Here is a 115,343-nt window from a genome sequence, read left to right on the forward strand (position 1 = left end):
CCTGGACAATGTGCGCTCGCAGCCGACGCTGCGACGCGCGTCACCCCTTAGCGTCAGGCGGAGGGCACCGGCGCGTCGACCGGGTCCGCGCCCACGCCCACCACCACGCCCTTGCCGTTCTGCACCACCCACGAGACTTTGACGTCGCCGTTCACAAATGTCTGGCACGCCATGCGGTAGCCGGCTTCAAAGTCCTCAGGGCGCAGATGCTTGCGCTCCTTCGGCTTGACCGCGTCGGTGTTCTCCAGCCCCTCTTCGATGCGGCACTTGCAAGTGCCGCACAAGCCGCCCCCGCACTTGAACGGAATGCCGCCCTTTTCCTTGAGCGACACGCGCAGCAGGTTGCTGTTCTCGGGCGCGGTGGCAACCTTGCCGCCATTGGAAAGAAATGTGATCTGAACCATGGGTGTCAATGCTCTGCAACCGCGGCGGCGGGCCGCAGCGTCAAGGTGGATTCCATGCTGCCGAATCGCGTCAGGTGCGCAAGTTCCTTGCGGGCTGCCTCGACCGACGAGAATTTTTCAAGGAACTTGGACGGCACGCGGTTGACGACGTAAGGCGGCGTGTCTTCAGTGACGATCAGGCGCGTCTCGCCGTGCAGCCGGGCAATGCGAAACACGGCAAGCGTGCGCCCGTAGAAGACGTAGTCGTAGGTTTCGATGATGTCGACGTCGGCGCCCACGTCGGTGTGGAACACGCCGGGCTTGGTCGTCAGGATCACGTAGCAGGCGTCCATCGCGTTATGCCTCCGCGTCCTGAACCAGTTCAACATCATGGTTCAACCACAGCTGGCACGCCAGCCGGTAGCCCTGGTCGATGCGGTCGCCCAGTTGCTTCTTTTCCTTCCAGTTCACCGGGGGAAGATGTTCGGCGCCGGCCAGCACCCGGCACGCGCACTTGGCGCACTTGCCCATGCCGCATTCGTAGCGCAGATGCGGATACGGAAACTGCTTGATGCCGGCCCGCACCACCAGGTTGGTGTTGTCCTTGACCACATCGGTATAGGTCTGGCCGCCTTTATGAAATACAACGGTAGGCATGAGTCTGTCGTCCTGGAGCTGCGGGTGGGGCGCGCCACCGATGCGGCGCGCCCCGATAAATGCCGGGTGTGAATCAGGCGGCCAGACCGAGTTCGGGCAGCTTGATGTCGTGCTGCACGTAGTCGGTGTAGAGCGCCGTGGTGTACAGCAAACGCATCTGGGCGCCGATTTCGCAGATTTTCAGGCAGCGCTGCTGAAGCTCGACCGTGTTGGCGTGTTCCAGCACGATCTGATAGCCGCGTTCGCCGTGGATCTCGTCCGACACGATGTGCAGGTCGAAGAACTCCACTTCTTCATCGGTGAAGCCGTACTTTTCGCGCAGCGTCGGCGTCTGCTTGCGATAGATGGACGGCACCTGGGATTCCAGGCCCACGACCAGCCCGGCGACGGCCACGATGGGGTCTTCACGCATGGCCACGGCATAACACCAGCTTTGCAGCGCCCGCGTGGTGGGCGACATGTTGTCCGGGTTGGTGACGCGTTCGCGCGTGGTGCCGCAGGCTTCGGCAAAACGAATCAGCAGATCGGTATGGCGGTCGCCACCGATTTCCTCTTCATACATATTGGCCAGCAGGAAGTCTTTGGCTTCGGTGTAGGTATCGGGCGTACGGGCGTAGAGATATCCCAGGTAATCCGCGAACGGACCGACATAGTGATAGTGGTTCTCGGCCCAGCGCGACAGGTGCTCGCGGCTGAGCTTGCCTTCGGCCCAGGCAATGGAAAAGGGCGACGCGTTGGCGCTCTTGCCCTTGATCGCGTTTTCCAACGCGGTACGGAATTCATCTCGGTTCATCAGTTCTGCCATGACGCGCTCCAGTCCAGTGGGAGGGATTCCAGGCCGGTTTAGCCCGGGCATGAAGCACATTGTATACCGTCTACTGTTTTGGGCTGCTAGGGCAATCCCGGAGAAAACCAGGATAAAAAGGGGCAGACCCTTTGATATCAACGAGTTGACGGCGCACAACAGGCGCGGCAAGCGAACTGGACGCTGCGGGGTGCCGCTAGTACAATGAATACACTTTCAATGCAATACGGAAATACCATGAATACCCGCCATCCTCTTGGAGACGCTCCCATCGGCCAGCAGCTGTTGGCGCATTACGCCCGCCGCGATGCGGTGCGCCACGCCACGCCGCTGCTGCCCAAGTCCTGGGCCGAACTGTTCGCGCCTTTCCGCAACGCACGCCTGCAACCGCTGCGCCCGGCAGCACCCGCGGCCCGTCGTAACGACGACGAGCCGATGTATCAAGCCGGGTAATGGTCTTGGCAGCCCGGCCGGCAAGGCCGGGCTTGTGATGTGCCGGGGCGGACGCTGCTGAAGCGGTCGGTCATCCCGCCGGGGCGCCACGCCCGGGCCGGTGCCCCGGCGTCCGTCTAGCGGCGCGCGCGCAAGCTTGCACGCAGGCGCGCGTCCTGTAGCGACGCGGCGTGTTGGCGGCGCTGGTTGGCGCCCGCCAGCAGCAACACCACGACGAAGCCCACGGTATAGGCCAGCACGTCCCACCAGTCGGGCACACTGCCCAGCACCACCCGCAAGACCGGCTGCTGCAACTGCCAGCCGTACAGCCGCGCCAGGTACTGAGCGAATTCCACCGCATACCCCGTCACTAGCGCCGCAATCGCCAGCGGCAAGACCTGCGCGCGGATGAACGTGCGGTACACCAGGTAGGCCCAGCCCACCGCGATCACATCGCCCAGGAACCCGCGCAGGAACGGGTACGGCGCGCCATACAAGGCGATCAGCGCCAGCAGCGCGGTAACGGCAAGCAGGGCGGCGAACGCGCGCCCGTTGAAAGTCAGGGTCATGGGAAGAAGAAGCAGTTAGAAGCTAGTAACAAGCACGGGCACGCAGCAAGCAGTACGCAGTACAAAGCACGCAGTACAAAGCGCATAGCAGACAGCAGACAGCAGACAGCGCACAGTACACACGCACAGCAGATAGCCGGTAGCAGGCAGAAGCCGGCCCCGGCGGCAGGCAGGCAGCCCGAGATCCAAGAAAAGAGGGCCGGCAACCGGACCCCGGGCAGCGTACTCGATATCCCCGGGAAAACCCGGAAACAGCAGCCTTTCATGCGTCACTAAAAGTTATCCCGGCGCCATGGTCACACCACCGCGCTCTCGACGGCGCGGTCAAGCCGTGCCGCAATGCGCCCTGCAACGCCGCCATTCGCCGGCCGCCTCGCAAAGTTATCCCGCGTTGTCCACCGCTTATCCCCCGGCTGTCCACCGCAAATCCACCGGCTTACCCACAGTGTTATCCACCGCCCGGGCCTCTTGCACGGCGGCCCCGATTCAGGCGTACCATTGATCACCCGTGCAACGCCCGGCCTTCCGGGCAGACCAAGACGCGCCCCCGAGCCCCTATGCTCCAACCCGTCTCGCCCTCCGCCGATCTGCCGCCGAACGCGCCCGCCGCGCCTGCCGCGCCCCTGACCGTCAGCACGCTTTCCCCATTCGCCTTTCCCGCGTTCCGCATTATCTGGATCGCGAACCTGTTCGCCAATCTGGGCACCTGGGCGCAATCCGTCGCCGCCGCCTGGATCATCACCACCGAGCAAAGCAGCCCGTTGATGGTTGCCATGATCCAGGTAGCCGCGGCGCTTCCGCTGGTGGCGCTGTCTATCCTGACCGGCGTGCTGGCCGACAACTACGACCGCCGCAAGGTCATGCTGACCGGCATGCTCATGGAGCTGGCGGGCGGCGTCTTCATCACCATCCTGGCGTTTGCCGGGCTGCTGCACCCCATCACGCTGATCGCCTCGGTGTTCTGTATTGCCATCGGTAGCGCCATCGTGACCCCGGCGTGGCAGGCGGCGGTGGGCGAACAGGTCCCACGCGAACACGTCGGCAGCGCCGTGCTGCTCAATAGCGTGAACTACAACGTGGCGCGCGCGGTCGGCCCGGCCATCGGTGGCCTGTTGCTGGGCGCCATGGGCGCCCCCTGGGTCTTTTTGCTGAACTGCGTCTGCTACGGCGCGCTGGTCTGGGCCATCTGGCGTTGGCGGCGCGAACTGCCCGAACGTCGCCTGCCCCCCGAAGGTTTGCTGGAAGGCGTCGTTGCGGCGCTGCGCTACACGCAGCATTCCACGGTGACGCGCGTGGTGATGTTGCGCTCGTTTGCATTTGGCTTGTCCGCCAGCGCGTTGTGGGCCTTGCTGCCGCTGCTGGCGCATGAACATGAGGACGGCAGCGCGCTGCTTTACGGCTACATGCTGGGCGCGCTGGGCGTGGGCGCCATCCTGGGCAGCGCCGTGGTGCGGCGCGTGCAGGCCGCCTGGGGCGCGGGCGGCTTGGTCACCGTGGCCGCCGCGCTGCTGGCCGTGTGCCTGGCGGCGTTGGGCCTGACCCAAACGCTGTGGGTAGCGTTTCCGGCGCTGCTGGTCTCGGGCAGCTGCTGGATCGGCGTGCTGGCCACCTACAACACCACGGTGCAGATGTTGGTGCCCGACTGGGTCAAGGCGCGATCCCTGGCGCTTTACCAGACCGCGATCTTTGGCGGGCTGGCGGCGGGTTCGTTCATGTGGGGCCACTTCGCGGGCACCATGGGCGTGTCCGGCGCGCTGACCACGGCGGGCATCATGCTGGGCATCACCGTGGCGCTGCTGTACCGCTCGCGCTTGCCCGAACAGCTGGACACGCAGTCGCTCGCCCGCGTGGACAACGCCGAGCCCGCTATGGCCGCCGCCGGCTTCAACACGCAGCATGGCGCCGTGCTGGTTGCCGTGGAATACCAGATCAATCACGAAAAACTGCGCGCGCTGATTGCCGCCGCGCACCCCTTGCGCTTGCTGCGCCTGCGCAACGGCGCGCAGCAGTGGCAGCTGTTTCGCGACCTGGAGCGCGAAGGCGTGTGGCGCGAAGTGTTCCTGGTGGAAAGCTGGATGCAGTACCTGCGCATGATCGACCGCATGACGCTGGCTGACAAGATGGTGCTGGACGAAGTGCGGGCCCTGCATGGCGGCGACAAGCCGCCGGTGGTGTCGCGCAATGTCAGCTACCAGGCCATGAATGAAGCGCAAGGGTTCTCCTTGCGCCGACACCCCGAAGCCCCCTGAATCGCGAGGCCCGCCCATGCTGACATCCCTTTGGCGCAACTGGCGGGCCGCGCGGCATGGCGGCCCGCAGCTGGACGTCATCCTGGCCAGCGCCGACCCCGGCGCGCCGCTGGCCGAACGCAATATGTGGATGGTGGACCTGTGCCGCTGGCTGGATCGCCCCAGCCCACCGGCCGCCGCCGTGGCGGATGCCCCGCGCGCCGCCACGCTCCCCGCCACGCACCACCCGCAGCACGCCCGCCTGCGCTACGTATTGCAGGTGCTGGAACGCGACCACGAACGCGCCGCGCGCGTGGCCGCTACGCTGCGCTCGCTGGTGGCCGATAACGACCCGACGTCATTGCTGTGCGACACGGGCGTGGCCTCGCACCCCGGGTTCTGGGGCGAATTCTGGGACCGCGCCCAGGCACGCCTGTTGCCGCCCCCGCCCAATCGCCCCGACATGTTCGGCCTGTTCTCGCTGATCTTCCGGCGCACCGGCGACGCGGCCTGGATCGAATCCCTGGATGACGACACGCTGGCGCGCATGCGGGCGTTGTATCGCGCGGGCGAGGACGCGGCAATGCACGCGGCCGATCTGCCGCAACACCGCGACGCCACCGGCGCCGAACCGCTATCGCCCAGGCTGGAGCAGGCGCTGACCAGCAGCATCCAGGTGCTGGTCAGCCAAGTGCGCGCGACCGGCCTGAGCCAGGACATCCGCACACGCCTGCCCGGTGGGGTTGAAGAATCGCCCTTCTTCGCCCTGGCCGCCGCATCCGCCGAGCTCTGCGCGACCACGCCCGCCACGCCGCGCGACGTATTCGGCCGCCGCCTGAACGTGTTCCGCGCGCTGCTGGACAGTTGCCGCGCCGCCACGCAAGGCGTCTACGACGAGCTGGAAAAGAACGGCGTATCCGTCGAAGTCGTGTTCCAGATTGAACGCATGAAGCTGCGCCTGGCCCGCATCGAACTGCTGCTTGGCGTCTGGGTGGACCCCACCCAGCGCCACAAGTTCGTGCACCTGACCGCCGAGCTGATCCGGTCCACCCAGGCGCGCAGCAGCATCCGCCACCTGGCCGCCTCGTCCTTCGCGCAGCTGGCGCGGCGCGTCATGGAGCGCACCGCCGAGACCGGCGAACACTACATCGCGCGCGACACGGTGGAATATCTGACGATGCTCAAGGCGTCGCTGGGCGGCGGCTTCGTCATGGTGTTCACCGTCTATCTGAAATTCTTTATCGTGTCGCTGCATCTGGACAAGTTCATCGAGGGCCTGCTGGCCTCGTTGAACTATGCGGGCGGCTTTCTCATCATTCACTTCGCCCACTTCACGCTGGCCACCAAGCAGCCCGCGATGACGGGCCCCGCGCTGGCCCACCGCCTGGACGAGGCCTACACGCCCGAAGGCCGCGACGCCTTCCTGGACGACACGCTTGCCATGATCCGGTCCAACGCGGCCGCCATCCTGGGCAACCTGGCGGTGGTTTTTCCGCTGGCCTGGGCGGTGCAGTGGATTGCGCTCAACGCGCTGGACCGCCCGCTGATCAACGCCGAGAAAGCGCAGGAAACACTGGCGTCGTTTTCGGCCTGGGGGCCGACCCCGCTGTACGCCGCCGCTACCGGCGTGCTGCTGTGGCTGTCCAGCCTGATCGCGGGTTGGGCCGACAACTGGTTCGCGCTGCATCGCGTGCACGACGTCATGGCCTATAACCGGCGCGCGCGGCACCTGCTGGGCGAACGCGGCGCGGCGCGCTGGGCGGGCTTCTGGCAACGCAACATCTCGGGCATCGCCGGCAACGTGTCGCTGGGCCTGATGCTGGGCCTGGGGCCGGCCATCGTGGGCTTCTTCGGGCCGCACGTCGAAGTGCGCCACGTGACGCTCAGCGCCGGACAGCTTGGCACGGTGATCGGCACGCTGGGCTGGCAGGTGGTGCACACACAGATTTTCTGGCTGGCCGTGGCGGGCACGGCGCTGACCGGCATTCTGAACGTCGGCGTCAGCTTCGCCCTGGCATTCAACGTCGCGCTGCGTTCACGCGACCTGCGCCGCCGCGACCGCGATTCGCTATCTGCCGGCGTGCGCCAACGCATCTGGCAACGGCCCGCCACCTTGTTCTGGCCCGTCAAGCCACGGCCTGCCCCCACGCCCACGGCAACCCCCTAGGCGGGCGTCAGAACGTGATGGTGGCGGTGCAAAGGGCCGCATCAGTTTGATGCCGGAGGCGGGCGCGCACCAAGCGGCTGGCTGACCAAGCGTTGAATCCCGATGCCGCATTAGAATCAGTCCTCCTGATGCCGGACACGTCCGCCCGCACGCCATCCCTGACGCCCATGCTCCCGTTCTCACGCAATACCGTTTACCCGGCCGGCGCCGGCCTGCCCGCCTCGGAACGGCTGGGCGCCCTGTTGGCCGTCATGTTGGCTGTGTGCATGGCCAGCCTGGATACGGCCATCGCCAACACGGCGCTGCCCACCATCGCGCGCGACCTGCAAGCCAGCGATGCCGGGTCGATCTGGGTAATCAGCGGTTATCAGTTGGCCATGGTGGCCGGCTTGCTGCCCGCCGCCGCGCTGGGTGAAATCCTGGGCCATCGTCGGGTGTACATGGTGGGCTTGGTGGTGTTCACCTTGTCGTCGCTGGCCTGCGGACTGGCGCCGTCGCTGCCCACGCTGGTGGTCGCGCGCATCTTGCAGGGGCTGGGCGCGGCAGGCGTGATGAGCGTGAACGGCGCCTTGCTGCGCTTCATCTATCCGTCTTCGATGCTGGGCCGTGGACTGGGCCTGAACGCCATGGTGGTCGGCCTGTCGTTCGCCGCCGGGCCGACCGCCGCGTCGGCCATCCTGCTGCTGGGCTCCTGGCACTGGCTGTTCCTGATCAACGTGCCGATCGGCATCCTGGCCGCCGTGCTGGGCTTGCGCGGCCTGCCGGAAACCGCGCGCGCGCCGCACGGCTTTGACGGCATCGCCGCCACCCTTTGCGCGCTGACGCTGGGGCTGTTCGTGCTGGGCTCCAATGAACTGGCGCACGCTGCGCCATGGCCGCGCGTCACGCTGGAATGGGGCGGCGCCGTTGCCACCCTGTGGTTGCTGATGCGTCGGCAAGCCGGGCACCCCGCGCCCATTCTTGCCGTGGACCTGTTGCGCCGCCCGCTGTTCGCCCTGTCGGCCGCCACCGCCGTGTGCGCGTTCGCCGCGCAGGCACTGGCCTTTGTGTCCCTGCCTTTCATGTTCCAGACCGTGCTGGGCTATAGCCAGGTCCACACCGGCTTCCTGATCACGCCGTGGCCCGTCGTGGTCGCCATCATGGCGCCCATCGCGGGCCGTTTGTCCGACCGGTATCCGGCGGGCATCCTGGGCGGCGTCGGCCTGGCCATGTTGGCGCTGGGGATGGTGTTGATGGCGCTGCTGCCCGCCGCGCCGACGGTCTGGGACATCTGCTGGCGCATGGCCATCTGCGGCGCGGGCTTCGGGTTCTTCCAATCGCCCAATCTGCGCGCCATCATGACGTCCGCCCCGGCTTCGCGAGCGGGCGGCGCCAGCGGCATGATCGGTACCGTGCGGCTGTTGGGCCAAGCGACCGGGGCGGCGCTGGTGGCGGCCTGTTTTCACGTGTCCACGACCCATGGCGCAGTGGCGGCGTTGTGGCTGGGCGGGCTATGCGCGGCGCTAGCCTGCATCGCCAGCTTTTCGCGTCTGCGCTTCGACGCGTCGGAACCCATGCAGGCGCCCACGCCGCACCCTTCGAAATAACGCCAAATCGCAAGATTGTTGCGGTATTTATCGACATATTCGTCGAACGGCCAGACATATTCGTAAGTTGTGCAACAGTCGCTAAATATCGCGGCAGCGGGGTCGTTGTTGTCTATGCAGCACTCGCTGTATTTGGGACGACACGCATGACACAGTTTTTGAAAGACATCACCATCCGGCGCCTGATCCTGTGCACCCTGCTTGCCATCAGTGCACTGGTCATCGGACTTTCAGCCATCAGCGTCAACGGGTTGCGCAGCGCCGGGGAAGCGCTTGCCGACAGTAGCGAACTGCTTCACGAAGTCTCAGCCCTGTCTCGGGTCAACGATCAAATCATGCGCGCACGGCTGCGGCTGTCCCGGCAACTGGAATACGCGGCCGAGGGCAAAACCGCCCAGGCAGCGGAAGAAGGGCGCAGCATCGACGCCGCGCTGGACGAAGCCCGCAAGCAGCAAGCCATCTTCATCGAACTTGCCCGCGACGACGCGCCCGCCGCCATCCTGCAACCCATGCAGGCCGGCTTCGACGCGCTGGTCAATGGCGGCATCGCCGTGCAGCGCCAACACCTGGAAGCCGGCGACCTCAAACGCGCACGCGAACATGCGGCCGGGGCCGTCGTGAGCGCCAGCCGCGCGTTCGGCAAAAGCATCGAAAACTATGAAGCCTACGCCAAGGACCGCGAAACGCAGCTGTGGGCAGACGCCGCCGCCAAGCGCCGGCAAGCCTACACCGGCATGGGTATCGTCCTGGCGATCTGCCTGCTGTTGCTGGCCTTGGGCGACCGCTATGTGGTGATTTTCGTGCGGCGTCCCCTGGAAACCATCAAGGCGCACTTTCGCCGCATCGCCAGCGGCGACCTGACCACGCCGCTGGCACCCTACGGCCGCAACTGCGTGGGCCAGATCATCCCGTACCTGCAAGACATGCAGGAAAGCCTGGTGCGCACCGTGCATGCCGTGCGCGAAGGCGTGGTCGAGATCAACGCGGGTTCCAGCGAAATTGCCGCCGGCAACCAGGACCTGTCCAGCCGCACCGAACAGCAGGCGGCCTCGTTGGAACAAACCGCCGCCAGCATGGAGCAACTGCTGTCCACGGTGACCAGCAACGCCGAGAACGCGCGGCAGGCCAACCAGATGGCGGTTGTGGCCAGCCAGGTGGTGCAGCGCGGCGGCATGGCGGTGAAGGAAGCCGTGAGCACCATGCGCGAAATCGCGCAGGACTCGGGGCGCATCGAAGACATCGTCAGCGTGATCGACGGCATCGCGTTCCAGACCAACATCCTGGCGCTGAACGCCGCAGTCGAGGCCGCGCGCGCCGGCGAAGAGGGCAAGGGCTTCGCGGTGGTGGCAGCGGAAGTGCGGTCGCTGGCGCAGCGCAGCGCGGGCGCGGCCAAAGAGATCAAGCAATTGCTGTCGGCCTCCAGCGCCACCGTGCAGGCGGGGTCCACCCAGGTCGAAACGGCCGGGCGCACCATGCAAGAAATTCTGGACACCATCGAGCGGCTGACGCTGCTGGTCAACGACATCGCCACCGCCTCGCAAGAGCAGGTGACCGGCATTGATCAGGTCAACACCGCCGTCAATCAGATGGACCAGGTGACGCAGCAAAATGCCGCGCTGGTCGAAGAAGCCGCGGCCGCCGCCACCTCGCTGGAAAACCAGGCGCAACGTTTGCAAGGCGCCGTCAGCGCGTTCCGGCTGCCGACCTTGATCGAAGACCGACGGCACATCGCCATCGCAGCCTGAGCGCGGCGCGGGACCGCGCGCAATCGCAACGGACCGGCTATTCCAGCGGACCGGCTATTCCTTCACGTAGCAGGGATACTGCGATTGCTGCGCCCGCGACCGCGCCGGGTCCACGTCGACGACCACGATGGACTCCGTATCGGTGGACTGCGCCAGCACTTCGCCGTCCGGCTGAAACGCAAACGCCCGGCCGCCGAACACCTGGCCCTGCGCCGTGCGCCCGGCCCGGTTCGAGCTGACCACATAGCAGCCCGACACCAATGCCGCCATCGCGCCGGCCGTCAGCCAGCGGCCGACGGACGCGCCGCTGGCGCGCGGCACCACGATCAATTCGGCCCCCTCGCGCCCGTAGCGGCGCGACCGTTCGTTGAACATCAATTCGGTGCACAGCTGCACGCCCAGGCGGATGCCGCCCACCTCGAACACCTGAAAGCCGTCCATCGCGGGACGAAACCAGGTGGCTTCGAAGAACCCGGGCTCTTCTGGGAAGAACTGCTTGTGATGCAGCGCCGTGTAGCGCCCGCCCTGCAAGGCGAACGCTTCGTTGGCCAGACGGTCGCCGGCGGGCACGGGGCGTGACGAGACAACGGCGGGCACCTGCAACGCGGCCAGTGCGGTCAGCCCCGCTTCGTGCAGGCGCACCGACTCGGCGGCGCGCGCGGCGTCATAGGCAGCCGAGGCCGCCAGCCACGGGCCGAAAGGCATTTCGTTGGTGACAAGCAAGTCCGGCGCCAGCTCGGCCACCCGCTCGGCGATGCCCGCCCACGTGGCGCTGTCCGGCATCAAGTCCACCGGCCCTTCCATCATGCAGATCCGCATACGTTCCCCAGATGCACGGCGCGCCCGGAATCAGGCGCGACCGAACGACATCGTAGAACGCCAGGACCCGCCATGGTGCATCGACTGCTCAGTTCAGCGCCGCCACATCCACCACCGCGCCGTGGCGGATCACGCGCTTGGGCAGGTCACCGCCGATCCAGTACGCCAGCTCGGACGGGTGCGCCACGTCCCAGGCGACAAAGTCGGCCACCTTGCCCGCTTCCAACGAGCCATGCGTGACGTGCAGCCCCAGGGCGCGCGCCGCGTGCAACGTTGCGCCGGCCAGCGCTTCTTCGGGCGTCATCTTGAACAGCGTGCAGGCCATGCTCATCATCAGCCGCAATGACAACACGGGCGACGTGCCCGGGTTCAGGTCGGTGGAAATTGCCATCGGCACGCCATGGCGGCGCAGCAGATCCAGCGGCGGCAACTGCGTTTCGCGCAGCGCATAGAAAGCGCCGGGCAGCAGCACCGCCACCGTGCCGGCCTGCGCCATGGCCAGCACATCGCTTTCCGTCAGGTACTCCAGATGGTCCGCCGACAAGGCCCCATAGCGCGCGGCCAGCGTTGCGCCGTGCAGCGACGACAATTGTTCGGCATGCAATTTGACGGGCAGGTCCAGGTGCACCGCCGCCTGGAACACGCGTTCAACCTGTTCCGGTGAAAACGCCAGATGCTCGCAGAAGGCATCGACGGCATCGATCAGCCCTTCGGCCGCCAATACCGGCAACATGCGCCGCGCGACCTCGTCGATGTAGTCGTCGGGCCGACCGGCGAATTCGGGCGGCAAGGCATGCGCGGCCAGACAGGTGGCCTGCACGGTCATCGGCAGCATCTGCCCCAAACGCCGCGCCACGCGCAGCATCTTGCGTTCATTGGGCAGGTCCAGCCCGTAGCCGGATTTCACTTCCAGCGTGGTGACGCCATCGCGCAGCAAGTGCAGCGCACGTTGCCGGGCGCTGGCGTACAGCGCGTCTTCGGATGCCTCGCGCGTGGCGCGCACGGTGCTGGCGATGCCGCCGCCCTGCGCCGCGATCCGCGCGTAGTCCACGCCTTGCAGGCGCTGCTCGAATTCCGTGCTGCGGTTGCCGCCAAAGACCAGATGCGTGTGGCAATCGATGAGCCCGGGCGTGACCCACGCCCCGCGCAGGTCATGTTCGTGCACCGCGTCAACCGGCGGCAACGCCGCTTCCTTGCCGATCCATTCGATGCGGTCGGCATGCGTCACGATGGCCGCGTCTTCAATCACGGAATAGGCCCCGTCCACCATCGTGGCGGCGTGGCAATGTCGCCAGACCTGTCTCATGCAGTTCTCCTTAAAGCCGGCGCCGCGCCGCGCAATGCGGCGGGGCGCCGTGTTCGTTCAGTCGGACCCTTGCGGCACCGGCGCGGGAAGCCCACCGCCCGGGCCGCGCGGCAGCACCAGATAGCGGTACGCCACGCACAGCACCGCAATCCACACCGCGCCTACGACCAGCGCCATCTGGGTACGCGGAAAGTATCCCAGCACGCCGATCACAAACACCAGGAACGCAATCGCCAGCAGGGGGCCAATCGGCCAGAACGGCACGGGAAACTTCAGCGCCGCGACCTCGTCGGGATTCATCTTGCGCCGCATCGCCACCTGCGACAACAGAATCATCAGCCAGACCCACACGGTGGCGAACGTGGCGATCGATGCGATCAGCACAAAGACGTCTTCGGGGATCAGATAATTCAGCAGCACGCCCAGCAGCAGCGCAACCGTCATGACCACCACCGTCATCCACGGCACGCCCGAGCCCGACACCGCCGCGAAGCCACGCGGCGCCTGCCCCTGCCGCGCCATGCCGTACAGCATGCGGCCCGCACCGAAGATGTCGCTGTTGATGGCCGACACCGCCGCCGAGATCACGACGATGTTCAGGATGGTGGCCGCCGACTTGATGCCCAGCCCGTCAAAGATCTGCACGAACGGGCTGCCCTGGCTGCCGATCTGCGTCCACGGGAAAATGGACATCAACACGAACAAAGTCAGCACATAGAACAGCAGGATGCGCAGCGGCACGGCGTTAATGGCGCGCGGAATGGTGCGGCCGGGGTCCTTGGCTTCGCCCGCCGTGATGCCGATGATCTCGATGCCGCCAAACGCAAACACCACCACCGCCAGCGACGCAATCAGCCCGCCCACGCCATTGGGCATGAAGCCGCCGTGCTCCCACAGGTTATGCACACCCGTCGCCGCGCTTTCCACGTTCAGGCCAAAGCCGAACAGCATGATGCCCAGCCCACCGGCGATCATCGCGATGATGGCGCCCACCTTCAACAGCGACAACCAGAATTCCAGTTCGCCAAACACCTTGACCGAGCACAGGTTGATGGCGCCGATGAAGAACACGATGGACAGCACCCAGATCCAGCGGGGCACATCGGGATACCAGAAGCCCATGTACAGCCCGAACGCGGTGATGTCCGCCAGGCACACGATGATCATCTCGAACGCGTAGGTCCAGCCGGTCAGAAAGCCCGCCACCGGGCCCAGGTAGGCGGTGGCGTAGTGCCCGAAGGAGCCGGACACGGGGTCCTTCACGGCCATTTCGCCCAACGCGCGCATCACCATGTACACGGCCGCGCCGGCGATCAGGTACGCGATCAGCACCGACGGCCCGGCCTGCTCGATAGCCTTGGCCGATCCGTAGAACAGCCCCGTGCCGATGGCCGAGCCCAAGGCCATGAAGCGGATGTGCCTGGCGTTGAGTCCCCGTTTGAGATCCTGCGTTTGCGTTTGCGCTTGCATGTTGCGTCTCCGTCCTTGTTATAGGTATAGGCGTACAGGGTCAAACGCTGTGCGAGCGTCTTCTATGGACGCTTCGGCACAGCGCGGTGGTGGCGGCCCCGCGCAGGGCGCCGCAACGGTCGAAAATCAAAGGCTGGGCAGCAGCCCCGCCGGCATCAGCCCGTTCAGCACCTGCGCCGAGATCAAGCCGCTGGCGGCGGCGATATCGGGCGCGAAGAAGCGGTCTTCTTCGTAGTGCGGCACTTGCTCGCGCAGCACCCGGCGCGCCTGCTCCAGTTGCGGCGAGGTCTTGAGCCCTACACGGAAGTCCAGGCCCTGGCACGCGCCCAGCCATTCAATGGCCAGGATGTCGCGCACGTTTTCCGCCATTGCCCACAAACGCTTGCCGGCATTGGGCGCCATCGACACGTGGTCTTCCTGGTTGGCCGACGTGGGCATGCTGTCCACGCTGGCCGGATGCGCCAGCGCCTTGTTGTCGCTGGCCAGCGCGGCAGCCGTCACCTGCGCAATCATGAAGCCCGAGTTGACGCCGCCCTTGGCCACCAGGAACGGCGGCAATTGCGACATGTGCTTGTCCATCATCAGCGCAATGCGCCGTTCGGACAGTGCGCCGATTTCCGCCAGCGCCAGCGCCAGGTTGTCGGCCACCATCGCCACGGGTTCGGCATGGAAGTTGCCCCCGGAAATCACGTCACCCTGCGCCACGAACACCAGCGGATTGTCCGACACGGCGTTCGATTCAATTTGCAGCACGTGCGCGGCGTGGCGGATCTGCGTCAGGCACGCGCCCATCACCTGCGGCTGGCAGCGCAACGAGTAGGGGTCCTGCACCTTTTCGCAATCGGCGTGCGAATGGCCGACCTCGCTGTCCTGGCCCAGCAGGTCGCGATACACGGCGGCCACCGCGATCTGGCCCGGCTGGCCGCGCGCGGCGTGGATGCGGGCGTCGAACGGCACGCGCGAGCCCAGCATGGCCTCCACGCTGAGGCTGCCGCACACCAACCCGGCCGCCATCATGTCTTCGACTTCGAACAGGCCGCGCAGCGCATAGGCGGTGGACACCTGCGTGCCGTTCAACAGCGCCAGCCCTTCCTTGGCCGCCAGCGTCAGCGGCACCAACCCGGCGCGCGCCAGCGCTTCTTGCGCGGGCAACCATTCGCCTTGATAGCGCGCGCGGCTTTCGCCGAGCAGCACGATGGACATATGCGCCAGCGGCGCCAGGTCGCCCGAGGCGCCCACCGAGCCCTTTAGCGGAATGTGCGGATAGACGCCCGCGTTGACCATGGCGATCAGGCTGTCGATAACGTGGCGGCGGATGCCGGAATAGCCACGAGCCAGGCTGTTGATCTTCAGCACCATGATCAGGCGCACCATGGCGTCATCCAGGGGTTCGCCCACGCCCGCCGCGTGCGAACGCACCAGCGAACTTTGCAGCGCCTGCAAGTCTTCGCGCGCGATCTTGGTGGAGGCCAGCAGGCCAAAGCCCGTGTTGATGCCGTACACCGTGCGGCCTTCCGCAATCAGGCGTTCAACGGTGGCCACGCTGGCGTCGATGGCGTCGGCCGCGCCGGCATCCAGCGTCAGCCGTACGGGTTCGTGGTACACGCGCCGCAAGTCGGACAAAGTCAGATGACCGGGCTTCAAGTGCAAATCCATGGGGGTCTCCTACGCCGGTTGCCCGGCTTGATGCAATGTTGTTGTCAGACCGGACGTTGTGCCGGCTCGTGCGCCGCAAGCCGCGAATCGCGGCGGGCGAATAGGTAATAGAGAATGCTGGGTACGATCAGGCCGATGATCCACGACACATCCACGCCGCCCAGCCGTTCGACCATGGGGCCGGTATATAGCTTGGTCGAGATGAACGGCATCTGCACCAGCACGCCAAACGCGTACACCAGGATGCCGGGCAGGTTCCAACGCCCGTAGCGCCCGTTCGGGTCGGACAACGCGGCCACGTCGTAGCGGCCACGGTTGATGAAGTAGTAGTCCACCAGGTTCACCGCGCTCCAGGGCACGAAGACGGCCAGCAGGAACAGGATGAAGGACTTGAACGCGTTCAGGAACGAATGCTGGCCCACCAGCGCCACCGCCGTGGCCGCGCCCACGATCAGCACCACCGCCACCGCGCGCTGGCGCCGCGATATCTGCACGTGCCCGCGAAAGCCGCTGACGATGGTCGCCATGCACATGAAGCTGCCGTAGGAATTCAGCGTCGAAATCGTGACCTTGCCGAAGGCGATGCTGAAGTACAGCAGCGCCGCCATCGTGCCCGTGCCGCCCAGCCCCACGATGTACGCCACTTCGCGCCCCGCGAATTGGCCGGCGGACATCGCAGCGGCCAACACGCCCAGCACCATGGCGATCTGCGCGCCCAACACCGACCCCAGGCCCACCGCCAGGAACGTCTTGACCGACGAGGTCGAAGCCGGCAGATAACGCGAATAGTCGGCCACGTAGGGGCCATAGGCGATCTGCCAGGACGCCGCCAGCGACACCGCCAACAGGAACGGCCCCCAGGCGAAATGCCGGATTTGCAGCAACTGCGCCACATCGCCCACGGCGACCACGCGGCTGAACAGGTACACGAACGCGATCAGCCCGAACACGGTGGCAACGCGCCCGATAAGGTGAATGACGCGGTAGCCGAACAGCGTGGCCACCACGATGACCGACGCAAAGATCAGGATGCCCACGGTATCGCTGACGCCGAACAACTGCCCCAGCGCCTGGCCGGACAGCACCGTGCCCGTGGCCGTGAAACCCAGGTACATCAAGCACACCAGCACAATCGGAATCGCGGCGCCGTAGACGCCGAACTGCACGCGGCTGGAGATCATCTGCGGCAAGCCCAGCTTGGGCCCTTGCGCCGCGTGCAGCGCCATCACCACACCGCCCAGCACTTGCCCGATGAACAGCCCGATCAAGGACCAGAACACGTCGCCGCCCAACACCACCGCCAACGCGCCGGTGACGATCGCGGTGATCTGAAGGTTGGCGCCCATCCACAGCGTGAACTGGCTGTAGAGCTTGCCGTGCCGTTCGGACGGCGGAATGTAGTCAATCGAACGCCGCTCGATGAGCGGCGCGGAACCGGCCTCGCTGTCTTGCGCCATCGCATTGCCTCGTGAGTGACGTGGGGCGGACCGATGCGGTCATGGCCCCACGCGGGTTGGCGGGATCGTGGGGGGGGGTGCGGAAGGGTTGTGCCGCGCTTAGCGCTGGGCGTTGACCATGGGCAGGTTCAAGCCCTGCTCTTTCGCGCAGTCGATGGCGATGTCGTAGCCAGCGTCGGCATGGCGCATCACGCCCGTGGCCGGGTCGTTGGTCAGCACGCGCGCAATGCGTTCGGCGGCCTCATCCGTGCCGTCGCACACGACGACCATGCCCGAATGCTGCGAGAACCCCATGCCCACGCCGCCGCCGTGATGCAGCGACACCCAGGTGGCGCCGCTGGCGGTGTTGAGCAAGGCGTTCAGCAGCGGCCAGTCGGACACGGCGTCCGAGCCGTCGCGCATGGATTCCGTTTCGCGGTTGGGGCTGGCGACGGACCCGGAATCCAGGTGGTCGCGGCCGATGACGACGGGCGCCGACAGCTCGCCCGAACGCACCATTTCATTGAATGCCAGACCCAGCTTGGCGCGCTGGCCCAAGCCCACCCAGCAGATACGCGCCGGCAAGCCCTGGAAGCTGATGCGTTCGCGCGCCATCTCCAGCCAGCGGTGCAGGTGCGCGTCATCGGGTATCAGTTCCTTGACCTTGGCGTCCGTCTTGTAGATGTCTTGCGGGTCGCCCGACAGCGCGGCCCACCGGAAGGGGCCCACGCCACGGCAGAATAGCGGGCGGATATACGCGGGCACGAAACCGGGGAAGTCAAACGCGTCTGCCACGCCTTCTTCCTGTGCCATCTGGCGGATGTTGTTGCCGTAGTCGAAGGTGGGGATGCCCTGGCGCTTGAACGCCAGCATCGCCTGCACGTGCACGGCCATTGATTGCTTGGCGGCCTTGATGACGACGGCCGGTTCGCGCTTGGCGCGTTCGCGATATTCGGGCCACGTCCAGCCGGCCGGCAGATAGCCGTTCAGCGGATCGTGCGCACTGGTCTGGTCGGTGACCATGTCGGGCTTGACGCCGCGGCGCACCAGCTCGGGCAGCACGTCGGCGGCGTTGCCGCACAGCGCGATGGACACGGCGCGGCCTTGCTCGGTGTACGTCTTGATGCGCGCCAGCGCGTCATCCAGATCGGTGGCCTGCTCGTCCACGTAGCGGGTACGCAGACGGAAATCGATACTGGCCTGCTGGCATTCGATGTTGAGCGAACATGCGCCCGCCAGCGTGGCCGCCAGCGGCTGCGCGCCGCCCATGCCGCCCAGCCCGGCGGTCAGCACCCAGCGTCCGGCAAGATTGCCGCCGTAGTGCTGGCGGCCCGCCTCGACGAAGGTTTCGTACGTGCCCTGCACGATGCCCTGGCTGCCGATGTAGATCCAGCTGCCCGCCGTCATCTGGCCGTACATGGCCAGGCCCTTGGCGTCCAGTTCGTTGAAGTGTTCCCACGTGGCCCAATGCGGCACCAGGTTGGAGTTGGCGATCAGCACGCGCGGCGCGTTGGCGTGGGTCTTGAAGACGCCGACCGGCTTGCCCGACTGCACCAGCAACGTTTCATCGTCGTTCAGCTGAGTCAGCGATTCGACGATCTTGTCGTAGCAGTCCCAGTTGCGGGCGGCGCGGCCAATGCCGCCGTACACCACCAGTTCTTTTGGGTTTTCAGCGACGTCCGGGTCCAGGTTGTTCATCAACATGCGCAGCGGCGCTTCGGTCAACCAGCTTTTGGCGGTCAGCTGGTTGCCACGCGGCGCGCGGATGACGACATCGCGATATCGATTCGATTGGTCCAAGACAGTCTCCTTGATCGGTTCTGCCGCGCGCGTACCCGCAGCGCGGCGATTGCCCGCATCATAGGATGCCTATGCTTGTATATACAAGATAGGATGAGACGAATTTTGGTAGGGGTTTACCCCCAATGAACTAAGGGATGCAGCTCGATCACGCAAGCGTTCACAGCGCCGTTGCCGGCAAGGCGATACGAGGCCAGGGCTTGGCGCCCGTCCACATGCAGGCAGTCGTAGCGCGCAGGCAGCGCATGGTCGACGCCCTCCACGTTCAACGTCAGGGCGTCGCCGGCGTTCAGCACCAGCAGGCTGTGCGCATCGCTATGAAACACCCATGGCCCGGCGCCGGACGCCCATTGCAGCCGAGCGTGATAACGCTGCGGCTTGTAGATCAGGTTGAAGTCGCGGATCGGCCCGTCCAGCAAACGACACTGGACCTGCGCGTCCCCCAGGAACGCGTAAGGCTGATACGGCATCAGCGGCGCCTGTGCCTGGCCGTCAACGGTCAGTTCGATGCCGCTGCCTTCCAGCACGGTGATGATGCGCTGATAGCCCGCGAACGCCGAAAAACCGCCGTCTTGCGCGACGTCGGCAATCGACAGGCGCCAGTCGAACGCGGCGGTGCTGCCGCCAGGGTTGCAAGCGACTTCCTGCGTGGTGCCGCCACCGTTTTTCCACGGCATGCGCGGGTAGTCAGCAGCGCGATACAGGCGAACGTTGGACGGATTCATGTCGTGAACTTGCCTTCCAGACGGTGGCGCGAGCCGGGGTGGATCAGCCGCGCCAGCGTCACCGCGCGGTCGCCGGACCACGTGCGGCGACGGATCAACAGGCACGGCTCGCTGCGTTCGATCTGCAACAGCTGGCATTCGCGCGGCTTGGCCAGGATGGCCTCTACGACGTGTTCGCCTTCGCTAAGCGGCGCCACGCGCGTCAGGTATTCGTACGGGGTGTGCTGCGTGAAGTCCTGTTTCAGGTAGTCCGGCGCCAACCGCACATTGACGTAGCGGTCTTCCAGTTGAATCGGCACGTCGTCCTCGAAATGCACGATGACCGAATGGAATACGGGTTGGCCCACGCGCAGGTCCAGCGCCAGCGCCTGCTCGGACCCGGCCGGCTCTTCGGCCAGGCGCACCACGCGGCTGTGGTGCCGATGGTTGCGCGCGGCAATCTCGTCCGCGATGTTGTTCACGGCAAACAAAGCCGAGCGCGCCTTGGGCTGCGCCACGAACGTGCCCACCCCCTGCATGCGCACCAGCAAGCCCTCGGCCGTCAGCTCGCGCAGCGCGCGGTTGATCGTCATGCGGCTAAATCCCAGCTCGTCGACCAGTTCGCTTTCCGAGGGCACCCGGTAGTGCGCGGGCCACGCGCCCGTGCGGATCTGCTGCGCAATCATCTGCTTGACCTGCGCATACAGCGGGGCGGGCAGGGCATTGGCCTGGACGGGTAGTCGGGGGGGAGAAGAAGCCACGGAATGATCCTGGAGTGGGCGCCACACGGCGGTGAAAAACGGCTTGTAGTATAGACAGGTACACATGTCTTGCGAATGACGGGGCGCTTTTCGTATACTCCCCCCCTGTATCGTTTTCGGAGCCTGCCGTGCCGCATTCGCCGGAAGAAAAAAAACGTGTCGTTACCCGCTTGCGCCGTATCCAGGGGCAGGCGTTAGCATTGGAACGCGCGGTCAACGAAGGCACGGAATGCGGCGCGCTGCTGCAACAGCTGGCCGCCTTGCGCGGTGCAGCCACCGGCCTGATGGCCGAGGTGCTGGAAAGCCATCTCCGGGAAACCTTCCTGCAATCCGCCCAGGGCGGGCCGCAACACGCCGGGATCGACGCCGAGGCCGAGGTCGACCAGCTGATGCGCATCGTCCGTTCCTATTTGAAGTAATCCCCCCGACATTCGTGGAGCAAAATTATGAAATCACGCGCAGCAGTCGCATTCGGACCCGGCAAGCCGCTGGAAATCGTTGAGATCGACGTCGCGCCCCCGCAGCGCGGCGAAGTGCTGGTGCAGATCACGCACACCGGCGTCTGCCACACCGACGCGTTCACGCTCAGCGGCGACGACCCCGAAGGCCTGTTCCCCGCCGTGCTCGGCCACGAAGGCGCGGGCGTGGTCGTGGAAGTGGGCGAAGGCGTGACGTCGCTGAAGCCGGGCGACCACGTCATTCCGCTCTACACGGCCGAATGCCGCGAATGCAAGTTCTGCCTGTCCGGCAAGACCAACCTGTGCCAGAAGGTGCGCGCCACCCAGGGCAAGGGCGTCATGCCCGACGGCACCTCGCGCTTCAGCTACGAAGGCAAGCCGCTGTACCACTACATGGGCTGCTCGACCTTCAGCGAATACACGGTCGTCAACGAGATCTCGCTGGCCAAGATCAACCCGGCCGCCCCGCATGAAAAGGTTTGCCTGTTGGGCTGCGGCGTGACCACCGGCCTGGGCGCCGTGCACAACACCGCGAAGGTCAAGGAAGGCGACACCGTCGCCGTGTTCGGTCTGGGCGGCATCGGCCTGGCCGTGATCCAGGGCGCGGTGCAGGCCAAGGCCGGCCGCATCATCGCCGTGGACACCAACCCGAACAAGTTCGTGCTGGCCAGCGCCATGGGCGCCACCGACTGCATCAACCCGAAGGACTACGACAAGCCCATCCAGGACGTCATCGTCGAACTCACCGACGGCGGCGTGGACTTCTCGTTTGAATGTATCGGCAATGTGCATGTGATGCGCGCCGCGCTGGAATGCTGCCACAAGGGCTGGGGCGAAAGCATCATCATCGGCGTGGCCGGCGCCGGCCAGGAAATCAGCACGCGCCCGTTCCAGCTGGTCACGGGCCGCGTGTGGCGCGGATCGGCCTTCGGCGGCGTGAAGGGCCGCACGCAACTGCCGGGCATGGTCGAAGACGCCATGAGCGGCAAGATCGACCTGGACCCGTTCGTCACGCACACGCTGCCGCTGGATCGCATCAACGAAGCCTTCGACCTGATGCATGAAGGAAAGTCGATCCGCACCGTGATCCACTTCTAAGGATCACGCGGCAACGCCGGGGCGTCAGGACGTCAGTTCAAACTGGCGGTCGGACGCCCCGCGTTCTTGGTACACCTGCTCGGTCTGCCCCACGAAATGCGCCAGGGAAAACTCGCGCAACGCGGTGTTGCGCGCTTCTTCGCCCATCTTCGCGGCGATGGCGCGATCGTTCAAGAGGGAGGACACGGTGGCCAGCACGCTGCTGACGGAACCGGGCGGCACCACCCAGCCATTGCGCCCGTCGGTCACGTTCTCGGTCAGGCCGCCGACCTTGCTGACGATGACCGGCTTGCCCGCCGCCATCATTTCGCGGCACGCGAACGAGATCGTCTCCAGACGGGACGACAACACAAACCCCACATCCAGTGCCGCCAGGAAAGGCCGCACGTCATCGAGCAAGCCCGTGAACACGACTTGATGCGTCATGGCCAGGTCGGCCACGCGCTGGCGCTGTTCGTCGTCGGGTTCCTTGCCGGCAATCAGGATCACGACCTGATCGCGTTGATGCTCGGGCAGCAGCGACACTGCGGTCACCATGTCCAGCCAGTTCTTGTACACGGCAGTGCCGGCGTTGCTGCCAATCACCAGCCGGCGCTGCATGGCCTTGGGCAGCAGCGCGGCGCGCGCTTGGGCGACTTCGTCAGGGGTGGCCGGTCGATACTGAAGCGTATCCACGCCGTTGTGCACCACGCGCAGGTCTTCATCGCGAAACACCGAATCTTTCATCCGGCGAAACGTGTGGCCGCACACGCAGATGACGCGGTTGGTGCCCCACTTGGCGCGCATGCGCACTCCCAGGCTGTTGGCGCTGCGATCGGTATGCTGCGTGTAGACAATGAACGGGCGCTTGGCGCCCATGCCCACCGTGGCCAGCATGCAAAGACGATGGTCGGCCGAGCCGTTCACGTGGATCACGTCGAACTGTTCGCGGCGCAGCAGCGCGCGCAGCCGCCGCAACGCGCTTAACTGCTGAAACGGGCGGCCCTTGAACTCCAGGTCAACGGAGTGCACGCCGGGCAAGGCGTGGGCTTCGGCCAGCAGGCGGCTGCCAAGCGGCGCGGCCACGGTAATCTGGGCGCGTTGGCGCAGCATGCGTGCCAGGGACATGACGTAGGTGGTGTGCCCGCCGCCATCGCCCTGGTGAAAGTTGGTGTACAGAATCTTCATCGTGATAGGCCCGAGAACCGTTGCGGGGAAGGCGAGGATTCCCCTTGATTGAGCAAACAGCTCCAGTGGCGCTTTTCAAATACGTCCTCGCCCAGGCGGCTATTCAAGGACAGGTTGTAGACCTGGACGCCGTGCGCGCGCAGCAGGCGGCTGGCCTGGCGGAACGCCGGTTCGATATGTCCGGCAAACTGCCGGTCCAGCGCGGTGGCCAGCTGCGCGCCCGGGCTTTCGTAAAAGCGCGGGCCGGCCGTGGCGCTCAGGTCCAGGCCGTGCAGGTACAGCGTGCGCGCGCCCATCCAGGTCAGCAGTTGCAAGGCCGTGTAGGCCACCGTGCCGCCGCCGAACAGGCCGCGCGACGGGTTCAGGCTGAAGCCGTGCGCGTGCTGCGGGTGATGCGCGTCGAACAACACCAGCTCGGGGTCGCGCGCCAACCGCGCGGCAAGGGCATCGGGTTGCGCGCGCGGTTGCAGCGCACGCTGGTGCACTTCCTCGAACAGCGCAATGCGGCACCGAACCGCCTTGGCGTCGAACAAGTACGAAATCCATCGGTACACCTCGGGCGTGACAAACAGCAGCAGGTCCTGCGACAAGACCTCGGCAACCAAGTCGCGCCGGCGCTTCACAAAGCCCGCGTCCAGCATCGCGTAGTAATCGAAGCGCAACGAGGGATGCGCGCGCCGCAGCGCAATCGACCCGTTCACGCCCATCACGTTGCCCAGTCGGCAACGCGCATAGTCGATGTCAGCAATGGAAGGGCCGCTAAGGATCAGGTGGGCGTCGCCGGTGATGTCTCGCGGCACGTCGGCCAGGGGCAAGGTAGCCGGGCCTTGCACGCCGACCACGTTGCAGGACAGCAAGCGGTCGTGGTCGCGGGCATCGCGGCGTACTTTCACCAGCGGCCACAAGGTTTCGTTATGCCGATAGGCGCCGGCTCGCGTATAGCGGTAAAGATAGCGAAAGCCCTTGGTCAGCGGGCGCGACCGGAGCAAACGGGGAACGAGGGCAAATCGGGTCATGAACGGTGCCGCTGACAGCGCGGCGAAACCTTACGAGGCGCCGATTCTACGAGGGCGCCATGCCCGCCAACGCGTCCGAAACATTTGTGATGTAACAGCATGGCAGGCATTCGATCGCGCCCTTTTTTTGCGCGCGCGCCCCGTCGTCGTCGCCGTCCCATATCGCGAAACCCGCGCCAGCGCTGCCTCCCAGGGCATTGCGCGCGCGCGTGGCCCGTGCGCACCATTAGCGTGCATGTTTACCGTGACGAACGCACTATCGGCGGCACCACGCCGCCGAGTGTGCGTTTGTACCTTCCATTACCTTTTGCGCCAAAGCGAAAGGGGAATGCAAGAAAGTTCGCGCGCGTCGTCAGCCCGCGTGGCGCACGCTGATCAGGCTCAGGATCTCGAACAGCATCTGCGCGCCCGCGTGCGCGGTGTTGGCCGTGGCGTCATAGGCGGGCGCCACTTCGACCACGTCGCCCCCGATGATGTCGATACCCGCCAGCGCCCGCAGGATCGCCTGCGCTTCGCGCACGGTCACGCCGCCCACCTCGGGCGTGCCCGTGCCGGGCGCAAACGCCGGGTCCAGGCAATCGATGTCGAACGAGACGTACACCGGCGTGTCGCCCACGACCTTGCGCGCCTGCGCGACCACGGCATCCACGCCCAGGCGGGCAATGTCTTCCGCGTGAATGACCGTCATGCCGGACTCGTACGAGAATTCCCAAAGGTATTCCGCGGCGCCACGGATGCCGATCTGAATGGTGCGCGTGGGGTCCAGCACGCCGTCCAGCACGGCTTGGCGGAACGGGCCACCGTGGTGAAAGCGGCTGCCGTCGAACGGGCCGCCCGTATCGCAATGCGCATCGAAGTGGATCAGCGAGACCGGCGCGCGTCGGCCCAGCGCACGCAGGATCGGCAGGGTAATGGAATGGTCGCCCCCCACCGAAACCGGAATGACCCCCGCCGCATGGATCTGGGCGTACGCGGTTTCGATATCTTCATGTGATTGCTCCAGGTTGAAGCGGCTGCGCATCGGCACATCGCCGATATCGGCCACGCGCAGGTCGTGCGTGGGCGTGCAGCGCAAGACGTGGTGGTAGGGGCCGACGCGTTCGATGGCGCGCAGCGCGCGCGGCCCAAAGCGGCAACCGCTGCGGTTGCTGGCGCCCAGGTCCATCGGCACGCCGGTCAGCGCCACTTGCAGGTCGCCGAAGTCGGGCGCTTGCCAGTCGATGGGGCGCGCCGGGGCGTCCAGCAAGGTAGGCATGCCCGCATAGGGCGCGCTGCGCGTGCCGCTGCCGTCGATGATGTTGACGGCCACTTCGCGAAAATGCGGGTCGTGGATGATGGCTTCGTTGGCGCCGCCAAAGCGGGCGCGCAGCGCCGCAAGGCGCTCCGGGGTAAAGCGCATGATGTGCTCCTGAAATAAAAGGTTCATTTGGCGTCGGCTCGCGGCACGGGTGTATCGCCCCACGGCGCGCCCGCCCGCCCCAGCAGGCTGATCAGCACAAAGCCGGCGGCGCTGGCCGCAAGCGCCGCGTAGACCGGTGTGTTGGCCGCCAGGCCGTCCTTGACCATGAACGCAATGGCCGCCGCGCAACCCAGCAGCATCCCCGCCATTGCGCCGGCGGTGGTGGCGCGGCGCCAGTAGATGGCACCTAGCAACGGCACCAGCATGCCGCCCACCAGCAGGTTGTACGCGCAGGTCAGGGCGCTCATGACGTCATCGACCACCAACGCCACGCCCAGCGCCGACAGCGCGGCCAGCAGCGTGATCAGCCGGTGCACGCGCACGTCGGTGAACGAGCGCCCGCCCCGCAGCGCCGGCAACAGGTCTTCGGCCAGCACGGTGGACGTGGCCAGCATGGCGGCGCTGGCCGTGGACATCATGGCCGCCAGCGCCGCGGCGATGACCAGGCCGCGTATGCCGTCCGGCAGGCTCGCCTGCACGATGGCGGCGAACGCATGGTTGACGTCGGGCAGATCGGGCAGCAGCACCTTCGCGGTCATGCCGATCACCGCGCCCACCAGGCCGTACATGATGCAGTACAACCCGGCGGCGGTGCCCGCCACGCGCGCCACGCGTTCGTCGCGGGCGGTGAAGACGCGCTGCCAGATTTCCTGGCCGATCAGGATGCCCAGGAAGTAGATGACGAAGTAGGTGATGATCGTGCCCCAGCCGATGTTCGTCAGGCTGAAACTGGCGGCGGGCAGCTGCGCCACCAGCTGGTCCCAGCCGCCCACCCGTATCAGGCAGATGGGCAGCAGCACGAACATCAGGCCCACCGTCTTGATGATGAATTGCACGATGTCGGTCAGGGTCAACGACCACATTCCGCCCAGCGTGGAATACACCGCGACCACGCCGCCGCCCACCACGACCGACACCCAGAACGGCAGGTCGAACAGCACCTGCATCACCGTGCCCATGGCGATGACGGACGTGGCCGCCAGCATCAGCGCATACGCCATCATGACCAGCGCGCTGACATGCTTGGCGCCCGCCGTGAAGCGCCGTTCAAGAATCTGCGTCACCGTGAAGATGCGCAGCTTCAGCAGGGGTTTGGCCAGCACCCGGTTCAGCACGATGATGCCCAGCCCCAGCGCCCCGCATAGCCAGAACCCCGAAATACCGTATTGATATCCCAGCCGCACCGTACCCACCGTGCTGGCCCCGCCCAGCACCGTGGCCGCCATGGTGCCCATGTACAAACCGGGCCCCAGGTTGCGGCCCGCCACCAGATAGTCTTCCTGGGTTTTTGCACGCCGCATGCCGTACCAGCCCAGCAGCAGCATGCCGCCCAGGTAGAGCATGACGACTCCTATGTCCAACGCCATTTTCGAGGTCTCCTTACCGCAGGGCAGCCATAGGGTTATGGGATCCGTTGCGCCTGCCCACGCACCGGATTCATCAAGCAACCCGGATCTTCGGTGAAGTGGCAAGAAAAATATCGCGGTTGCCGCGAATGTCGGACTCATCTGATATCGTTGCTCAATCCCTTTCCAGTTATTACCGCTCATGCCGCCCCTACGCCCCGATTCGCCCGCCTTGCAGGACGCCATCGCCGACGCCATCAGCACGGCCACGCGCGGCGCGGGTCGCGTCAACATCCTGATCGCCGGCAAGACCGGCGTCGGCAAGAGCACGCTGATCAACGCCGTGTTTCGCGGCGATCTGGCCAAGACGGGCGCGGGCAAGCCCGTCACGCAGACCACCCAGGAATACACCAAGCCCGGCCATCCGCTGACCATCATCGACACGCGCGGCCTGGAAGTGGGCGACTACGCGCGCTCGCGCCAGGCGCTGACGGACTTGATCCAGGAACGCTCGGCGTCCGACGATCAGGACAAGCACGTGCATGTGGCCTGGCTGTGCATCCAGGACAGCAGCCACCGCGTGGAAGACGCCGAGATCGAACTGGCCGACATGCTGGCCACCGCCGGCATCCCGGTGGTGGTGGTGCTGACCAAGGCGCGCAAGAACAGCCCCTTCGTTGCCGAGGCGCACAAGCTTCTGCCGCGCGCCAAGCAGGTAGTGGCCGTGCGCGCGCTGCCGGAATGGATCGAAGAACTGGACGCGGAACTGCCGCCGATGGGCCTGGACAAGCTGATTGAAGTCACGGCCGAGCACATCCCCGAGGGCCAGCAGCGCGCCTACGCCAATGCCCTGTCCACCCGCAACAAGAAAGCCCTGGAAGTAAAAAAAAAGCGGGCTGAGATAGAAGTGAACGTGGCAGCCGGCCTGGCCGCGTCCGCCGCCGCCGCGCCCATTCCGTTTTCGGACGCGTTTGCGCTGGTGCCGATCCAGGTCGGCATGATCGCCAAGATCGGCATCACCTTCGGCATGGAGCTGGACACCACCGCCATCACCACGCTGGTCACCTCCACGCTGGGTGCGTCGGCGGCCACGCTGATCGGGCGGTCGGTGGTATCGGGCATGCTGAAATTCATCCCGGGCGCGGGCAGCGCCGTGGGCGGCACCATCGCCGCCACCACCGCGGGCGCCATCACCAAGCTGCTGGGCAATGCGTACGTGGCCGTGCTGTACGACTTCTGCTTGAAGAACCCGGGCAAGGACATCGACATCGGGATGATCGCGCACGCGCTGCGCCAGCGGGTAAAGCTGTGACCCGCCGCGCCACCCCATGCAATGAATCGTGTTTCTACGACAACATTCGTTAGATTCACGCCTTTTCAGGCCCGCGCCTTAACTATTGCCAAGACGGCGACGTAAAGCCGTAGATCCCTCATTCCATTCGCGGGACAGCCCACGCGTACGCCGGCCAGGCCCGCCAGACGCGGGCGCTTCCCCCCCGCCCCCTCATCCAATGATCATCGACAATTCCGACGTCATGTACCGGCACCTTGTGCAGGGTGTCGTCGACTACGCCATCTACATGCTGCACCCGGACGGCACAGTCGCCAACTGGAACGCCGGGGCGCAGCGCGCCAAGGGCTACACGCAAGAGCAAATCGTCGGCAAGAACTTTGCGTGCTTCTACACGGCCGCCGACCAAGCCGCCGGCTTGCCGCAACGCGGCCTGGCCACGGCGCGCGAACAGGGCCGCTTTGAAGCCGAGGGCTGGCGCGTGCGCCGCGACGGCACGCTGTTCTGGGCCAATGTCGTGATCGACGCCATCCGCGACGACCAGGGCGAGCTGATCGGCTTTGCCAAGGTCACGCGCGACGTCACCGAACGCCGTGAACGCGAACAGCAGCTGGTGAAGGCCAAAGAGCTGGCCGAACACTACAACTCGGAATTGACATCGCTATCCAGCTTCCTGGATGCCGTGGTGTCGCACATCCCGTCGTGCGTGCTGGTGATGGACGCCGTGTCGCGCAATATCCTGCTGGCCAACCGTCAGGCGGAAGCCACGTTCGGCGTCACGCGCGCCCAAATGCTGGGCAAGACGGCGCAGCAGTGCCTGCCCGAACCGGTGTGCGAATTCCTGGACCGGCTGACGCACGACGCCTTGCGATCGGACGGCGCCCTGCGTGAAGCGGAAGAAGAGCTGACCACCGCGCGCGGCATGCGCACCTTGCGCACGCGCACGCTGGTTTTTCACAGCAACGACCCGCGCTCGCGTTACGCGCTGCTGATCTCCGACGACGTCACGGACGAGAACGCGGCACATGCCCAGGTGCGCTACATGGCGCATCACGACACCCTGACCGGCATGCCCAACCGCCGGCTGTTCCGCGAGCAGCTGCTCAAGGCGCTGCACCATTGCGCCGACGATCGGCGCACCGCCGTGCTGTGCCTGGACCTGGACAATTTCAAGAGCGTGAACGACACGCTGGGCCATCCCTGCGGCGACGAGCTGCTGCGCCTCTTGGCCAAGCGGCTACCGAAGGTGCTGCGCGAGCAGGACACGCTGGCCCGCCTGGGCGGTGACGAATTCGCGGTGGTGCTGCCCAACATCGGCCAGCAGGACGACGTGCGCAAGATGGCCGAACGGCTGATCGATGCGGTGCGCCAGCCCTTTGAAGTGGACGGCCATACGGTGCCAATCAGCGTCAGTATCGGTATCGCGCTGGCCGAGACGCCCGAGTACACCGCCGACCACCTGCTGCGCTACGCCGACATGGCGCTGTACGAAGCCAAGCGCAACGGCCGCAACCGCATGGCGTTCTTCCAGCCCGAGATGGAGGCCGCCGCGCTCAAGCGCCATGAAATGGAAATGGACTTGCGCCAGGCCATCATGGGTCAGCAATTGCAGTTGTATTACCAGCCCATCCTGGACGTCAGCCACGTGCGCATCGTCGGACGCGAAGCGCTGATGCGCTGGCAGCATCCGGTCAAGGGCCTGATCATGCCGGGCGACTTCATTCCCATCGCCGAAGAAACCGGCCTGATCCACGAGCTGGGCGCCTTCACCCTGCACGAGGCCTGCGCCGAAGCCATGCGCTGGGACGACCACGAAACGGTGGCCGTGAACCTGTCGGCCAGCCAATTCACCAACAGCGCGCTGGTGTCGCTGGTGGAATCGGCGTTGACCAAGTCCGGCCTGCCGGCGCGGCGGCTGGAACTGGAGATTACCGAATCGGTGCTGCTGGCCAACTCGGCCTCCAACCTGAACACGCTCAAGCGCTTGAAGGCGCTGGGCGTGAAAGTGGCGCTGGACGACTTTGGCACGGGTTATTCGTCGCTGGGCTATCTGCGGTCGTTCGATTTCGACAAGATCAAGATCGACAAATCGTTCACCCAGGACGTCGAATCCAGTAAAGAAGCACTGGCCATCATCCGCGCCATCAACGGCATCGGGCGCAGCCTGGACATTCCGACCACTGCCGAAGGCGTGGAAACTGCCGCGCAGCTGGACCGGCTGACACAGGAAGGCTGCTCGCACTTCCAGGGTTACCTCTTGGGCCGCCCGGTGTCGCATGACGCACTGCCAGAAGAAAAGCCGTAAGCGCCCGGGTCTATACTTTTGGAATCATCGGGTGCGCTGCGACGCGCCAACTGCCCGATGCCCCGCATGCCGCGCGTCGGATGTGCCATTACGCAAGCGCCCCTGGGCGCTGCGCAAGGAGACAATCATGACCCGCAAATACATCGACTGCCGTGAGTTTCCAAGCGAGATGAATTGCTCGGTAGCCCTGGCCGCGGATTCCGACGACGAATTGCTGGAAGCCGCCGTGCAGCATGCCACCACCGTGCACAAGCACGCCGACTCGCCAGAGCTGCGCTCGCAGCTCAAGACGATGTTCCACGACGGCACGCCGCCCACTGACGCCCCGCGCGCCGCCTGATCGCGCTTTGCTGATGAATCGCCGGGGCTATGGCTGCCCCGGCGCGGCCTTCACGTCAGTGGCCGCGCGCACCACATCGAACAGATTCTTCGGATCCTGCAATCGCGGCGCCACTTCAATGCGGGCGCCGATGCCAAATCGGACGGCGCTGTCGCGCAACCAGCGCAAGGCCGAAAAGTCCTCCAGCGCAAAACCCACCGAATCGAAGATGGTCACATCTTCAGCGCTGCGGCGGCCGGCCGCCTGCCCCGTCAGCACGCGCCACAGTTCCGTCACCGGAAAATCCGCGGGCATCTGTTGCAGGTCGCCTTCAATGCGCGTCTGCGGTTCGTATTCGACAAAGACAGCGCCCCGGCGCAGCACGTCGGCATGCAGTTCGGTCTTGCCCGGGCAGTCGCCGCCCAAGGCGTTGATGTGCATGCCGGGTTCAACCATGTCGGCGGTCAGAATGGTGGCGTAGGCCTTGTCGGCGGTGACGGTGGTGACGATGTCCACCCCCTTGACCGCCTGCGCGGTGCCGTCAAACGCGACCACGCGCAGCGTCGGGGCGACGGCGGCCAGGTTGGCTTGCAGCTTGCGCGTCGCGTCCGCGTCCACGTCGTACACATGCAACACGTCAATACCCAGCACATAGTGAAATGCCAGGGCCTGGAATTCCGCCTGCGCCCCGTTGCCAATCAACGCCATCGAGCGCGAATCGGGCCGGGCCAACGCGCGTGCCGCCAGCGCCGACGTGACGGCGGTGCGCAGGGCGGTGGTCAGGGTCAGTTCGCTGATCAGCAGCGGTTCGCCCGTGCTGACTTGCGCCAGGGCGCCAAAGGCCATCACGGTGGACAGGCCGGTTTGCGGGTTGTCGGGGTGGCCGTTCACGAACTTGAAGCTGTACAGCTCGCTGTCGGCGGCGGGCATCAGTTCGATGACGCCGGCAGGGGAATGACTGGCGACACGCGCGCACTTGTCGAATTCTTGCCATCGCAGAAAATCGGCCAGCACATAGTCCAGCAGATCGGTGAAAACCTTGCGCGGGCCGTATCGGGCCACGATGGTGGCAACGTCCGACGTCGTGAGCAATGTCGTCATTTTTTTCTCCCCAAGTTATGGAAAGGAAATTCTGGCCGATGCCCAAATCAATTCATAGTGACAACTTTCCACACGAAACGCTAAGATTCTGGCAATTCGACAGCCAACATTAGCACTTTGCACAATGGACACGCTAGACCAGAGCTTGCTGGGCCTGCTGCGCGCGAACGCCCGCCTGTCCATCGCCACGCTGGCCAAGAAGCTGGACGTATCGCGCGGCACCATCGACAACCGCATCCGCAAGCTTGAAGAGCGCGGCATCATCGTCGGTTATACCGTGCGCCTGCGCCCCGAGTCAGAAACGGACGACATCGTGGCGTGGATGAGCATCGCCGTGGAAGGCCACGAAACCCGCAAGATCGTGAACCTGCTGATGGGCGAACCCGCGGTGGCGGGCCTGCACGACACCAACGGCCGCTGGGACCTGCTGGCGGAACTGCGGGTGCCCACCATCGATCAGTTGTCCGAAGTGCTGGACCGGCTGCGCACCCTCAAGGGCATCTCGGCCACCGAGACCAGCATCCACCTGAAGACATTCAAAGCCATCTGAACGGACTGGGGCCGAGGCGGGCAGGGACGAATGCCCCGGCCCGCCTCGGCCCCCTGCACGCAATGCGCGTGATCCACGTCATCCGCGTCATGCGCATCGTGCACTTCGTGCGCCTCAGTCCAGCAGATCCATCAAGGCGATGTCCTCCACGTCATGCTGGCGCGCCGCCTGGGCCAGTTGCACCGAGAACGGTGCCCCCGCCAAGCGTTCCGGCGCGGCCAGCGACGCACCCGGCTTGGCATCCGGCGTCGTCTGCGGACGCAACACCGGATCGGCCGGCGCGCGCTGTTCGCGCATCGTGCCAGACAGGAAATCCAGCGTGATGACACGGCCCACCCCGGCTCCGGGCCCTGACCTGGGAGTCAGGCGCAGGCTCAGCGTTTCCATGCCGGCCGGTCGGTTGATCAGCAAGAGGCCACGTCCCTCCGCTTGCACCCAGCCCGGCAATGCCGCGCCGTTGGCCAGCGTGATGCGCATGTCCGCCTTGCCGTCGCCGCCGTTGACGATGAAGAACAGCTGATCGCCACGCCCCATCAGGTCCAGCTGCAAGCCTGCTCCCAGCGGCAGCGTCGACAAGACCGCCTGCCCGTCTCCCAGCCCGCCGCCCAGGCCGGAGCCCAGCAGCTGATGCAAGCCACTCCGGGCGCCGATGTCGTCGATGCCATTCAGCGAGTCGATATCGTTGACCGCTTGCAGCACCGCCCCCACCCCCGTGAAGCTTCCCAGGTGGTCCAGGCTGTTGACGCCATTGACGGCCAGCAGCACTGCTCCACCCGATTGCTGCAAGTCCGGCGTGCCGTCCAGCGAGCCCAGTCCGTTTACCGCCCGGATCAACACCGAGTTCACCTCGCTGGCCACCATGCCGCCATTGCCGCCGATGGCCGACTCGCTTGCTCCCGCCCCCTCTACGAAGCGCAAGTCGTCCTGCTCGGTGAACAACGATGCCGAGTTGCGCAGCGTGAACGTCGACTCCGTGAACCCGCCGTTGCCGTCGCTGACGCGGTAGCGCACCACCAGTTCGCCCGTGAAGCCGCTTGACGGCGTGAACACATAGCTGCCGTCGGGCCTGACCAGCAACGTACCCGCGCCCGGAAGCGCCAGGGGCGAGCCGGCCGGCGTTCTTCCCGGCACACCATCCACGCTGACGTCGGCCACAAACAAGGGGTCGCCATCGACGTCCGACGCGCCGGCCAGCAAGCCCTGGTTCGCCGGCACATCCAGGCTGCCGCCTCCCAGCGGCAGACTTACCGTGACGGCCGGTACCACCGGGCTGTCGTTCACCGCCGTCACGTTCACGGTGACAGTGGCCGTTTCGCTGGCCCCGCCGGACGTGGCGTTGTAGGTGAACTGGGTCGTGCCGTTGTAATCGGCCGAGGGCGTGAAGTCCAAGCTGCCGTCGGCGCGCAGCGTCACGACGCCGTTTGCCACCGCTATCGGCGCCCCCACCGTCGCGGCCGTTCCATCGATGGCCGTGACGGCGTGCCCGGCGTTCTCGAACGTGTCGTTGCCGTTGACGACGATATTGACGGGCGTGTCCTCCCGGGTCGTCACCGTGTCGTCGGCGATATCCGCCACCGCCGCCACGCTCACGTTCACCACGGCTTGCAACGTGCCGCCGCTGCCGTCCGCGATGGTCACCACAAAGCGGTCGTTGCCGTGGAAGTCGCCGCTTGGCGTGTAGACATACGCGCCCGTGGCGGCGTCGATCGTCACCGTGCCGTGGGCGGGCAAGCCGCTGACCGCGTAGCTCAGCGGTTCGCCGTCGGTATCCAGCGCCGCCACGCGGCCGGAAACCGGCGTGTCCTCCAAGGTCGGCACCGTGAATTCGCCCGTGTTCGGATCGAACACCTGGCCGCCGACGCGGTTGCCCAGCAGCACGGGGATGTCATTGACCGACGTGACGTTGACCGTCACCGTGGCCGTCTCCGTCACGCCACCCGAGGTGACCGTGTAGGTGAAGCTGGTGGCTCCGTGGAAGTTGGACGCAGGGATGAAGTCCAGCGTGCCGTCGGCCTTCAACACCACCGAACCGTTCGTCACCGCCATCGGCGTGCCCAGCAGCAGGGCGTTGCCGTTGATCGCCGTGACGGCGTGGCCGGCGTTCTCGAAGCTGTCGTTGCCGTTGACGGCAATATTGACCGTCGTGTCCTCCAGCGTGGTGACGCTGTCGTTGGCAATGTCGGCCACCGCGGCCACCGTCACATTGACCGTCGCCACAATGACGTTGCCCGTGCCATCGCTGATGCTGACGACAAAGCTGTCGGTGCCGTTGTAGTCGCCGGTCGGCGTGTAGGTGTACGCCCCGGTTGCGGCGTTGACGGTGACCGTGCCATGGGCCGGCGCGGTCGACACGCTGTAGGCCAGCGGATCTCCGTCCACGTCCACCGCCAGCACCCGGCCACTGACCGCCGTGTCCTCATTGGTGCTGACCGCGTAGTTGCCGGTGACCGGGTCGTAGGTTTGGCCCGGTACCGCGGGGTCCACCTGGGTCGGCGCATCCGGTACGGCGGTCACGTTGACGGTGACCGTCGCGGTTTCCGTGGCGCCCCCCGAGGTGACGGTGTACGTGAAGCTGGTCGAGCCGGTGGTGTTCGCCGTCGGCGCAAAGTCCAACGTGCCGTCGGCGTTCAGCGTGACCAAGCCGTTGGCCACCGCGACCGGCGTTCCCACGGTGATCGCGTTGCCATCGATTGCCGTGATGACACGACCGGCGTTCTCAAAGCTGTCGTTGCCGTCAACGGCGATGTTGACCGTGGTGTCCTCGTTGGTCGTGACCGTGTCGCCCGCGATATCCGCCACCGGCGCCACCGTGACGGTCACCGTGGACAGGCTGACGTTGCCGGTGCCATCGCTGATGCCGATGACGAAGCTGTCGCTGCCGTAGTAATCCGCCGTCGGCGTGTAGGTGTAGACGCCGGTTGCGGCGTTGACCGCGACCGTGCCATGCGCGGCGGTGGTCGATACGCTGTAGGCCAGCGTGTCGCCGTCGCCGTCCGCTGCCAAGACCTGGCCGGTGACAGCCGTGTCCTCGGACGTGCGGGTCGCGTAGTTGCCCGTGGCCGGGTCGAACGTCTGGCCCGGAACTCCCGGATCCAGCGTCATCGGCGTATCCGCCACGGCGGTCACGGTCACCGTGACCGTTGCCGTCTCAACCGCGCCCCCGGACGTCACCGTGTAGGTGAAGCTGGTGGAACCGTTGTAATTGGCCGTGGGCGCGAAGTCCAAGGTGCCGTCGACGTTCAGCGTGACCGAGCCGTTCGCCACGGCAAGCGGCGTGCCGACCACGATGGCGTTGCCATCGATCGCCGTGATGGCGTGGCCCGTGTTTTCGAAGCTGTCGTTGCCGTTGACGGCGATCGTGACCGTCGTGTCCTCGCTGGTTGTGATCGTGTCGTCGGCAATGTCCAACACCGCCGCCACCGTAACGCTGACCGTCGACAGGCTGACGTTGCCCGCGCCATCGCTGATGCTGATGACGAAGCTGTCGGCGCCGTAGTAGTCGGCGGTGGGCGTGTAGGTGTAGGCGCCGGTCGTGGCGTTGACCGTGACCGTGCCGTGCGCCGGCGCGGTACCGACGCCGTAGCCCAGCGTGTCGCCGTCTGCGTCGGTGGCCGATACCTGCCCACTGACCGCCGTGTCCTCAACGGTGCTGGTCGCGTAGTTGCCGGTAGCCGGGTCAAAGGTCTGGCCGGGGATGGCCGGGTCTACCGTCATCGGCGCGTCCGCCACCGCCGTCACGGTCACGTTCACCGTTGCCGTCTCATCGACGCCGCCGGAGGTCACCGTGTAGGTGAAGCTGGTCGCGCCGTTGTAGTTGGCAGTGGGCGCGAAGTCCAGGGTGCCGTCGGCGTTCAACGTCACCGAACCGTTGGCCACCGCGACCGTCGTGCCCACCACTACCGCGCTGCCGTTGATCGCGGTAATAGCGTGGCCTGCATTGTCGAAGGCGTCGTTCGCGTTGACCGCGATGTTGACCGTCGTGTCCTCGTTGGTGGTGACCGTGTCGTTGGCGATGTCCACCACTGCCGATACCGTGACGCTGACCGTCGACAAACTGACGTTGCCCGTGCCATCGCTGATGCCGATGACGAAGCTGTCGGCGCCGTAGTAGTCGGCGGTCGGCGTGTAGGTGTAGACGCCGGTTGCGGCGTTGACCGTTACCGTGCCATGCGCGGCGGTGGTCGATACGCTGTACGTCAGCGGATCGCCGTCGCCGTCCACTGCCAAGACCTGGCCGGTGACGGCCGTGTCCTCGGTGGTGCTGGTGGCGTAGTTGCCGGTAGTCGGGTCGAAGGTCTGGCCCGCAACGGCCGGGTCCACCGTCATCGGCGCATCCGCCACGGCCGTCACCGTCACCATGACGGTGGCCGTTTCAACCGCGCCGCCAGAGGTCACTGTGTAGGTGAAGCTGGTGGAACCGTTGAAGTCGCTCGTCGGGGTAAAGTCCAGGGTGCCGTCGGCCCGCAGCGTGACCGAGCCATTGGTCACCGCCACCGGCGTGCCTACCGCGATGGCGGTGCCGTCGATGGCCGTGATGGCGTGGCCCGTGTTTTCGAAGCTGTCGTTGGTGTTGACGGCGATATTGACCGTCGTGTCCTCGCTGGTCGTGATCGTGTCGTTGGCAACGTCCACCACCGCCGACACCGTGACATTCACCGTGGACAGGCTGACGTTGCCGTTGCCGTCGCTGATGCTGACGACGAAGCTGTCGCTGCCGTAGTAATCCGCCGTCGGCGTGTAGGTGTAGACGCCGGTTGTGGCGTTCACCGTCACCGTGCCGTGCGCGGCATTGGTCGACACGCTGTAGGCCAGCGGATCGCCGTCGCCGTCCACCGCCGAGACCTGGCCAGTGACGGCCGTGTCCTCGGACGTGCTGGTGGCGTAGTTACCCGTCGCCGGGTCGAAGGTTTGGCCCGGAACCGCCGGGTCCACCGTCATCGGTGCATCCGCCACCGCCGTCACCGTCACCGTGACGGTTGCCGTTTCCACCGCGCCGCCAGAGGTCACCGTGTAGGTGAAGCTGGTCGTGCCGTTGTAGTTGGCGGCCGGGGCAAAGTCCAGGGTGCCATCGGCCTTCAACGTCACCGAACCGTTGGCCACCGCTACTGGCGTCCCCACCACGACCGCACTGCCGTTGATGGCGGTGATGCCATGACCCGCGCTCTCGAAGCTGTCGTTGGCGTTGACGGCGATGTTGACCGGGGTGTCTTCATTGGTCGTGATCGTGTCATCGGCAATGTCGACCACGGACGAGATCGTCACGCTGACTGTCGAGTGGCTGATGTTGCCCGTGCCGTCCGAGATGGCGATGATGAAGCTGTCGCCGCCGTGATAGTCGGCTGCCGGGGTGTAGGTGTAGGCGCCGGTCGTGGCGTTGACCGTCACCGTGCCATGGGCGGCGGTGGTGCCCACGCTGTAGGTCAGCGCGTCTCCGTCTCCATCCACGGCCGAGACCTGGCCAGTCACGGCCGTGTCCTCGGTGGTGCTGGTGGCGTAGTTGCCCGTGGCCGGGTCGAAGGTCTGACCCGGAACGGCAGGGTCCACCATCATCGGTGCATCCGCCACTGCGGTGACCGTGACGGTGACTGTTGCCGTCTCGCTTGCCCCACCCGAGGTCACCGTGTAGGTGAAGCTGGTCGATCCGTTGTAGTTCGCCGCGGGTGCGAAGTCCAAGGTGCCGTCCGCCTTCAGCGTCACCGAACCGTTGGCCACCGCGACCGGCGAGCCCACCACCACCGCACTGCCGTTGATCGCCGTGATGGCATGGCCTGCGTTCTCGAACGTGTCGTTCGTATTGACGGCGATGTTGACCGTCGTGTCCTCGTTAGTAGTGATCGCGTCGCCCGCGATATCCACCACCGCCGAGACCGTGACGCTGACGGTAGACAGGCTGACGTTGCCCGTGCCATCGCTGATGCCGATGACGAAGCTGTCGCTGCCGTAGTAATCGGCGGTCGGGGTGTAGGTGTAGGCACCGGTTGCGGCGTTCACCGTCACCGTGCCGTGCGCGGCGGTGGTCGACACGCTGTAGGTCAGCGTGTCGCCGTCGCCGTCGATGGCCGAGACCTGGCCGTTGACGGCGGTGTCTTCGACGGCAGTGGTCGCGTAGTTGCCGGTGGCCGGATCGAAGGTCTGACCCGGAACAGCCGGGTCCACCGTCATCGGTGCGTCCGCCACAGCCGTGACCGTGACAGTGACCGTTGCGGTTTCGGTTGCCCCGCCAGAGGTCACCGTATAGGTGAAGCTGGTCGATCCGTTGTAGTTCGCCGCGGGTGCGAAGTCCAAGGTGCCGTCGGCCTTCAAGGTCACCGAACCGTTGCTCACTGCAATCGGCGTACCGACGATGATCGCGTTGCCGTTGATCGCCGTGATGGCATGGCCTGTGTTCTCGAACGTGTCGTTCGTATTGACGGCGATATTGACCGGCGTGTCCTCGTTCGTCGTAACCGTGTCGTTGGCAATGTCCACCACCGCCGACACCGTGACGCTGACCGTCGACAAGCTGACGTTGCCCGTGCCATCGCTGATGCCGATGACGAAGCTATCGCTGCCGTAGTAGTCGGCGGTCGGCGTGTAGGTGTAGCCACCGGTTGCGGCGTTGACCGTCACCGTGCCGTGGGCAGCCGCGCCGGAGACGCTGTACGTCAGCGGGTCGCCGTCGCCGTCGATGGCCGAGACCTGGCCGGTAACGGCGGTGTCTTCGACGGTACTGGTCGCGTAGTTGCCGGTCACCGGGTCGAAAGTCTGACCCGGAACGGCGGGGTCCACCGTCATTGGCGCATCCGCCACAGCAGTCACCGTGACAGTGACCGATGCGGTTTCGGTTGCCCCACCCGAAGTCACCGTATAGGTGAAGCTCGTCGAACCGTTGTAGTTCGCAGTCGGCGCGAAGTCCAAGGTGCCGTCGGCCTTCAAGGTCACCGAACCGTTGGTCACCGCAATCGGCGTCCCCACCACGACCGCGCTGCCGTTGATCGCCGTGATGGCGTGGCCTGCGTTCTCGAAGCTGTCGTTCGTATTGACGGCAATGTTGACCGGCGTGTCCTCGTTTGTCGTGACCGTGTCGTTGGCAATGTCCACCACCGCCGAGACCGTGACACTTACCGTCGACAGGCTGACGTTGCCCGTGCCATCGCTGATGCTGATGACGAAGCTGTCGCTGCCGTAGTAGTCGGCGGTTGGCGTGTAGGTGTAGGCGCCGGTGGTGGCGTTGACCGTTACCGTGCCATGCGCGGCGGCAGTACCGACGCTGTAGGCCAGCGGATCTCCGTCCCCATCCACTGCCGACACCTGCCCGATGACAGCCGTGTCCTCGGACGTGCTGGTGGCGTAGTTGCCCGTCGCCGGGTCGAAGGTTTGACCCGGAACGGCCGGGTCCACCGTCATTGGCGCATCCGCCACGGCGGTGACCGTGACGTTGACCGTTGCCGTCTCGGTTGCCCCACCCGAAGTCACCGTATACGTGAAGCTCGTCGATCCGTTGTAATTCGCGGCCGGGGCGAAGTCCAACGTGCCATCGGCCTTCAAGGTCACCGAACCGTTGGCCACCGAGATCGGCGTCCCCACCACCACCGCGCTGCCGTTGATGGCTGTGATGGCATGGCCGGCGTTTTCAAAGGTGTCGTTCGTATTGACGGCAATGTTGACCGTGGAGTCTTCATTGGTCGTCACCGTATCGTTGGCAATATCCACCACCGCCGACACCGTCACGCTGACCGTCGACAAGCTGACGTTGCCCGTGCCATCGCTGATGCTGATGACGAAGCTGTCGCTGCCGTAGTAATCGGCGGTCGGGGTGTAGCTGTAGGCACCCGTCGCCGGGTTCACCGTTACCGTGCCATGCGCGGCGGTGGTCGACACGCCGTACGTCAGCGTGTCGCCGTCGCCGTCCAGCGCCGAAACTTGGCCGGTGACAGCCGTGTCCTCGGCGGTGCTGGTGGCATAGTTGCCGGTGGCCGGATCAAAGGTCTGCCCCGGAACGGCAGGGTCCACCGTCATCGGCGCGTCGGCAACCGCCGTCACGCTTACCGTGACCGTCGCCGTCTCGACGCCTCCGCCCGATGTGACCGTATACGTGAAGCTGGTCGAGCCGTTGAAGTTGGCAGCCGGCGCGAAGTCCAGGGTGCCGTCCGCCTTCAGCGTGACCGAACCGTTGGCCACCAGAATCGGCGATCCCACCACGACGGCGTTACCGTCGATTGCCATGATGGCGTGGCCCGAGCTCTCGAAGCTGTCGTTGGCGTTGACGTTGATGTTGACCGTGGTGTCTTCATTGGTCGTCACCGTGTCGTTGGCAATGTCCACAACCGCTGCCACCGTCACATTGACCGTCGACAGCGTGACATTACCCGTGCCATCGCTGATGCTGATGACGAAGCTGTCGCTGCCGTAGTAATCGGCCGTCGGCGTGTAGGTGTAGGCGCCGGTGGCGGCGTTGATCGACACGCTGCCATGCAAGGCCGTGGTGCTGACGCTGTAGGCCAGCGGGTCGCCATCCCCGTCCACCGCCGACACCTGGCCCGAGACGGGCGAGTCTTCATTGGTGCTGACGGCGTAGGTGCCGGTGGCCAGATCGAACGTCTGACCCGGAACTGCCGGGTCCACCACCATCGGCACATCCGCAACCGGGCTCACCGTGATCGTGACGGTGGCTGTTTCGGTCGCGCCTCCGGAGGTGACCGTGTAAGTGAAGCTGGTCGTGCCGTTGTAGTTGGCGGCCGGGGCAAAGTCCAGGGTGCCATCGGCCTTCAAGGTCACCGAGCCATTGGTGACCGCGATCGGCGTGCCGACCACGACCGCGCTGCCGTTGATGGCTGTGATGGCATGGCCGGCGTTTTCGAAGCTGTCGTTCGTATTGACGGCGATGTTGACCGTCGTGTCCTCGTTAGTGGTGATGGTGTCGCCCGCGATATCCACCACCGCCGAGACCGTGACGCTGACCGTCGACAAGCTGACGTTGCCCGTGCCGTCGCTGATACTGATGACGAAGCTGTCGCTGCCGTAGTAATCCGCCGTCGGGGTGTAGGTGTAGGCGCCGGTTGCGGCGTTGACCGTCACCGTGCCGTGCGCGGCGGTGGTCGATACGCTGTACGTCAGCGGATCGCCGTCGCCGTCGATGGCCGAGACCTGGCCGGTGACGGCCGTGTCCTCCGTGGTGCTGGTCGCGTAGTTGCCGGTAGCCGGGTCGAATGTCTGACCCGGAACTGCTGGGTCCACCGTCATCGGTGCATCCGCAACGGAGGTCACCGTGACAGTGACCGTTGCCGTCTCTGTCGCGCCGCCAGAGGTGACCGTATACGTGAAGCTGGTCGCGCCGTTGTAGTTCGCAGCTGGGGCAAAGTCCAAGGTGCCGTCGGCCTTCAAGGTCACCGAACCGTTGGCCACCGCTATCGGCGTGCCAACCACGACCGCGCTGCCGTTGATCGCCGTAATGGCGTGGCCTGCGTTCTCGAAGCTGTCGTTCGTATTGACGGCAATGTTGACGGTCGTGTCCTCGTTCGTTGTCACCGTGTCGTTGGCAATGTCCACCACCGCCGACACCGTGACGCTGACCGTCGACAAGCTGACGTTGCCCGTGCCGTCCGAGATCGCCACCACGAAGCTGTCGCTGCCGTAGTAATCCGCCGTCGGCGTGTACGTGTACGCGCCCGTCGTGGCATTGACTGTGACTGAGCCATGCGTGGGCGCCGTGCCCACGCTGTAGGCCAGCGTGTCTCCATCGCCGTCCACCCCCGAGACCTGGCCTATCACTGCCGTGTCCTCGGTGGTGCTAGTGGCGTAGTTGCCCGTCGCCGGATCGAAGGTTTGACCCGGAACGGCCGGGTCCACCGTCATCGGCGCGTCCGCCACAGCCGTGACCGTGACAGTGACCGTTGCCGTCTCGGTCGCGCCGCCAGAGGTGACCGTATACGTGAAGCTGGTCGCGCCGTTGTAGTTCGCAGCCGGGGCGAAGTCCAAGGTGCCGTCGGCCTTCAAGGTCACCGAACCGTTGCTCACTGCAATCGGCGTACCGACGATGATCGCGCTGCCGTTGATCGCCGTGATGGCGTGGCCGGCGTTCTCGAAGGTGTCGTTCGCGTTGACCGCGATATTGACCGTGGTGTCCTCGTTGGTCGTGATCGTGTCGCCCGCGATATCCACCACCGCCGACACCGTGACGCTGACCGTCGACAAGCTGATGTTGCCCGTGCCATCGCTGATGCTGATGACGAAGCTATCGCTGCCGTAGTAGTCGGCGGTCGGCGTGTAGGTGTAGACACCCGTCGCCGGGTTCACCGCTACCGTGCCGTGCGCGGCGGTGGTCGACACGCCGTACGTCAGCGTGTCGCCGTCGCCGTCGATGGCCGAGACCTGGCCGGTGACGGCGGTATCTTCGGCAGTACTGGTGGCGTAGTTGCCGGTTGCCGGATCGAACGTCTGACCCGGAATTGCAGGGTCCACCGTCATCGGCGCGTCCGCCACAGCCGTGACCGTGACAGTAACCGTTGCCGTTTCGGTTGCCCCGCCAGAAGTCACCGTGTAGGTGAAGCTGGTCGAGCCGTTGTAGTTGGCCGCGGGCGCGAAGTCCAAGGTACCGTCGGCCTTCAAGGTCACCGAGCCGTTGGCCACCGCTATCGGCGTGCCAACCACGACCGCGCTGCCGTTGATCGCCGTGATGGCATGGCCGGTGTTCTCGAAGGTGTCGTTCGCGTTGACCGCGATGTTGACCGTCGTGTCCTCATTGGTCGTGACCGTGTCGCCCGCGATATCCACCACCGCCGACACCGTGACACTGACCGTCGACAGGCTGACGTTGCCCGTGCCATCGCTGATGCTGATGACGAAGCTGTCGCTGCCGTAGTAATCCGCCGTCGGCGTGTAGGTGTAGGCGCCCGTTGCCGGATTCACTGTCACCGTGCCGTGCGCGGCGGTGGTCGACACGCTGTACGTCAGCGGGTCGCCGTCGCCGTCCACTGCCGAAACCTGGCCGGTGACGGCTGTGTCCTCAGCAGTGCTCGTGGCGTAGTTACCCGTCGCCGGGTCGAAGGTCTGGCCCGGAACGGCGGGGTCCACCGTCATCGGTGCATCCGCAACAGCGGTGACCGTGACAGTGACCGTTGCCGTCTCGGTCGCCCCGCCAGAGGTGACTGTATACGTGAAGCTCGTCGATCCGTTGTAGTTGGCGGCCGGCGCAAAGTCCAAGGTGCCGTCGGCCTTCAACGTCACCGAACCATTGCTCACCGCAATCGGCGTTCCCACCACGACCGCGCTGCCGTTGATGGCTGTGATGGCATGACCCGCGTTCTCGAAGCTGTCGTTGCCGTTGACCACGATATTGACCGTGGTGTCTTCGTTGGTCGTGACCGTGTCGCCCGCAATGTCCACCACCGCCGACACGGTGACACTGACGGTAGACAGGCTGACGTTGCCCGTGCCGTCCGAGATCGACACCACGAAGCTGTCGGCGCCGTAGTAGTCCGCCGTTGGCGTGTACGTATATGCGCCCGTCGTGGCGTTGACGGTGACTGAGCCGTGCGCGGGCGCCGTGCCCACGCTGTAGGTCAGCGTGTCACCATCACCGTCCACCGCCGAGACCTGGCCAACGACGGCCGTGTCCTCGGGTGTGCTGGTGGCGTAGTTGCCCGTCGCCGGATCGAAGGTTTGACCCGGAACGGCGGGGTCCACCGTCATTGGCGCATCCGCAACAGCGGTGACCGTGACAGTGACTGTTGCGGTTTCGGTTGCCCCGCCCGAGGTCACCGTATAGGTGAAGCTGGTCGAGCCGTTGTAGTTCGCGGCTGGCGCGAAGTCCAAGGTGCCGTCGGCCTTCAAGGTCACCGAACCGTTGCTGACCAGGATCGGCGTGCCAACCACTACCGCGCTGCCGTTGATGGCTGTGATCGCATGGCCTGCGTTCTCGAAGGTGTCGTTCGCGTTGACCGCGATGTTTACGGTCGTGTCCTCGTTCGTCGTGACCGTGTCGTTGGCAATATCCACCACCGCCGACACCGTGACACTGACCGTCGACAAGCTGACGTTGCCCGTGCCGTCGCTGATGCTGATGACGAAGCTGTCGCTGCCGTAGTAATCGGCGGTCGGCGTGTACGTGTACGCGCCCGTTGTGGCATTGACGGTGACTGAGCCATGCGTGGGCGCCGCGCCCACGCTGTAGGCCAGCGTGTCTCCATCGCCGTCCACCGCCGAGACCTGGCCGGTGAAAGCCGTGTCCTCCGTGGTGGTGGTGGCGTAGTTGCCGGTCGCCGGATCGAAGGTTTGACCCGGAACTGCTGGGTCCACCGTCATCGGCGCGTCCGCAACAGCGGTGACCGTGACAGTGACCGTTGCGGTTTCGGTTGCCCCGCCAGAGGTCACCGTGTAGGTGAAGCTGGTCGAGCCGTTGTAGTTGGCCGTGGGCGCGAAGTCCAAGGTACCGTCGGCTTTGAGCGTGACCGAACCATTGGTCACCGCAATCGGTGTTCCTACCACCACCGCGCTGCCGTTGATCGCCGTGATGGCGTGGCCGGCGTTCTCGAAGGTGTCGTTCGCGTTGACCGCGATGTTTACGGTCGTGTCCTCGTTCGTCGTGACCGTGTCGTTGGCAATGTCCACCACCGCCGACACCGTGACGCTGACGGTGGACAGGCTGACGTTGCCCGTGCCATCGCTGATGCCGATGACGAAGCTGTCGCTGCCGTAGTAGTCCGCCGTCGGCGTGTAGGTGTAGACGCCGGTTGCGGCGTTGACAGTCACCGTGCCGTGCGCGGCGGTCGTCGATACGCTGTACGTCAGCGGATCGCCGTCGCCGTCGATGGCCGAGACTTGGCCGTTGACGGCTGTGTCTTCGACGGTACTGGTCGCGTAGTTGCCGGTGGCCGGGTCGAAGGTCTGACCCGGAACTGCTGGGTCCACCGTCATCGGTGCATCCGCCACGGCGGTGACCGTGACAGTGACCGTTGCGGTTTCGGTTGCCCCGCCAGAATTCACCGTGTAGGTGAAGCTAGTCGAGCCGTTGTAGTTCGCAGCTGGCGCAAAGTCCAAAGTGCCGTCCGCCTTCAACGTCACCGAGCCGTTGCTGACCAGGATCGGCGCGCCGACGACCACCGCGCTGCCGTTGATCGCCGTGATGGCGTGGCCGGGGTTTTCAAAGCTGTCGTTCGTATTGACGGCGATGTTGACCGTCGTGTCCTCGTTCGTCGTGACCGAATCGTTGGCAATATCGACGACCGCCGAGACAGTGACACTGACCGTGGACAGGCTGACGTTGCCCGTGCCGTCGCTGATGCTGACGACGAAGCTGTCGCTGCCGTAGTAATCCGCCGTCGGCGTGTAGGTGTAGGCGCCCGTTGCCGGATTCACTGTTACCGTGCCATGCGCGGCGGCGGTGCCGACGCTGTAGGCCAGCGGGTCTCCGTCGCCATCCACCGCCGAGACCTGACCGGTGACGGCCGTGTCCTCCGTGGTGGTGATGGCGTAGTTGCCCGTGGCCGGGTCGAAGGTTTGACCCGCAACAGCAGGATCCACCATCATCGGGGCATCTGCCACGGCAGTCACCGTGACAGTGACCGTTGCGGTCTCGGTTGCCCCGCCAGAGGTCACCGTGTAGGTGAAGCTGGTCGATCCGTTGTAGTTCGCAGCTGGGGCAAAGTCCAAGGTGCCATCGGCCTTCAAGGTCACCGAGCCGTTGCTGACCAGGATCGGCGTGCCAATCACGACCGCGCTGCCGTTGATTGCCGTGATGGCGTGGCCGGCGTTCTCGAAGGTGTCGTTGCCGTTGACGGCGATGTTCACCGTCGTGTCCTCGCTTGTCGTGATCGTGTCGTTGGCAATATCCACCACCGCCGACACCGTCACGCTGACCGTCGACAGGCTGACGTTGCCCGTGCCGTCGCTGATGCTGACGACGAAGCTGTCGCTGCCGTAGTAGTCCGCCGTCGGCGTGTAGGTGTAGGCGCCCGTTGCCGGGTTCACCGTTACCGTGCCGTGGGCAGCCGCGCCGGAGACGCTGTACGTCAGCGTGTCGCCGTCCCCATCCACCGCCGAGACTTGGCCAATAACGGCCGTGTCCTCGGTGGTGCTGGTGGCGTAGTTGCCCGTGGCCGGGTCGAAGGTCTGACCCGGGACCGCCGGGTCCACCGTCATCGGTGCATCCGCCACTGCGGTCACCGTGACATTGACCGTCGCGGTTTCCGTGACGCCACCGGAAGTCACGGTGTACGTGAAGCTGGTCGAGCCGTTGTAGTTGGCTGTCGGCGCAAAATCCAAAGTGCCGTCGGCCTTCAAGGTCACCGAACCGTTGCTCACCGCAATCGGCGTACCGACCACGACCGCGCTGCCGTTGATCGCCGTGATGGCATGGCCAGCGTTCTCGAAGGTGTCGTTCACGTTGACCGCGATGTTTACGGTCGTGTCCTCGTTGGTGGTGATGGTGTCGTTGGCAATGTCCACCACCGCCGACACCGTCACGCTGACCGTCGACAAGCTGACGTTGCCCGTGCCATCCGAGATCGACACCACGAAGCTGTCGCTGCCGTAGTAGTCCGCCGTCGGCGTGTACGTGTACGCGCCCGTCGTGGCATTGACCGTGACTGAGCCATGCGTGGGCGCCGTGCCCACGCTGTAGGTCAGCGTGTCGCCGTCTCCATCCACGGCCGAGACGCGGCCGATGACGGCCGTATCCTCGTTGGTGCTGGTGGCGTAGTTGCCGGTTGCCGGGTCGAAGGTTTGGCCCGGAACGGCGGGGTCCACCGTCATCGGAGCATCCGCGACAGCGGTGACCGTGACAGTGACCGTTGCGGTTTCGGTTGCCCCGCCCGAGGTCACGGTATACGTGAAGCTGGTCGAGCCGTTGTAGTTCGCGGCCGGGGCGAAGTCCAAGGTGCCGTCGGCCTTCAAGGTCACCGAACCATTGCCGACCAGGACCGGCGTGCCAACCACTACCGCGCTGCCGTTGATGGCTGTGATGGCATGGCCTGCGTTTTCGAAGCTGTCGTTGGCGTTGACGGCGATGTTCACCGTCGTGTCTTCGTTGGTGGTGATCGTGTCGTTGGCAATGTCCACCACCGCCGACACCGTGACGCTGACGGTGGACAGGCTGACGTTGCCCGTGCCATCGCTGATGCCGATGACGAAGCTGTCGCTGCCGTAGTAGTCCGCCGTCGGCGTGTAGGTGTAGACGCCCGTTGCCGGATTCACTGTCACCGTGCCGTGTGCGGCGGTGGTCGACACGCTGTAGGTCAGCGTATCGCCATCGCCGTCGATGGCCGAGACCTGGCCGGTGACGGCCGTGTCTTCCGTGGTGCTGGTCGCGTAATTGCCGGTCGCCGGGTCGAAGGTTTGACCCGGAACGGCGGGGTCCACCGTCATTGGCGCATCCGCAACAGCGGTGACCGTGACAGTGACCGTTGCCGTTTCGGTTGCCCCGCCCGAGGTCACCGTATAGGTGAAGCTGGTCGAGCCGTTGTAGTTCGCGGCTGGCGCAAAGTCCAAGGTGCCGTCTGCCTTCAACGTCACCGAGCCGTTGCTGACCAGGATCGGCGTGCCAACCACTACCGCGCTGCCGTTGATGGCTGTGATGGCATGGCCTGCGTTTTCGAAGCTGTCGTTGGCGTTGACGGCGATATTGACCGTCGTGTCCTCGTTCGTCGTGACAGAGTCGTTGGCGATATCCACCACCGCCGAGACCGTGACGCTGACCGTCGACAAGCTGACGTTGCCCGTGCCATCAGAGATCGCGACGACGAAGCTGTCGCTGCCGTAGTAGTCCGCCGTCGGCGTGTACGTATACGCGCCCGTCGTGGCATTGACGGTGACCGAGCCATGCGCGGGCGCCGTGCCCACGCTGTAGGCCAGCGTGTCTCCGTCGCCATCCACTGCCGACACCCGGCCAATGACGGCCGTGTCCTCCGTGGTGCTGGTCGCGTAGTTGCCGGTAGCCGAATCGAAGGTTTGGCCCGGAACGGCAGGGTCCACCGTCATCGGCGCATCCGCCACAGCGGTGACGCTGACCGAAACCGTCGCCGTTTCCGTAACGCCGCCGGAAGTCACGGTGTACGTGAAGCTGGTCGAGCCGTTGTAGTTGGCCGTCGGCGCGAAGTCCAAGGTGCCGTCGGCCTTCAAGGTCACCGAGCCATTGCTCACCGCAATCGGCGTACCGACCACAACCGCGCTGCCGTTGATCGCCGTGATGGCGTGACCGGCATTTTCGAAGCTGTCATTCGCATTGACGGCAATGTTCACCGTCGTGTCTTCATTGGTCGTGACCGAGTCGCCCGCGATATCCACCACCGCCGACACCGTCATGGTGACCGTCGTCTGCAAGACGCCGCCAAAACCGTCCGACACCGTCACGACAAAACTGTCGGTGCCGTAGAAGTCGGCCGTTGGCGTATACGTATACGAGCCCGACGTGGCGTTGATGACCACCGCGCCATGAGCGGGCGTCGTGCTGACGGTGTAAGTCACCGGGTTGCCGTCGGTGTCCAGTGCGGAGATCTGGCCGATGATAGCCGTGTCTTCCTGCGTAGAGTTCTGGTAGTTGCCCGTCACCGGGTCGTACGCCTGGTTGCCGACACGCGGATCCAGCAGCACCGGGATATCGTTGACCGGGGTAACGTTGACCGTCACCGTGGCAGTCTCGGTCACGCCGCCTGAGGTGACCGTGTAGGTGAAACTGGTGGTGCCGTTGTAGTTGCCCGACGGCAGGAAGTTCAAGGTGCCATTGGCCAGCAAGGTCACTGATCCGTTGGCGACACTGATCGGCGTTCCCACCACGGCGGACGTGCCGTCGATGGCGGTGATGGCGGGGCTGGAACCTTCGAACGAGTCGTTGGCCAGTACGGCAATATTGATGGCCGTGTCTTCGGCGGTGGTGACCGTGTCGCTGGCAATATCCACCACCGCCGATACCGTTACCGAAACGGTGCTTTGCACCAGGCCGCCGTTGCCATCGTTGACGCTCACCACGAAGCTGTCGCTGCCGTTGTAGTCCCCGGTGGGCGTGTAGGTGTAGGCGCCCGTCGTCGCGTTGATGGTCACCACGCCATGCGTGGGCTGCGTCGACACCGAGTAGGCCAACGTATCGCCGTCCACGTCGGTTGCCGCAACCCGACCGCTGACCGCCGCGTCTTCCAGGGTGCCGACCGCGTAGCCGCCGGTGGCGGCGTTGAACACCTGACCCGCTACCGCCGGGTCGACCAAAACCGGGACGTCATTGACCGCCGTCACGGTGACGTTCACCGTTGCCGTTTCCGTGACGCCGCCCGATGTCACCGTATAGGTGAAGCTGGTGGCGCCGTTGTAGTTGGCGGCAGGCGCGAAGTCCAGGGTGCCATCCGCCTTCAGCGTCACGAAGCCGTTGCTGACCGCCACCGGCGTACCGACGACGACCGCGCCGCCATTGATGGCGGTGATGGCGTGCGTGGCGTCCTCGAAGGAATCGTTGGCGTTGACGGCGATGTTGACCGAGGTGTCCTCATTGGTCGTGACCGAGTCGTTGGCGATGTCCGCTACCGCCGCCACGGTCAAGGTCACCGTGGACTGCACGGTGCCGCCGTGGCCGTCCGACACCGTCACCACGAAACTGTCGCTGCCGTTGTAGTCCACGCCCGGGGTGTACGTGTACACGCCCGTCGAGGTGTTGATGATGACCAGGCCGTGGACCGGTTGCGTCGACACCGCATAGGCCAGGGTGTCGTTGTCCGGGTCGGTGGCGGACACGCGCCCGGTGAAGGCCGTGTCTTCCGTGGCGCTGACGGCGTAGTTGCCGGTGGCCGCGTTGAAGGTCTGGCCCAAGATAGCCGGGTCGGCGGGCACGGGCGGGCGGTTGCCCGGCGTGACCACGATGGTCGACACCGCCGTGGCCGACACGGAACCGCCGGTGTCGGTCACGGTGAAGTTCAGCAGACGCGCACCGGCCGTGGCCGACAACAAGGTGTCGCGGTAGGTCGCGCCGCGCACCAGGGTGTCCAGCACGGTGTCGGCGATGACGCCGCCGCCGTTGCGTGTAATGACGAACCCGCCGGCGACGGTGTAGTTGACCAGCAATGCCACGCTGTTGACGGTCACCGTGTTCGACGACGAGGCGTTCAGCGTGAAGCTGGCGCCGCCCAAGGTGATGACCTCGTTGGCGCCGTCCTGCACGCCCGACACGGTGATGGCCAGCTGCTGGATGTCGTTGTCGCCAAAATCCGTGACGTCGGCCGTGGCCGTTGCAACGTTCACGGCGGCGCCGGCGCCCGTTTGGGTGCCGCTGTACGCCAGCGTGCCGTCTGCCGCGCCCACCGTCGAATTCAGGTCGATGACGGGTGCGTTGACGCTGTCGCGCCAGTCGAAGTTGCGCGTCAGCGGCACGGCGTTGCTGCCGTTGACCGCCGTATCCAAGTCGGTATCGGACAGGTTGAATGACACGACGGTGGTCGTCAGACCCGAACCGCTGGTGTTGACGATGCCGTCCTGCACTGCGAATCCGTCGTTGACGGTGCCGTGTTCAAAGATGTCCAGCAAGCCATCCTGATCGGTGTCGGTGGTGCTGGTCACCGAAGTCGGCTGACCGTCGCCGCGCTCGGCCACGTCAGCCGTGCCGTCGTTGTCGCTATCGGTATCCCGATAGTCGGCCAGGCTGTCGCCGTCCGTGTTCACCGGCGTCAAGCCCAGGCTGGACGCCGCGGTCTTTTTGCTGGCGCTGGTGGTATCGGCATCGTAGCGGTCGTCCAGGCCGTCCTGGTCCACGTCCACCATGGACAAGCCCTGGCCGCTGGGCGGCTTGTAGGCCGCCGTGCTCTGGGCTTCCACATTGTCGGTAATGCCGTCGTTGTCGCTATCCAGATCCAGGCGGTCGACGATGCCGTCCGAGTCGGTGCTGTTGGTTTCGTTGATGTCCAGGATGCCGTCGTTGTCGTCGTCGATGTCGGCCACGTTCGCCACGCCATCGCCGTCGGTATCCAGCGGCGTGATGGTGGCGACCGCCACGTTGGACGCGGTGGGCGCCGCGACCGACGTGGCTTGTACCGAGATGGTGCGCGCGGCGGTCGAGCCGGACGTGGTGGTGAACGTGACCAGACCCAGCGCGGTCTGGTAATTGGCCAGCGTCGTGTTGCCGCTTAACGTGAGCACGCCCGTGCCGCTGTTGTAGCTGGCCGTGATGCCGGCCACGGCGCTGCCCAGCGCCAGGGTGTCGGCCGCCGTGGCGCCCGACAGGGTGATCGTCATCGATGCCAGGTTGTTGCCCTCGGGGTCGGTGACCGACACCAGGTTGCCGATGGCGACGGCGGTTTGATCGTACGTGGCGGTGTGATTCGACCCGGCGGTGGCGCCATTGAGGTCGATGCGCGCCGCATCCTGAACCTGGGTCACGGTGACCGTGACGTTCGCGGTCTCGGTGATGGTTCCGGACGTGACCGTATACGAGAACACGACGTTGCCCGAGGCCGCGGTGCCGGGATAGTCGGCGGCGGGCGTGAAGGTCAGCGTGCCGTCGGCGTTCAATACCACCGAGCCGTTGGTGACGGCCACTGCCGCGCCGCCCGCGGTGATCGGGGTGCCGTTGATGGCGGAGACGATACGGCCGCTGTTCTCGAAGGTATCGTTGGCCAGCACGTTGATGGTGATTGCCGTGTCTTCGGCGGTGGTGGCTGTGTCCGCCGCGATATCGGCAACGGCGGTAATGGTCAGCCCCACCGAACTTGTCGCGACGGAGAAGGCGGTGGCGTCGCCGTTGACGCTGGTGTCGGCGGTGCCGCCATTGGTGCCACTGGTCTGGTCCCAGGCGCGGATCGTCAGCGTGGCGGTGCCGTTGTAATCCGCGTTGGGGCGGAAGTACACGCGCGAATTGCCGCTGTTGGCCAGCAGCAAGGCGCTGCTGTTGGACACCGCGCTCATCTGCGTCCAGTTCGTGCCGTTGTTGATCGAATACCACCAGGTGCCATTGGTCGTGTCGGCGCCAATGATCGCCACGCCGCTCAGCGCGCCACTGTCGGCGTCCGAGGTCGAGCCGATGAAGTTGTTGACCGACGAACCGACCGCGCCGGTGGGCACGGGCGCGGGCACGCTGGCGTTCAGGTCTTCGTTGATGGTCGTCAGCGTGCGAGTGGCCGCGTTCAGCACCGGCGCATCGTTGACGTCCGTGATGAAGACCCTGACGGAGTCACTGGCGCTTGAGAACGCATTTGACGAGCCGATATTGACTTTGGTGCCGGCCGTGCCGGAACTTTGGTCCCATCCGCGCAACGTCATTTCGATGGTCGCATCGCCCGAAAAGCCGGCATCCGGCACGTAGTAAATCCGTGCATTGGGGTTGTCGGGCAACAACAGCGCGTTGGTCCCCGACACGGCGCCCATCGCGGCCCACGTGGCGCCGCCATCCAGCGAATACCACCAATCGCCGTGCGTGCCCGTGATGCTGATGATCGCAACGCCCTTGAGCGCGCCCGCATCCGCATCGGTCAAGCCGACCGTGAATTGGGAAACCAGCACGCCCACCGCGCCGGTGGGCACCGGCGCGTCTTCCAGGCCCGTGTACAGCAGGTCCGGCGACGTATCGAGCACCGGTGCGGTGTTTGCGCGCATCGCAATGGTGTCCGTCGCGGCCGAGAATGCGGTCGAGCCACCGTTGACCGTCGCGTCGCCCGTGGCGCCATTGGTGCCGCTGGTGCGGTCCCAGGCACGGATGGTCAGCGCATTGGCCACATTGCCCAAGACCCCCGAGTTGGGCCGGAAGTACAGGCGCGTCGCGCCATCGGCCGCCAGCAGGCGGGCCGTGCCTTCGGTCAACGTCGTGACCTGCGTCCAGTTGGCACCGTTATCCAACGAGTAGTACAGCGTGCCGGAACTGTTGATGGCCGTCACGGCAACGCCCTTGACCGCGCCGGTGTCGGCGTCCGTGACGCCGCCCACCAGGTCCGACACCAGGATGCCCACCTGGTTGCTCGGCGCGCCGTTGGTCGGCATGACGCCCACCACGGTCAGGCTCGTATCCGCCAGCACAGGCGCGTCGTTCACCGGCGTAATGGCCAGCGACAGATCGGCGTTGGAACTGCCGCCCGGCGTGGTGATGGTGTAGCGCACCAGCGGCACCAGGCCGTCGTAGTTGGAGGCCGAGGTGAAGGTATAGGAGCCGTCCGCGTTCAGCGTCAGCGTGCCCGTGGGAACGCCGTTGCGCACCAGCGTCGTCGCGACGCCCAGCGTGATCGTCGTGTCCGGCGTGCCATCGGCGTTGCTGTCATAGCTGGCGGCGGTGACGCTGCCGTTGCGGTTGAAGGTGTCGTTGGCCAGCAGACCCGCCGCCGCCGAGACTGACAGCAGCGTGTCTTCCACGGCGGTCGCGGAATCCGCTTGCGCCACGGGCGGCGCGATGCCGACGAAGTTGTCACGCCAGTTAAGGTCGGCGCTCAGGGCCTGGGCGTTGCTGCCGTTGGCCAGGATGTCCCCGTCGCTATCGGCCAGGGTGAAGCCGGTGACGGTGGCGGTCAGGCCGCTGCCGCTGGTGATGACGTTGCCGTCCTGCACGGCAAAGCCGTCGTTGACGGTGCCGTGTTCGAAGATGTCCAGCAGGCCGTCCTGGTCGGTGTCGATGGTGCTGGTGACGGACGTGGGTTGGCCGTCGCCACGCTCGGCCACGTCGGCTGTGCCGTCGTTGTCGCTGTCCGCGTCGTAGACGTCGGTGGTGCCGTCGCCGTCGGAGTCCACCGGTGTCAGGCCCAGGCTGGCAGCGGCCGTGGTCTTGTTGGCGCTGGTCGTGTCGGCGTCGTAGCGGTCGTCCAGGCCGTCGTGGTCCACGTCGACCATGCTCAGGCCCTGGCCGCTGGGCGGCTTGTAGCCTGCCGTGCTTTGCGCTTCAACGTTATCGGCGATGCCGTCGTTGTCACTGTCCAGGTCCAGCCGATCAACCAGGCCGTCGCCGTCGCGATCCTGCGCGGCGGTCAGCGCGCTCATCTTGTAGACCTGGACATCGTCCAGGCCGAAGTACGCGCCGTCGCCCCCAAACGGTCGGATGATCGAGAATTCGATGACGGGCGCGTTCGTCGTGGCAATGAACGTGATGACGCCAGTCGACCAGGTCTTGACAACGTTGCCGGCGTACACCAGCGTGTCGGCGTTGTAGGCGACCCCGTCGATGGTAAGAACAAAATAGGCTTGCAGGTTGGCGTCGGTAACACCGTTGACGCCGCCAAAAATCTCCTGGAACGTGACACGTACCACGTCACCCACCTGGATGCCCGCCGAAACCGGAACCGCTATTTGCGCGGCTTCTTCCACGATGCCGCTATACATAGCCATGAACACCTGACCTTGCGCCGCGCCCGGCACGCCATTCAACGCGCCCGGGCCACCAAAGCCCGATCCCAACAAAGAGAAGGGACCCTTCCAGGTGTCGGGCGTGGGGTCGGTAACCGTAAAGCCGGTGCCGGTGATGTCACCGTTCAGTCCGGTTGCCTCGGTTCCCGCAATGCCCAATGCGCCTTCCATGGAACCGTCTACGAGCGAAACAGGGATGTTCTTGGATTCTTCCGCGTCCAGGATGCCGTCGTTGTCATCGTCCAGGTCGGCCGCGTTGGCCACGCCATCGCTATCGGTGTCGATGGGCGTAATGGTGGCCACCGCCACATTGGACGCGGTGGGCGCGGTGCCGGAGATGGCTTGTACCGAGATGGTACGCGTGGCCGTGGAGCCGGACGTGGTCGTGTAATAGACCAGGCCGAGAGCGCTCTGGTAGTTGGCCAGCGTGGTGTTGCCCGTCAACGTCAGTACGCCCGTGACGCTGTTGTAGCTGGCCGTGATGTTGGGTACGGTGCCGCCCAGCGCCAGGCTGTCTGCCGCCGTGGCGCCCGACAAGGTGATCGTCATGGACGCCAGGTCGTTGTTCTCGGGGTCGGTCACCGACACCAGTTTGCCGATCGCGACCTTGGTCTGGTCGTAGGTGGTGCTGTAGTTCGAACCCGCCACCGAGCCGTCCAGATCGACACGCGGCGCGTCCTGCACCTGCGTCACGTTGACCGTAACGTTGGCCGTCTCCGACACGCCGCCGGACGTCACCGTATAGGTGAAGACAGCATTGGTCGACCCGGCCGTGCCGGGAAAGTCGGCGGCCGGCGTGAACGTTATCGTGCCGTCCACATTCAACACCACCGATCCATTGGTGACGCTGACCGCGGGGCCGCCCGCGGTGATGGCGCTGCCGTTGATGGCAGTGACCACACGGCCGCTGTTCTCGAAGGTGTCGTTGGCCAATACGTTGATGGTCACCGCCGTATCTTCGGCGGTGGTGACGTTGTCCGCCGAGATATCGGTGACGGTATTGACCGTGATGCTGACCGCGCTGGTGGCGGACGAGAAAGCCGTGATGCCGCCGTTGACGCTGGCGTCGGCGGTTGCACCATTGGTGCCGCTGGTCTGGTCCCAGGCGCGGATGGTGAGCGTGGCCGTGCCGTTGTAGTCGGCGTTGGGGCGGAAGTAAACGCGCGAGTTGCCGCTGTTGACAAGCAGCACCGCGCTGCTATCGGACACGGTGCCCATCTGGGTCCAGTTTGTGCCGTTGTTGGCCGAATACCACCACGTGCCGTTGGCCGTGTCAGCGCCCACGATGGCGACGCCCGTCAAGGGGCTGGCATCGACATCCGAGGTCGAGCCGATGAAGTTGTTGACGGATGAGCCCACCGCGCCGGTCGGCACGGGCGCGGGCACGTTCGCGTTCAAGTCTTCGCTGATGGCCGACAAGGTGCGCGTGGCCGCGTTGAGCACGGGCGCGTCATTGACGGCCGTGACCGACACCGCCACCGTGTCCGAGGCGGTCGACACCGCGCCGGAAATCGTGGTGGGGTTCACCTTGGTGCCCACCGTGCCCGCCGTCTGATCCCAGCCGCGCAGCGTCAGCGCGTTGCCCGCGCTGCCGTTGAAATTAAGGTTGGGCTGGTAGTAAAGCCGCGAGTTCGGCGTGTCGGCCAGCAGCAGCGCGCTAGTCGTGCTGACGGTGCCCACCGACGCCCAGTTGGCGCCGCCGTCCACCGAATACCACCACGTGCCGTTTGTCGTCGTGGTGCCGATCACCGCGATGCCCTTGACCGCCCCCGGATCCAGGTCGGTCAGGCCCACCGTATAGGTCGAAACGGTGACGCCCACCGCGCCGACGGGCGCGCCGGAGTCTTCCGAGCCGGTGTAGACCAGGTTCTGCAACGGGTCCAACACCGGGGGCAACAGCACGTGGTTCCAGTCCTGCGCCGAGACGGCCAGGGCTTCGATCGAGCCGCTGGTGCGTTCCAGCGTCCAATCGCCACCCAGCGACACCGCGCCGGTGTAGTCCGTGGAGGCGGCCACATCCGCACCCGTAATCACGCCCAGCGTTTGCACCGCCGCCGCGCCCAGGTCACCCTTGCCGAAGTCGCAACCGTAAAGCAGCACGTCCGCGTCGGCGCTCAAGGCGGAGCCGATCTGCATCAGCTCCGCGCGGTATTCGCCCTGCATGGATTCCAGCGTCAGCGTCGCCGTGCCCAGTTGCAGGGCTCCCGCTTCGCCGTGGCTAAGGATATGGACGGCGTCCACGTCGTGGCGGCCGTTCAGCGTGTCGGCAATGAAGCGCAAGCCGTCCACACCGGGCTCGATGAAGTGCACCTCGGCACCAGCGGGCAGCGCTTTGGCCAGCACGTCCGGCTGTTCCACCGAGCGATCGATGAAATAGACCTCGCTACGCTCGGCCAGCGGCTCGGCCGGCGCGGCCTTGTGCTGTTCCACCGCGCCCAGGGCGGCGATCAGCTGCGCGTGCTCCTGGGTCTCGGCCGCGGGCGGTGCATCGGGGACGGCATGCGCCGCCTCCTGCGCGGTCTTGGCAACCGCGGCGTCCAGCAAGACGCGAGGTTCCAGAGCCTGGAGGAAGAGGCGCGACGTCAGCGTGCGAGCGCCGAGGGCTTGCGAAGTCTTCTTGCCGAAACGCGAAGCGGACGATTTTTTCAAAATACACCTCTCACAGAGATCGCTGAAGCGCGACGCGTCGATGCGCCCGCCAAATTTCTTGCTACGAACAGGGCAGGCGTTGCCGACGGCAACGCCCCACATTCATGAAACGCGCCAACGGCGCGTTGACCAGATTTCAGGGGGCTCATGCGCCGGCCTCCCGCAACAGCACGCTGACCACGCGCCGCACGACGCGGCTGGCCAGGCTGATGGGTTCGCCTTTGATCTGCATTTCGCCGCGCAGCTCGGTCAACGGGCGATCGTCGCGCGATGCGTCGGTGACGTTGGCGGCCACTTCGAACACGGCCTGTTCGGCGCGCAGCCTGCCTTCGAACTGGCGCGCGGCCACGTCACCGCCATGAGCGGAAGTCAGGATCCAGTTTTCCAACGTGTCATTGGCCGCCGCGCCAACGCGCGCGATCTGGACGGCGCGCGCGGGCATCAGGCGTTGTTCGTCCACGAATTCGCCGCTGTCGCCTTCGCGGATGCGGCGCAAGTCATCGGCGTTGACGTAACCGCGCGCTTCCAGGCTGCCCGGCGCGGCGATGATCGCCAGCCGCGTCTTCTCATCCACCCATCGACCCGGCGACAACTCCAGCGCCAGCTCGACCACCACGCCATCAATCGGCGCGCGCACCGCCAGGCGCGAACGCTCGCGCTCCAGGCCGGTGGCGCGGTCGCGTTCCAGCTGCACTTCGCGCGCCAGGGTCAGGGTTTCGGACAAGTCCTTGCGGTCGGCGCTGCGCCGATCCAGCCGTTCGTTCAGCAGCCGTTCGCGTTCCCGCGTGGCCACCAGTTGTTGTTCGATTTCCGAGGCGCTCAACGCCATCAGGATCTGCCCGGCCCGCACCGTTTCACCTTGGCGAACGCGCACCGCTTCCAGGCGCGCGGGGCGCGGCGCAAAGGCGGGCGCCTGCTCGGTGGCGGTCAGCACGGCGGGGATGCGCACGGTGTACGGCAGCGGCACCAGCAACACGGCTACCAGCAGCACCATCACACCCAGCGTGATGAACGCCTGCCGGCCGACTTCATGGCGGCGCTTGACCCACACTTTCATCTCGCGCCAGATCGGCAACAGGATGAACCAGCTGATCTCCACGGCAAACAGGAAGATGCCCAGGATCTTGAAGAAGTAGTGATAGACCAGCAACGCGATACCCAGGAACAGAAAGAAGCGGTAGATCCAGGTGGCGTAGGCGAAGCCGATCAGCAGCAGGCGCGTGTGGCCGTAGGTGGGTTCGGGTTGTTCGTCGCCGTAGCCGAATAGCCGTTCGCGCATCCACCAGCGCGCCATCGCGAACGAACGGTCTTGCAGGCCGGGAATGCCGATCAGGTCGCTGAACAGGTAATAGCCGTCAAAGCGCATCAGCGGGTTCAGGTTGACCGCCAGGCTCAGCACCCAGCCGGTGGTGGCCAGGGCAAAGGCCACGTTGCGCCACGGGCCGTCTGGCACGAATACCCAGGCCAGCGTCGCAAACACCGCCACCAGCAATTCAACGGCCATGCCCGCGCCGTCGATCAGCACGCGCTGGCGGCGCGGCAAGCGCCATGCGTCGGTGGTGTCCGTGTACAGGATGGGCGTCATCACCACGAACGCCACGCCCATGGTGGTGACGCGCGAGCCCAGGCGCACGGCCGTATAACCGTGGCCTAGTTCGTGCAGGGTTTTTACAAAGGCCAGGCTCAAGCCGAAGGCGATCAGGCCGGTGGCCGAGATCATGTCGGGAAACGTATGCAGGAAGGCTTCCCACTGGCGCGACACCAAGTACAGGCCGGACACGCCCAGCAGCAGCGCCAATATCCAGAACGAGCGCGAGAAGAACGGCGTGACCAGCGGCAGCGTGCGGCGCAAAAACGCATCGGGGCGCGCCAGCGGCACTTTGAAGAACAGATAGCTGTGCAGCATGCGCGTGGCCAGCGAACGCTTCTGCGCGCTGCGCTGCTGCCGCACGCGGGCATAGGTTTCGCCCGCGGCCGGGGCAACCAGTTCATGGCGTTGCAGGAACTCGATCAGCCCCAGGATCTTGTGATCCTCGGGCGCGCGGCCGGTGCTGCGCGCCACGGCAGAGCGCAACGCGCCGACCGTGCCCTGATGCCATTGGGCCAGCATGCCGACCGTGTCCTGGTCGATGGCAAAGAACCGATGCGCGGCCGGATCATGGATGCGCCAATTGCCGCCCCATTCCCCGGCGCGCGTGCCGCCTTGGTCGCGGATCAGCCGCAAGTCCTGGCGCAGCGGCGGCAGCACGCGGGCGTCCAGGCTGGCTTCAGGGTCAGCGTCGTCGATAAGCAGGGCGGTGGCGTCCATGGCGTCAAACTCCGGTCCATTGGCGCAACGCCGTAATCGGCCGCCGCAGCAGGTAATAGAACAAGGACACCGGCTCGCCATAGACGCGCGCGGTGCCGCGCAGGCCCAGGCGTTCGGGCACGGCGGTGGGATCGTTCACGCGCGCCAGCACGGTGTAGCTGGACACGCCCGCTGCGTCGGCATCGGCGCGGTACGCCACGCGCACCACTTGCGCGTCCAGGGGGTCCAGGGGCGCGGCATCCAGGAACACGCGCACGGCAGCGCCTTCGTGCAAGTTGACCGAGTCGGCCACCGGCACCTTCAGTTGGTACTGCACACGGTTGGGGTCGGCCACGCGCATGATGGCTTCGCCCACGGCCACCGGACGGCCCAACCAGTCGCGCGGGTCGCCATACAGCGCCACGCCATCTTGCGGCGCGCGCAGCACCGCCTTGGCCAGCATGGCGCGCGCGTAATCCCGCTCGGCCGTCGCGACCGATTCTTCGCTTTGGGCGACGGCCAGTTCGCGCTTGGCGGTGGGGTCGGATACCGCCGCCTGTTGCAGCCGAAGCACCTTGGCGCGAGCCACTTCCACCTTCTGAATGGCGACTTCGTAATCGCTACGCAGCTGCGTGTCCACCAGTTGCACCAGCGGCGTGCCGGCGGCAACCTGCGCGCCAGGCGGCACCAGAATGCGTTCCACGACAGCGGGCAACGCCGCCGTCACCACGAACGGATCCTGCGGCGTGACCTCCACCGGCGCCAGCGTCGTCAGCGGCACGTGCACGAAAGCAAGCGCGGCCGCCAATACCGCCACGCCCGCCAGCAGCTTGGATCGGTGGCGACGCAACCCGGCGACGGGGCGCGACCGGCCGGCGATGGCGGATAGCCCGTGGGCATAGGCGCCGCCCAGACGGCCCGCCAGGCGCATATGGGCTTCGTCCCAGGGTTGGTCACGTGCCAGCAGCCAGCCGGCGCGTGGCGTCTGCCCTACGTCCGCCAGTGGCACCCACAGCAGCGAGGTCAACACCGCGTCGGCCGAACAGGGGTCGTCGGGGTCCGCGTAGGCCTGCACGTCGAAGGTGCGCAGTGCCAGCGGGTCGGGTGCGTCCGGGCTGGGCCGACACAACGTGGTCACCATGTTTTCGTACCAACGCACCAGCGGCGCGTCGCGGTTCACGCTGGCCAGACCCGAGATGGCCGCCACGCGCCAGCGCCCGGCCGGCGCGCCTTCGAACACCAGCGCCTGACCAAAGGGCAACAGCGCCACGGGCTCGTTGGCCAGGTGCTGCCACAACGCCTCGGCCGTGGTGCAACGGCGCAACTCGCCTTCAAGACGGATCAGCTGCGCGCTTGTGCTGCTTTGCGGATCGGCTGCCGCTACCGACGGCGCATTCGCCGCGGGGCGGGGCCGCGCGGCTTCGCCTGCCGCCACCGGTTCAGCCGGCCCGCTACGGGAACTCGCCACATGAAGGGCCATGAAAACCACTCCTTACCGGATACCGCAATCGCCGGGCGCTCGGGCGTGACCACTGGGGCCGCCCTTACGCGCCGGCATGAACCTCAACGCGCCGCGCCATTCATCGGCGGCGCACCGGCCTTGGTCACGCTGAACAGAGGCGAAGCCGTGGGGCTACCCACGCGCAGGGACGCTCTTGGCGCCGCATCCGCTTGCGGCGACGGGATAAGCGTGACGGCGGGCGGATGCCCTTCGCTACCGCTCGGCACGCGATAGACCGCCTGCACAGGCCCTTTCGCCGGGATCGCGGCGGCGCCGGGCATACCGGCTGCGGGGGTACCGGCTGCGGGGGTACCGGCGGCGGGCGTACCGGCGCCGGGCATACCGGCTGCGGGCGTACCGGCTCCGGGCGTACCGGCTCCGGGCGTAGCGCCTTCAGGCGAGGCCGCTAGGGGGCTGGCGGGCGCGGCGGCGGTGCCTTCCAGCGTGGCGCGTCCGCTCATGCCAGGCCGCACGCCCGCCGGGGCATGGTCGACACGCGCCACCACCTTGACCGTCTGGCTGACCGCGTCCACGGCCGCCGACACGCGCGTGACCTTGGCGGGCATCACATCACCCGTCTCATCGACGATGAAGTCCAGGCTGGACCCTTCTTTCAGCCACGCCAGCCACTTGGACGGCACGACCATGTGCAGTTCCATCGGGCCGTCACTGACGATAGAAATCAGCTTTTCGTTGGGCGGCGGCGTTTCGTCCAATCGCGCCAGCGTTTCGACGACGCTCCCGGCATAGGGCGCCACCACTTTGCAATCCACCATGCGCTGCTGAATCACGTCGGCCTGCGCCTGGCGCTCCTGTTGCTTGAAGCGCGCGATGTCGGCGTCGGCGCGGCCCGTTGCCGCCATGCGCAGCAGTTCGGTTTGCACCTTGGCGTTGCGCGCTTCCACGGCGGCCCCTGCCCGCGCGGCGCGCAGTTCGGCTTCCAGCCGGCGGCAATCGAAGGCGACCAGCACGTCGCCCTGCTTGAACCGTTCGCCTTCACGCAGCGGCATGCTGAGGATCTTTTCGGATACGGAAGACGACAGCGTGGCCTCGGCCGTGGCGCGCAACACGCCGCGCGCGGAACCGCCATCGGCGGGTGGATCGGCGCCCCAGGCCGTGGCGCACGCCACCACCAGAGGCAACACCCAGCCACGGCGGCGCCAGCCGGTACGCGGCGCAAAAGTTCGTTGATTCTTCATGATGATCCCCGCCTAGGAAGGGTTAGCGTGCGGGCGCGGCAACCGCCACGCGCGTGTCCGGCTCGTTGCCGGCGTAGCCACTGCGCGCCGTCCACATGGCGCGCAGCTTGTTCGCCAGCGCGGGCACCGGATCGGCCGTGCTCATCGTCGTATCGACAGGGTCGATACCCAACGAGGCAAACACGTTGGCGTAGGCGTTTTGCAGATCGGCCAGCGCCAGGTCGTAACGCACGCGGGCGACCAGCGTGTTCATCTGCTCGCGGATCAAGGTTTGTCGGCTGAGTTTTTCCGCCTTGAAGCCCGAATCGATCTGCCCTTCGATGCGCGCCTGCACGTCGTAGAAGCGCTGCGCGGTGTTCAGCTCGTCCTGGCGCAGTGCGTAGCGCGCCCGGCTCACTTCCACCTGCGTGGCCACGGCGGTGGTCAGCGCCAATTGGCGTTGGTCCAGCAGATCGCCTTCGGCCTTGATCTGCGCCTTTTCGGCGGGCAGGCGGAACACGTTCAGCAGATTCCAGCTGGCCACCGCGCCCCACCCGATCCAGTTGCTGTTGTAGAGCAGGTCGTTGGTGCTGGCGTTCAAGCCGCCGAACAGCTTCAGGCTGGGCAGCGCACGCAACAACGCGGCGGTGTTTTCCTGATCGTTGGCGCGCAGCTGATACGCGACCTCACGCAATTCCGGCCGGTTCTCGATGGCCACTTGCAGCCAGGCCGCCGGGTCGTCGGCAATGCCGGGCAGCGCAAGCGGCTTGTTGTTCTCCATGGCCGGTGGCATCGCGATGGTGTATTGCGTCGTGGGCGGCAAATTCATCAACGCGCCCAACTGCTGCTTGGCAACACCCAGTTCGCGGCCCAGCGCTTGCACGTCGCGGCGGATGCCCAGCATTTCGCGCTGGTAGCTCAACGGCGCCAACGGCGCGGTCAGGCCCAGCTTGTCCTGCTCGGCGGCCAGGTCCAACGCAGTCTGCGTGGCCGCTTCCAGCTCGCGGATCTTGCCCAGCAGGCGTTCGGCGCTGACGGCGCGCCAGTAGGCGGTGCGCACGTCTTCGATCAGCCGGTTCATGACCTTGCGCTTGCGCTCTTCGGCCATGTTGACCCGGTCGGCGGCTTGCTTGGCGCGTACGTACGACAGGCCAAAATCCAGCACGTCCCAGCTCAGCTGCAAATTGCTTTGCAGCACATTCTTTTCGGACGAGGTGGACGGTTCCAGCGAGGTCTGCCCGGTCAGCAAGGACTGGCTGGTGCCGCCCGAATAGTTGTCACGGCCCGAGTAGTCCAACGACGCCACGAACTTGCACAGCATGTCGTAGTGCTTGACGTCCAGCTCACGCTGCGCCAACGCGACGCCCATCAATTCAACCCGCACGTCCAGGTTGTATTTGATGGCGCGAGCCATCGCTTCATACAGGTCCACCGGGCCGGCGATGGGCTCTTGCTCCGCGGTTGAGCGCGCGATCAGGTCCATGGCGCGGTCGCGGTTTTCGGCGGCTTCGAACTGCTTGGGCTGCACCGAGCAACCGGCAAGCAATACCGCTGACACGCAAGCGGCCAGGGTGCTCAAGCGAGCGATGTTTTCCAGCCTGGGCCGGCGCGTGCCGCCGATGCAGTGGCTTACGATGGTGCTCATGTTCTTACCCTTGTCGCGCACGATCGCGTGCGTCCCTGACTGAATCCGCCTGTGCCGCGGCACCTAACTGCCGCGTCCACCCGCCTGGTTGAACTTCCCGAACCGTAAAGATCACTCGTATGAAACCGGCCCGGATACCTCTGCACGAGCCGCCCATACCTGTAAATACGAACGGCGGCAGCATCCGGTTACGGCCTCAATAGTTAAGGACGGTAAATTAAGGAAATAACTTTGAGGCATACCGACAAAACATCTCGCTTGGCCGACACGTTCTGCAATTTGCGAGGGGTTTTAAGTCGAGCCGGCGCACGCCGCGACCGCGCGAGCGGACGCCGTCCGCGCAACAGTCTTGCGACGTGCGGCAATTGCGTCAGTGAATTGCGTAATGAATGCGGCCAGGGCCGGACGTTCAAGGATTCGGGATCAGCGCGTCGTGCCGGGCATCTTCGGCAATCGCTTCGTCGAACTCATGATCGTGCAGGCGCAAGATCATTGAACGGCGCGGCCGTCCGCGTGAGGTGGCCAGGCCCGAGATAAAAGAGAAAGGCGCCTTGGCCAGCGTCCAGCGCACCACCTTCGCGCGCTTATCCAAGCGCGCATTGCAGCGGTCGATGGCGGCTTGTATTTCGGCGTCGGACAGGTTGGGCCCGATCAGCCACAGCACCGCGCAACATCCGACGCGCGGCTTCAGAAACACAACGGCCCGCATGAACAACGTGGTGTCCATCAATGCGCGTTCGGCATTCGCCTGCACCGGGCCGACGCGCGGCGTGGCGACGATGCTGGCGCCCACCCGGTCCAGCATCGTCACGTAGCCGTCCGCATCAATCTCGCCATGCCTGCCGGTTTCCAGCCAGGGCGGCACGGTGAAGTCGTCCAGATAGCCCAGGAAGCCCGTGCCCTGGATTTCAAGTTCGCCGCCAGCGGATACGCGCAGGCGCAGATGCGGCAAGGTCTTGCCCGCCGAGCCCGCGTGGCGGATGCCGTCGGTGTTCATCGTGACGACCGAGCCTGCCTGTGGCACGGAAAACGTCGGCACGACCGGCAGGCCGGCCGCTTCGAACAGCCGCCGCACACCTAGCTCTTGCGCCGCGCCGTCGATCAGCGCGCAGCGCAATGTCACGGGTGCGCGCGCGCGGCGGTCCTGCAAAAAGGTTGCGTAGTCGACCATCGCCTGCGGTGTGGCCAGGAAGCTTTGCGCACCGTGATGCTCGAGTTCGTCGTGCAAGACCAACGGGTCCACGCCCATCGCGTCCAGACCAAGGTGGTTGCCGGGCAAGGCGACGCAGGTGGCGCCCGCGATCAAGCTCGCGTAGGCGCCGATCACGCATTCTTGCAAGGTGGCGAGCGGCCGCGTCATCAGGTGCCGCTTGATGCCACGGTCCGCCAGCTGATCCGCCACGGACTTCGCGGCCGACAGTAACGCCGAGGCGCTCAGGCAGATGCCCCGGCCCATGTCCTCGCCCTCGGGATCGAACACGATTTTTGCGGTGCCCGGGGGCAAGCCGCGTGGGGCCGGCGCCACTTGCCGCATGAACAAGCCGTCGCCACCGGGTAGCGTGACGGCTTGCAGCAGCCCCAGCCTGACCAGCCTGGCCGCCATGGCGCCCGGCGCAATCACCGTGTCCACCGCGCAGCGTTCCAGCGCACGCGTCAGCACGCGGTCCGAGGCAAGCGGTGGCAGCGGCACGTGCGCAACGTTGGCCATCAGCGCCGCCACATCGTCCGCGACCGTCCAGGGCGCGTTGTCCTGAAGCGTCAGCAGCACCTTGACCGATAGCTTTTCGTACAGCGCGCGCCGCTCCTGCACATAGTTGCAAAAGGCGCTATAGGACAGCGACGCTCTGGATCCGATCAACGCGGGGCGATACGTGCTGGCCGCGTGTTGAGTCAATACATCGAAGAATTCTTGGGCGGTCATGGGAAGCTCGTAGGCGCCGGCATGTTTACTTATTCGACGCAGCAGGCCGTTTCGTTACCGAGCTTTCAAACAACAACGGACCCGACAGGGTCCGTGATGACGTTTACTGCACCGATGTCTTGCGCTTACCACTGAAGCACGCGCGGCCCCAGCAGCATTCCCAGCAAACCAGTCAACACCATGCCCAGCGTGTACCAGACCGCCACGAACAGGAACGAATCTTCGGGGCAGATAAGGAAATAGCCCAAGGCGCCTTGCGCCCCCGCGAAGATGCCGGCGGAAAACCCGGCCAAACGCAAACGCGTGGGAGCCAACGTGCGCATGGTCCACAACGCGGCGGCCAGCGCAGGCAGGGAAAACAGCAAGATCAACAGCGAACACATCAGCCAGCTTTGGCCGAAAAACAGCGCGTCATACTGCTCGACTGAAACGCTCAACAAGTCAGTCGCACCGAATCCGAACATCACCAGCACCGCCAGCACCAAGCCCCACAAGGGCTTGCTCACACGAGATATCGGTCGGGACAGTTGCTTGACCAATATCCACCCGGCGGTCAGGACAGACATTGCGTAGGCCACCTTGAACCAGCGGCCGGCAAAGGCGGACGGCGTTATCACGATGCCGTTGGCCAACAGGCCGATTCCCAGGCTGGCGATCAAACCAGTCAACAGGGCGGTGCGCAGCTTCTTTGTGGTGTTGGGAGCGGGGGCCGGCCCCGCGCCGGTAGCAAGAAAGTCGATGAAGTCCTTCGTTTTCACTATATGACCACCTTGACGAGTTGGCTCAATCTTTTCAGTCCACGGTGCACTTGAACCCGGATCGCACCCTCTGACATTCCGATCCGAGAGGCCGCTTCCGCCACGCTTAACCCTTCCAACTTCGTCAACTCGATGGCTTGCCTTTGCGCAACGGGCAATACGGCAAGCAAACGGGCAAGGTCTACATGAGAAGTCGTTTCCGTGACATCGCCGGCCAACAGCGATTCGTCCACGTCATCAATAGAATCGTTAAGGGCACCATAGCGCCGATTACGCCGCCAGAAATCGATTAGCTTGTGACGAGAAATTGCATATACCCATGCGGACAGCGGCTGCGTAGGGTCATAGCTTGCGCGTTGCAAATGCAATGCCAACAGGCATTCCTGTACCAGGTCTTCGACATCGTCCTGCCAGCCGCCCATGCGACGACGCAAATAGGCCCGCAGTAAGCGCGCGATTCGCCCTAATACATCGCGATACGCTGTTTCATCACCCGCCTGAGCCTGCAACCACAGCGCTCTGAGTTCGGATTCCACAGCCCCCAAACGAGCGGAGAATTCTCTTGGCATGTCTTGCGCCATCCTGGTCAGCGACCTCGCCGACATTACGGCGCTTGGGGCTGATCCATGCAGCGGAGTATACGGGGCGAAAAAACGAACGGATACATAAATTTAGCGGTGCGGATTACCGTTCATTGCGCCGGCGTTGTTGCTCGCAAATATGCGTGCAAAAACAAATGCAAATTAACGTCAAGCATGCAACAAGCGCGCGCTTCGGAACGTATTAGTTAATGCGTGCTCGACGGTATCGCACCGCCTTGCGGACGTGTCCGGATGGTCACCACGCGATTATTCGCGCGTCGGGATGCACCGACTTTTCTTTGCGTATTGACGTTACTTTTTTTTCTTCGCACCCATGACAATCTCTCATCGGTTTATGCGGCCGTGTCTGCCGTACTTTCTACTGCTGATCCTGGCGGGGATTGTGCTTGGCGTGGCGGTGGGCGCATTCAGTACGGCGGCGGATGCGCGCGATCTGGACGCGACGGCGCAACCGGCAGGCGGCGTGCTGGTGCCCGCGCTGGCCGGCGCTTTCGGCGGCGTATTGCTCAGCCTGCTGCTGTATCGCTGGTACAGCGGCGCGCCGGGCGTGCGCCACCGCATTAAGCGCGCCATGCGACGCGGCCATATCCACATGGTGTACCAACCGCTGGCGAACATGTCGTCGGGCCACACGGTGGGGGTCGAGGCGCTGGCGCGTTGGCCCCATGAAACGCTGGGCGCGATTGCACCCGAGACATTTTTTGCGTGGGCGGAAGCGACGGGGCTGGGCCGCCAGCTGACTCGGTATGTGGTGCGCGCCACGTTGGCTGATCTGCGCATCGCGCTGCGCGAGCCAGGTGATTTCTATTGCAGCATCAACGTGACGCCGCGCGATATCGAAGACATTTCGTTTGCGCGGTTCATGCTTGAAACGACACGCGAATTCGGTATCTCGCCCGAGCGCATCGTGCTTGAGATTACGGAGTCGCTTGCCTTCGTGGTGGACGACCCGCGCACCTTGATTGCGCAGTATCTGCAAGCGGGGTTTCGTGTGGTCATTGACGACTTCGGCACCGGCTACGCCAACCTGAGCAATCTGCTGACGTGGGGCGTCAGCGGTTTGAAGCTGGATCGCACCCTGATCCGTTGGGTCAGCGCCAACGACTGGGCCGCGACCGTGCTGGAGTCGGTGTTCGAGATGACGCGCCGCATGAACATCTACGTGATTGTGGAAGGCATCGAAAGCCCCGAGCAAGCTCGCTATGTCCTGGCACGCGCGCCGGCGGCAACCGGACAGGGCTGGCTGTATGGCCGCCCGTGCCGCGCCGAGCTGCTGCCCGTGCTGGTCTCGCGCGCGGCATCGCCGCCCGCGTCGGCCAGTGCACCGGTTACGCCCGGCTTTTGCCCGGCGGCGCTGGCCGACGAGTCGTCGCGCGCCATCAGCCGCCGCCCAGCTCCACCGGCAGGTGTTCGCGCATGATTTCAATGAACCGACGCAAACGCGCCGGCTGAAAGCGCGACGGCGCGTACACCAGGAATACCGGCAGCGGATCGGCGCGCCAATCAGGCGCCAGATGCACCAGCCTGCCGGTGGCAAGGTCTTCCTGCATTGCCCAGGCCGAGCCCAGCGCCACCCCCAGGCCCAACAGCGCGGACTTGCGCAGCGCGTACAGGCCATCGGTGGACAGACGCGGCTGGATGCCGAAGCGTTCAGTTGCCCCCGTGGCGCAATGCGTCAGGCTGACCTCGGTGCGATAGAACGTGCGCAGCGCCAGCCAGGGCAGGCGCGCCAGGTCGTCGGGATGTTGCGGGATGGGCCCGCCTTGCAGCAGGTCAGGCGACGCGATGACGATGCGTGGCACTTCACCCAGCTTGATGGCGATCACGGATGGATCGGTCACCGCGCCGACGCGAATCGCACAGTCCACGTTCTCGGCGATCAGGTCCGGCATGCGGTCGTGCAGCAGCCATTCCACGCGCATGTTCGGATACTGCCGCAGATAGCTGGCCAGCGGATCGACGAACTGGTCCTGGCCGAACGCGTGCGGCGCCACCACGCGCAGCGTACCGATGGGCTCGTCGCCCGCGCCGCGCACCTCGCTTTCAAACGATTGCCAGGTAGCGATCAATTCCTTGGCGCGTTCATAGCAACGCTGGCCGTCTTCAGTCAGCCGGATCGCGTGGGTGGAACGTTGCAGCAGGCGCACCCCCATGGTGCGTTCAAGCAATTGCAGGCGGCGGCTGACGGTGGGCTGCGTGCCGCCCAGCTGCGCAGCGGCGGCCGACAGGCTGCCGGCCTCGACGATGCGCACAAAGGTCTCGATCAGCAGCAGGCGGTCGGTGGCGGCGGCGGTGGCGGCCGCGGAGGGCGGGGCAGAGGTGGTCATACGCCAATCGTATAACCGATGTACCCGCAAGTCGGCTACCAAAACGGGACGCGCGCGCCCAGAATCTGCCCCGTACATGATCTTTCGGACACCTCACCATGTCATCCCAAACCCCCACCTCTACCGCTGCCTTATCGCGCGGACTTGTTTTCCTTCTGGCGATCGGCGCCGGTCTGTCGGTAGCGTCCCTGTATTACAGCCAGCCGATGCTGGGCGTACTGGGCGTGGACATCCACGCCAGCGCCGAGACGCTGGGTTGGATCCCCACCCTGACGCAGCTGGGTTATGCGTTCGGCATCCTGATGCTGGCGCCCCTGGGCGACCGCCACGACAGAAAGCGCATCATCCTCATCAAGGCCGCCGTGCTTAGCGTGGCGTTGCTGGCCGCCGCCGTCGCGCCCTCCATCGGCCTGTTGCTGGCCGCCAGCTTCGTGGTCGGCCTGTCCGCCACGCTGGCGCAGGACATCGTGCCGGCCGCCGCGCATCTGGCGCCGGTCGAGCAACGCGGCAAGATCGTCGGCACCGTGATGACGGGGCTGTTGCTGGGCATTCTGTTGTCACGCGTGGTCAGCGGATTCGTTGCCGAGCAGTTCGGCTGGCGCGCCATGTTCTTGGCGGCCGCCGTCACCATCGTGGCGCTGGGCGCGGCGCTGTGGCGTGGCCTGCCGCGCTTCGTGCCGACCGCGCAGCTGTCGTACGCCGCGCTGCTGGGCTCGCTGGCAACGCTGTGGCGCCAGCACCCCGGGCTGCGCCGCGCCGCCACGGCGCAGGGCTTGCTGTCGCTGGGCTTCAGCGCGTTCTGGTCGACCTTGGCGGTGATGCTGCATGGCGCGCCGTTTCACCTGGGCGCGGGTGCGGCGGGCGCTTTCGGGCTGGCGGGCGCGGCCGGCGCGTTGGCCGCGCCGCTGGCCGGCCGCGTTGCCGACACCCGTGGTCCGCTCGCCGTGGCGAGCCTGGGCGCCGGGCTGACGATGGTGTCGTTCGCCGCCATGATCTTTCTGCCGTTCCTGTCACCGCACGCCGCGCTGTGGCTGATCGCGGGTGCTGCCATCGGCTTTGACCTGGGCATCCAGACCTCGCTGATCGCGCATCAAAGCATCGTCTACGGCATCGACCCGGCCGCCCGCAGCCGCCTGAACGCCATCCTGATGACGGGCGTGTTCATCGGCATGGCTGCCGGTGGCGCGCTGGGCAGCCTGGCGCTGGCCCATTGGGGCTGGACGGGCGTGACGGTCGTGGCGGCAGGCGCGGCAGCGTTGGCGCTGGGCCTGCGCGTGTGGCCGGCCACCGGGAGCCGCCCGATTATTGCGGCGCGTTGATCTCGTCCGCCGTGATGATTTCGGCAACGAGTACCTGCGCGGGCCCGTCCAGGAAGTATTCCTCCTGGCTGGGCTCGCGCAGTTTCATATAGGCGTTCTCGCCGATCTGCATGGTGTGCCCGGCGGCCAGCTCCGCGCCGCTTTCCAGCATGTAGCCCATGATGTTGTTGAAGATGTTCGAGTAGTACTCGCCTTCATCATGGCCACGGGCCAGCGCCGCGAAGTCGGGCAGGCTGAACAGGTCGGCGCCATAGGTGCGCATCCACACGCCGGCCACGCCATCCACGTCATACTTCACAAAGCCGCAATACAGCATGTTCAGCGGCAGCGCGCGCAGCAGGTCCAGGCTTTCTTCACCCAGCGACTCGGCATCGAATACGCCGGCCGGCAACGAGGTGTGCGCATGTTCGTTCAACACCGCCACCGCGCCAAAGCCGGTCAACGCACCGGCCACGGCGGCCAGCGCCACGTACTGCTCCAGCGGATCTTGCGAAAAACCCCCGTAGTACAGAACGATGTGGCTGGCGTGCGCGCGCACTTCGTCCTTGACCGTGCCCGGATAATGCGCCGGCGCCACGCAGGCTTCCAACGCATCCTTGGGATAGGGCGCGTTAAAACCCACCAACCGCACCACGTGATCGCCCCAGCCGGCCAGGCCCAGCACTTCGGGCATGTCGGGCGCGATCTCGACGCGGGCATCGCTCATCGACGGGTGATACGCGCACAGCGCCGCCCGCAAGCCGTCCTCGTCCAGCGCCAGGGGCTCGGCGAACAGCACCTGCAAGCTCAGCGGGTTTTCAATGGCGGGGTTGGCGACCAGCGCGCGGGCGTCGGCGGATTCTTCCTTGCGGCCGAAGAAGCGGGAGAAGATGCTCATGGGGTTGGGGCTATCCGGAATTAAAACGGGGGCAGTATACGTTTGCCCTTGGCGGGCCCGATGCCGATGTCTCCATTGGACACATCTCTCACCGACCGGCAGGCTCCGAGAATCCATCAGGCCCGACCGTTTCCACCACATAGTCGATGAACGATTTGATGCGTGATGAAATCGCGGTGTTGCGGTAGTACACCGCGTTGATCGGCTGCCTGACGTCTTGCGTCTGGCGCGGCAGCACCTGCTGCAACGCGCCCGCTTCGCGGTCGGCCCGCGTCATGAAATCCGACAGGCACACGATGCCGCCATGGTTCAGCGCCAGTTGCCGCAGCGTCTCGCCGCTGTGTGCGCGCACGCCGGGCTTGATGTGCAGCGCCTGCCCATCCGCATCCAGCAACGGCCATTCGTTCAACGACTCCGGCTGGCTGAACCCCAGCAGCATGTGGCGGGCGAGGTCGGCCACGCGCTTGGGCGTGCCGTGCTGCGCCAGATATGCCGGGCTGGCCAACACGCGCACGCGGCTCTGACCCAGCGGCACCGCGTGCAGCGACGAATCCTTCAATCGGCCGATGCGGATGGCCAGGTCGGTGCGGCGTTCCAGCAGATCGATGTTGCCTTCGTTGCTGTTCAGTTCCAGCTCCACTTGCGGATACCGCTTGCGGTAGCCGGGCACCAGCGGCGCGATGACGTGCAGCATGAAGGGCGAGGCCGCGTCCACGCGCAACAACCCGGCGGGCTGATTGCGCCGCACATTCATCAGGTCTTCGGTTTCTTCGACCGCCGCGACGATGCGGCGCACCTGCTCAAGATACGCGCGGCCTTCTTCGGTCAGCGCCAGCCTGCGCGTGGTCCGGCGCATCAGCGTGGTTTGCAGCTTTTCTTCCAGGCGGCTCATGGTGCGGCTGGTGGCCGAGATGGTCTGGCCCAGCACCTCGGCGGCAGCGGTGATGGAGCCGCTATCCACCACGGCGATAAAGACCTGCATTTCGTCCAGCGTCGTTTTCATATTTGACGTTATATCAAAAGTATTTCGCCGATATGGGGCTTTTTGGGCAAGGATCCGGCGGGCACACTGCCGGCATTCCCGGGCCATGGGCGCCTGGATCTTTCCCCCTTTCGGAGTTTTACATGAGCATTCCCCGTTTTGGCGTCGGCACGTTCCGGCTGCAAGGACAAGTCGTCATTGATTCGGTGCGCAACGCGCTGGACGTGGGCTACCGCGCCATCGACACGGCGCAAATCTACGAGAACGAAGCGGACGTGGGCGAGGCCATTGCGCAATCGGGCGTGGCGCGTGATGCGCTGTTCATCACCACCAAGATCTGGGTGCCCAACACCGGGCGCGACAAGCTGGTGCCCAGCTTGAAGGACAGCCTGGCCAAGCTGCGAAGCGACTATGTGGACCTGACCTTGATCCACTGGCCCGCGCCGGGCAACGGCGTGTCCATCGACGAATGCATGACTGCGCTGGCCGAGGCGCGCGCGCAGGGGCTGACGCGCCAGATCGGTATCTCGAACTTTCCCATCGCGCAAACCCGCGCGGCCATCGCCGCCGTGGGCCGCGAGGCCATCGCCACCAATCAGATCGAGCTCAGCCCGTACTTGCAGAACGCCACGCTGACCGCGTTCCTGAAAGAGCAGGGCATCCACGTCACGTCGTACATGACGCTGGCGTATGGCCGGGTGCTGAAGGACCCGGTGATCCAGCAGATTGCGAAGCGACACAACGCCACGCCCGCCCAGGTGACGCTGGCCTGGGCGCTACAGCTGGGCTATTCGGTGATCCCGTCATCGACCAGGCGCGACAACCTGGCCAGCAACCTGCTGGCCCTGCAACTGCGCCTGACCGACGAAGACATGGCGCAAATCGCCAAGCTGGAAAGAAACGGCCGCGAAGTCAGCCCCGAAGGGCTGGCCGCGGCCTGGGACTGATACGTCGCGCAGGATTACTGCGTGTCGTAGCGCGGGGAGCGCGGCCCGTACAGAATGCCGCCGGGCTGGCCCGCGCTGAGCAGCATGTGGTTGGTCGTGCCGGCCACGCCATAGCTGCGATCCGACAGCGTGTTGACGATCTGGTCCACCATCGCCTGCACCAGCATGCCGATCAGGCCGCCGCTGCTGTTGCTGGCCTGTACCACCTGCTTGCTGCCCGACCACAGCTTGGCGCCGTTGCGCAGGTCGATCAGTTCGGCATCGATGGCCACCGTGACGTTGCTGGACACTACGGCATAGCTGGCGCCGTACTGCTTTACCGTCATGTACAAGGCCGCGTCGGCGCCGAAGATCTCGCGCAGCTTGGCGCCGGGCAGCCCGTGGATTTCATCCGGGGAGCTCAGGCCGTTCTGCTTGAAGGTTTCGTCCATGACACCGACCGGGATCACGTAGTAGCCCGATTCCGCCAGGGGCCGCGTGGCCTGCGACAGCACGGCGGCCGTGGCGGCCACGTCCACGGACGTGTTCAGCGGCGGCAGCACCAGGATCGACGCCGGCTTGCTTTCGCGGAAAGCGGTGTAGTCCACGTGCTGCTGCGGCGCGACGCAACCGGCCAGCATGGCCACGGCGGCCAACAGGCCGATTCGGAACAAGCGGGTCATCATCACGATCCCTTCTTCAAGGCTGCCGCATCGGCGGATGCCGGGGTGGCGGACGTGGCGTCAACGGACGCTGCGGGCTTGCCGACGTTGCGCATCAGGAAGTCCATGAACGGCGTGGATTCCGGAAAAGCCACCTTCTCGCTTTGCAGTTGCTCCACGCCCTTGTCGCCGTCACCCATCTTCAGGTACAGCATGCCCAGGTGCGCGCGAAAGCCCGGCGGCAACTCAACATTGGCCGCACGCGCGGTTTCAATGTTCTTTTCCAGGGCTTGAGCCTGCACCGCGTTATCCGACCCGTCTTCCTTCAGATACGCATAGACAGACGGCTGATAGGCCTGCCAGCTGTACATCGACTTGGGCTGTTGCACGCATGCACTCAAGAGACCCACCGCGGCGGCTACCGCCAAACCGCGCCCGGCGCGCGCAAGCGCATCCGGGCGACGCATCGCCTGTAGTTTCAACATGGCAAGTCTCCTTAGTTGGCGGAAGGCTGCCAGGCGCCTTGCTCGATGCCGTCGACCAGGCGGTCCACCGCCTCACGGATGGCCAGGTCCAGGACCTTGCCGTTCAGGGTGGAGTCGTAGCTGGCGGTGCCGCCAAAGCCGATGACTTCGCGGTTCGACAGGCTGTACTCGCCCGCGCCCGATGCCGAATACACCACTTCGGACGTCGTCACGTCGACCACGTTCAGGTCCACCTTGGCGTACGCCACTTGTTCCTTGCCACGGCCCAGGATGCCGAACAGCTGCTGGTCGCCGGTGACCTTGCGGCCGAACGCGGTGACGTCGCCGGTCACGACATAGCGCGCGCCCTTGATCTGGTTGGCCTTTTTGTTGAAGCCGGCTTCCTGCTTGATTTCGGAGAGGTTGTCGCGGTCCATGACCTGGAAGCGACCGCTGCGCTGAAGATGGCTGACCACGATCGTCTTGGCCTGGCCGCCCAGACGGTCGACGCCGTCCGAGAACACGCCACGCAGATAGTTGGTGCGGTTATCGAATTTACCGACCGAGATCGGGCTGCGCACGCCTTGATACGGCTTGGCCGCCGCCTGCGTGGCCGGCACCACCAGCGCTTGCGAGCGCTCGGTGGCGCAACCGGAAATTGCCGCCGCCAACACGGCCAGCGCGCCCATCTTTACGACCTTGTTCAACATCTTCTTCTCCTGCCGGCGCCACCGCAGTCGCGGCGGGCAAGCCTCTAATCGTTATTGAATCGAGCCGGCATTATAAGCAAATGAATAGTTTTGTCACAAATTGAAATAACGAGACTTTTGGCACGACATGCGGTATTCAGCAAAAAACGTTTAAAACGTGGCCGACCAGATGCGCATCGCCGAAGCGCCCGTGCTGCTGTTGCGCACCAACAAGCCCGACGGCTTTGACTGCCCCGGCTGCGCGTGGCCCGACAAGGCGCACACGTCGACCTTCCAGTTCTGCGAAAACGGCGCCAAGGCCGTCACGTGGGAAGCCACCAAGAAGCGCGTCACGCCCGAGTTCTTTGCCGCGCATACCGTCACCGAACTGCTGACCTGGAGCGACCACGACCTGGAAGACGCCGGCCGCCTGACGCACCCCCTGGCGTACGACGCGGCCAGCGACACGTATCAAGCCATCGGTTGGGACGCCGCGTTCGCCCGCATCGGCGCCACGTTGTCGGCATTGCCCGACCCCGACATGGTCGAGTTCTACACGTCGGGCCGCGCCTCGAACGAAGCCGCCTTTCTCTTCAGCGTGTTCGCGCGCGAGCTAGGCACCAACAACTTTCCCGATTGCTCGAACATGTGCCACGAGGCCACCAGCGTCGGCCTGCCGCAAGCCATCGGCATCGGCAAGGGCACGGTATCGCTGGACGACTTCGACACGTGTGACCTCATCATCTCGATGGGCCACAACCCGGGCACCAACCATCCGCGCATGATGGGCACCTTGCACGAGTGCGCGCGGCGCGGCGTGCCCATCATCGTGTTCAACCCCTTGCGCGAGCGCGCGCTGGAACGCTTTGCCGACCCGCAGAACCCTGTTGAGATGGGCACGCTGGGGTCTACCCGCATCGCCTCCACGTATTACCAGGTGAAGGTCGGCGGCGACGCGGCCGCGCTCAAGGGCATCATGAAGGCGCTGGTGGCGGCGGACCGCGACGCGCCCGGCGTGCTGGACCATGACTTCATTGCCCAGCACACGGAAGGCCTAGACGCCTATGTGCAGGACCTGGACGACACCCCGTGGCACGACATCGAAGCGGCCAGCGGCCTGTCCCGCGCGGACCTGGAGGCCGTGGCCACCGCCTACGCCAGATCAAATGCCACCATCGTGACCTACGGCATGGGCATCACGCAGCACGCGCGCGGCACCCATAACGTGCAGCAGATTGCCGCGCTGCTGCTCATGCGCGGCAACTTCGGCAAGCCGGGCGCCGGCATCTGCCCGTTGCGCGGGCATTCCAACGTGCAGGGCAATCGCACGGTGGGCATCACGGAAAAGATCGATCCGGTGATGTTCGACAATTTTGAAAAGACGTTTGGTTTCCGCCCGCCCGAGCGCCACGGCCACGACGCCGTGGACGCGATGAAGGCCATGGTCGACGGCTCGGCGCGCGCGCTGATCTGCCTGGGCGGCAACCTGGCGATGGCGCTGTCCGACACCGACCAGTGCGAAGCCGGCATGCGCCGGCTGGACCTGGCGGTACACATGAACACGAAGCTGAACCGCTCGCACCTGCTGATCGGCCGCGAGTCGATCATCCTGCCGGTGCTGGGCCGCACCGAAAGCGACGTGCAGGCCGGCGGCGCGCAGTCGATCACGGTCGAGGATTCCATGTCGATGGTGCATGCCTCGCGCGGCAAGCTGGCGCCGGCCTCGGAACACCTGCGTTCCGAACCGGCCATCATCGCCGCCATGGCCGCTGCCACGTTGCCGCACAGCCGCGTGCCATGGCTGCACCTGGTGGAAGACTACGGCCGCATCCGCGACCTGATCGAACAGGTGTACCCGGACTTCCGGGGCTACAACGAACGCATCCTGAAGCCCGGTGGCTTTCGCTTGCTGTTGCCGCCCACGGAACGCATCTGGAAGACGCCGTCCGGCAAGGCGCGGTTCCTGCCGTTCAAGGGCCTGCGCGAAGACCCGGCCGCGCCGTCGGACACGCTGACGCTGACCACACTGCGCAGCCACGATCAATACAACACCACCATCTACGGGCTGGACGACCGCTATCGCGGCGTGTTCGGACGGCGCGACGTGCTGTTCATGAACGCGGCCGACCTGGCGCGCCTTGGCCTGGAACATGGGGACGAGGTAGACATCAACACCGGCCTGCCGGGCGAATCGCACCGCCATCTTCGGCTGACCGCCATTGCCTACGACATTGCGCCAGGGTCCGTCGGCGCGTACTACCCGGAAGCCAACAACCTTTGCCCGCTGGACTACCAGGACAAGCAAAGCGGCACGCCCAGCTACAAGTCCATCCCCGTGCGGATCCGCAAGGCTATCTGAGTTCCAGCGTGGCCCCGATGACGCGCAGCGTCGGCATCAGCTGACGCCACGCGTCGCGGGGGATGGCGGCGGGACGCTTCAATTCGGCCGCGGCCGGATCGTTCAGCAAGTCGCCCTTGCAGGCGAACACGACACTGTTGGTCATGTCGTCATCCACCACTTCAAACATCGACGAGCCGAACGAGGCCCGCACGCGCGCCAGGTACTCGTGATGCATCGGGTGGTTCACGTGGTAGTTGATGACCAGGATGCCGTTCTCGCGCAGCGCGCGGTGGCAGTCGGCGTAGAACGCTTCGGAACACAGCGCATCCGGAATGCCGCCCACGCCATAACCATCCAGGAAAATCACGTCGGCATGGTCCGACAGGCCGCGCAAGTGGTCGGCCGCGTCGGCCTGCACCACGCGAAAGCGGGCGTTGTCGGGGGGCACCATGAAGGCCTCGCGCAGGGCGATGACGGCGGGGTCGATCTCGACCACTTCAATGTCGGCACCGGCCAGGTAGCGATAGCAGAACTTGGGCAGCGAGCCGCCGCCCAGGCCCACCATCAGGATGCGCGCGGGCTCGGGGTTGAACAGCACGAAGCCCATCATCATGCGCGTGTATTCAATTTCCAGCGCGTCGGGATTCAGCAGCGACATGCTGCTTTGGATTTCTTTCTGCGTGAAATGCAGCATGCGCCGCGTGCCCACGTTCTGGACGAAAGGCCGGTGGATGGCTTGGGGCTCGTCGGACGGGGTGGTCGGCGCGGAAGGAACGTGGTCGGACATGGGGCGGGTGGCGTCTGCCTATGCATCTACATAAAAAACAGACACAAGATACCACTCGCCCCGGACGCACGGGTTTGGCGGCCGCCGAATTCCTAGAACACAGCCGGAACGCTGCGGATCGCGCGGTCCGGCTCGCGGTAGCCCTGCGGCTTTTGCCGCTTGGGCAGCGTTATCTTTGCCCGGGGCAGCGCCTTGTACGGAATGCTCTTGAGCAGGTGGCTGATGATATTGAGCCGCACCCGTCTTTTGTTATTGGAATCCGCCACGAACCAAGGCGCGTAGTCCGTGTCCGTTTGCGCGAACATATCGTCGCGGGCGCGCGAATAGTCATACCAATGGCTGTACGAATCCAGATCCAGCTTGGACAGCTTCCAGATTTTCCGCTCGTCGTGAATACGCGCCTGTAGCCGCCGCGTCTGCTCGGCTTCGCTAACTTCCAGCCAGTACTTGATCAGGATCACGCCGGAATCGATGATGGCACGCTCGACCAGCGGCACCGCTTTCAAGAACGCCTTGGCCTGGCTTTTGGTGCAGAACCCCATGACGCGTTCCACGCCGGCGCGGTTGTACCAACTGCGGTCGAAAATCACGATTTCGCCGGCCGCCGGCAAATGCGGCAGATAGCGTTGCACGTACATCTGCGTTTTTTCGCGGTCGGTGGGCGACGGCAGCGCCACCACGCGAAAGACCCGTGGGCTGACCCGCTCGGTAATCGCCTTGATGGTGCCGCCCTTGCCCGCGCCGTCGCGCCCTTCGAACAGGATGCAGACCTTTGCCCCGCTGTGCACCACCCATTGCTGAAGCTTGACCAGTTCAACATGAAGCTTGGCCAGTTCGCGCTCGTACTTCTTTGCTGACAACCCCGCGACACCGGGCGCGCCGTTTTCAAGTGCGGCGCTGACGGGTTCGTCCTTTGCGATTGCTTTTTCGGTTTTCATCATCTCGCTCCTTGATCGGCCCATCGGGCATTGTGAGCCGAGTCGCAATTGAAGGTCCATGATGATTCCGGCGAAAAATCGTCAGGTTCGAATCACCAGAATCGCGCCCCGTGCGCACGGTGGTTGCAGCGTTATTGCGGATGAAAACGATTGCGCGTTGCGGAAGGCGTCTCAAGGAACAGCGCGCGGTATTGCGCCGCGGAATGCGTGGAATAGGGATAGCCATGCTGCAAGAAGCAGTCGGCCACCGTCATCCGTTTGTCATCGCCTGATGCCAGGTCCCAATACACGTCGTGAAGCTTGCGCAGGCAAAGATAATGTCCTGGGCCCATGCCGAAACACGTTTGGAAGAAGTCGCGCAAACCGCGCTCGCTGATTTTCAGGCCCCGGCGTATGTCTTCGACGTGGGCGTTCTCATTACGCTCGCGAAAGACCGTCAGCGTGGCGTCGCACAACCATGCCAGCGATGACGAAGGGCGGCCCTTGCATCGGTCGTTCGGCAAACGACAGGCCATCAGGTCAAACAGCCGGCGTTCGATCAAGCGGCGGCCGATTGCCGGCGGACAAGCCGGGGTCATCGCCATCAGGGCCGCTTCGCGCAGGGCGCCCCATTGCAGGGGGTCTGTTTTTTCCATGCCACCCGTACTACGCCAACGCCTGAGCGTCTGCGCCAGCAGGCCATCGCCTGTGAACAGCTCGGCATCAACCGGCAACGCGATACTGATCCATTCGTTGGGCCCTGCCGCGCGAAAGACGTAACCCTTGCCCGGCGCCAGGATGCCCAGCGCCGCCGCATTCAAGGGCGCCCCATTCAGCCAGGCCTGGCAGGGAGAAGGCTGCGACAACAGCAACGTCAGGTGAGTAGACCGGCACACCGCTTCGCACACGTTTGAAACGGCGGCGCTACCCTGCTGGAGGTCGATGCCGTCAATGTCGAAACGGCTGATACGCCACCCCCCGCCCCCGCTTCCCAAGAGAAATACGCGCGCCTGGGCGTCGAAGATGGCGTCGGCGTAGGAATCGAACGACTTGAAATGATGAAGATCCATCTGTTTCCCCTGGCAAGGTACCGACGACGTGGATCTGACAACATATTGCCGAAATTAGCATAGACACATGCTTGGGTCACTGGCGAAAATCAATTTGCTGTTTCGCAATAAGCCACCTTGGCAACGGTTGAGTTATTGGCATCCCATAGGGAAAAGGGGCGCGAAATGTCTTTAGCCCGTTCACGACATGGATTTGCCGTGGCCTTTGCCGTTGCTGCCGCAATGGCGCCGGGCACCGGGCACGCCGCGGCGGGCCATTGGGAAGACGCCATCGCCGACGTGCTGGTCTGGGTGGTGCTGGTTCTGGTGCCCATCCTGGCCGTCTGGATATTCTGGAAGCTGCACGTCCTGCCGGAAGTCATCGCCGAAAAGCGCCGCCACCCGCAAGCCGAAGCCATCAAATCGCTATGCCTTTTATCCCTGGCGTTCGGCGGCATGCTGTGGCCCTTTGCCTGGCTGTGGGCGCACACCAAGCCCATCGGTTATCAGATGGCGTATGGCCGCGACACGCACCATGAGGCGCCGGTCACCACGCCCGCCACCGATCTACCGCCCCCTCCATCCCGACCCGACGGTTGATGACCGGCGCGCCAAAGGGGTACGTGTCGCGTGGGCGTGTTTGCGCGACATGTGGATGCCGCACTTGTCCAGGAGGTTTGCATGCTTGAACTCATTGCTCTCTTCTACGGCGTGCTGGTGTGGCTGATCTTCATCAAGCTGAAGCTGCTGCCCTGGAATATTCAATCGCAGGTCGGCGTGGTGGCTGTGGGTGCGGCGGGCCTGACCGCACTTATTTTCATCATCAACGTCGTCACGCCTTCGTCCGCTGAATTGCGCGTGACCAACTACGTCGTCGAAGTCGTTCCCCGCGTGACCGGTCGCGTGGTTGAAATTGCCGTCGAAGGCAATCGACTGATCAAGAAGGGCGACGTGCTGCTGCGCCTGGACGACGAGCCCTATCGTTTGAAATTGCGGCAACTGGAAGCCAAGCTGATCGATGCGCAGGCCACGCAGCAATCGCTGGACCGGGATTTGTCCTCGGCCAAGGCGATGACGGCGGCGGCGTTGGCGCAGGTTGATCTGGCGCGCATGCGGCTGCGCCAAAGCACCGCGCTGGCCGCGCGCGGCGCCGGTAGTCAATACGACGTGCAGAGCTTTCAAAGCGAGCTGAAGGTACGCCAAGCCAACTGGGAAGCCGCGCGCGAAGCGGAACAGAAAATCCGCTTGAACATCGGCGCCATGTACGAAGGCGACCAGGCCGCCGTGGCGCAGGTGAAAGCCGAACTGGACACGGCCAAGTGGGAGCTGGCGCAAACCACCCTGTATGCCCCGGCGGACGGATACGCCATCAACCTGCAAGCGCGCGTGGGCTCGTATGCCGCCGCGATCCCCTTGCGGCCCATCATGTCGTTCGTTGAAACCTCGCAGCAGGTCATCGCGTTCTTCGATCAAAACCAACTAACCAAGGTCAAGCCGGGCGACGAGGTCGAGGTGTCCTTGCGCACCATCCCCGGCCGCGTGTTCAAAGGCAGCGTCGATTCCATTGTGTGGGCCACATCACAAGGCCAGTTCCAGGCATCCGGCGCCTTGCCGGGCACCACGGCGGAAGGCGCCAGCGCCGCCGCGCCGATGCAATACGCGGTGCGCATAGACCTGCAGGCGCCCGAGGACATCATGTTTGCGATGGGCGCGCGAGGCAACGCCGCCATCTACACAGACAGCCTGCGCGCGCTGCATATGGTGCGCAAAGTCATCTTCCGCGTGTCGTCCAAACTGGACTACCTGGTTCTCAAGCTGCACTGACCGGCCTTGCCTATGTCCGCGCCCCTGACCCTTCTTTCCCGCGCGCTGCCCCTGGCATGTATGGCCATGCTGATGGCCGGCTGCGCCAACCTGAACCGGCCGGCGGACGATGCCATGGTCAAGGACGCCATGGCCGGTACCGATGTGCCGGCGGCGTGGACGACCAGCGCGCAAGCTGCCGCGTTCGAGCCCGCATGGGCGGGGTTTCCGCGGACCGGCACCTTGCAAGCGCTGATCGAGGAAGCGCTTGCCAACAATGTGGACCTGCGCGTGGCGGCCAGCCGGATGCAACAGGCCGCGCACCAGGCGCGGCTGGCGGGCGCATCGTTGCTGCCCACGGTAGGCATTGGCGCACGCGCGGCCACGGACCCGACGCCGGGCAGTGCGTTTTCCGCCAACGGCTACGCCGTCCTGATGAACTGGGAGCTGGACCTGTGGGGCAGGGCCAGGGCCGAGAAACTGTCCGGCGAGGCGGGCTACCGATCATCGGAAGCCGACTACGCCTACGCGCGCCAGTCCATCGGGGCATTGACCGCAAAAAGCTGGCTCGCGGCACTGGAGGCAAGCGGGCAGCTTGCGCTGGCTCGCGAACTGGAAAGTGCAACAAGCGACCAGCTCAAGCTGATCCAATACCGTCGCAGTATCGGCCGGGTCGGTGAATTTGAAGTGGCGCAGTGGTCCGAGCAGGTGGCCGCGGCGGCGGACGTGGTGGCCCAGCGCGAACTGGCGCGGGTGCAAGCGCTGCGCGCGTTGGAATTGATGTTGGGACGCTACCCCGCCGGCGTCGCGCAGGCGGACGAAGCCATTCCCGATTCGCCCGCGCCGCTGGCGCCCGGCTTGCCGCTGGCGCTGCTGGACCGCAGGCCTGACCTGGTGGCCGCGCGCGAACGCCTGGTGGCGGCCTTTTTCGGCGCCGAGGAAGCCAAGGCAGCGCGCCTGCCCACCATTGCGATATTTGCCGGCGCGGGGCGCTTTACCAAAGACTATTCCGGCTTGGCAACCAGCATGCAAAGCTGGGTGTTCCCCGTGGGCGCCTCGTTGGCCTGGCCGCTATTTGACGCCGGCCGTCGCCAGATCACGCTCGAATTACGCACAGAACAACAGCGCGAAGCGCTGGCGTTGTATGCGCGCGCCATCCTGGGCGCCATGGCCGAAGTGGAAAACGGCTTGACCGGCGAGCAGCAGCTGGCGATGCGAGAGCAATCGCTGCAACGCCAGTATTCCGAAAGCCGCCGCGCGCTGGCGTTGGCGCAGGTGCAACGCCAGATTGGCCAGTTTGACGACTTCGACGTATTGCAGCGCAAGCGCGACGCGCTGCGCGTGCAAAGCGACCTGATGCACGTGCGCGCCGAAAGGCTGGTGCAGCGCGTGAACCTGCATCTGGCGCTGGGCGGACGCTTCGAGTCGGATGCGCCGACGCCCCCCGCGACGCCAGCGTCAACGCAAAGCAGCCCCGACGCCGATCAGGCCGCGTCGCACGCTACGGCTGCGAGCCCGCGCCAAACAGATCCGCTTGCCGGGGGTCCGCCGACGCCAGGTCATAGCCAATCTGCGCAGCTACCTCACGCAAAATATTCTGCGCCAGATTGAACGCCGTATTGGCCGCCGGCACGCCGGCGTAGATGGCATTCTGCAACAGCACTTCTTTCAACTCATCGGGCGTCAGGCGCGACTCATCTGGCGCGGTCAGCGCGGCGCGCACGTGCAGCTCGAATTCTTCCCAGCGGCCCAGCGACAGCGTCACGGCCAGCACCATCATGCGGCGCGCCTTGTGCGGCAAGCCCGGACGGCTCCAGATATCGTGCCACGCGTAACGCGTGATCATGTTCTGGTAGTCGGCGGTGAACGTGGTGGCGCGGTCCAGCGAACGCTGCACCCATTCGTCACCCAACACAGCGCGGCGGTTCGCCAGGCCGCGCTCGAAGTCTTCTTCTCGGCTCATCGTGTGCTTCTCCCTGCAACGGGTTGACAAGGGAACGGGCCAACGCCGCGCCCGTTCCCGTCGGTGGATCAGTTCACCGTGATGTTATTGGCTTTCACGACCTCGGCCCAACGCACTTGCTCGGCGTCGACGAACTTGGCGAAGTCGGCCGCGCTGCTGCCCACGGGGGTCAGGCCCAGCTTGGCCAGCTTGTCGCGCGTTTCGGGACGCGCCAGCGCCTTTTGCACCAGGTCTTGCAGCTTGGCGACCACTTCCGGGCTGGAGCCGGCGGGCAGGAACAGGCCGTTCCATTCGACCACGTCAAAATTCTTGATGCCGGCTTCGCCGACCGTCGCCACATTCGGCAATTCCGGCATGCGCTTGGCCGAGGACACGGCCAGCGCCTTGAGCTTGCCGCCGCTGACGTAGTTCAGGCTGGATGCCGCGTTGGCGAAGTACACGTCCACCTGTCCGCCCATGACGTCCACGATGGCCGGCGCGCCGCCCTTGTAGGGCACGTGCACCACGTTCACGTCCGCATCCTTCTTGAGCAGTTCAGCAGCCATCTGCGCCAGGCTGCCGGGGCCGTACGAGGCAAAGGTGTACTTGCCGGGGTTGGCACGCGCGGCCTTGATGAAGTCGGGCAGGTTGTTGAACGCCGAGCCCGGCGCCGCCACCAGGATGTTGGGCACGCTGACCGCTTGCGAGACCGGCACGAAGTCCTTCTTCGCGTCGTAGGGCAGCTTGCGCAGCACCGGGTTGATCGAGAACGCGGACGCGTCGAACAGCACCGTGTAGCCGTCCGGCTTGGCGCGCGCCACGAAGGCCGCACCGATCGAGCCGCTGGCGCCGCCCTTGTTTTCGATCACGACGCTTTGGCCGGCTACTTCGCTCATGCCCTGGGCGATGATGCGCGCGGCGTTGTCAGCGCCGCCGCCGGCGGAATACGGCACCACCATCGTGATGGGCTGCTCGGGATAGCCGGCGGCGTTGGCCGCGCCGACAGCGCCGACCAGGCCGATGGCCGCAACCAGCGGACGCAATGCGGCCAAGGCCGCGAAACGGGTCTTCTTCATGTGTGCTCCTCACAACTCCCCGGAAGGGGATATTCGATTGATGATGAATCGTTGCGCGATCCGCCTGACGGGGTCAGACGGTCGCGATGGGGTTGACCGGCGCGCCGACCAGACCGGGCACGTACATGGGTGCGGCGGTCAGGAAGAAAGCGTGTCGGCCATGCTGGCGCAGCCAGTGCGCCAGCGGGGTCAGATGCCAGAGCTCGCCCAGTGGCAGGCCCAGCTTGAAGAGGCATTGTTCGTGCAAGGGCAGCAGCGGCCCGGGGCCTGCGTCCAGCTGATGGTTGCGCAGTTCCACGGCGTGGTTGTCCGCCGCGATGGCGGCAATGCGGCTGTCCTTGATCCAGGCCAGCAGTTGCGCGTCCGCGCCGTCCAGCACGCAGCAGCTGGTCTTGAGCCGTTCCTGTTCGTGCTCGCCCAGCGTCAACGCCAGGTCGGCCAGGCCAGTGTGCAGGCACAGCACGTCGCCGGGCCGCACTTGCACCGCGTCGGCCTCGATCACGTCCATGAGGTCGCGGTACGACACCTTGCGTTGTTCATCGCCAAAGCGGGCGCGCAGGTCAACCATCACGCCGCGCCCCTGGATGCCATGGCGCGCCATCGGCGCGATGGACAGGTCTTGCGTGCCGGTGAAGTTGTCGGGGGAAGGCTCGCTGACGGTAAAGCCGTTGTACCCGGTGGGCTGCGGCTGGCCCGTACCGTGGGCGTCATACATCGAGCCCACATGGCCCAGTGCGTCCCATTGCGTGGAGTACTGCGGCGACAGCGTAACGCGGTCGTCGCTGACGACGTCGGTGGCGCCGGGCACGTCCAGGCCCAGGGGATATCGGTACACCGGCACGCCGTTTTTCTCGGCGGGCTGGATCGACGGCCCCTTGCGGCGCGGGTTCAGCACGGGCGCGCGCGGCACTGTCAACGGCAAGCTGAGCGAAAACGAAATCCCGGTCTTGATTTCAGCGACGGCGGCCAGACGCGCCTGGCTGTCCAGGTGGTTCAGCGTGCCCAACTGGTCGTCGTGGCCGAAATCGCCCCAGTTCGAACCCTGCGGGCGGCGCAGGTATCGTGGTGTTTGACTCATGGTCACTGTCCCCTCGTCCTTGGCGGGACGAATTTGTAAACGTTGTTACGCTTATTGCAACACGTTGCGTCGCAATTTCAGGGGGACAACAACCCGGGTGTATCTCAGAGTGGACAGTTTTTTGTCGCGCAGCCTTGACGCCTAGCCGCCGCAGCCAGACCCGGTTCTTGATGCAGGCAGGGGCGTATCGCCACCGGTGTTGCCGGCAAACTTGCGGATCTTGTCGGCCAATTCCGGCGTCGGGTACTCGTAGCCGTAACAATACGGCGGCGTCGGGGCGGCATCGGGTCGGTAGTCCTGCAACACCGGCTTGGCATCGCCCAGGTACAGGTTGTCTTTCAGGCGCAGGAAGGCTTTGTAGTCGCGCGTGTAGCCGTGCTGCGACTTCAATTTTTCGTATGCGCCCCGATCCGACTCGCCGTTGTCCAGCGCGCTGCGTTTGGCGGCAATGGGAATGTAGTGGCAGTAATTGACGTTGACGCCTTCCACCGTGGGAAAGAATTCGGGCTCGACGCACTTGCGCTGCGCCGTGTTGTTGAAGATGTTGCCTTCGACCAGCGCCTTGGCTTCCAGGCTGAAGCTCATGCCGTAGAAATCCCAGTCTTCAAGCAGGTTGTTGAACAGGTGGAACGTGCCGAACTGCCCGCGCGGATTGCGCTGCACGGTGTTGAAGAAATAGTTGTGATGCAGCGTCACGCGGGCGATCGAATCACGTTCGTAGTTCTGGAACAGATTCTTGGACGTGATGTTGTTCAGCAGCATGACCTTGTTCGAGTTATGGAACTTGGTCCATGAAATTGTCACGTCGGTGGACCCGTTCTTCACGTTCAGCAGCCGGTCCGACATGCGCGACAGATCCATATGGTCCACCCACACATCGCGGCTGCCATTGGCCACGTTCACGGCCTGCGTCAGCCGGTTCAGGCGGCCGTCGATGGTCAGGTGCGTCAGGATGACGTTCTGCACGCCGTACACGCCCAGCCCGTCGTCGATCAAGGCAACGCGCTTGCCGCGCCCGTCGATCGTCACGTTCGAGGGCACGCGCAGCTGCTTGTCCAGCACGATCGTCATATCGGATGCGAAGCGGATCCAGGTCGGACCCTTCTTGGCTTGCGCCAGCGCGGCGCGCAAGGTGCCCGGCCCCGAATCCTGGTCGGACGTCACCTCGATGAACTTGCCGCCCAGGCCGCCCGTGGCCTTGGCGCCGTAGCCTTCGCGTTGAGACAGCAGCGATGAAACGAGCGGGCAGTGTTCGTCCGGGCTGGGGCAGGCTTCATTCGCGGCCGCCACCCCACCTTGCAGCAGGGCCACGGCAAGCAGCCAACGCATCGTTTTCATTGCAGACTTCATCAAGGCTTGTTCCTATTGCTGCGCGGAGCGATCCGCTGACTGCACATGACGCCAGATGCCGCCGCTCAAGCGCAGATTTTCAGGGGGGCCGGCCACGTGTTCGCGCAGCCGTTCGAAATACGCCTTCTGCCATCGCAGCGCGTAGGCGTCCGCGTCTTCGCCAGGATTGGCCGCCGGCAGCATGGCCAGCGTGTACGTCACCTGGCCGTTTTCCCAGCGCGGCGCGTAGAACACCGACGGCACGCCCACGCGATGCGCCAGGTGCGACGCAAAGCTGGAATACGTTACTTCCTGACCTTCGAAGGTGGTGCGGGGCGCGGCGGGATTCGCCGCGCCGTCGATGGCCAGGCACAGCACGAAGCCCGAGTTGATGGCGCGCATGCAGGCTTTGGCCACCTGCGCCTCGGTTTGATCGGCGGTGGAAATCAAGGCCGTGGCATAGCTGCTTTGGGCCACCGTGGGCGCGGTGGCGAGCCAGCGCGACGGAATGCCCAGAAGCTCCAGCGCCATCAACCCGGCATACATGGGGCCGACGTGCGCGGTCGCCACCACCACGCCCTTGCCAGCCGCCAGCAGCGGCGCGAAAAAGCGCTCGCCGGTATCCAGTTCGCCCAGCAACTGCATGGCCTCTTCGACATCGTCTTCGCGGCATTCCAGCCAGTCGAACAGCAGATGGTCGATCATGTGGCCCCAGCGCGCGCGGCGTTCCCAATCCGCGCGGTCCGCATTGGCGTCGCCGCGCAGCGACCACGCCCAATCCAGCCGCGCCTGTGGAATCGGCGCCATGTGCAGCCGCTGCTCCATCTGCGCCATGGCGTCCTGGAAGGTCTTGGGCAGGTGTGCGCTGCGCGTGGCGACGTACTTCGTGTACAGCGCCTCGGCCTCTTGCTTGCGGCCCGCCTGCGACAGCGCGCCGATGGCCGAGCGCTGCCAGGTCAGCTTGTCGGGAGACTTCTCGACCAGCTTCAACATCTGCTCGGCGGCCTTGTCGTACTCCAAGGTGTAGCGCAGCGCACGTGCATACAAAGCACGCGTCTGCTCCAGCTCGGGCGCCAGTTCAATGGCCTGCGCCAACGGCGCCGCGGCCTCCTTGTAGCGGCCGGCACGCAGCAGGGTTTCGCCGTACAGCGTCAACAGCCGCACGTCCGTGGGCGCGGCGGCCAGGCCCGTTTCAAAATGGGTCAGCGCGTGCACCTTGCGGTCATCCTCAGTCGCACGCCGCAGATGCGCCATGCCCAACGACGCGCGCAAGGCGGGGCTGTCGTGGCCAGCGTTCAGCGCCCGGTCGCCCAGTTCAATCGCCGCCTGGGCGCGCTCGTCTTCCAGCAATGCGCGCACGGCCATCGTGGCCACGCGTTCATTCGGCAGCTGCGCGGGATCCAGGCTTGCGGCGATGTCGGCGGCCTGGGCCGTGTCGCCATTACGCGCAAAGGCCATCATCCAGGCATACGCCTCGGCGGGCTCGTCGCGCGCCATGGACACCGTGGCGCGTGCGACCTCGGCGGCGTCCGTCACGCGGCCAGCCTGCACGCGCAACTGGATGCGCGCGGCGTGGTGCGATGCGTTGGCGGGCTCGATGCCGGCCGCGGCATCCACCTCGGCAATAGCGCGGTCCCACTGCTTGGTGCGGCCCAGCAGGCTGGCCAGCAGGCGGCGGTCATCGGCGCGGGCCGGGTACGCCGCAATCAGCGTTTCCAGGGCGGCGATGGCGGGCGCGAGCTTCGCTTCGCGCATCCAGGGCGCGACCAGCAGGCGGCGCACATCGCGCCAGCCCTCGTTCGTCTTCGCCAGCGCCGGTCCCAGTCTTGCCAACTGGCCGGCGGGTTCGTCGGCCGCCAGAATGTCGCGGATGACTTCGCGCAGCTGCGTGGTGGCGTCGGCCTGGGCGCGGCGTTCTTCAATAGCGGTATCAACCATGGCGCAGCCCCCGCAACAATGCCATTGCCACGCGCGACACAAACATCAGCACAAAGCCTAGCGCCAGCGCTTGCAGCAACAGGATGGCGGTACGCGGGCTGCTGGGGCGGTCCGTGGGCACCGGCTGCGCGATGATGGACAGATAGCGTTGCAGGCGCAGCGCGTCCGTCATCGCCTGTTGGTACGACTGCTGCGCCAGCGTCAGGTTGGAATCCGCGAACGCCTGGGTGTTACGCAGCGCCTCGTAGGACTTGAGCTGCTTGGCTTCGGCATTGCCGTCGCCGCTGAGGCGACGGCGCACCGACGCAATGCGCTTTTGCAACGCCACCACCTGCATCTGGGCGGGCTTGAGCATGAAGTGGTCCTTGTTTTCCAACGCGCGGATCTTGTCCAGATTGATCTGCGCGCTGCTCAGTTCGGTTTCCAGCTGGCTGGACAGGTTCAACAGCATGGCCACCGTGGCCGTCGGGTCGATGTTGCCGTGCGTGGTTCGCCACGCCGTCAAGGCTTCGCGCGCGGCCAGCGCCTTTTGCTCGGCCAGCCTGACCGACTCTTCGCTGACCTTCAGCTTGTCGGCCACGCCTTTCTCGTTCATCGAGCTGACGAATTCTTCGGCCAGGCCGATCAGCGCCTTGGACAGCATCGCGGCGTCTTCCGGCGAGAACGCGCTGACGCGCAGCACGTCGATCTGCTCCAGGGCGTTGAACGAGACGTGTACCGCCGACTGATAGGCGCGGTACAGGTCGTCTTCGCTGGAATCTTCGGCCAGGTGGTTGAAGGGGTCGATACCCGTGTGGATCAGGTACTGGCGCAGGCCGACCTTCTTGTCCAGCTGTTGCATGGCATCGCGCGATTTCAGGAAATCGCTGACCGCCCAGCCGTCGACAAAGCCGCCCAGCATGCCGCCCATGTTGCCCGTGGTCAGCAAGCTTGCCGCGCCGCCTCCGCCGCCTTGCTGGCCGGAGCCCGACTGCACGAAAAAGCGCGATTCCGCTTCGTAGCGCGGGGTGGCAACGCACAGCACATAGACCAGCGCCAGCGCCACCGGCGCAATGACGATGAACGCGTTGATCCAGCGGTGGCGCCGGCGTTCGCGCAGCGCAGCCTGCCGTTCGCGACGGCGGCGTTCGATTTCGGAGCCGCCCTCAGATCCCGAGCTGGCTGTCTTCGAAGCCGCCTCCGAAGACGTCATCGCCGGTGCCGGAGTCGCTTCGAGATCGTCGCGGGGGGTATTTGCTGAGGCATTGGTCGAGGTCGTCTTCGATGCTGAGAGCGCTTCGTTCATAAATCAAGCCCTTGAGGCAGTAGTCCGCCATCTGGTTCTGGCGATAGCTAGAGAGAATTAGGGTCCGGCCGATCAACCGCTCTTCGAACAGGGCCAGCCAGAGCCGGGTGAACCGGCAGGGTTCGAAAGGGATGGCCCCTTCGATCACGTAAACGTCGAAAGCCGGCGCCAGCGCCAGGGCGAACGAGAATTCCTGCCGTGCGTAAAGCGGCCAATGTTCCATGGGTTTGGCCAGCACCTTGGGGTCGCTGATCAGGTCCGCGACCAGTTCGTGCGTGGCTTCGATATCGATTTCGTACATCTCGCAGACGAAGTCGATGATGGAAAGCCCGTTGGCCTTGCCCCGGATAAAACCTTGCCGCCCAATCGCCCACGACACATTGCCGTCGTGCTTGACGAAGCCCTGGCGCGGCGGCCGCAGATTGCACAACACGTCGACAATCTGGCGGTGCATCTCGGGCGTATGCGACAGCAGGGCGTAGCGCCCGACGGGTATGTCGAGCGTGGCGTTGGCCAGCAGCGGTTGCCGGCTGCCAAAGGCATAGGGTTCGTCAGTGACGCCATTCAGATGAATCATCTGGCCCCCTTACATCGGCTGGACATTGGGGCGTGCAAGACGCTCGGCCGCCAGGGCGACCACCATCATGAACACCAATGCCGTCAAGAAATAGCCCAGGCTGGCATCGTGGGAATCGTAGGCCGCGAAGTAAGCCGAACGCAGCAGCTGCATGCCGTGCGCGAACGGCGACCACAGAATCCATGGGCGCAGATGCTCGGGCAACTGCTCCGACACGAAGAACACGCTGGAGAATATCTGCAAGCCCCGTTCGATGACGGGCGCCAGGCGCAGGAAGAAATGCCAGAAGGTCGCGATTGACCCGAACAGCACGCCCATCGCCGACCCGCAGCAGCCCATCAGCACCACGAAAAGAATGAAGCCCGCCCAACTCTCCGGCAGCGTGATGAGTCCCAGCGCGTGTCCCGCGCTGATCAGCACGGCGAACACCACCAGGTACACCGATACGTAGATCATCGCCTGCACCAGCGCGCACATCAGCGGGGTGACGCCCTGGAAGTTCAGCAGCCCGCGCGCCGAGATATAGGCGGTACTGCTTCGGAAAACGATCTGCCGGAACATGATCCATGTGGTGGCTCCCAACAGCGAAAACGTTTGCACGTCCATGCCAAGAATGAAGTGCGTGCCCATCAGGATGTACAGCGACGAGATCAACGTCAGCAGTACGACAGGGCCGACCAGCGCCCACAGCAGCGCGATGCGGCTTTCGCCGTGGATCACGCGCAGCTGATACACGAACAGCGCCATCAGCGTGCGCCCCACGGGCTGCCCACGGCCGGCACTGTCCGGATGGTGCCCCTCATGCAGCACCTGCAAGCGCTGCCGCAGAATGGCAAGATCCGCGGCCTCGCCCTGCGGCAATTCGATTTCCAGCGCGATGTCGTTGCGCGACGCATGGCGGCGCGCATCGCGCGCCTCGTCCTGCTTGCGCCGTTCGACGCGCCGCGCGTGCGCCGCCGCCAGCCGTTCGTCTTCCGCGATCAGCTTGGCGGGCATGTAGCCCGACGCGAAGACATCCACGCCCGCGCGGATATCCGTTTCCAGCAGGCGCACGATCAGGCGCAGCCGCCGCCGCGAAAAATCGGCCAGCGTCTCGTCGACCTTGCCGCGCGCGATCTCCGCGTCCAACTCGGCCTGCACCGCTTCGTACACCGCCCGGCGGGCGGCAACGGAATCGTGCGGCTCGCCCAGCAGCCGCGCAAGCAATGGCTTGAGCAGCACGCTGGGCGTGGCCTTGGCTTCAAACAGCGCGGCCGGGTCCAGGCGCCACGCATCGACGCCCGAACCCACCGCGTAGTTACTGTCCTTGCGGCGGTTACGCCACCCCTTGATCCGATCCTCGTTACTCATCGACACGCTATTGGGTCACGCCGGAAGAGCTGGAGCCCGAATCGCTATCGATCGCACGCGTGGCGCTGAAGCCCGCGCTCATGGTGACGCGGAAGGCCGACAGCACCTTCTGCACCTGCGTGAACGGCGCGTCCGAAATGTAGATGGCCTGCCCTTCATGCACGGTGAATTCACGCGCCAACGCCACTTGCTCGGGCCGCGTCAGGTCAAACTGATACACCACCGGCAGCATGTCCGGCTTGCCGGCCACACCGGCCTTGGCGGGCGTGAACAGGAACACGGAACGCGGGTCGGCCAGCTTGTCGTCCAGGCCACGCGAATCGGCCAGCGCGTCCAGTACCGAGTAATTGCGCTTGCTGATCGCCACGCGGCCCTGGTTGCCCGCCGCGCCCAGCACGGTCAGGTACTCGCGCGAGTCGTAGGCGGTAATGACGTCACCCGGCCGCAGCAGAATGTCGTTGTTCTGATTGCGGTAGATGTCCGACAGACGCACCGAGGCCACCTGGTTGTCGCGGCGCAGGCTGATGACCAGTTGTTCGGGGTTGGTCTGCACCGGCGCGGCCTGCGCCAGCGCGCTGCTCAGGCGCTGCGCGGTCTGCGTGATCGGGTACATGCCGGGCTTGGTCAGGTTTCCCTGCACCGTCACCATCTGGCCGCGCGCATCGGTCACGCGTGTGACGCTGACGTCCGCGCCCACCACCAGCTTGGCCAGGCGGGCAACGACGGAATCATGCAGCTGCGCCAGCGTCAGCCCTTCTGCGCGGAACTTGCCCAGGATGGGGAAATAGACGTTGCCCGACCGGTCGATCTCCTGGTTGCCCAGGTCGCTGACGCCGGACGGGTCCGCCGCGAATACGCCCAGCCCACCGCGTTCCCACACGCGCACGTTGATGCCGTCGCCAGGCACCAGGCGGTCGAAGCCCGCTTGGGTCAGGTCGCGATAGCGGACCGGAAAGTCCGCCACGTCAGGCACCCTGCTGGCTTGCACCAGTTCGCGCGAGGCGGGCATCACGATAACGTCCTTGTCGTCGTGTGCCCCCGTCATTTCGCTCAACATCGGACCGGAACGCGGCAGCTGGCAGCCCGAAAGTGAAAGTGCGGCCAGCACCACCATGGCGAAGGCCGCGTTGCGCCGCAGGCCGAAAGCCGGGACGTTCATGTGCATAAAACCCTTAAATCTATTGGACCTTGAAAAGACCTGCCGCCGATCACGCAAGCATGCGTTGCATCTGCGGGAAGTCGATGCGTTCGTCGTTCTCCGAGACGGCCATGACGGGCACGCACAGGCTCAGGAACTTGGACAGCATCGCGTCGAGCGAAAACAGGTCTTGTGCCCGTTTGCGGCTCTGCGCCTTCAATGACTCGTTACTGCGCACCAGGTCGACCATCGACTCCACCTTGTCGCAGGCTTCTGTCATGTCGGGATGTTCGACGTCGCTAAGCAGGTGGCCCGTTTCGTTTTCGACGAAGCATTCGCCAGCACCACCGGCGGGTGTCGAAATCACCGGAACGCCCAACAGCTGCGCTTCGATCAACACGTTGGGCAAGCCTTCATAGCGCGACAGCAGCACGCTGGCGTCCATCTGCGAATACCAGTAGCCCACGTGATTGGATAAGCCCACCAGCAGCAGCCGGTCAACCACGCGCAGCTCTTCCGCCAGCGCGACGATGTTGTCGTGCAGGCGTCCATCGCCCACGATGACAAAGCGTGCCTGGGGTCGTCGCTTCAGGTACATCGCGGCCATCTTGATCCATAGCTGCGGCCGCTTGTCCGGCTCCAGCCGGAACACGCCGCCGACCGTCTCGGTGGCATCGGCGGTGGCTTGTTTGAAGGCCTCCCACTTCTGCTCGTCGACGGGCGACGCGTTGGTGGCCAGGTCAGGCACGCCGTTGTACAGCACGTGAAAGCGCACGACCGGAATGCCCAGCCACTGCGCATACGCCTCGGCGGCGGTGCGGCTGTTGCTGACGAAGTACACGCCCGGCACTTGCGCCAGCGCCTGGAACAGCTCGGGATACTCTTCGCGGAATCGGTCCTTGCGAATGTTGGGCGGCAGCCCGCGAAACACCAGGTGGATGGTCGGCACACCGGCCAGCAACGCGGCCAACGCGCCGAACAGGCACGTGCCGTCCTGCCACAGGCTGACAACATCGAACGGATTGGCGCGCAGCACCGGCGCCAGGCGCGTCACACCGTAGTGCACGGGCGGCGGCAGTTGTTCCAGCATGCGGCCCAGGCGGCCATCGGGCACCGATTGGTGCGCCACCGAAATGGCCGGCAGCTTGTTGATCTCGGTCACCGGAATCTGCGCCTGCACCAACACCGGCAGGAAGAAGTCCAAGCCCTGCTTCTTCTTGGTCGAGCCCGCCGGTTCGGTGTGCTGCTTGACCATGACCTCGACCTTCTCGGGCCGCATCACGACGTCAGGCAGTTGCCGATCCGGTTGAGCCGCCATGCGCGTCAACTCGCCAGCCAGGCGGGTCAACTGGCGCTCGGCGCCGCCAGGGCCCAGGCTGCCCGTCACCAGGGCGACGGACACGGCCTTTTCCGGCGGTTGCTCGGCGATCTTGCGGTTGCGAAAGTGCAGGATGGCGTGCTTCATCGACACGATCCGCACGTCCTTGCCCGCCAGGCCGCCTTCGGGCTCCAAGCCCTTGAAGAAGGCGTAGTCGGCCGCCAGCGCGGTGGCCAGTTCGGCCGCCTTGCTGCCGGGCGCCAAGTGCGCGGCGACCGGGCGGATCGCTTCATACGCGTCCGCCAGCAAGCCGCGCTTGCGCAGCCGCTTGGCGAATTCGACGCGGATATTGCGATCCGTGTGTTCCAGGATCAGCCGCCGGAACAGCTGGTCCGACTGCTCGTGCGCGCGGATGTCGCTAAGCAGCTTGGCGCGCGAGAACAGCCGCGACGGGTTCTCGGACGAGGCCGGCAGATGCCGGTCGACCAGGGACAAGGCCTCGTCCAGATGCCGTTCCTTGACCAGTCGCGTCGCGCAATAACGCACGATCTGCAAGTCGTCGGGGCATTCTTGAAGCAAGGTTGCCCACTGCTCGGCCATCCCTTCGTTCAAGCCCGCCGATTCCTTCAGCCGAAGCAACAGGAAACGGACCTTGGAATCTTCCAGATGATCGCGCGCCAACGCTTCGGCGCGCGCCAGGTTTTCTTGTGCGACCTGGACCCGCACCGACGCCGTGACGATCTCCTCCAACTGGGCATGCACCCATTGGAGATCGGACGAAACGTCCGCCCGTTCGGTAGTCAGTGGGGTATTCATGCTGCCTTCCTTCGGTTGGCTTTTTCGATCCACACCAGGCAGCGATCGATGTAGTGATCGAACTGCGTGGGGTTATCGGACAGTTCGCGAAGGCGGCGCCAGTACGGCAGGGCCTGTTCGAAGCGATGCAGGCGCATGGCGCCGACGGCGGCCAGGCGCAGGCCGATGGCGTCGTTGGGCACCAGTTCCACGATGCGTTCGCCCAGCGCCAGGCGCTCGGTGGTGCTGGCCGGATCCAGCGCGCGTGCCTCGGCGTACAGCACGGCGATGATGCGGCGCTTTTCGTGCTCGACTTCCGTCATCTGCGGCCACGACTGGGCGACGCGTTCCAGCAGGTTCCACGCGGCGCGATGATCGCCGGCGGCCAGCAGTTCGCGGGCGCCTCGAATAGCGCGCGGGCCGAGCCTGCCCAGTTGGCGTTCGGCTTCGTCCTTGGCGCTTTGGTCGGCCGAGGCGTTGGCCAGCACCGCCTGGTAGGCGTCGATGGCTTCACCGAACCAGCCACCGTTGAAGGCCACGCGGGCAAAGTACAGCTGCGTGCTCAAGGGCGCGGCCTTGTCGGCGGCGGCTTGCTCCAGATGGCGCATGGCGGTTTGCTTGTCGCCCAGCGCATCGGCGGCGCGGCCACGCATCGTGTCCAGCTCGGGGAAATCAAGCTGCGTGTCCAACGCGACGTCGGTCAGGTCGATCACTTCCTTGTGGTTGCCGGCCAGCAGCGCGGCGCGCACGCCAAGACGCATCGCCCGTTCGAACGCACGCTGTGCGCGCACGGCGGTCAGGGCGTCGGGGTTCAGCAGGCGGTGCGCGCAGATGCGTTCGGCGGCGTCACGCAGACGGCCGTCTTCCAGTGCGCGAGTACCTTCTTCGGCCCATGCGGTGGACTGCGATTGCAGCCAGGCGCCGATGTCTTCGTGCTCGCTATTGGCCAGGCCGCAAGACGCGGCCAGCGCGGCGGCGGCCATGATGCAACCGCGCCACGAAGCTTCTTTGACCAGCTCCAGCGCGTCCATGTCTTCCAACGCGGGCGATTCGGCTGCCAGGGCGCGCAGACCGGCGCGGTCACCGGCCAACAGGCGGTCGCGCCACAGCACGGCAAAGCCGCGGCCATGCGTCGGGATGGCTTCGCGCACTTCATTGACCCAGCGGATCACGGCTTCCATGTCGCCGCCGGTCTGCAACAGCGACAGCACCGTGTCGGCCGCTTCCAGCGCGGTGGCGTCGGTGGGCGAGGAGATGCGGAACAGCTGCTTCCAGTTGCCCAGCGACTCATCCACATAGCCCAGCTGGCCGGCGGAAACCGCCGCGATGCGCACGATTTCGGGCGTTTCGATTTCGTCGCCCAGAAGGCCGGCGGCAAGCGAGTACGCCAGGTCGTGGCGGCCCAGCTTGAAGTGGTTACGCATCAGGATCTGCTCGGCCTTGCTGCCGGTGGCCAGGGCGCCGTCGGCGCTGCCCAGCAGGGCGAGCGAGCCTTCGTAGTCGCCCAGTTCTTCCTGGATGCGCGCAAACAGCAGCGTGTGTTCGGGCAGGCCAGGGTGGCGGCGCAGCACGTCGCGCACGCGGCGCGATGCTTCGCGCAGGTCGCCGGCATCCCAGATCTTTTCGATGCGTTCCGCGCTGTCGTCGGCGCCCAGCTTGGGCACGGCCACCTGCGTGGTGGACGCGCTCATGCGCGGACGCATGTAGTTCTTGAACCATTCGTGGCACAGGCGTTCGGCGAAGACCTGCGTGTAGTGCGTCAGGTCCAGCCCGCCGTCTTCCATCGCGTCGGCCTGGCCGATCTTGCTCATCAGCGGCGTGGGGTCGTAGCACGGCACGCCGATGCGCTGCGCGCTGGCGGCCACCGTGGCGATCAGTTGCGCGCGTTGTTCGATCGGCACGTTGTCCGGCGTCAGTGCGTTGACGTGGGTGACGAACACCACCTTGTCGTGGCCCAGCAGCGCGACCAGGTCACGCATTTCGGCTTCGATCTCTTCGTCGGTCTGATCGCGCTTGACGATGCGCGACAGCAGTTCCTGGTCATCGCGCGACAGGCTCTTGAACACGGCGTCCTGGTCCAGCTGCGCACGGCGCTCGGCAAGCCGATCGGTGCTGGCCAGTTGCCAGAACATGCGGGTGCGCGTGCGGTCAGCGAAGAACTCGCTGAAGTAGCGCCCCAGGTAGTTCGATTGAATGGGATGGCCGTCGATGGTCAGCAGCTTGCGCGAGGACAGCTCAACCATGTAGAGGTCGGCCGGCTTGTGCGTACCACGGCGAGCCTGCTCGCCATTCGAAGGACGGAAGATCAGGCGCTGTACGTCGGCCGGAATGTCGGCCTGGCCGAACATGAAGCGCGCCTGTTGCAGCGCCTCGGCGCTGGTGTGCACGAAACCGTAGTTGCGCCCGAGTTGCAGCTTGATCGGGTAGCGTCCCACGGCATCGCGCAGCGGCGTATGGATCCGGCAGGTGCCGATCGGAGCGATAGTAAATGCAGTCATCCAGGGTCTCTCCTGTAGTGATGGATAGCGAGCCTGAACTTAAAGAGTCCAGTACAAGAGGTCGGGGGCAAGGCGTTTGCTATCCAGCACCGACTTCAAGTCGCACACCATGCCTCCACTGTTGACCAAGCCGGGGATGTCTTCCCAGATGGTCTCCATGGTTTCGCGGTGGGGCACCGCGAGAATCAACACGTCCATGCCGCCGAATTGCGCGCGGGGGACGAGCTTGATGCCGTATTCGTGTTCCATCTGCTCGGGGTCGACCATCGGGTCGCAGGCAACCGGCGTGATGCCGTAGCTGCCCAGCGCCTTGTACAGATCGACGACCTTCGAGTTACGGATGTCGGGCACGTTCTCCTTGAACGTCATGCCCAGGATGCCGACGCGGGTGGACGCATTCAGGCGGCCATTGCGGGCCAGCGTCTGCACGATGCGCTGCGCGACGTGGTTGGCCATGCCGTCGTTGATGCGGCGGCCCGACAGAATGACTTCGGGGTGGTAACCCAGTTCCTGCGCCTTGGAGGTCAGGTAGTACGGGTCCACGCCGATGCAGTGCCCGCCGACCAGGCCGGGCGAGAACTTCAGGAAGTTCCACTTGGTGCCGGCGGCGTTCAGGACTTCCGAGGTGCGGATGCCGACCAGATCGCAGATCTTGGACATCTCGTTCATCAGCGCGATGTTGATGTCGCGCTGGGTGTTTTCCAGCACCTTTGCGGCTTCGGCCACCTTGATGGACGAGGCGCGGTGCACCCCGGCGTCGATGATCTTCTCGTACACGCCGGCAATGATTTCCAGCGACGCTTCGTCCTGGCCGGATACGATCTTGACGATCTTTTCCAGCGGATGCTCGCGGTCACCCGGGTTGATGCGTTCGGGGCTGTAGCCCAGCTTGAAGTCGATGCCGCAGCGCAGGCCGGACACTTTTTCCAGCTCGGGGCCGCAGATTTCCTCGGTGGCGCCGGGGTGGACGGTGGATTCAAACACCACGATGCAGCCCGGACGCAGCACGGGTCCGATGGACTGGCACGCGCGCACCAGCAAGGAAAAATCGGGGTTGTTCTTTTCGTCGACGGGCGTGGGAACGGCAACCACGAAAAAGTCGCACCCTTCCAGTTCAGAGATCTGGTCGGTAAAGGTCATTGCAGAGGCACGCAGGACGTCGTCTTCAATCTCGCCGGTCCAGTCGTGTCCCTCTTTCAGTCGTGCGATTCTCCGCTTATCCACATCAAAGCCGATGACATCAAAGCGCTTGGAAAATGCAACGGCTACGGGCAGGCCGACATATCCAAGGCCACACACTGCGATTCTCTTTACCACGGGGGCCTCACTGTTTTCGTCGTGTCGTAGACACTAGAAATCGACACCCAAGGACGCGTATTCGATTCGAAATCGATATACGACTGTCCCTATTGGGCGGACTGATTACTTAAGGAAAGTTACGGCTCGAAACGTATACATACCCGTTTCTTGATGAGCCAACGAATCGTAGAGGGGCCAGACAGCAATATTCTTTCTAAAAATTTTTATTGCTGTGGAAATGAGTCAGAGCGCCCGTAATAAACCCCGGGATTTCCCTCAAATAATTACATTCATTACACAAACCGCAACACAGGAACGCCGGGTAATTGTGAGTGAATATAAAAAAGGGTATTTCTTATTTTTGTTTAACCATACTGAAAAACATAATGCCCGTTCAGCGGCAATTTATTAATAGCCTAAAGCAATAATTCTGTAATGCAAAATCGTTGTGTACAAGGCAGTCATAATCGGCCGGATAATGCCCTGCAAACAGCTGCCATCAAACGCACTTGGCCCATCGCATGCGGTGGGCCAAGTGCTTGATATGAAAGACGCTTACCGTTCATGGCCGGCGCCGCGTACTTAACTCTCCACCGCATCAAGGCGTCATTGCGTCGCCGTTATTTCTTTGGCGGCCGCCTGAGCGGGTTGGCCGACCGATGTCGTGTCCGACCAGCCCACCCCCAGCGCTTTGTACAAGGCTATGCCTCCCTGTAGTTGCGCCACCTGACTCAGCGCCAAGGCATCGCGCGTCTGGTTCAGGCTGCGCTGCGCCACCAGCACGGGCAGATAGGCGCTCAACCCTCGCGCGTAGAGCTGTGAGGCCTGTTGCAGGGCCAGTTGGCTGGCGGTCACGGCTTTCTGTAACGCGGCTTGCCGTTGGCGTTCGCTGGTCCATGCCGTCAAGGCGTCCTCTACGTCGCGCAGCGCCGAACGCACGTCCCGCTCGTAGACGCGCCGCACCGCGTCGGCGTTGGCCTGTGCCGCAGCCACGCCGGCTCGCGCGCTGCCGGCGTCGTAGACAGACTGGCTGCCCTGCATCGCCGCCGACCATGCCAGGCTGGCGCCTGAGAACAGGTCGTGGATGACGCTGGCGGTGGTGCCGAACTCCAAGGGAATACGGAATGTGGGGAAGCGTGCGGCCTCTGCCACGCCGATTTGCGCCGTGGCGGCGGCCAGGCGCCGTTCGTCCGCCCGCAGGTCGGGGCGTTGGCGAATGACGTCCGAAGGCAATGACAGCGGCAAGTCGGCCGGCATGGGCAACGCCGGCGCGGACGTTGCCAGGTCGGCATGCCAGTCCCCGGGAAACCCGCCCGTCAGCACACCGATGGCATGGCTGAAACGGGCGATGTCTGCTTCCCGCAGGGGCGGCTGCGCCTCGGCAATCTCGCGCTCGGCGCGAGCTTGGGTAACGTCGGCCAGCGTGCCCAGACCACCGCGGTGCGCCTGCTCGGCCAAGCGTTCCGCCTCGGCCAACGAACGAATGTTGTCTTGCGCGATGGCCAGGCGCAGTTGCGCGGCGCGCAGCCCGGCGTAGTCGGACACCAGTTCGGCCACCAGGCTCACTTGCAGCGCACGATGGTCCTCGGCCAACGCCTGGATACCGGCGTCGGCGGCCTCGACCGCGCGACGCGTGCCGCCAAACAGGTCCAGCTCCCAACTCGCATCGAACCCCAGATGCCAGGTTCGCGCCCGCCCGCCCGGCTGCGAGCTAAGTGCCTTGCTGCCGAGTGCGGCCTCGCCGGCGGCGCCGACCGAGACCTCGGGCCGGGCGGCCGAGGCAATTTGCACGCGCTCGGCGCGTGCCTGGCGCAGGCGTGCCAAGGCGATGTCCAGATCCTGATTGTGCGCCAGGGTCTGTTCGACCAGCCGGTCCAGCAAGGGATCCTGGAAGGCGCGCCACCAGGTGCGCAAACCATCGTGGTCGCCATCGGACATGGCGGCGTCGGCCTCAATCCAGTGCGCGGGCACATCCAGCGTCGGCGTGCGGTAGTCCGGGCCGTCGGCAGTGCAGCCGTTCAGCAATGCCAACAGAAAAGGAAGCAGTGCCCGCCGAAGGCGTGCTTGCGTGTGAGGGATGGGTACATGCATGGCCTTGTCCTTACAACCAGCCGTGCAGCAGCGAGATCAGCCGGCCCTGCGGCACCGGCGTACCCGCTGAGGGCGTGACCTCGATGCTGCCGGTCATGCCGGCCGCCAGCACGACGTCATGCGGGACATGCTCGAACTCGATGCGCACCGGGATGCGCTGCGCCAGCCGGACCCAGCTGAAGCTGGGTTCCACGCTGGGCAAGCCCTGCGCGTCGGCCTGCTGGTTGCTGTCGGTAATGCCTCGCCCGATGCTGGCCACCCGCCCCGGCAATACCTGGTCGAACCCCATCAGGCGGATCCGCGCCGCCGCACCGGGTTGGATGCCGCGCAGTTTGGTTTCCTCGAAGTACCCGGTGATCCAGAAGCTGTGGGCATCGATCAGCGCGATGTTGGGCTGGCCCGTCACGGCGTAGTCGCCCTTGTTCAACCGCAGGCGCGTGATGTAGCCATCGGTTGGCGCGCGCAATTCGGTGCGTGCTTGATCCAGCTTCGCCCTGTCCACGGCGACCTGTGCACTGCGTAGGTCGGACCGCGCGATGGCGACCGCCTGGTTCGCCCGCTGGATGTCCTCGGCCGGCACCAGGCTTTCCATGCCACGGCGCCGCCGCGCCTCTTCGGTTTTCTGGCGCAAGAACACCTCGGCTGATGCCAACTGCGCTTCGGCCTGGGCCAATGCCAGCGCGAAGCTGGCATTGTCGATGCGATAGAGCAGGTCGCCCTGTTTGACGTATTGATCGTCCATGACCGAGACCTGGACGACGGTGCCTGACACCTCGGGAGCGATACGTACGATTTGCGCGCTGACACGGCCATCGCGGGTCCACGGGGCGACGACGTAGGCGCGCCACAGCGCAGTGACCAGAAAGCCGGCAGCAACGACCACCGCAAGGGTGAGTCCTGCCCGCAGCAGCAGCTTGGCGGGAAATAAGCGTTCAGACATAAAGCACCAGCAGGGAAACAAGGCAAAGGGAAATGGCGAACTCGAACAGGCCCGGATGCCACACCCAACGCAGCACCCCGCAACGCGCCAGCACAAAGCGAAGGCCCATATAGAGCGGCAAGGCCAGGCAGGCGTAGACAAAGAACGGCGGCAGGTAGATGCCGCCCAACGAAAATTCACTGAGCATGGGTGTGGCCTTCAGAGGGGTACGGATCGTCGTTCGCATGGCGTTCCAGCAGCGCGGCGATGTCGAGCAGCACGACCGTCACGCGCCGCACGTCATCCGTCGTGGCGCCGGACCGCACCGGCAAGCGCGCCAAGGCGGTTGCGGCGCGGCGGGCATGGCGTGCGGCCCGCGCGGGATCCCCTACCCGCCGGCGCAGATGGCGCAGCGTGCGCGCCACCACGCGCGGCCACTCGGCGTGCTGCGGCGCCTGGCGCAGCCAGCGTCGCAGGCGCAGGATTTCCCGACCCAGATGCAGGCTCGCCAGCGCCTGGGCGATGGCGCGATCCATCGCCCGCGGCTGCGTCCTGAGCAAGGCGCCCAGTTGCGCGATGCGGTGTTGTTGTCGCCATTGCCAGGCCGATGCATCGGGCGGCACGCCGCGCAAGGTGCCCAGCGCCGCGTCGCGGATGCGCCGGCGCAAGCGCGTGACGTCGCGCGCCAGGTTGCGCGGCAGCACGATCCTGAATCCAAGCAGCGTGAAACATGTCGCCAGGACCCACGCCACGGCGCCATTGAGGAACAGTGCAAAGTCGTAGCGCATGGGGTTGTCCGCCGCCGCCAGTGTCGTGAACGCCACCAGATACGCCACGCCCGCCAGCGCATAACGCGGCATCGTGGTGGCATACACACCGGGCAGCCAGAACAGGCCCAGGACGACCAGCAGCAGCGGCAGGCCCGAGACGTGCGGCAGCACGATGAAGGTGCACAGAAAGGCCATCGCCACGGCGGCCACCGTGCCCTTGATGAATTCGACGGCACCCAGCGCGGGATTAGGCGCGGTGGACAGCAGGGCGCATGCCGCCGCCAAGCCCGCCAGCATCATGTTGCCTTCCGTCCAGCCGGTGACGATCCAGAAGGCGCCGCCCATCAACACCGTCAACAGGGCGCGCACGCCATTCTGGAGGGCCGCCACCGTGTCGCGGTGAAACGGCACGGAGACGCGCGCCGGCGTCGGCCTGGGGTGGTGGAAACGCTTGATGCCGTCGATGGCTTGCAGGTAATCGTCCAACTGCTCGATCAGGCGATCACCGGCGATCATGAGCGCGGCCTGCTCGGAGGCATCGTCCAGCGAGGTCGAGGAAAGGACGGCCACCAGCCGGGCGCGCAGGTCGATCAGCCGCCCGATGGCACGCGTCGTTGCGGTCGGGCCGCGTTCGGTCGGGCCGCGTTCCTGCCGCAAAGCCTGCGCGACCTCCCGCCATGCCTGCTCCCATTCGGGCTGCAACGCCCTAAGCGCGGCGAGGCCGGCGCGGTGTTCGCACCAGGGCGGCGCGCCGCCCACCAAGGCGGAAAACAACGACACCATCGTGTGCCGCACCGTGCCGGCACGATGGGCCAGATCGGCGGACTCGGCCTTGCCCAGCGCCAGCAGATCGTCCACGCCATACAGCTCGGCGATAAGTGAACGCCGTCCGGCGTCAAGCGGCTTGGCGCCCGGCGCCGCGCTACCTTGAATGGCCTGGTGATGCGTTGCCAACACGCCCGCCGTGGCGGCCGCAAGGCGGTCGAGCAGTATGGCCAGGCGGCTATGCACGCTGCGGCTGCTGAACAAGGCCGACACCAGCGCCAGGCAGACCACGCCGATCAGCACCGACGCGCCGCGCCCCATCACCTGATCGAAGGTGCGTTCCGGATGCTGCATGGCGCCGTAGGCCGCCAAGCCCACGGTGTAGCCCGCCAGCGTGGCGCCATAGGCCCGGAAATGACGCAGCAGCGTCATGCCCACCACGCACCCCCCCAGCCATACGCCGAACCCGAGCAGGAAAAGCCAGGGCATCTGCCCGAAGGCGCTCATCAGGACGAAGGCGGCCAGCATTCCGGCCAGCGTGCCCAGCACCCGCCACACCCCCTTGCCGATCACGCCGCCCTGGACAGGGTTGATGACCAGCAGCACGCTGGAAGCCGCCGCGTAGGGCGCGTGCAGTTCCAGCAGATAAGCCACCACCAGGGCCAGCCAGGCCGCCAGGATCGAACGCATCACATAGGTCGCGCGTGGCGTCGTCAGATCGAGATATGGCAGCCCACGCGCCAACCGCTCCCGAAACCGGGAAAGGCGTGGAAAGACGCCCGAATTCGCTTCAGGCACGTTCGCCGACTGCACGATGCAACCCTTCTACAGTGATCAATACGCGTCACTGTAGGCAGGGCCGATCATTCCGAAAAGTGTATTTATTGCACTCGAACGATTGCGCGATACGCACGCATCGGGGCAAGCTCTGCGCTATGGCTTGGCGCGCTTGGCCGCCTGCGCCTGGCTCTCGTTGCAAAGCGTATGAATGGTCTGCCGCAGCCATTGATGGGCGGGATCGCCCTCCAGGCGCGGGTGCCAAGCCTGGGTCAGCAGCACCGTTTCCAGCGGTGTTGGCAGGTCGAACACGCGAATGCGCAGGCCCGCGGACAGCGCGGTGCTGGCCAGATGCCGCGGCAAGGGCAGCAGCAGATCCGAATCCTGCAACGCGAACAGCGCCGTGTACGGATTGGGCACCACCAGGGCAACGTGCCGACGCAGCCCCTGCGCCTCCAGCGCGGCATCGAGCGGCCCGGCGGCCTTGCCGCGCCGCGACACGTTGATGTGCTCCCAGCGCGTGAGGCGTTCGGGCGTGATCTCGTCGTCGAAAATCGGATGGTTGGCGCGCGCGACGCCCACGAACGTCGTGGTGAACAGGGGCTGCACACGAATCTCGGGCCCCAGCTTGCGCGAGGCGCTGATGAACAGGTCGATACGGCCATTGCGCAGCGCCTCTTCGTCCACGTCGTCTTCCTCTGGCGAAAAGCGCAGCATCGCCCGTGGCATCTCGCGCGCCATCGCATCCAGGAGATGACCCAGATGGATGCTCACAAACTCATCGGTAGCGCGGACATTGAAACGCCGATCCAGCAATTTCAGGTCGATCTGGGCATCGGTAGCGAACACCTGCGAGGCCTGTTCGACCGCCGCGCGCACTTGCTCGCGCAATGCCAACGCTTTCGGTGTCGGCATGAGCTTGCGACCGACCTGGACGAACACGGGATCGCCCAGCGCCTCCCGGATGCGGCTCAAGGTGCGGCTCATCGCCGGCGCGCTCAGGTGCATGCGGCGCGCGGCGCCGATAACGCTGCCCTCGTCGAGCAGCGCATCGAGCGCCAGCAGAAGATTGAAATCGGGACGTGGCATGGCAGCCCCTTTTTCTCGTTTTCAGAACCTGAAAGATGAACCTCGGCGTTATTCCACCGTGACGCTCTTGGCCAGGTTGCGCGGCTTGTCCACGTCGGTGCCGCGCGCGCATGCCGTGTGGTACGACAGCAGTTGCAGCGGGATCGTGTGCAGGATAGGCGACAGCTTGCCGTAGTTTTCCGGCATGCGGATCACGTGCATGCCTTCGGCGCTTTGGATCTTGCTGTCGGCATCGGCAAACACATACAGCTCGCCGCCGCGTGCGCGCACTTCCTGCATGTTGGATTTCAGCTTTTCAAGCAGCTCGTCCTTGGGCGCGATGGTAACGACGGGCATGTGCTCGGTCACCAGCGCCAGGGGGCCGTGCTTGAGTTCGCCGGCCGGGTAGGCTTCGGCGTGGATGTAGCTGATTTCCTTGAGCTTCAACGCGCCTTCCAGGGCGATCGGATAGTGCATGCCACGGCCCAGGAACAAGGCGTTTTCCTTGGACGCAAAGCGGTCGGCCCACGCCATGATCTGGGGTTCCAGCGCCAGCACCGAACCGATGGCCACCGGCAGGTGACGCAGCGCCTTCAGGTGGTCCGCTTCTTGTTCTTCGCTGAGGTGGCCGCGCACTTGCGCCAGCGCCAGGGTCAGCAGGAACAGCGCGGTCAGCTGCGTGGTGAAGGCCTTGGTCGAGGCCACGCCGATTTCAACACCGGCGCGCGTGATGTACGACAGCTTGCATTCGCGCACCATGGCGCTGGTGGACACGTTGCAGATGGTCAGCGTCTTGTCCATGCCCAGCGAACGCGCGTGCTTGAGCGCGGCCAGCGTGTCGGCGGTTTCGCCCGACTGCGAAATCGTGACGACCAGCGAGCGCGGATTCGGCACGCTGTCGCGGTAGCGGTATTCGCTGGCGATTTCCACGGCCACCGGAATCTTGGCAATGGATTCGATCCAGTACTTGGCGGTCAGGCCGGCGTAGTAGCTGGTGCCGCAAGCCAGGATCAGCAGCGAATCGATGTCCTTGAAGATCTTGTAGGCATCGTCGCCGAACAGCTCGGGTGTGATCGATTCGATGTCTTGCAGCGTATCGCCCACGGCGCGCGGTTGTTCGAAGATTTCCTTTTGCATGTAGTGGCGGTACGGGCCGAGTTCGGCCGCGCCCGTGTGCACGTGCACGGTGTGCACCTCGCGGTCCACGTTCTTGCCGTTGGCGTCCACGATCCACACACGCGACAGTTGCAGGTCGACAACGTCGCCATCTTCCAGATAGATGATCTGGTCCGTGGTGCCGGCCAGCGCCAGCGCGTCGGACGCCAGGAAGTTTTCGTTCTGGCCCACGCCCACCACCAGCGGCGAGCCTTGGCGCGCGCCCACGACGCGATGCGGTTCATCGCGGCAGAACACGGCAATCGCATAAGCGCCATGCAGGCGGCGCACGGCGTTTTGCACGGCTTCGAACAGGTCGCCCGCGTACAGGTGGTTCACCAGGTGCGCGATGACTTCGGTGTCGGTCTGGCTTTCGAACACATAGCCGACGGCTTGCAGTTCGGCACGCAGTTCGTCGTGGTTTTCGATGATGCCGTTGTGCACCAGCGCGATACGGGGCTCTTCATTGCCCAGGTGCGAAAAGTGCGGGTGCGCATTGTGCGTGGCGGGCACGCCGTGCGTGGCCCAGCGCGTGTGCGCAATGCCGGTAAAGCCCTGGACCTTGTCCTGGGCAACCTGGTCGGCCAGCTCGGCAACGCGCTGCGTGCTGCGCGTGCGGCGCAGGTGGCCGTCTGCATACACGGCGACGCCGCAGGAGTCGTAGCCGCGATACTCCAGCCGCTTCAGGCCTTCAACCAGGATCGGGGTGATGTCGCGCTGGGCGACGGCGCCAACAATGCCGCACATAGGAAAACTCCACTTAAGTTCGGGTACCGACGCATTGTGCGCGAGGCACCAAGAAATATGATTTCTTATTATTGCTTCGTTTGGAATTTAATTTACTTACGTATTTGTGATTAAATTATCTTTCGTAGAACCGAGATTTTTGAATTAATCATGCAAAACCCGACGCACCCTCCCGCTTTGCCGCAGCCGGAACTGGACGATCTGGACCTGCGTATCCTTGAGCAACTTCAAGTAGACAGTTCACTGACGAATCAGGACCTGGCCGCGCGCGTGCATGCGTCGCCTCCCACGTGCCTGCGTCGCGTGCGGCGCCTGGTGGACGAAGGCGTCATCGCCCGCCAAGTCGCCATCCTGGCGGCCGAAAAGCTGGGCAGCACGTTGACGGTAATCGTGGAAATCACCCTGGACGTCCAGGCCGCCGAAAGCCTGGACGCGTTCGAGCAAAGCATGCTGACCGAGCCCGCGGTCTTGCAGTGCTACCGGGTGTCGCCCGGACCGGATTTCGTGGTGATCGCCCAAGTAAAGGACATGCCCGCCTACCACGCGCTGGTCCACCGCGCGTTCACCGCCCAGGCCAACGTGCGCAACGTGCGCACGTTCTTTTCGGTGCACCGGGCAAAATTCGAAACGCGGATTGATGTCAGGGAGTGAAGCGGGATCGGCGCGGACGCAATGTTGTCCCCTGGTGCCTCGCGGGCGCTTTTTGCCGGCAACAGGCCCGCAGCCGATTTGGACTACCCCGCGTCGAGCAAAAAACGTTTAGAGGCTAGGCCCGACCCAACAAGCGCGCGAACTGCGCCAGATAGCGGTTGCCCATCTTTTGCACGTCGTGTTCGCTTTTCACGTACTCGTACGCGCGTTGTGTGATGTCTTGCCGGAAGGCCGCGTCGTCCAGGCAGCGGGCCATGCCGGCGGCCATGGCCTGGTGGTCGCCCACGGCCACCAGCACGCCGCGGCCGTCGGCCAGGCTTTCCTTCAGGCCGCCCGCATCGGTGGACACCACCGGCACACGCTGCAAGAAGGCGTCCAGCACGCTGCTGCCCAGCGCTTCTTCTTCGGAGCTCATGACGAAGACGTCAAGGATGCTGTAGAAGTCTTCGACGCCTTTGCGAAAGCCCGCAAAGCGGTAGACGTCTTCGATGCCAAGACGGCGGGCTTCGTCCTTGGCCTGCTGTTCGCGGTCGCCGCCGGCGCCAAAGTGCAGAAAGACGAAGTCGCGGCGCGTCTTGGCCAACTCGCCCACGGCGCGCACGAGCGTCACGGGGTCTTTGTCGCGGATCAGCGCGGCGGACGTGGCCATGACCTTCTTGCCGCTCAGGTCGAATTCACGCACCAGGTTGGCGACGTTCTCGGCGTTGATGGCGTGCGGTTCGACCGCGCTGCGGATGATGACGGGCTCAATCCCCAGCCGGCGCGGTTCGCTGGCGGCCATCTCGCTGATGGCCACGAACAAGTCGGCGTGGCGCCACTTGAAGCCGGTTTTCCATTCGTCGCCGGGCTTGACCACGAACGACGTGCGCCGCGAGAACACCACGGGGCGGCGATGCAGCCATTTGGTCAGCACGGCCCACGTGATGGTGTTGGCGGTTTGCGCGTGGATGATGTCATAGCGGCCGGCACCCGCCAGAAACGCCAGCTGCCCGGGCACGTTGCGCCGCGTATGCGCCACAAACCCTTCCTGGCGCGCGCGTTCGGCCAACGGGGCGCCTTCCCGGCACATCACTTCGACATCGTGGCCGGCCTTGCGGAACGCGCGCATGCAATACAGCGTCTGCCGTTCGCCGCCGCGCCAGCCTTTCTCGAAGTTCAGTTGCAGGATCTTCATGCGCGTCCGATACCGGAATACTCGAAGCCCATGCCGCGCACGTCGGCCGGCGTGTAGAGGTTGCGGCCGTCGATGATCAGCGGCGTTTTCAGCAGGGCCTTCACGCGGTCGAAGTCCGGGGCGCGGAAGACTTTCCATTCCGTGGCGATCAGCAGCGCGTCGGCGCCGTCCAGCGCGTCGTACATATCGGTGGCGAAACTGATGCCGGGCTGCCCGACCATCACGCGGGCGGCCTCGTGCATGGCAACGGGGTCGTAGGCGCGCACTTCGGCGCCGCGCCGGGTCAGTTCGGCAATGACGGTCAGGCTGGGCGCCTCACGCATGTCGTCGGTGTTGGGCTTGAAGGACAGGCCCCACAACGCGATCTTGCGGCCGCGCAGGTCTTCGCCGTAGCGCGCGACCAGCTTTTCGGACAGACGGAATTTCTGCGCGTGGTTGGCGGCTTCGGCCGCTTCGATGACGCGCATCGGCAGTGAATTCTCGGCGGCCGTATTGACCAGCGCCTGCACGTCTTTCGGAAAGCAGGAACCGCCGTAGCCGGCGCCCGGGTACAGGAAGTGGTAGCCGATGCGCGGGTCCGCGCCGATGCCACGGCGCACCTGCTCGATGTCGGCGCCCAGCGCTTCGGCCAGGTTCGCCATTTCGTTCATAAACGAGATACGCGTGGCCAGCATGGCGTTGGCGGCGTACTTGGTCAGCTCGGCCGAACGCACGTCCATCACCATCAGGCGGTCGTGCGTGCGCTGGAAGGGCTCGTAGATGCGGCGCATGACGCCGACGGTGTAGTCGTCGTCGGCGCCGACGATTACGCGGTCGGGGCTCATGAAGTCATTGATGGCCGCGCCTTCCTTCAGGAATTCGGGGTTGGACGCCACGCTGAAGGGGATGTCGACCCCGCGCGCGTCCAGTTCCTTGGCCACCACGGCGCGCACCTTGTCGGCGGTGCCCACCGGCACGGTGGACTTGTCCACGATCAGCTTGCGCGACGTCATGTGGCGCGCGATGTTCTGCGCGGCCGCCAGCACGTACTTCAGGTCGGCCGAGCCGTCTTCGCCAGGCGGGGTGCCCACGGCAATGAACTGCACGTCGCCAAAGGCCACGCTCTGCGCGACGTCGTCCGTGAATTGCAGGCGGCCCGCCTGCACGTTGCGGCGGACCAGGTCTTCCAGGCCGGGCTCGTAGATCGGGATGCCACCCTGGCGCAGGAGGGCGATTTTTGCCTCGTCCAGGTCCAGACACATGACGTCGTTGCCCATGTCGGCCAGGCACGCTCCCGACACCAACCCAACGTAACCGGTACCCACGACCGTGATTTTCATGCCTGCACGCCTTCAAATAAGGAATTTCGCGCGCCTGGCAAAGGGAAGCAGGCGCCGGCCGCCATTATAGAAGCGGCCGGGACCCAGGGGCGCAACGGCCGCTAGGCACGCAGTTTGTTGAATCGGACCGTATTCACCACCACCGCCAGCGCCGCGCAAATGGTGCCCAGCACCAGCGCCAGCCCGGGGCCATGCGCCAGGCTGACGCTGAACGCGATGGCCACCAGCGCGGTGCCGAAACTTTGGCCGAACACGCGCGTGGTGGCCTGCAAGCCGCCCGCCGCGCCGCTGCGAGAGCGGGGCGCGGCCGACAGCATGGCGCGGTTGTTCGGAGTCTGGAAGAAGCCGAAGCCCACCCCCGCCACGAACATGCCCGCCACGATGGGCCAGTTGGACACCGTGGCCGGCAACAAGGTCAGCCACAGCATGCCGATCACCATCGTCGCCGCCCCCACGCCGCTCAAGGTGGCGGCCGAGTAGCGGTCAGACAGGCGGCCCGCCAGCGGGGCGATGATGGCCGTGCCCACGGGCCAGGCGCCCATCAGCATGCCCACTTCCAGATACGGCCGGCCCAGCACCTGCTGGAAATAGAACGGCAGCGAGACATACGACGCCATCTGCGCGGCGAACGTGCAGGCGGACGCCCCCACGGCAAAGGCAAGCGGCCGGATGCGCAGCAGGTCCACCGGCACCAGCGGCGCCGGCTGCTTGCGCGCGCGGCGCACCAGCACCAGCCCCGCCACGGTCGCAATGGCCACCAGGCCGATACCGCGCAGCAGATCCTGCCCCATCATGTCGACGCCGGAAATGAAGACGCCCAGCGTCGCCATGCACAGCAAGGCGCTGATCCAGTCCAGCTTCACATCGTTGCGCGGCACTTCGGGCAGGTGGCGCAGGCCGAACATGGCCAGCACGCAGATCGGCAGGTTGACGGCGAAGATCCACGGCCACGGGGCCACCGACAGGATGGCGGACCCGATGGTGGGCCCCAGCACCGACATCACGGCCACCGTGGTGGCGTTGATGCTGATGCCCCGGCCCAGCATGTGCAGCGGATAGATGTTGCGCACGAGGCCACCGAACATGCACATCAGCGTGGCGGCGCCCACGCCCTGGAACACGCGCGCGGCGGTCAGCTGCCACAGCGTGCCGGCCAGCGCACAGCCTAGCGATGCCAGCGTGAACAGGATCAGGCCGAAGGTGAACATGCGGCGAAAGCCGATGCGTTCGGCCAGCGCCGACAGCGGCAGCAGCGCCATCACCACCGCCAGGTTGTAGGCGTTGACGATCCACACGGCCTGCGCCGGGGATGCGTTCAGGTCGACGGAAATCGTGGGCAAGGCCACGTTGGCGATGGTGGTGTCCAGCACCGACAGGCTGATCCCTGTCATGACGGTGGCGGCCGCCCAGTACCGACGCGGCGCCGGCAAGCCGTCGGGCAGCGCGCTTTTGGCGCTGCCGTTGGGGCTACTGTTGGGGCTACTGTTGGGGCTACTGTTGGGGCTGCTGTTGGCGCTGCCGTTGGAAGCGCCCCGGGGGCCGCCCGAGGCGCTGTCCGGGGCAGGGTCGTTCTGCGCCATCACGACTTCTTCGCGGGACGCTGCCAACCCTCAACGGTAAGCTGCTTGGCGCGCGAGACGGTCAGCTTGTCGGCCGGCGCATCGCGGGTAAGCGTGGTGCCGGCGCCCAGCGTGGCGCCACGGCCGACGCGCACCGGGGCCACCAACTGCGTGTCCGAGCCGATGAAGGCGTCGTCTTCGATGACGGTGCGGTGCTTGTTAACGCCGTCGTAATTGCAGGTGATGGTGCCCGCGCCCACGTTGACGCGTTCGCCAATGTCGGCGTCGCCGATGTAGGCCAGGTGGTTGGCCTTGCTGTCGGCGCCCAGCACGCTCTTTTTGATTTCGACGAAGTTGCCCACATGGCTGCGGTCGCCCAATTCAGCGCCCGGACGCAGGCGGGCATACGGACCCACGCGCGCATCGCGGCCCACTTCGGCCTGCTGCAAATGGCTGAACGCTTCAATCTGCGTGCCCGCGCCGACGCTGACGTCGCGCAACACGCAATGCGGGCCGACACGCACGCCGTCCGCCAGCGTGACGTTGCCTTCGAATACGCAGCCCACGTCGATGAACACATCGCGCCCGCAAAACAGGGTGCCGCGCACGTCGAAACGGGCGGGGTCGGCCAGCGTGACGCCGGCTTCAAGCTGGCGGCGGGCCTGTTCGCCCTGCCAGCGGCGTTCCAGTTCGGCCTGCTGCACGCGGCTGTTCACGCCCAGCGTTTCCCAGCCGGCGCCCGGCTGCGCCGCGCCCACGGGCACGCCATCGGCCACGGCCAGGCCCACCACGTCGGTCAGGTAGTACTCGCCTTGCGCATTCTTGTTGTCGATGCGGGTCAGCCAGTCTTTCAGCTTGGCGGTCGGCGCGGTCAGGATGCCGGTATTCACTTCCTTGATGGCGTGTTCGGCGTCCGACGCGTCCTTGTGTTCAACGATGCGGCACACGTTGCCCTTGTCATCGCGCACGATGCGGCCATAGCCGGTGGAATCGTCCAGCACTTCGGTCAAGACGGCGGCGCCCGCGCCGCGCGCATCCAGCAGGCGTTGCAGCGTGTCGGGCTGCACCAGCGGCACGTCGCCGTACAGCACCAGCGTGACATCGTCCTTGCCATTGCCTTCTTGCAGCAGCGGCACCGCCTGCTGCACGGCGTGGCCGGTGCCTTGCTGCGGCTGCTGCAACACGAAGTGCAGATCCGGCTGGCCTTCAAAGTCCTGTTTGACGCGGTCCGCGCCGTGGCCCACCACAACGATGATGCGCGCGGGTTTCAGCTGCCGCGCGCTGTCCAGCACATGGGCCAGCATGGGTTTGCCGGCCAGCGTGTGCAGCACTTTGGGAAGGTTGGACTGCATGCGTTTGCCCAGTCCGGCGGCGAGGATCACTACATTAAGCATAGGTTCAGATAGGTTAAGAGACGGCGCAAACGGCCTTGCGACCGATGCGAGTCGATTGGAAGGAGATCAGGGCTTGCCGTCGGCAGGCCCGGTTTTCTTGGAGGCCCGAGGAGCGGTCTTGGCGGCGCTCTTCGAAGCGGACTTGGCCGCGGTCTTGCGGGCGGCGGGCTTGGAAGCCTTGGGCTCGGACTTGGCGGCGGCCTTGTTGTCCTTGGGTTTGGATTGACCGGCGTCGTCACCGGCCGTTGGCGCGGCGGGATTGGTCGGCATGGATGCGGCGGTGGCGGCGGCGATCTGGTTGAACTGCTGCTGCAGCAGATCCCACCAGGCCTTGGAGGCGGACTGGGCGGCGGCGCCCATCTGCTCGGTCATGCCCGGCCCGGCAGATTCGGACGCAGCCGCGTTGTTGGGGTTGGTGGCGTCCGCAGCGGCATCGGCGGGCGGCGCGTCTTGAGGCTTGTCATCGCGCGCGCTGAACGCAGACGATGATGATGGCGCGGACGAACCCGACGATGCCGGCTTGGCGGCGGACTTCGGCGCGGGCTTCAAACCCAGCACCACTTCCAGCGGCGAGGCCGCGCCGCTATCGCGCACGGCGTTCATGTCCATGCTGGCCGCGCTGTCCACAAACGCGCGCAGCGTGCTGATCGTGGAGCGCTGCACTTCCATGCCTTGAATGGTGGAGGACAGCATCGACAAGTTCATGCGCAGCCAGTTCTCTACCGAGCGCAATTCGGCGATACG

77 protein-coding genes (1 of these 77 cut by a window edge) are annotated in these 115,343 nt (G+C 65.3%); 19 read left to right on the forward strand and 58 right to left on the reverse strand.

Annotation, left to right across the window (positions count from 1 at the left end; translation table 11 throughout):
• Positions 1-53 precede the first annotated feature (53 nt).
• From AC0Z35_RS20465 to AC0Z35_RS20480, 4 genes are all read right to left on the reverse strand, one after another.
• Complete coding sequence (locus tag AC0Z35_RS20465) at positions 54-413, reverse strand: 2Fe-2S iron-sulfur cluster-binding protein (protein ID WP_104144850.1); 360 nt, start codon at positions 411-413, stop codon at positions 54-56.
• Complete coding sequence (locus AC0Z35_RS20470) at positions 410-736, reverse strand: ferredoxin (protein WP_319307839.1); 327 nt, start codon at positions 734-736, stop codon at positions 410-412. Before AC0Z35_RS20470 ends, AC0Z35_RS20465 begins: the two co-directional genes overlap by 4 nt.
• Before the next feature lie 4 nt (positions 737-740).
• Complete coding sequence (locus tag AC0Z35_RS20475) at positions 741-1,040, reverse strand: 2Fe-2S iron-sulfur cluster-binding protein (protein WP_006216988.1); 300 nt, start codon at positions 1,038-1,040, stop codon at positions 741-743.
• A gap of 73 nt (positions 1,041-1,113) precedes the next feature.
• A complete protein-coding gene (locus AC0Z35_RS20480) occupies positions 1,114-1,845 on the reverse strand; it encodes an iron-containing redox enzyme family protein (protein WP_485132595.1) in 732 nt (243 codons plus the stop codon).
• A 237-nt stretch (positions 1,846-2,082) separates the two neighbouring features.
• Between AC0Z35_RS20480 and AC0Z35_RS20485 the strand changes: the two genes are divergently transcribed.
• Positions 2,083-2,298 (forward strand): hypothetical protein, encoded by a 216-nt coding sequence (locus AC0Z35_RS20485; protein WP_052946040.1) that lies wholly within the window; start codon positions 2,083-2,085, stop codon positions 2,296-2,298.
• A gap of 116 nt (positions 2,299-2,414) precedes the next feature.
• On the opposite strand, the gene AC0Z35_RS20490 is transcribed toward AC0Z35_RS20485, so the two are convergent.
• Positions 2,415-2,846, reverse strand: coding sequence for a ribosomal maturation YjgA family protein (locus AC0Z35_RS20490; RefSeq protein ID WP_120153544.1), 432 nt, complete (start codon positions 2,844-2,846; stop codon positions 2,415-2,417).
• Positions 2,847-3,403: 557 nt separating this feature from the next.
• Between AC0Z35_RS20490 and AC0Z35_RS20495 the strand changes: the two genes are divergently transcribed.
• The 4 genes from AC0Z35_RS20495 to AC0Z35_RS20510 all read left to right on the forward strand — a co-directional run bounded on the left by AC0Z35_RS20495 (position 3,404) and on the right by AC0Z35_RS20510 (position 10,572).
• The gene (locus AC0Z35_RS20495; protein ID WP_104144853.1) at positions 3,404-5,095 is read left to right on the forward strand and encodes an MFS transporter; all 1,692 of its coding nucleotides are present in this window, start codon (positions 3,404-3,406) and stop codon (positions 5,093-5,095) included.
• A gap of 16 nt (positions 5,096-5,111) precedes the next feature.
• Positions 5,112-7,241 carry a site-specific recombinase gene (locus tag AC0Z35_RS20500; protein WP_485132596.1) on the forward strand — a complete coding sequence of 710 codons (2,130 nt, stop codon included), beginning with the start codon at positions 5,112-5,114 and terminating at the stop codon, positions 7,239-7,241.
• A gap of 167 nt (positions 7,242-7,408) precedes the next feature.
• Entirely contained in the window at positions 7,409-8,827 is a 1,419-nt protein-coding gene (locus tag AC0Z35_RS20505) for an MFS transporter (protein ID WP_104144885.1), read from the forward strand.
• Positions 8,828-8,973: 146 nt separating this feature from the next.
• Positions 8,974-10,572: a methyl-accepting chemotaxis protein gene (locus AC0Z35_RS20510; protein WP_485132597.1), complete on the forward strand. Its 1,599-nt coding sequence runs from the start codon at positions 8,974-8,976 to the stop codon at positions 10,570-10,572.
• A gap of 54 nt (positions 10,573-10,626) precedes the next feature.
• Here AC0Z35_RS20510 and AC0Z35_RS20515 read toward each other — a convergent pair whose 3' ends face one another.
• The 8 genes from AC0Z35_RS20515 to hutC all read right to left on the reverse strand — a co-directional run bounded on the left by AC0Z35_RS20515 (position 10,627) and on the right by hutC (position 20,524).
• Complete coding sequence (locus AC0Z35_RS20515; RefSeq protein ID WP_120153533.1) at positions 10,627-11,391, reverse strand: carbon-nitrogen hydrolase family protein; 765 nt, start codon at positions 11,389-11,391, stop codon at positions 10,627-10,629.
• Positions 11,392-11,479: 88 nt separating this feature from the next.
• Positions 11,480-12,697, reverse strand: a complete 1,218-nt coding sequence (hutI, locus tag AC0Z35_RS20520) for an imidazolonepropionase (RefSeq protein ID WP_485132598.1) — start codon at positions 12,695-12,697, stop codon at positions 11,480-11,482.
• A 57-nt stretch (positions 12,698-12,754) separates the two neighbouring features.
• On the reverse strand, positions 12,755-14,167 hold the full coding sequence (locus AC0Z35_RS20525) for an amino acid permease (RefSeq protein WP_104144858.1): 1,413 nt from the start codon (positions 14,165-14,167) through the stop codon (positions 12,755-12,757).
• 126 nt (positions 14,168-14,293) lie between these two features.
• Positions 14,294-15,823 (reverse strand): histidine ammonia-lyase, encoded by a 1,530-nt coding sequence (gene hutH, locus AC0Z35_RS20530; protein WP_485132599.1) that lies wholly within the window; start codon positions 15,821-15,823, stop codon positions 14,294-14,296.
• 44 nt (positions 15,824-15,867) lie between these two features.
• Positions 15,868-17,280, reverse strand: a complete 1,413-nt coding sequence (locus tag AC0Z35_RS20535) for a purine-cytosine permease family protein (protein ID WP_485132600.1) — start codon at positions 17,278-17,280, stop codon at positions 15,868-15,870.
• 99 nt (positions 17,281-17,379) lie between these two features.
• Entirely contained in the window at positions 17,380-19,059 is a 1,680-nt protein-coding gene (hutU, locus tag AC0Z35_RS20540) for a urocanate hydratase (protein ID WP_104144860.1), read from the reverse strand.
• 116 nt (positions 19,060-19,175) lie between these two features.
• Positions 19,176-19,784 carry a HutD/Ves family protein gene (locus AC0Z35_RS20545; protein ID WP_104144861.1) on the reverse strand — a complete coding sequence of 203 codons (609 nt, stop codon included), beginning with the start codon at positions 19,782-19,784 and terminating at the stop codon, positions 19,176-19,178.
• Positions 19,781-20,524, reverse strand: coding sequence for a histidine utilization transcriptional repressor HutC (hutC, locus tag AC0Z35_RS20550; protein WP_046805633.1), 744 nt, complete (start codon positions 20,522-20,524; stop codon positions 19,781-19,783). The genes AC0Z35_RS20545 and hutC overlap by 4 nt, the downstream gene beginning before the upstream one ends.
• A gap of 128 nt (positions 20,525-20,652) precedes the next feature.
• On the opposite strand from hutC, the gene AC0Z35_RS20555 reads away from it, so the two are divergent.
• Both AC0Z35_RS20555 and AC0Z35_RS20560 read left to right on the forward strand, forming a co-directional pair.
• Positions 20,653-20,943: a metal/formaldehyde-sensitive transcriptional repressor gene (locus AC0Z35_RS20555; protein ID WP_046805570.1), complete on the forward strand. Its 291-nt coding sequence runs from the start codon at positions 20,653-20,655 to the stop codon at positions 20,941-20,943.
• Positions 20,944-20,970: 27 nt separating this feature from the next.
• Positions 20,971-22,080, forward strand: coding sequence for an S-(hydroxymethyl)glutathione dehydrogenase/class III alcohol dehydrogenase (locus tag AC0Z35_RS20560; protein ID WP_104144862.1), 1,110 nt, complete (start codon positions 20,971-20,973; stop codon positions 22,078-22,080).
• Positions 22,081-22,104: 24 nt separating this feature from the next.
• Here AC0Z35_RS20560 and AC0Z35_RS20565 read toward each other — a convergent pair whose 3' ends face one another.
• From AC0Z35_RS20565 to AC0Z35_RS20580, 4 genes are all read right to left on the reverse strand, one after another.
• Positions 22,105-23,247, reverse strand: a complete 1,143-nt coding sequence (locus tag AC0Z35_RS20565; protein WP_485132601.1) for a glycosyltransferase — start codon at positions 23,245-23,247, stop codon at positions 22,105-22,107.
• Complete coding sequence (locus AC0Z35_RS20570; protein ID WP_485132602.1) at positions 23,244-24,263, reverse strand: hypothetical protein; 1,020 nt, start codon at positions 24,261-24,263, stop codon at positions 23,244-23,246. Before AC0Z35_RS20570 ends, AC0Z35_RS20565 begins: the two co-directional genes overlap by 4 nt.
• Positions 24,264-24,615: 352 nt before the next feature.
• Positions 24,616-25,662, reverse strand: a complete 1,047-nt coding sequence (gene speB / locus AC0Z35_RS20575) for an agmatinase (RefSeq protein WP_185975341.1) — start codon at positions 25,660-25,662, stop codon at positions 24,616-24,618.
• Positions 25,663-25,685: 23 nt separating this feature from the next.
• Positions 25,686-27,089, reverse strand: coding sequence for a sodium:solute symporter family protein (locus AC0Z35_RS20580; protein ID WP_104144864.1), 1,404 nt, complete (start codon positions 27,087-27,089; stop codon positions 25,686-25,688).
• 181 nt (positions 27,090-27,270) lie between these two features.
• Here AC0Z35_RS20580 and AC0Z35_RS20585 point away from each other — a divergent pair, with 181 nt between their 5' ends.
• From AC0Z35_RS20585 to AC0Z35_RS20595, 3 genes are all read left to right on the forward strand, one after another.
• Positions 27,271-28,380 carry a YcjF family protein gene (locus AC0Z35_RS20585; protein ID WP_485132603.1) on the forward strand — a complete coding sequence of 370 codons (1,110 nt, stop codon included), beginning with the start codon at positions 27,271-27,273 and terminating at the stop codon, positions 28,378-28,380.
• 199 nt (positions 28,381-28,579) lie between these two features.
• Positions 28,580-30,664, forward strand: a complete 2,085-nt coding sequence (locus tag AC0Z35_RS20590) for a putative bifunctional diguanylate cyclase/phosphodiesterase (protein ID WP_485132604.1) — start codon at positions 28,580-28,582, stop codon at positions 30,662-30,664.
• A gap of 127 nt (positions 30,665-30,791) precedes the next feature.
• Entirely contained in the window at positions 30,792-31,004 is a 213-nt protein-coding gene (locus tag AC0Z35_RS20595) for a DUF1059 domain-containing protein (RefSeq protein ID WP_046805564.1), read from the forward strand.
• 27 nt (positions 31,005-31,031) lie between these two features.
• Here AC0Z35_RS20595 and AC0Z35_RS20600 read toward each other — a convergent pair whose 3' ends face one another.
• Positions 31,032-32,084: an ornithine cyclodeaminase gene (locus AC0Z35_RS20600; protein WP_485132605.1), complete on the reverse strand. Its 1,053-nt coding sequence runs from the start codon at positions 32,082-32,084 to the stop codon at positions 31,032-31,034.
• A 124-nt stretch (positions 32,085-32,208) separates the two neighbouring features.
• Between AC0Z35_RS20600 and AC0Z35_RS20605 the strand changes: the two genes are divergently transcribed.
• Positions 32,209-32,634, forward strand: coding sequence for an Lrp/AsnC family transcriptional regulator (locus AC0Z35_RS20605; RefSeq protein ID WP_046805562.1), 426 nt, complete (start codon positions 32,209-32,211; stop codon positions 32,632-32,634).
• A 114-nt stretch (positions 32,635-32,748) separates the two neighbouring features.
• On the opposite strand, the gene AC0Z35_RS20610 is transcribed toward AC0Z35_RS20605, so the two are convergent.
• The 8 genes from AC0Z35_RS20610 to AC0Z35_RS20645 all read right to left on the reverse strand — a co-directional run bounded on the left by AC0Z35_RS20610 (position 32,749) and on the right by AC0Z35_RS20645 (position 67,411).
• Complete coding sequence (locus AC0Z35_RS20610) at positions 32,749-57,447, reverse strand: Ig-like domain-containing protein (RefSeq protein ID WP_485132606.1); 24,699 nt, start codon at positions 57,445-57,447, stop codon at positions 32,749-32,751.
• Between the two features lie 250 nt (positions 57,448-57,697).
• Positions 57,698-59,860 carry a peptidase M50 gene (locus tag AC0Z35_RS20615; protein WP_485132607.1) on the reverse strand — a complete coding sequence of 721 codons (2,163 nt, stop codon included), beginning with the start codon at positions 59,858-59,860 and terminating at the stop codon, positions 57,698-57,700.
• Positions 59,861-59,864: 4 nt separating this feature from the next.
• The gene (locus tag AC0Z35_RS20620; protein ID WP_485132608.1) at positions 59,865-61,319 is read right to left on the reverse strand and encodes an efflux RND transporter periplasmic adaptor subunit; all 1,455 of its coding nucleotides are present in this window, start codon (positions 61,317-61,319) and stop codon (positions 59,865-59,867) included.
• An 83-nt stretch (positions 61,320-61,402) separates the two neighbouring features.
• Positions 61,403-62,539 (reverse strand): efflux RND transporter periplasmic adaptor subunit, encoded by a 1,137-nt coding sequence (locus tag AC0Z35_RS20625; RefSeq protein WP_485132609.1) that lies wholly within the window; start codon positions 62,537-62,539, stop codon positions 61,403-61,405.
• Positions 62,540-62,561: 22 nt separating this feature from the next.
• The gene (locus tag AC0Z35_RS20630) at positions 62,562-64,163 is read right to left on the reverse strand and encodes a TolC family protein (RefSeq protein ID WP_485132610.1); all 1,602 of its coding nucleotides are present in this window, start codon (positions 64,161-64,163) and stop codon (positions 62,562-62,564) included.
• A 409-nt stretch (positions 64,164-64,572) separates the two neighbouring features.
• Positions 64,573-66,084: an AMP-binding protein gene (locus AC0Z35_RS20635; protein WP_485132611.1), complete on the reverse strand. Its 1,512-nt coding sequence runs from the start codon at positions 66,082-66,084 to the stop codon at positions 64,573-64,575.
• A 125-nt stretch (positions 66,085-66,209) separates the two neighbouring features.
• On the reverse strand, positions 66,210-66,842 hold the full coding sequence (locus AC0Z35_RS20640; protein ID WP_485132612.1) for an NrsF family protein: 633 nt from the start codon (positions 66,840-66,842) through the stop codon (positions 66,210-66,212).
• The gene (locus AC0Z35_RS20645) at positions 66,842-67,411 is read right to left on the reverse strand and encodes a sigma-70 family RNA polymerase sigma factor (protein ID WP_223264923.1); all 570 of its coding nucleotides are present in this window, start codon (positions 67,409-67,411) and stop codon (positions 66,842-66,844) included. Before AC0Z35_RS20645 ends, AC0Z35_RS20640 begins: the two co-directional genes overlap by 1 nt.
• A 367-nt stretch (positions 67,412-67,778) precedes the next feature.
• Between AC0Z35_RS20645 and AC0Z35_RS20650 the strand changes: the two genes are divergently transcribed.
• Positions 67,779-68,864, forward strand: a complete 1,086-nt coding sequence (locus tag AC0Z35_RS20650; RefSeq protein ID WP_485132613.1) for an EAL domain-containing protein — start codon at positions 67,779-67,781, stop codon at positions 68,862-68,864.
• Here AC0Z35_RS20650 and AC0Z35_RS20655 read toward each other — a convergent pair.
• On the reverse strand, positions 68,824-69,771 hold the full coding sequence (locus AC0Z35_RS20655; protein ID WP_104144742.1) for a LysR family transcriptional regulator: 948 nt from the start codon (positions 69,769-69,771) through the stop codon (positions 68,824-68,826). The two genes, AC0Z35_RS20650 and AC0Z35_RS20655, sit on opposite strands and share 41 nt — an antisense overlap.
• A gap of 98 nt (positions 69,772-69,869) precedes the next feature.
• Between AC0Z35_RS20655 and AC0Z35_RS20660 the strand changes: the two genes are divergently transcribed.
• The gene (locus AC0Z35_RS20660; RefSeq protein ID WP_485132614.1) at positions 69,870-71,090 is read left to right on the forward strand and encodes an MFS transporter; all 1,221 of its coding nucleotides are present in this window, start codon (positions 69,870-69,872) and stop codon (positions 71,088-71,090) included.
• Here AC0Z35_RS20660 and AC0Z35_RS20665 read toward each other — a convergent pair.
• Positions 71,074-71,967 (reverse strand): DUF4261 domain-containing protein, encoded by an 894-nt coding sequence (locus AC0Z35_RS20665; protein ID WP_046805334.1) that lies wholly within the window; start codon positions 71,965-71,967, stop codon positions 71,074-71,076. The two genes, AC0Z35_RS20660 and AC0Z35_RS20665, sit on opposite strands and share 17 nt — an antisense overlap.
• A gap of 88 nt (positions 71,968-72,055) precedes the next feature.
• Positions 72,056-72,970, reverse strand: a complete 915-nt coding sequence (locus AC0Z35_RS20670; protein WP_046805333.1) for a LysR substrate-binding domain-containing protein — start codon at positions 72,968-72,970, stop codon at positions 72,056-72,058.
• A gap of 122 nt (positions 72,971-73,092) precedes the next feature.
• Between AC0Z35_RS20670 and dkgB the strand changes: the two genes are divergently transcribed.
• Positions 73,093-73,896, forward strand: a complete 804-nt coding sequence (gene dkgB, locus AC0Z35_RS20675; protein ID WP_485132615.1) for a 2,5-didehydrogluconate reductase DkgB — start codon at positions 73,093-73,095, stop codon at positions 73,894-73,896.
• A gap of 14 nt (positions 73,897-73,910) precedes the next feature.
• Here the strand turns inward: dkgB and AC0Z35_RS20680 are convergent, their stop codons facing one another.
• From AC0Z35_RS20680 to AC0Z35_RS20690, 3 genes are read right to left on the reverse strand one after another with little or no spacing between them, the layout of a single operon-like run.
• A complete protein-coding gene (locus AC0Z35_RS20680) occupies positions 73,911-74,561 on the reverse strand; it encodes a DUF799 domain-containing protein (protein WP_046805331.1) in 651 nt (216 codons plus the stop codon).
• Positions 74,561-75,022 carry a DUF4810 domain-containing protein gene (locus tag AC0Z35_RS20685; protein WP_046805330.1) on the reverse strand — a complete coding sequence of 154 codons (462 nt, stop codon included), beginning with the start codon at positions 75,020-75,022 and terminating at the stop codon, positions 74,561-74,563. The genes AC0Z35_RS20680 and AC0Z35_RS20685 overlap by 1 nt, the downstream gene beginning before the upstream one ends.
• An 11-nt stretch (positions 75,023-75,033) precedes the next feature.
• Positions 75,034-75,711 carry a CsgG/HfaB family protein gene (locus AC0Z35_RS20690; protein ID WP_046805329.1) on the reverse strand — a complete coding sequence of 226 codons (678 nt, stop codon included), beginning with the start codon at positions 75,709-75,711 and terminating at the stop codon, positions 75,034-75,036.
• 169 nt (positions 75,712-75,880) lie between these two features.
• Between AC0Z35_RS20690 and AC0Z35_RS20695 the strand changes: the two genes are divergently transcribed.
• Positions 75,881-78,049 (forward strand): FdhF/YdeP family oxidoreductase, encoded by a 2,169-nt coding sequence (locus AC0Z35_RS20695; protein WP_485132717.1) that lies wholly within the window; start codon positions 75,881-75,883, stop codon positions 78,047-78,049.
• Here AC0Z35_RS20695 and AC0Z35_RS20700 read toward each other — a convergent pair.
• From AC0Z35_RS20700 to AC0Z35_RS20710, 3 genes are all read right to left on the reverse strand, one after another.
• On the reverse strand, positions 78,042-78,818 hold the full coding sequence (locus AC0Z35_RS20700) for a fused MFS/spermidine synthase (RefSeq protein WP_120153497.1): 777 nt from the start codon (positions 78,816-78,818) through the stop codon (positions 78,042-78,044). The two genes, AC0Z35_RS20695 and AC0Z35_RS20700, sit on opposite strands and share 8 nt — an antisense overlap.
• A 92-nt stretch (positions 78,819-78,910) precedes the next feature.
• On the reverse strand, positions 78,911-79,759 hold the full coding sequence (gene ppk2 / locus AC0Z35_RS20705) for a polyphosphate kinase 2 (protein ID WP_120153495.1): 849 nt from the start codon (positions 79,757-79,759) through the stop codon (positions 78,911-78,913).
• Positions 79,760-79,887: 128 nt separating this feature from the next.
• Positions 79,888-80,805: a helix-turn-helix domain-containing protein gene (locus AC0Z35_RS20710; protein WP_485132616.1), complete on the reverse strand. Its 918-nt coding sequence runs from the start codon at positions 80,803-80,805 to the stop codon at positions 79,888-79,890.
• 165 nt (positions 80,806-80,970) lie between these two features.
• Between AC0Z35_RS20710 and AC0Z35_RS20715 the strand changes: the two genes are divergently transcribed.
• The 3 genes from AC0Z35_RS20715 to AC0Z35_RS20725 all read left to right on the forward strand — a co-directional run bounded on the left by AC0Z35_RS20715 (position 80,971) and on the right by AC0Z35_RS20725 (position 84,198).
• On the forward strand, positions 80,971-81,384 hold the full coding sequence (locus AC0Z35_RS20715; RefSeq protein ID WP_485132617.1) for a DUF3302 domain-containing protein: 414 nt from the start codon (positions 80,971-80,973) through the stop codon (positions 81,382-81,384).
• An 81-nt stretch (positions 81,385-81,465) separates the two neighbouring features.
• Positions 81,466-82,608: an HlyD family secretion protein gene (locus AC0Z35_RS20720; protein ID WP_046805324.1), complete on the forward strand. Its 1,143-nt coding sequence runs from the start codon at positions 81,466-81,468 to the stop codon at positions 82,606-82,608.
• 12 nt (positions 82,609-82,620) lie between these two features.
• Positions 82,621-84,198: a TolC family protein gene (locus AC0Z35_RS20725; RefSeq protein WP_485132618.1), complete on the forward strand. Its 1,578-nt coding sequence runs from the start codon at positions 82,621-82,623 to the stop codon at positions 84,196-84,198.
• On the opposite strand, the gene AC0Z35_RS20730 is transcribed toward AC0Z35_RS20725, so the two are convergent.
• The 18 genes from AC0Z35_RS20730 to glmS form a co-directional block, all read right to left on the reverse strand.
• The gene (locus AC0Z35_RS20730; protein ID WP_120153489.1) at positions 84,089-84,550 is read right to left on the reverse strand and encodes a carboxymuconolactone decarboxylase family protein; all 462 of its coding nucleotides are present in this window, start codon (positions 84,548-84,550) and stop codon (positions 84,089-84,091) included. The genes AC0Z35_RS20725 and AC0Z35_RS20730 overlap by 110 nt on opposite strands.
• Before the next feature lie 68 nt (positions 84,551-84,618).
• A complete protein-coding gene (locus AC0Z35_RS20735; RefSeq protein ID WP_046805321.1) occupies positions 84,619-85,605 on the reverse strand; it encodes a tripartite tricarboxylate transporter substrate binding protein in 987 nt (328 codons plus the stop codon).
• Between the two features lie 73 nt (positions 85,606-85,678).
• Positions 85,679-86,683: a cyclase family protein gene (locus AC0Z35_RS20740; protein WP_485132619.1), complete on the reverse strand. Its 1,005-nt coding sequence runs from the start codon at positions 86,681-86,683 to the stop codon at positions 85,679-85,681.
• Positions 86,684-86,824: 141 nt separating this feature from the next.
• A complete protein-coding gene (locus AC0Z35_RS20745; protein ID WP_485132718.1) occupies positions 86,825-88,033 on the reverse strand; it encodes a pectate lyase family protein in 1,209 nt (402 codons plus the stop codon).
• A gap of 12 nt (positions 88,034-88,045) precedes the next feature.
• Positions 88,046-89,950, reverse strand: a complete 1,905-nt coding sequence (locus AC0Z35_RS20750) for a Vi polysaccharide transport protein VexE (protein WP_485132620.1) — start codon at positions 89,948-89,950, stop codon at positions 88,046-88,048.
• Complete coding sequence (locus AC0Z35_RS20755) at positions 89,943-91,142, reverse strand: KpsE/RkpR family capsule polysaccharide export protein (protein ID WP_240434022.1); 1,200 nt, start codon at positions 91,140-91,142, stop codon at positions 89,943-89,945. The genes AC0Z35_RS20750 and AC0Z35_RS20755 overlap by 8 nt, the downstream gene beginning before the upstream one ends.
• Positions 91,096-91,812, reverse strand: a complete 717-nt coding sequence (locus tag AC0Z35_RS20760; RefSeq protein ID WP_046805317.1) for a P-loop NTPase family protein — start codon at positions 91,810-91,812, stop codon at positions 91,096-91,098. Before AC0Z35_RS20760 ends, AC0Z35_RS20755 begins: the two co-directional genes overlap by 47 nt.
• 9 nt (positions 91,813-91,821) lie before the next feature.
• Complete coding sequence (locus tag AC0Z35_RS20765; RefSeq protein WP_314364370.1) at positions 91,822-93,162, reverse strand: ABC transporter permease; 1,341 nt, start codon at positions 93,160-93,162, stop codon at positions 91,822-91,824.
• 7 nt (positions 93,163-93,169) lie between these two features.
• A complete protein-coding gene (locus tag AC0Z35_RS20770; RefSeq protein ID WP_046805315.1) occupies positions 93,170-94,327 on the reverse strand; it encodes a polysaccharide biosynthesis/export family protein in 1,158 nt (385 codons plus the stop codon).
• Positions 94,328-94,370: 43 nt separating this feature from the next.
• Positions 94,371-96,434, reverse strand: coding sequence for a glycosyltransferase (locus AC0Z35_RS20775; protein WP_485132621.1), 2,064 nt, complete (start codon positions 96,432-96,434; stop codon positions 94,371-94,373).
• Positions 96,431-98,911: a hypothetical protein gene (locus AC0Z35_RS20780; RefSeq protein WP_485132622.1), complete on the reverse strand. Its 2,481-nt coding sequence runs from the start codon at positions 98,909-98,911 to the stop codon at positions 96,431-96,433. Before AC0Z35_RS20780 ends, AC0Z35_RS20775 begins: the two co-directional genes overlap by 4 nt.
• Positions 98,912-98,950: 39 nt before the next feature.
• Entirely contained in the window at positions 98,951-100,210 is a 1,260-nt protein-coding gene (locus tag AC0Z35_RS20785; protein WP_082134506.1) for a nucleotide sugar dehydrogenase, read from the reverse strand.
• Positions 100,211-100,816: 606 nt separating this feature from the next.
• Positions 100,817-102,301, reverse strand: a complete 1,485-nt coding sequence (locus tag AC0Z35_RS20790) for an efflux transporter outer membrane subunit (RefSeq protein WP_485132623.1) — start codon at positions 102,299-102,301, stop codon at positions 100,817-100,819.
• Positions 102,302-102,311: 10 nt separating this feature from the next.
• Positions 102,312-103,241, reverse strand: a complete 930-nt coding sequence (locus tag AC0Z35_RS20795) for an HlyD family secretion protein (protein WP_219991552.1) — start codon at positions 103,239-103,241, stop codon at positions 102,312-102,314.
• A complete protein-coding gene (locus AC0Z35_RS20800) occupies positions 103,234-103,428 on the reverse strand; it encodes a DUF1656 domain-containing protein (protein WP_219991551.1) in 195 nt (64 codons plus the stop codon). The genes AC0Z35_RS20795 and AC0Z35_RS20800 overlap by 8 nt, the downstream gene beginning before the upstream one ends.
• Positions 103,418-105,445: an FUSC family protein gene (locus AC0Z35_RS20805; protein WP_485132719.1), complete on the reverse strand. Its 2,028-nt coding sequence runs from the start codon at positions 105,443-105,445 to the stop codon at positions 103,418-103,420. Before AC0Z35_RS20805 ends, AC0Z35_RS20800 begins: the two co-directional genes overlap by 11 nt.
• 243 nt (positions 105,446-105,688) lie before the next feature.
• Positions 105,689-106,621, reverse strand: a complete 933-nt coding sequence (locus AC0Z35_RS20810) for a LysR family transcriptional regulator (protein ID WP_485132624.1) — start codon at positions 106,619-106,621, stop codon at positions 105,689-105,691.
• 48 nt (positions 106,622-106,669) lie between these two features.
• The gene (gene glmS, locus AC0Z35_RS20815) at positions 106,670-108,502 is read right to left on the reverse strand and encodes a glutamine--fructose-6-phosphate transaminase (isomerizing) (protein WP_104144725.1); all 1,833 of its coding nucleotides are present in this window, start codon (positions 108,500-108,502) and stop codon (positions 106,670-106,672) included.
• A gap of 150 nt (positions 108,503-108,652) precedes the next feature.
• Here glmS and AC0Z35_RS20820 point away from each other — a divergent pair, with 150 nt between their 5' ends.
• Complete coding sequence (locus AC0Z35_RS20820) at positions 108,653-109,153, forward strand: Lrp/AsnC family transcriptional regulator (protein ID WP_485132625.1); 501 nt, start codon at positions 108,653-108,655, stop codon at positions 109,151-109,153.
• Between the two features lie 115 nt (positions 109,154-109,268).
• On the opposite strand, the gene AC0Z35_RS20825 is transcribed toward AC0Z35_RS20820, so the two are convergent.
• The 5 genes from AC0Z35_RS20825 to AC0Z35_RS20845 all read right to left on the reverse strand — a co-directional run.
• Positions 109,269-110,327: a glycosyltransferase family 4 protein gene (locus tag AC0Z35_RS20825; RefSeq protein WP_485132626.1), complete on the reverse strand. Its 1,059-nt coding sequence runs from the start codon at positions 110,325-110,327 to the stop codon at positions 109,269-109,271.
• Positions 110,324-111,646 carry a UDP-glucose dehydrogenase family protein gene (locus AC0Z35_RS20830; protein ID WP_104144722.1) on the reverse strand — a complete coding sequence of 441 codons (1,323 nt, stop codon included), beginning with the start codon at positions 111,644-111,646 and terminating at the stop codon, positions 110,324-110,326. Before AC0Z35_RS20830 ends, AC0Z35_RS20825 begins: the two co-directional genes overlap by 4 nt.
• Positions 111,647-111,747: 101 nt before the next feature.
• Positions 111,748-113,226 (reverse strand): MFS transporter, encoded by a 1,479-nt coding sequence (locus AC0Z35_RS20835; RefSeq protein ID WP_485132627.1) that lies wholly within the window; start codon positions 113,224-113,226, stop codon positions 111,748-111,750.
• Positions 113,226-114,599 (reverse strand): bifunctional UDP-N-acetylglucosamine diphosphorylase/glucosamine-1-phosphate N-acetyltransferase GlmU, encoded by a 1,374-nt coding sequence (glmU, locus tag AC0Z35_RS20840; protein ID WP_485132628.1) that lies wholly within the window; start codon positions 114,597-114,599, stop codon positions 113,226-113,228. The genes AC0Z35_RS20835 and glmU overlap by 1 nt, the downstream gene beginning before the upstream one ends.
• A 66-nt stretch (positions 114,600-114,665) precedes the next feature.
• A protein-coding gene (locus AC0Z35_RS20845) for a PhaM family polyhydroxyalkanoate granule multifunctional regulatory protein (protein WP_485132629.1) crosses the window boundary here: on the reverse strand, positions 114,666-115,343 show its 3' portion. Its footprint extends 186 nt past the window's final position; only the last 678 of its 864 coding nucleotides appear in the window; its start codon lies beyond the right edge, outside the window; the stop codon is at positions 114,666-114,668.

The organism is Achromobacter sp. 1L-A-4-B-C2 (genome assembly GCF_057291955.1).

Excerpts from the sequence above, each read along its gene's own strand:
- AC0Z35_RS20510 (WP_485132597.1), top strand. The coding sequence starts at position 8,974 with ATGACACAGTTTTTGAAAGACATCACCATCCGGCGCCTGATCCTGTGC.
- AC0Z35_RS20470 (WP_319307839.1), bottom strand. The coding sequence starts at position 736 with ATGGACGCCTGCTACGTGATCCTGACGACCAAGCCCGGCGTGTTCCAC.
- AC0Z35_RS20745 (WP_485132718.1), bottom strand. The coding sequence starts at position 88,033 with ATGAAGTCTGCAATGAAAACGATGCGTTGGCTGCTTGCCGTGGCCCTG.
- AC0Z35_RS20605 (WP_046805562.1), top strand. The coding sequence starts at position 32,209 with ATGGACACGCTAGACCAGAGCTTGCTGGGCCTGCTGCGCGCGAACGCC.
- AC0Z35_RS20495 (WP_104144853.1), top strand. The coding sequence starts at position 3,404 with ATGCTCCAACCCGTCTCGCCCTCCGCCGATCTGCCGCCGAACGCGCCC.
- AC0Z35_RS20515 (WP_120153533.1), bottom strand. The coding sequence starts at position 11,391 with ATGCGGATCTGCATGATGGAAGGGCCGGTGGACTTGATGCCGGACAGC.
- AC0Z35_RS20655 (WP_104144742.1), bottom strand. The coding sequence starts at position 69,771 with ATGACCACCTCTGCCCCGCCCTCCGCGGCCGCCACCGCCGCCGCCACC.
- AC0Z35_RS20715 (WP_485132617.1), top strand. The coding sequence starts at position 80,971 with ATGTCTTTAGCCCGTTCACGACATGGATTTGCCGTGGCCTTTGCCGTT.
- dkgB (WP_485132615.1), top strand. The coding sequence starts at position 73,093 with ATGAGCATTCCCCGTTTTGGCGTCGGCACGTTCCGGCTGCAAGGACAA.
- AC0Z35_RS20645 (WP_223264923.1), bottom strand. The coding sequence starts at position 67,411 with ATGCCAAGAGAATTCTCCGCTCGTTTGGGGGCTGTGGAATCCGAACTC.
- AC0Z35_RS20810 (WP_485132624.1), bottom strand. The coding sequence starts at position 106,621 with ATGCCACGTCCCGATTTCAATCTTCTGCTGGCGCTCGATGCGCTGCTC.
- AC0Z35_RS20650 (WP_485132613.1), top strand. The coding sequence starts at position 67,779 with ATGCGGCCGTGTCTGCCGTACTTTCTACTGCTGATCCTGGCGGGGATT.
- AC0Z35_RS20635 (WP_485132611.1), bottom strand. The coding sequence starts at position 66,084 with ATGACCGCCCAAGAATTCTTCGATGTATTGACTCAACACGCGGCCAGC.
- AC0Z35_RS20615 (WP_485132607.1), bottom strand. The coding sequence starts at position 59,860 with ATGGACGCCACCGCCCTGCTTATCGACGACGCTGACCCTGAAGCCAGC.
- AC0Z35_RS20800 (WP_219991551.1), bottom strand. The coding sequence starts at position 103,428 with ATGCTCAGTGAATTTTCGTTGGGCGGCATCTACCTGCCGCCGTTCTTT.
- AC0Z35_RS20725 (WP_485132618.1), top strand. The coding sequence starts at position 82,621 with ATGTCCGCGCCCCTGACCCTTCTTTCCCGCGCGCTGCCCCTGGCATGT.
- AC0Z35_RS20485 (WP_052946040.1), top strand. The coding sequence starts at position 2,083 with ATGAATACCCGCCATCCTCTTGGAGACGCTCCCATCGGCCAGCAGCTG.
- AC0Z35_RS20740 (WP_485132619.1), bottom strand. The coding sequence starts at position 86,683 with ATGAGTCAAACACCACGATACCTGCGCCGCCCGCAGGGTTCGAACTGG.
- AC0Z35_RS20500 (WP_485132596.1), top strand. The coding sequence starts at position 5,112 with ATGCTGACATCCCTTTGGCGCAACTGGCGGGCCGCGCGGCATGGCGGC.
- AC0Z35_RS20570 (WP_485132602.1), bottom strand. The coding sequence starts at position 24,263 with ATGACCCGATTTGCCCTCGTTCCCCGTTTGCTCCGGTCGCGCCCGCTG.
- AC0Z35_RS20475 (WP_006216988.1), bottom strand. The coding sequence starts at position 1,040 with ATGCCTACCGTTGTATTTCATAAAGGCGGCCAGACCTATACCGATGTG.
- glmU (WP_485132628.1), bottom strand. The coding sequence starts at position 114,599 with ATGCTTAATGTAGTGATCCTCGCCGCCGGACTGGGCAAACGCATGCAG.
- AC0Z35_RS20670 (WP_046805333.1), bottom strand. The coding sequence starts at position 72,970 with ATGAAAACGACGCTGGACGAAATGCAGGTCTTTATCGCCGTGGTGGAT.
- AC0Z35_RS20565 (WP_485132601.1), bottom strand. The coding sequence starts at position 23,247 with ATGAAGATTCTGTACACCAACTTTCACCAGGGCGATGGCGGCGGGCAC.
- AC0Z35_RS20490 (WP_120153544.1), bottom strand. The coding sequence starts at position 2,846 with ATGACCCTGACTTTCAACGGGCGCGCGTTCGCCGCCCTGCTTGCCGTT.
- AC0Z35_RS20790 (WP_485132623.1), bottom strand. The coding sequence starts at position 102,301 with ATGCATGTACCCATCCCTCACACGCAAGCACGCCTTCGGCGGGCACTG.
- AC0Z35_RS20750 (WP_485132620.1), bottom strand. The coding sequence starts at position 89,950 with ATGGTTGATACCGCTATTGAAGAACGCCGCGCCCAGGCCGACGCCACC.
- AC0Z35_RS20685 (WP_046805330.1), bottom strand. The coding sequence starts at position 75,022 with ATGTTGAAACTACAGGCGATGCGTCGCCCGGATGCGCTTGCGCGCGCC.
- AC0Z35_RS20545 (WP_104144861.1), bottom strand. The coding sequence starts at position 19,784 with ATGAATCCGTCCAACGTTCGCCTGTATCGCGCTGCTGACTACCCGCGC.
- AC0Z35_RS20720 (WP_046805324.1), top strand. The coding sequence starts at position 81,466 with ATGCTTGAACTCATTGCTCTCTTCTACGGCGTGCTGGTGTGGCTGATC.
- AC0Z35_RS20505 (WP_104144885.1), top strand. The coding sequence starts at position 7,409 with ATGCTCCCGTTCTCACGCAATACCGTTTACCCGGCCGGCGCCGGCCTG.
- ppk2 (WP_120153495.1), bottom strand. The coding sequence starts at position 79,759 with ATGATGAAAACCGAAAAAGCAATCGCAAAGGACGAACCCGTCAGCGCC.
- AC0Z35_RS20585 (WP_485132603.1), top strand. The coding sequence starts at position 27,271 with ATGCCGCCCCTACGCCCCGATTCGCCCGCCTTGCAGGACGCCATCGCC.
- AC0Z35_RS20755 (WP_240434022.1), bottom strand. The coding sequence starts at position 91,142 with ATGACGTCTTCGGAGGCGGCTTCGAAGACAGCCAGCTCGGGATCTGAG.
- AC0Z35_RS20735 (WP_046805321.1), bottom strand. The coding sequence starts at position 85,605 with ATGAAGAAGACCCGTTTCGCGGCCTTGGCCGCATTGCGTCCGCTGGTT.
- AC0Z35_RS20805 (WP_485132719.1), bottom strand. The coding sequence starts at position 105,445 with ATGCGTTCGATCCTGGCGGCCTGGCTGGCCCTGGTGGTGGCTTATCTG.
- AC0Z35_RS20480 (WP_485132595.1), bottom strand. The coding sequence starts at position 1,845 with ATGGCAGAACTGATGAACCGAGATGAATTCCGTACCGCGTTGGAAAAC.
- AC0Z35_RS20580 (WP_104144864.1), bottom strand. The coding sequence starts at position 27,089 with ATGGCGTTGGACATAGGAGTCGTCATGCTCTACCTGGGCGGCATGCTG.
- AC0Z35_RS20600 (WP_485132605.1), bottom strand. The coding sequence starts at position 32,084 with ATGACGACATTGCTCACGACGTCGGACGTTGCCACCATCGTGGCCCGA.
- AC0Z35_RS20660 (WP_485132614.1), top strand. The coding sequence starts at position 69,870 with ATGTCATCCCAAACCCCCACCTCTACCGCTGCCTTATCGCGCGGACTT.
- AC0Z35_RS20780 (WP_485132622.1), bottom strand. The coding sequence starts at position 98,911 with ATGACTGCATTTACTATCGCTCCGATCGGCACCTGCCGGATCCATACG.
- speB (WP_185975341.1), bottom strand. The coding sequence starts at position 25,662 with ATGCGCTTTACCCCGGAGCGCCTTGCGGCGCTGCGCGCCCGCTTTGGC.
- glmS (WP_104144725.1), bottom strand. The coding sequence starts at position 108,502 with ATGTGCGGCATTGTTGGCGCCGTCGCCCAGCGCGACATCACCCCGATC.
- AC0Z35_RS20525 (WP_104144858.1), bottom strand. The coding sequence starts at position 14,167 with ATGCAAGCGCAAACGCAAACGCAGGATCTCAAACGGGGACTCAACGCC.
- AC0Z35_RS20700 (WP_120153497.1), bottom strand. The coding sequence starts at position 78,818 with ATGTCCGACCACGTTCCTTCCGCGCCGACCACCCCGTCCGACGAGCCC.
- AC0Z35_RS20795 (WP_219991552.1), bottom strand. The coding sequence starts at position 103,241 with ATGTCTGAACGCTTATTTCCCGCCAAGCTGCTGCTGCGGGCAGGACTC.
- AC0Z35_RS20595 (WP_046805564.1), top strand. The coding sequence starts at position 30,792 with ATGACCCGCAAATACATCGACTGCCGTGAGTTTCCAAGCGAGATGAAT.
- AC0Z35_RS20695 (WP_485132717.1), top strand. The coding sequence starts at position 75,881 with ATGCGCATCGCCGAAGCGCCCGTGCTGCTGTTGCGCACCAACAAGCCC.
- AC0Z35_RS20765 (WP_314364370.1), bottom strand. The coding sequence starts at position 93,162 with ATGAGTAACGAGGATCGGATCAAGGGGTGGCGTAACCGCCGCAAGGAC.
- AC0Z35_RS20770 (WP_046805315.1), bottom strand. The coding sequence starts at position 94,327 with ATGCACATGAACGTCCCGGCTTTCGGCCTGCGGCGCAACGCGGCCTTC.
- AC0Z35_RS20825 (WP_485132626.1), bottom strand. The coding sequence starts at position 110,327 with ATGAAGATCCTGCAACTGAACTTCGAGAAAGGCTGGCGCGGCGGCGAA.
- AC0Z35_RS20760 (WP_046805317.1), bottom strand. The coding sequence starts at position 91,812 with ATGATTCATCTGAATGGCGTCACTGACGAACCCTATGCCTTTGGCAGC.
- AC0Z35_RS20730 (WP_120153489.1), bottom strand. The coding sequence starts at position 84,550 with ATGAGCCGAGAAGAAGACTTCGAGCGCGGCCTGGCGAACCGCCGCGCT.
- AC0Z35_RS20820 (WP_485132625.1), top strand. The coding sequence starts at position 108,653 with ATGCAAAACCCGACGCACCCTCCCGCTTTGCCGCAGCCGGAACTGGAC.
- AC0Z35_RS20620 (WP_485132608.1), bottom strand. The coding sequence starts at position 61,319 with ATGGCCCTTCATGTGGCGAGTTCCCGTAGCGGGCCGGCTGAACCGGTG.
- AC0Z35_RS20630 (WP_485132610.1), bottom strand. The coding sequence starts at position 64,163 with ATGAGCACCATCGTAAGCCACTGCATCGGCGGCACGCGCCGGCCCAGG.
- AC0Z35_RS20710 (WP_485132616.1), bottom strand. The coding sequence starts at position 80,805 with ATGGATCTTCATCATTTCAAGTCGTTCGATTCCTACGCCGACGCCATC.
- AC0Z35_RS20835 (WP_485132627.1), bottom strand. The coding sequence starts at position 113,226 with ATGGCGCAGAACGACCCTGCCCCGGACAGCGCCTCGGGCGGCCCCCGG.
- AC0Z35_RS20535 (WP_485132600.1), bottom strand. The coding sequence starts at position 17,280 with ATGGCGCAAGACAGCGAGGCCGGTTCCGCGCCGCTCATCGAGCGGCGT.
- hutH (WP_485132599.1), bottom strand. The coding sequence starts at position 15,823 with ATGGATTTGCACTTGAAGCCCGGTCATCTGACTTTGTCCGACTTGCGG.
- AC0Z35_RS20775 (WP_485132621.1), bottom strand. The coding sequence starts at position 96,434 with ATGAATACCCCACTGACTACCGAACGGGCGGACGTTTCGTCCGATCTC.
- AC0Z35_RS20680 (WP_046805331.1), bottom strand. The coding sequence starts at position 74,561 with ATGATGACCCGCTTGTTCCGAATCGGCCTGTTGGCCGCCGTGGCCATG.
- AC0Z35_RS20830 (WP_104144722.1), bottom strand. The coding sequence starts at position 111,646 with ATGAAAATCACGGTCGTGGGTACCGGTTACGTTGGGTTGGTGTCGGGA.
- AC0Z35_RS20690 (WP_046805329.1), bottom strand. The coding sequence starts at position 75,711 with ATGTTGAACAAGGTCGTAAAGATGGGCGCGCTGGCCGTGTTGGCGGCG.
- AC0Z35_RS20560 (WP_104144862.1), top strand. The coding sequence starts at position 20,971 with ATGAAATCACGCGCAGCAGTCGCATTCGGACCCGGCAAGCCGCTGGAA.
- AC0Z35_RS20665 (WP_046805334.1), bottom strand. The coding sequence starts at position 71,967 with ATGAGCATCTTCTCCCGCTTCTTCGGCCGCAAGGAAGAATCCGCCGAC.
- AC0Z35_RS20590 (WP_485132604.1), top strand. The coding sequence starts at position 28,580 with ATGATCATCGACAATTCCGACGTCATGTACCGGCACCTTGTGCAGGGT.
- hutI (WP_485132598.1), bottom strand. The coding sequence starts at position 12,697 with ATGAGACAGGTCTGGCGACATTGCCACGCCGCCACGATGGTGGACGGG.
- AC0Z35_RS20625 (WP_485132609.1), bottom strand. The coding sequence starts at position 62,539 with ATGAAGAATCAACGAACTTTTGCGCCGCGTACCGGCTGGCGCCGCCGT.